The 114,906-nt window shown below is 72.3% G+C and carries 103 protein-coding genes, 1 tRNA gene and 2 pseudogenes (1 of these 106 only partly in view); 57 read left to right on the top strand and 49 right to left on the bottom strand.

Translation table 11 applies throughout. The features are described 5' to 3' along the window. Positions 1–1,225: the 3' portion of a PQQ-binding-like beta-propeller repeat protein gene (locus JF597_RS24880; RefSeq protein ID WP_293998773.1), read on the top strand. Its footprint begins 776 nt before the window's first position; 1,225 of the gene's 2,001 nt are visible here — the last part of the coding sequence; its start codon lies beyond the left edge, outside the window; it ends in the stop codon at positions 1,223–1,225. Positions 1,226–1,314: 89 nt separating this feature from the next. Here JF597_RS24880 and JF597_RS24875 read toward each other — a convergent pair whose 3' ends face one another. The 9 genes and pseudogenes from JF597_RS24875 to JF597_RS24835 form a co-directional block, all read right to left on the bottom strand. Beyond that, positions 1,315–1,980: a response regulator transcription factor gene (locus tag JF597_RS24875; RefSeq protein ID WP_293998770.1), complete on the bottom strand. Its 666-nt coding sequence runs from the start codon at positions 1,978–1,980 to the stop codon at positions 1,315–1,317. Then, complete coding sequence (locus JF597_RS24870; RefSeq protein WP_293998767.1) at positions 1,977–3,188, bottom strand: histidine kinase; 1,212 nt, start codon at positions 3,186–3,188, stop codon at positions 1,977–1,979. The genes JF597_RS24875 and JF597_RS24870 overlap by 4 nt, the downstream gene beginning before the upstream one ends. Positions 3,189–3,190: 2 nt before the next feature. Next, complete coding sequence (locus tag JF597_RS24865; RefSeq protein ID WP_293998765.1) at positions 3,191–3,718, bottom strand: hypothetical protein; 528 nt, start codon at positions 3,716–3,718, stop codon at positions 3,191–3,193. Positions 3,719–3,842: 124 nt separating this feature from the next. Further along, on the bottom strand, positions 3,843–4,820 hold the full coding sequence (locus JF597_RS24860) for a fumarylacetoacetate hydrolase family protein (RefSeq protein ID WP_293998763.1): 978 nt from the start codon (positions 4,818–4,820) through the stop codon (positions 3,843–3,845). 22 nt (positions 4,821–4,842) lie between these two features. After that, positions 4,843–5,781 carry a VOC family protein gene (locus JF597_RS24855; protein WP_293998761.1) on the bottom strand — a complete coding sequence of 313 codons (939 nt, stop codon included), beginning with the start codon at positions 5,779–5,781 and terminating at the stop codon, positions 4,843–4,845. A 10-nt stretch (positions 5,782–5,791) separates the two neighbouring features. Beyond that, positions 5,792–6,799 (bottom strand): amidohydrolase family protein, encoded by a 1,008-nt coding sequence (locus JF597_RS24850; RefSeq protein WP_293998759.1) that lies wholly within the window; start codon positions 6,797–6,799, stop codon positions 5,792–5,794. Continuing rightward, positions 6,796–7,968, bottom strand: a complete 1,173-nt coding sequence (locus tag JF597_RS24845) for an FAD-dependent oxidoreductase (RefSeq protein ID WP_293998757.1) — start codon at positions 7,966–7,968, stop codon at positions 6,796–6,798. The genes JF597_RS24850 and JF597_RS24845 overlap by 4 nt, the downstream gene beginning before the upstream one ends. A gap of 143 nt (positions 7,969–8,111) precedes the next feature. Beyond that, positions 8,112–9,086: pseudogene (locus JF597_RS24840) on the bottom strand (cyclase family protein). Next, complete coding sequence (locus JF597_RS24835) at positions 9,065–10,045, bottom strand: fumarylacetoacetate hydrolase family protein (RefSeq protein WP_293998755.1); 981 nt, start codon at positions 10,043–10,045, stop codon at positions 9,065–9,067. Before JF597_RS24835 ends, JF597_RS24840 begins: the two are co-directional and overlap by 22 nt. A 120-nt stretch (positions 10,046–10,165) precedes the next feature. Between JF597_RS24835 and JF597_RS24830 the strand changes: the two genes are divergently transcribed. Further along, entirely contained in the window at positions 10,166–11,068 is a 903-nt protein-coding gene (locus JF597_RS24830) for a LysR family transcriptional regulator (protein WP_293998752.1), read from the top strand. Between the two features lie 112 nt (positions 11,069–11,180). Here the strand turns inward: JF597_RS24830 and JF597_RS24825 are convergent, their stop codons facing one another. Continuing rightward, positions 11,181–12,410 (bottom strand): MFS transporter, encoded by a 1,230-nt coding sequence (locus JF597_RS24825; protein WP_293998749.1) that lies wholly within the window; start codon positions 12,408–12,410, stop codon positions 11,181–11,183. A 410-nt stretch (positions 12,411–12,820) separates the two neighbouring features. On the opposite strand from JF597_RS24825, the gene JF597_RS24820 reads away from it, so the two are divergent. Beyond that, positions 12,821–13,729 carry a TIGR01777 family oxidoreductase gene (locus JF597_RS24820; RefSeq protein WP_293998746.1) on the top strand — a complete coding sequence of 303 codons (909 nt, stop codon included), beginning with the start codon at positions 12,821–12,823 and terminating at the stop codon, positions 13,727–13,729. Positions 13,730–13,797: 68 nt separating this feature from the next. Continuing rightward, positions 13,798–15,996 (top strand): SpoIIE family protein phosphatase, encoded by a 2,199-nt coding sequence (locus JF597_RS24815; RefSeq protein ID WP_293998743.1) that lies wholly within the window; start codon positions 13,798–13,800, stop codon positions 15,994–15,996. Here JF597_RS24815 and JF597_RS24810 read toward each other — a convergent pair. From JF597_RS24810 to JF597_RS24795, 4 genes are all read right to left on the bottom strand, one after another. Beyond that, the gene (locus tag JF597_RS24810; RefSeq protein WP_177233264.1) at positions 15,993–16,520 is read right to left on the bottom strand and encodes an NUDIX hydrolase family protein; all 528 of its coding nucleotides are present in this window, start codon (positions 16,518–16,520) and stop codon (positions 15,993–15,995) included. The two genes, JF597_RS24815 and JF597_RS24810, sit on opposite strands and share 4 nt — an antisense overlap. Positions 16,521–16,562: 42 nt before the next feature. Continuing rightward, the gene (locus JF597_RS24805) at positions 16,563–17,705 is read right to left on the bottom strand and encodes an amidohydrolase family protein (protein WP_293998740.1); all 1,143 of its coding nucleotides are present in this window, start codon (positions 17,703–17,705) and stop codon (positions 16,563–16,565) included. Then, positions 17,705–19,108 (bottom strand): glutamine synthetase family protein, encoded by a 1,404-nt coding sequence (locus JF597_RS24800; RefSeq protein ID WP_293998737.1) that lies wholly within the window; start codon positions 19,106–19,108, stop codon positions 17,705–17,707. Before JF597_RS24800 ends, JF597_RS24805 begins: the two co-directional genes overlap by 1 nt. A 194-nt stretch (positions 19,109–19,302) precedes the next feature. After that, positions 19,303–20,190 carry an SDR family NAD(P)-dependent oxidoreductase gene (locus JF597_RS24795; protein WP_293998734.1) on the bottom strand — a complete coding sequence of 296 codons (888 nt, stop codon included), beginning with the start codon at positions 20,188–20,190 and terminating at the stop codon, positions 19,303–19,305. 71 nt (positions 20,191–20,261) lie between these two features. On the opposite strand from JF597_RS24795, the gene JF597_RS24790 reads away from it, so the two are divergent. Then, complete coding sequence (locus JF597_RS24790; protein ID WP_293998731.1) at positions 20,262–21,203, top strand: LysR family transcriptional regulator; 942 nt, start codon at positions 20,262–20,264, stop codon at positions 21,201–21,203. Between the two features lie 13 nt (positions 21,204–21,216). Here the strand turns inward: JF597_RS24790 and JF597_RS24785 are convergent, their stop codons facing one another. Further along, complete coding sequence (locus tag JF597_RS24785; protein ID WP_293998729.1) at positions 21,217–21,687, bottom strand: DNA starvation/stationary phase protection protein; 471 nt, start codon at positions 21,685–21,687, stop codon at positions 21,217–21,219. Between the two features lie 191 nt (positions 21,688–21,878). Between JF597_RS24785 and JF597_RS24780 the strand changes: the two genes are divergently transcribed. From JF597_RS24780 to JF597_RS24760, 5 genes are all read left to right on the top strand, one after another. Beyond that, positions 21,879–22,652: a sulfite exporter TauE/SafE family protein gene (locus JF597_RS24780; RefSeq protein ID WP_293998727.1), complete on the top strand. Its 774-nt coding sequence runs from the start codon at positions 21,879–21,881 to the stop codon at positions 22,650–22,652. Between the two features lie 149 nt (positions 22,653–22,801). Further along, on the top strand, positions 22,802–22,966 hold the full coding sequence (gene rpmG / locus JF597_RS24775) for a 50S ribosomal protein L33 (RefSeq protein ID WP_093497749.1): 165 nt from the start codon (positions 22,802–22,804) through the stop codon (positions 22,964–22,966). Between the two features lie 41 nt (positions 22,967–23,007). Further along, on the top strand, positions 23,008–23,268 hold the full coding sequence (locus tag JF597_RS24770) for a type B 50S ribosomal protein L31 (RefSeq protein WP_293998721.1): 261 nt from the start codon (positions 23,008–23,010) through the stop codon (positions 23,266–23,268). A 35-nt stretch (positions 23,269–23,303) separates the two neighbouring features. Then, the gene (gene ykgO, locus JF597_RS24765; RefSeq protein WP_046728129.1) at positions 23,304–23,426 is read left to right on the top strand and encodes a type B 50S ribosomal protein L36; all 123 of its coding nucleotides are present in this window, start codon (positions 23,304–23,306) and stop codon (positions 23,424–23,426) included. 123 nt (positions 23,427–23,549) lie between these two features. Next, positions 23,550–24,296 (top strand): cobalt-precorrin-6A reductase, encoded by a 747-nt coding sequence (locus tag JF597_RS24760; protein ID WP_293998714.1) that lies wholly within the window; start codon positions 23,550–23,552, stop codon positions 24,294–24,296. Positions 24,297–24,380: 84 nt separating this feature from the next. Here the strand turns inward: JF597_RS24760 and cobF are convergent, their stop codons facing one another. Both cobF and JF597_RS24750 read right to left on the bottom strand, forming a co-directional pair. Beyond that, complete coding sequence (cobF, locus tag JF597_RS24755) at positions 24,381–25,163, bottom strand: precorrin-6A synthase (deacetylating) (protein ID WP_293998712.1); 783 nt, start codon at positions 25,161–25,163, stop codon at positions 24,381–24,383. 45 nt (positions 25,164–25,208) lie between these two features. Continuing rightward, the gene (locus JF597_RS24750; RefSeq protein WP_293998710.1) at positions 25,209–25,718 is read right to left on the bottom strand and encodes a DUF309 domain-containing protein; all 510 of its coding nucleotides are present in this window, start codon (positions 25,716–25,718) and stop codon (positions 25,209–25,211) included. 105 nt (positions 25,719–25,823) lie between these two features. Between JF597_RS24750 and JF597_RS24745 the strand changes: the two genes are divergently transcribed. After that, positions 25,824–25,897: transfer RNA gene (locus JF597_RS24745), tRNA-Pro, on the top strand. Positions 25,898–25,970: 73 nt separating this feature from the next. Here the strand turns inward: JF597_RS24745 and JF597_RS24740 are convergent. Next, a complete protein-coding gene (locus tag JF597_RS24740) occupies positions 25,971–26,651 on the bottom strand; it encodes a hypothetical protein (RefSeq protein WP_293998707.1) in 681 nt (226 codons plus the stop codon). A gap of 36 nt (positions 26,652–26,687) precedes the next feature. On the opposite strand from JF597_RS24740, the gene JF597_RS24735 reads away from it, so the two are divergent. The 11 genes from JF597_RS24735 (at position 26,688) to JF597_RS24685 (ending at position 38,888) form a co-directional block, all read left to right on the top strand. Beyond that, positions 26,688–27,203, top strand: coding sequence for a CGNR zinc finger domain-containing protein (locus tag JF597_RS24735; protein ID WP_293998705.1), 516 nt, complete (start codon positions 26,688–26,690; stop codon positions 27,201–27,203). A 325-nt stretch (positions 27,204–27,528) separates the two neighbouring features. Continuing rightward, entirely contained in the window at positions 27,529–28,236 is a 708-nt protein-coding gene (locus JF597_RS24730; RefSeq protein WP_293998702.1) for a YoaK family protein, read from the top strand. Positions 28,237–28,420: 184 nt separating this feature from the next. Continuing rightward, a complete protein-coding gene (locus JF597_RS24725; RefSeq protein WP_293998699.1) occupies positions 28,421–30,541 on the top strand; it encodes a glycoside hydrolase family 27 protein in 2,121 nt (706 codons plus the stop codon). Positions 30,542–30,555: 14 nt separating this feature from the next. Continuing rightward, positions 30,556–31,845, top strand: a complete 1,290-nt coding sequence (locus JF597_RS24720; RefSeq protein WP_293998697.1) for an extracellular solute-binding protein — start codon at positions 30,556–30,558, stop codon at positions 31,843–31,845. Between the two features lies 1 nt (position 31,846). Further along, positions 31,847–32,782: a carbohydrate ABC transporter permease gene (locus JF597_RS24715; RefSeq protein ID WP_293998694.1), complete on the top strand. Its 936-nt coding sequence runs from the start codon at positions 31,847–31,849 to the stop codon at positions 32,780–32,782. Then, positions 32,782–33,630: a carbohydrate ABC transporter permease gene (locus JF597_RS24710; RefSeq protein WP_293998691.1), complete on the top strand. Its 849-nt coding sequence runs from the start codon at positions 32,782–32,784 to the stop codon at positions 33,628–33,630. The genes JF597_RS24715 and JF597_RS24710 overlap by 1 nt, the downstream gene beginning before the upstream one ends. Continuing rightward, positions 33,627–35,681 (top strand): alpha-galactosidase, encoded by a 2,055-nt coding sequence (locus tag JF597_RS24705; RefSeq protein WP_293998688.1) that lies wholly within the window; start codon positions 33,627–33,629, stop codon positions 35,679–35,681. The genes JF597_RS24710 and JF597_RS24705 overlap by 4 nt, the downstream gene beginning before the upstream one ends. A gap of 209 nt (positions 35,682–35,890) precedes the next feature. Next, a complete protein-coding gene (locus JF597_RS24700; RefSeq protein ID WP_293998686.1) occupies positions 35,891–36,664 on the top strand; it encodes a FadR/GntR family transcriptional regulator in 774 nt (257 codons plus the stop codon). Continuing rightward, positions 36,661–37,806, top strand: coding sequence for a galactonate dehydratase (gene dgoD / locus JF597_RS24695; RefSeq protein WP_293998684.1), 1,146 nt, complete (start codon positions 36,661–36,663; stop codon positions 37,804–37,806). The genes JF597_RS24700 and dgoD overlap by 4 nt, the downstream gene beginning before the upstream one ends. Continuing rightward, positions 37,803–38,621 carry a hypothetical protein gene (locus tag JF597_RS24690; protein ID WP_293998682.1) on the top strand — a complete coding sequence of 273 codons (819 nt, stop codon included), beginning with the start codon at positions 37,803–37,805 and terminating at the stop codon, positions 38,619–38,621. The genes dgoD and JF597_RS24690 overlap by 4 nt, the downstream gene beginning before the upstream one ends. A 75-nt stretch (positions 38,622–38,696) precedes the next feature. Continuing rightward, positions 38,697–38,888 (top strand): hypothetical protein, encoded by a 192-nt coding sequence (locus JF597_RS24685; protein ID WP_293998679.1) that lies wholly within the window; start codon positions 38,697–38,699, stop codon positions 38,886–38,888. Between the two features lie 54 nt (positions 38,889–38,942). Here JF597_RS24685 and JF597_RS24680 read toward each other — a convergent pair whose 3' ends face one another. Beyond that, positions 38,943–39,863, bottom strand: a complete 921-nt coding sequence (locus JF597_RS24680) for an NADP-dependent oxidoreductase (protein ID WP_293998807.1) — start codon at positions 39,861–39,863, stop codon at positions 38,943–38,945. A gap of 426 nt (positions 39,864–40,289) precedes the next feature. Here JF597_RS24680 and JF597_RS24675 point away from each other — a divergent pair, with 426 nt between their 5' ends. From JF597_RS24675 to JF597_RS24665, 3 genes are all read left to right on the top strand, one after another. Beyond that, positions 40,290–42,107 (top strand): ABC transporter ATP-binding protein, encoded by a 1,818-nt coding sequence (locus JF597_RS24675; RefSeq protein ID WP_293998677.1) that lies wholly within the window; start codon positions 40,290–40,292, stop codon positions 42,105–42,107. Between the two features lie 307 nt (positions 42,108–42,414). Then, positions 42,415–43,083, top strand: coding sequence for an NUDIX domain-containing protein (locus JF597_RS24670; RefSeq protein ID WP_293998675.1), 669 nt, complete (start codon positions 42,415–42,417; stop codon positions 43,081–43,083). 74 nt (positions 43,084–43,157) lie between these two features. After that, positions 43,158–44,144, top strand: a complete 987-nt coding sequence (locus tag JF597_RS24665) for an aldo/keto reductase (protein ID WP_293998672.1) — start codon at positions 43,158–43,160, stop codon at positions 44,142–44,144. On the opposite strand, the gene JF597_RS24660 is transcribed toward JF597_RS24665, so the two are convergent. From JF597_RS24660 to iolD, 7 genes are all read right to left on the bottom strand, one after another. Beyond that, a complete protein-coding gene (locus tag JF597_RS24660; RefSeq protein WP_293998669.1) occupies positions 44,138–46,147 on the bottom strand; it encodes a beta-galactosidase in 2,010 nt (669 codons plus the stop codon). The genes JF597_RS24665 and JF597_RS24660 overlap by 7 nt on opposite strands. Then, positions 46,144–47,466: a glycoside hydrolase family 36 protein gene (locus JF597_RS24655; protein WP_293998666.1), complete on the bottom strand. Its 1,323-nt coding sequence runs from the start codon at positions 47,464–47,466 to the stop codon at positions 46,144–46,146. Before JF597_RS24655 ends, JF597_RS24660 begins: the two co-directional genes overlap by 4 nt. A gap of 26 nt (positions 47,467–47,492) precedes the next feature. Continuing rightward, positions 47,493–48,383 carry a carbohydrate ABC transporter permease gene (locus tag JF597_RS24650; RefSeq protein WP_293998664.1) on the bottom strand — a complete coding sequence of 297 codons (891 nt, stop codon included), beginning with the start codon at positions 48,381–48,383 and terminating at the stop codon, positions 47,493–47,495. Then, a complete protein-coding gene (locus tag JF597_RS24645; protein ID WP_293998662.1) occupies positions 48,380–49,360 on the bottom strand; it encodes a carbohydrate ABC transporter permease in 981 nt (326 codons plus the stop codon). The genes JF597_RS24650 and JF597_RS24645 overlap by 4 nt, the downstream gene beginning before the upstream one ends. A gap of 8 nt (positions 49,361–49,368) precedes the next feature. Continuing rightward, positions 49,369–50,682: an extracellular solute-binding protein gene (locus JF597_RS24640; RefSeq protein WP_293998659.1), complete on the bottom strand. Its 1,314-nt coding sequence runs from the start codon at positions 50,680–50,682 to the stop codon at positions 49,369–49,371. Between the two features lie 320 nt (positions 50,683–51,002). After that, positions 51,003–51,722, bottom strand: coding sequence for a GntR family transcriptional regulator (locus JF597_RS24635; RefSeq protein WP_293998657.1), 720 nt, complete (start codon positions 51,720–51,722; stop codon positions 51,003–51,005). 21 nt (positions 51,723–51,743) lie between these two features. Then, complete coding sequence (iolD, locus tag JF597_RS24630) at positions 51,744–53,615, bottom strand: 3D-(3,5/4)-trihydroxycyclohexane-1,2-dione acylhydrolase (decyclizing) (protein ID WP_293998654.1); 1,872 nt, start codon at positions 53,613–53,615, stop codon at positions 51,744–51,746. A 336-nt stretch (positions 53,616–53,951) separates the two neighbouring features. Between iolD and JF597_RS24625 the strand changes: the two genes are divergently transcribed. The 5 genes from JF597_RS24625 (at position 53,952) to JF597_RS24605 (ending at position 58,169) form a co-directional block, all read left to right on the top strand. Continuing rightward, on the top strand, positions 53,952–54,971 hold the full coding sequence (locus JF597_RS24625; protein ID WP_293998651.1) for a sugar ABC transporter substrate-binding protein: 1,020 nt from the start codon (positions 53,952–53,954) through the stop codon (positions 54,969–54,971). Continuing rightward, a complete protein-coding gene (locus JF597_RS24620; protein WP_293998804.1) occupies positions 54,971–56,047 on the top strand; it encodes an ABC transporter permease in 1,077 nt (358 codons plus the stop codon). The genes JF597_RS24625 and JF597_RS24620 overlap by 1 nt, the downstream gene beginning before the upstream one ends. Before the next feature lie 5 nt (positions 56,048–56,052). After that, the gene (locus JF597_RS24615; RefSeq protein ID WP_293998648.1) at positions 56,053–56,964 is read left to right on the top strand and encodes an ATP-binding cassette domain-containing protein; all 912 of its coding nucleotides are present in this window, start codon (positions 56,053–56,055) and stop codon (positions 56,962–56,964) included. Between the two features lie 4 nt (positions 56,965–56,968). After that, entirely contained in the window at positions 56,969–57,871 is a 903-nt protein-coding gene (locus tag JF597_RS24610; protein WP_293998645.1) for a sugar phosphate isomerase/epimerase, read from the top strand. A 127-nt stretch (positions 57,872–57,998) separates the two neighbouring features. Next, positions 57,999–58,169 carry a hypothetical protein gene (locus JF597_RS24605; RefSeq protein ID WP_293998642.1) on the top strand — a complete coding sequence of 57 codons (171 nt, stop codon included), beginning with the start codon at positions 57,999–58,001 and terminating at the stop codon, positions 58,167–58,169. A 269-nt stretch (positions 58,170–58,438) separates the two neighbouring features. On the opposite strand, the gene JF597_RS24600 is transcribed toward JF597_RS24605, so the two are convergent. Together JF597_RS24600 and JF597_RS24595 are read right to left on the bottom strand one after the other, a co-directional pair. Further along, a complete protein-coding gene (locus JF597_RS24600; protein WP_293998640.1) occupies positions 58,439–59,443 on the bottom strand; it encodes a Gfo/Idh/MocA family oxidoreductase in 1,005 nt (334 codons plus the stop codon). A gap of 58 nt (positions 59,444–59,501) precedes the next feature. Beyond that, positions 59,502–60,668 carry a phytanoyl-CoA dioxygenase family protein gene (locus tag JF597_RS24595; RefSeq protein ID WP_293998801.1) on the bottom strand — a complete coding sequence of 389 codons (1,167 nt, stop codon included), beginning with the start codon at positions 60,666–60,668 and terminating at the stop codon, positions 59,502–59,504. Between the two features lie 122 nt (positions 60,669–60,790). Here JF597_RS24595 and JF597_RS24590 point away from each other — a divergent pair, with 122 nt between their 5' ends. After that, positions 60,791–61,822 (top strand): LacI family DNA-binding transcriptional regulator, encoded by a 1,032-nt coding sequence (locus JF597_RS24590; protein WP_293998639.1) that lies wholly within the window; start codon positions 60,791–60,793, stop codon positions 61,820–61,822. A gap of 26 nt (positions 61,823–61,848) precedes the next feature. Here the strand turns inward: JF597_RS24590 and JF597_RS24585 are convergent, their stop codons facing one another. Then, on the bottom strand, positions 61,849–62,196 hold the full coding sequence (locus tag JF597_RS24585; protein WP_293998637.1) for a cupin domain-containing protein: 348 nt from the start codon (positions 62,194–62,196) through the stop codon (positions 61,849–61,851). 130 nt (positions 62,197–62,326) lie between these two features. Here JF597_RS24585 and JF597_RS24580 point away from each other — a divergent pair, with 130 nt between their 5' ends. Continuing rightward, complete coding sequence (locus JF597_RS24580; protein ID WP_293998635.1) at positions 62,327–62,839, top strand: hypothetical protein; 513 nt, start codon at positions 62,327–62,329, stop codon at positions 62,837–62,839. Positions 62,840–63,049: 210 nt separating this feature from the next. Here the strand turns inward: JF597_RS24580 and JF597_RS24575 are convergent, their stop codons facing one another. The 4 genes from JF597_RS24575 to JF597_RS24560 form a co-directional block, all read right to left on the bottom strand. Continuing rightward, the gene (locus JF597_RS24575) at positions 63,050–64,249 is read right to left on the bottom strand and encodes a cysteine desulfurase-like protein (RefSeq protein ID WP_293998633.1); all 1,200 of its coding nucleotides are present in this window, start codon (positions 64,247–64,249) and stop codon (positions 63,050–63,052) included. Between the two features lie 170 nt (positions 64,250–64,419). Further along, a complete protein-coding gene (locus JF597_RS24570) occupies positions 64,420–64,785 on the bottom strand; it encodes a metalloregulator ArsR/SmtB family transcription factor (protein WP_293998631.1) in 366 nt (121 codons plus the stop codon). 201 nt (positions 64,786–64,986) lie between these two features. Continuing rightward, entirely contained in the window at positions 64,987–65,361 is a 375-nt protein-coding gene (locus tag JF597_RS24565; RefSeq protein WP_293998628.1) for a hypothetical protein, read from the bottom strand. A gap of 127 nt (positions 65,362–65,488) precedes the next feature. Further along, positions 65,489–65,986, bottom strand: coding sequence for a hypothetical protein (locus JF597_RS24560; RefSeq protein ID WP_293998626.1), 498 nt, complete (start codon positions 65,984–65,986; stop codon positions 65,489–65,491). Positions 65,987–67,065: 1,079 nt separating this feature from the next. Here JF597_RS24560 and JF597_RS24555 point away from each other — a divergent pair. From JF597_RS24555 to JF597_RS24455, 21 genes are all read left to right on the top strand, one after another. Continuing rightward, positions 67,066–68,544, top strand: coding sequence for a sugar transferase (locus JF597_RS24555; protein ID WP_293998623.1), 1,479 nt, complete (start codon positions 67,066–67,068; stop codon positions 68,542–68,544). Between the two features lie 73 nt (positions 68,545–68,617). Continuing rightward, entirely contained in the window at positions 68,618–69,943 is a 1,326-nt protein-coding gene (locus JF597_RS24550) for a nucleotide sugar dehydrogenase (RefSeq protein WP_293998620.1), read from the top strand. Further along, positions 69,933–71,198: a glycosyltransferase family 4 protein gene (locus JF597_RS24545; RefSeq protein ID WP_293998617.1), complete on the top strand. Its 1,266-nt coding sequence runs from the start codon at positions 69,933–69,935 to the stop codon at positions 71,196–71,198. Before JF597_RS24550 ends, JF597_RS24545 begins: the two co-directional genes overlap by 11 nt. Then, a complete protein-coding gene (locus tag JF597_RS24540; RefSeq protein ID WP_293998614.1) occupies positions 71,195–72,565 on the top strand; it encodes a Wzz/FepE/Etk N-terminal domain-containing protein in 1,371 nt (456 codons plus the stop codon). Before JF597_RS24545 ends, JF597_RS24540 begins: the two co-directional genes overlap by 4 nt. Further along, entirely contained in the window at positions 72,562–74,115 is a 1,554-nt protein-coding gene (locus tag JF597_RS24535; RefSeq protein ID WP_293998612.1) for a Wzz/FepE/Etk N-terminal domain-containing protein, read from the top strand. The genes JF597_RS24540 and JF597_RS24535 overlap by 4 nt, the downstream gene beginning before the upstream one ends. 3 nt (positions 74,116–74,118) lie before the next feature. Beyond that, entirely contained in the window at positions 74,119–76,053 is a 1,935-nt protein-coding gene (gene asnB, locus JF597_RS24530) for an asparagine synthase (glutamine-hydrolyzing) (protein WP_293998609.1), read from the top strand. Between the two features lie 17 nt (positions 76,054–76,070). Next, positions 76,071–78,281 (top strand): bi-domain-containing oxidoreductase, encoded by a 2,211-nt coding sequence (locus JF597_RS24525; protein WP_293998606.1) that lies wholly within the window; start codon positions 76,071–76,073, stop codon positions 78,279–78,281. Next, positions 78,278–80,233 carry an alginate lyase family protein gene (locus JF597_RS24520; RefSeq protein ID WP_293998604.1) on the top strand — a complete coding sequence of 652 codons (1,956 nt, stop codon included), beginning with the start codon at positions 78,278–78,280 and terminating at the stop codon, positions 80,231–80,233. Before JF597_RS24525 ends, JF597_RS24520 begins: the two co-directional genes overlap by 4 nt. A gap of 8 nt (positions 80,234–80,241) precedes the next feature. Beyond that, positions 80,242–81,735, top strand: coding sequence for a right-handed parallel beta-helix repeat-containing protein (locus tag JF597_RS24515; protein WP_293998601.1), 1,494 nt, complete (start codon positions 80,242–80,244; stop codon positions 81,733–81,735). Between the two features lie 25 nt (positions 81,736–81,760). Next, the gene (locus JF597_RS24510; RefSeq protein WP_293998799.1) at positions 81,761–83,029 is read left to right on the top strand and encodes an O-antigen ligase domain-containing protein; all 1,269 of its coding nucleotides are present in this window, start codon (positions 81,761–81,763) and stop codon (positions 83,027–83,029) included. Between the two features lie 2 nt (positions 83,030–83,031). Beyond that, positions 83,032–84,273, top strand: a complete 1,242-nt coding sequence (locus tag JF597_RS24505) for a glycosyltransferase (protein WP_293998598.1) — start codon at positions 83,032–83,034, stop codon at positions 84,271–84,273. After that, the gene (locus JF597_RS24500; protein ID WP_293998595.1) at positions 84,270–85,505 is read left to right on the top strand and encodes a class I SAM-dependent methyltransferase; all 1,236 of its coding nucleotides are present in this window, start codon (positions 84,270–84,272) and stop codon (positions 85,503–85,505) included. The genes JF597_RS24505 and JF597_RS24500 overlap by 4 nt, the downstream gene beginning before the upstream one ends. Further along, complete coding sequence (locus JF597_RS24495) at positions 85,502–86,296, top strand: sugar phosphate nucleotidyltransferase (RefSeq protein WP_293998593.1); 795 nt, start codon at positions 85,502–85,504, stop codon at positions 86,294–86,296. Before JF597_RS24500 ends, JF597_RS24495 begins: the two co-directional genes overlap by 4 nt. Beyond that, complete coding sequence (locus tag JF597_RS24490; protein ID WP_293998590.1) at positions 86,293–86,940, top strand: PIG-L deacetylase family protein; 648 nt, start codon at positions 86,293–86,295, stop codon at positions 86,938–86,940. The genes JF597_RS24495 and JF597_RS24490 overlap by 4 nt, the downstream gene beginning before the upstream one ends. Positions 86,941–86,943: 3 nt before the next feature. Continuing rightward, positions 86,944–87,969: an NAD(P)-dependent oxidoreductase gene (locus tag JF597_RS24485; RefSeq protein ID WP_293998587.1), complete on the top strand. Its 1,026-nt coding sequence runs from the start codon at positions 86,944–86,946 to the stop codon at positions 87,967–87,969. A gap of 17 nt (positions 87,970–87,986) precedes the next feature. After that, positions 87,987–89,240, top strand: a complete 1,254-nt coding sequence (locus JF597_RS24480; protein ID WP_293998798.1) for a DUF4910 domain-containing protein — start codon at positions 87,987–87,989, stop codon at positions 89,238–89,240. A 5-nt stretch (positions 89,241–89,245) separates the two neighbouring features. Next, positions 89,246–90,544: a hypothetical protein gene (locus tag JF597_RS24475; RefSeq protein WP_293998585.1), complete on the top strand. Its 1,299-nt coding sequence runs from the start codon at positions 89,246–89,248 to the stop codon at positions 90,542–90,544. After that, positions 90,541–91,491 carry a glycosyltransferase family 2 protein gene (locus tag JF597_RS24470; protein WP_293998582.1) on the top strand — a complete coding sequence of 317 codons (951 nt, stop codon included), beginning with the start codon at positions 90,541–90,543 and terminating at the stop codon, positions 91,489–91,491. The genes JF597_RS24475 and JF597_RS24470 overlap by 4 nt, the downstream gene beginning before the upstream one ends. Then, entirely contained in the window at positions 91,488–92,720 is a 1,233-nt protein-coding gene (locus JF597_RS24465; RefSeq protein WP_293998580.1) for a polysaccharide pyruvyl transferase family protein, read from the top strand. The genes JF597_RS24470 and JF597_RS24465 overlap by 4 nt, the downstream gene beginning before the upstream one ends. Next, positions 92,717–93,268 carry a dTDP-4-dehydrorhamnose 3,5-epimerase gene (gene rfbC / locus JF597_RS24460; protein ID WP_293998578.1) on the top strand — a complete coding sequence of 184 codons (552 nt, stop codon included), beginning with the start codon at positions 92,717–92,719 and terminating at the stop codon, positions 93,266–93,268. Before JF597_RS24465 ends, rfbC begins: the two co-directional genes overlap by 4 nt. A gap of 7 nt (positions 93,269–93,275) precedes the next feature. Next, a complete protein-coding gene (locus tag JF597_RS24455) occupies positions 93,276–94,610 on the top strand; it encodes a glutamate-1-semialdehyde 2,1-aminomutase (protein ID WP_293998576.1) in 1,335 nt (444 codons plus the stop codon). 32 nt (positions 94,611–94,642) lie between these two features. Here the strand turns inward: JF597_RS24455 and JF597_RS24450 are convergent, their stop codons facing one another. From JF597_RS24450 to JF597_RS24405, 10 genes are all read right to left on the bottom strand, one after another. Next, positions 94,643–95,350: a phosphatase PAP2 family protein gene (locus JF597_RS24450; RefSeq protein WP_293998573.1), complete on the bottom strand. Its 708-nt coding sequence runs from the start codon at positions 95,348–95,350 to the stop codon at positions 94,643–94,645. Positions 95,351–95,618: 268 nt separating this feature from the next. Further along, on the bottom strand, positions 95,619–96,953 hold the full coding sequence (gene dacB, locus JF597_RS24445) for a D-alanyl-D-alanine carboxypeptidase/D-alanyl-D-alanine-endopeptidase (RefSeq protein WP_293998570.1): 1,335 nt from the start codon (positions 96,951–96,953) through the stop codon (positions 95,619–95,621). A 290-nt stretch (positions 96,954–97,243) separates the two neighbouring features. Continuing rightward, the gene (locus tag JF597_RS24440) at positions 97,244–98,464 is read right to left on the bottom strand and encodes a metallophosphoesterase (protein ID WP_293998568.1); all 1,221 of its coding nucleotides are present in this window, start codon (positions 98,462–98,464) and stop codon (positions 97,244–97,246) included. Between the two features lie 334 nt (positions 98,465–98,798). Further along, the gene (locus JF597_RS24435) at positions 98,799–99,647 is read right to left on the bottom strand and encodes a PaaX family transcriptional regulator C-terminal domain-containing protein (protein WP_293998565.1); all 849 of its coding nucleotides are present in this window, start codon (positions 99,645–99,647) and stop codon (positions 98,799–98,801) included. Continuing rightward, positions 99,644–100,135 carry a thioesterase family protein gene (locus JF597_RS24430; protein ID WP_293998562.1) on the bottom strand — a complete coding sequence of 164 codons (492 nt, stop codon included), beginning with the start codon at positions 100,133–100,135 and terminating at the stop codon, positions 99,644–99,646. The genes JF597_RS24435 and JF597_RS24430 overlap by 4 nt, the downstream gene beginning before the upstream one ends. Next, entirely contained in the window at positions 100,132–102,507 is a 2,376-nt protein-coding gene (locus JF597_RS24425) for a bifunctional salicylyl-CoA 5-hydroxylase/oxidoreductase (RefSeq protein ID WP_293998559.1), read from the bottom strand. Before JF597_RS24425 ends, JF597_RS24430 begins: the two co-directional genes overlap by 4 nt. After that, on the bottom strand, positions 102,504–104,153 hold the full coding sequence (locus JF597_RS24420) for an AMP-binding protein (RefSeq protein ID WP_293998556.1): 1,650 nt from the start codon (positions 104,151–104,153) through the stop codon (positions 102,504–102,506). Before JF597_RS24420 ends, JF597_RS24425 begins: the two co-directional genes overlap by 4 nt. Continuing rightward, positions 104,150–105,085: an acyl-CoA thioesterase II gene (locus JF597_RS24415; protein ID WP_293998554.1), complete on the bottom strand. Its 936-nt coding sequence runs from the start codon at positions 105,083–105,085 to the stop codon at positions 104,150–104,152. Before JF597_RS24415 ends, JF597_RS24420 begins: the two co-directional genes overlap by 4 nt. Continuing rightward, complete coding sequence (locus JF597_RS24410; RefSeq protein WP_293998551.1) at positions 105,085–105,600, bottom strand: cupin domain-containing protein; 516 nt, start codon at positions 105,598–105,600, stop codon at positions 105,085–105,087. Before JF597_RS24410 ends, JF597_RS24415 begins: the two co-directional genes overlap by 1 nt. 64 nt (positions 105,601–105,664) lie before the next feature. Beyond that, the gene (locus tag JF597_RS24405) at positions 105,665–106,480 is read right to left on the bottom strand and encodes a fumarylacetoacetate hydrolase family protein (RefSeq protein ID WP_293998548.1); all 816 of its coding nucleotides are present in this window, start codon (positions 106,478–106,480) and stop codon (positions 105,665–105,667) included. Positions 106,481–106,627: 147 nt separating this feature from the next. Between JF597_RS24405 and JF597_RS24400 the strand changes: the two genes are divergently transcribed. Continuing rightward, positions 106,628–107,062: a RidA family protein gene (locus JF597_RS24400; protein WP_293998546.1), complete on the top strand. Its 435-nt coding sequence runs from the start codon at positions 106,628–106,630 to the stop codon at positions 107,060–107,062. A gap of 104 nt (positions 107,063–107,166) precedes the next feature. Here the strand turns inward: JF597_RS24400 and JF597_RS24395 are convergent. Next, positions 107,167–107,822, bottom strand: a pseudogene (locus JF597_RS24395) (AAC(3) family N-acetyltransferase). 240 nt (positions 107,823–108,062) lie between these two features. Here JF597_RS24395 and JF597_RS24390 point away from each other — a divergent pair. After that, positions 108,063–108,257 carry a hypothetical protein gene (locus JF597_RS24390; RefSeq protein WP_293998542.1) on the top strand — a complete coding sequence of 65 codons (195 nt, stop codon included), beginning with the start codon at positions 108,063–108,065 and terminating at the stop codon, positions 108,255–108,257. 155 nt (positions 108,258–108,412) lie between these two features. Next, complete coding sequence (locus JF597_RS24385) at positions 108,413–108,997, top strand: ester cyclase (protein WP_293998540.1); 585 nt, start codon at positions 108,413–108,415, stop codon at positions 108,995–108,997. 47 nt (positions 108,998–109,044) lie between these two features. On the opposite strand, the gene JF597_RS24380 is transcribed toward JF597_RS24385, so the two are convergent. The 5 genes from JF597_RS24380 to JF597_RS24360 all read right to left on the bottom strand — a co-directional run bounded on the left by JF597_RS24380 (position 109,045) and on the right by JF597_RS24360 (position 113,174). Next, positions 109,045–109,500, bottom strand: a complete 456-nt coding sequence (locus JF597_RS24380) for a MarR family winged helix-turn-helix transcriptional regulator (protein ID WP_293998536.1) — start codon at positions 109,498–109,500, stop codon at positions 109,045–109,047. 73 nt (positions 109,501–109,573) lie between these two features. Further along, the gene (locus JF597_RS24375; RefSeq protein WP_293998533.1) at positions 109,574–110,122 is read right to left on the bottom strand and encodes a BlaI/MecI/CopY family transcriptional regulator; all 549 of its coding nucleotides are present in this window, start codon (positions 110,120–110,122) and stop codon (positions 109,574–109,576) included. Positions 110,123–110,335: 213 nt separating this feature from the next. Beyond that, on the bottom strand, positions 110,336–110,899 hold the full coding sequence (locus tag JF597_RS24370) for a CGNR zinc finger domain-containing protein (RefSeq protein ID WP_293998531.1): 564 nt from the start codon (positions 110,897–110,899) through the stop codon (positions 110,336–110,338). Positions 110,900–111,201: 302 nt separating this feature from the next. Next, entirely contained in the window at positions 111,202–112,269 is a 1,068-nt protein-coding gene (locus JF597_RS24365) for an alpha/beta hydrolase (protein ID WP_293998528.1), read from the bottom strand. Between the two features lie 287 nt (positions 112,270–112,556). After that, entirely contained in the window at positions 112,557–113,174 is a 618-nt protein-coding gene (locus JF597_RS24360) for a TetR/AcrR family transcriptional regulator (protein ID WP_293998526.1), read from the bottom strand. Between the two features lie 320 nt (positions 113,175–113,494). Between JF597_RS24360 and JF597_RS24355 the strand changes: the two genes are divergently transcribed. Next, positions 113,495–114,673, top strand: coding sequence for a YbfB/YjiJ family MFS transporter (locus tag JF597_RS24355; RefSeq protein WP_293998795.1), 1,179 nt, complete (start codon positions 113,495–113,497; stop codon positions 114,671–114,673). Positions 114,674–114,906: the final 233 nt, after the last annotated feature.

Below are 114,906 nucleotides of genomic sequence, written 5' to 3'. Positions count from 1 at the left end.
CCGTCAACTGATGGCGCTCACCGGGCACTTCCGCTGCTGGGACTGCGAGCGGACGTGGACGATCGCCGACGGCCTGGCGGAGAACCCGCACGGGGCGCGCCCCGCACGGCATCGGGCGGATGCGTGGACGGACTCCGGCGGGCCGGCGACCACGACGGAGTCGGCGGCGGCCGGACGTACGGGGGAAGCCGCGACCCGGTTCCGGCAGGACGGGAACGCGGTGCTCGCGGCCGACGGCACGCCCTGGGGCCGCATATCGGTGTTCTCCGAGTCCGCGCCCGGCTCGTCCGGGGGAGTCGACGCACTGGCGGTGGTGTCACGCCCCGGCCGGCCGACGCTCGTCGCCGGTGCCGGGGCGAGCGGCGTGGTGCGCCTGTGGGACGCGGCCGACGGCCGACTCGTCCACGACCCGCTGCCAGGACATCCTGACCGTGTCCGCTCGATGACGTCCCTGCCCCTGCCCGACGGCCGCGTCCTGCTGGCGAGCGGAGACGACGCCGGGACGATCGCGTTGTGGGACCCCGCCACCGGGCGGCCGCTCCGCGAACCGGCCGGCGACCGGCCCGGCGGGGTGACCGGAATGTGTACCGCGACCGTCCCCGACGGCCGTACCCTGCTCGTCACCGCCACGCCCCGGGGCGCGGTCCGGCTGTGGGATCCGGACACCGGTGAGTGCGTTGGGCGCCTCAACCCCTACGGCAGTCCGATCCAGTCGATCGCCGCCGTCCCGATCGCCGCCGGCCACACCCTGATCGCGGCCTCGGACACCGCGGGCCGCGTCCACGTGTGGGATCCGGCCGTCGACGACCCCTGGGAGCGGGGCGCGGCCGTGCAGCTGAGTGCACCTGCCCTCGCCGGCGCCGACCACCGGGTGGCAGCGGTGGCGGCTGCGCCCGCACCCGGCCGCGCCGTGCTGGCCACGGGAGACAACCGCGGCACGGTCATCCTGTGGGACCTGGCCACCGGTGCCCCGATCGGCGAGCTGCCCTACTCCACCGGCACCGCCGGCCTGCCGGTCATCACCGCCGGCACGCTGCACGGCGGCCGCACCGTCCTGGTCACCGGCACCCGGCACGGTCACCGACTGCGGCGGTGGGAACCGGCGACCGGCGCGGTGGAGCACCTGGCCCTGGACGTGGCGCTCACCTGCCTGGCCACCACGGGTCCCGACCTGATCGTCGGACACGACCGCGGAGTCCTCGCTCTCCCGCTCACCGGACAGTGAACGCGCTCGGTGGCAACCCGCCTCACCTCATCGCGCGCGGCAGCGGGACGGATGCCGTTCGGGACGTCGTGGCTTCTGCGGCGGGGAGGTCAGGTCAGGCCCGCCTCGATGGCGCGGCGGATGGCGTCGGCCCGGTCGCGGATCCCCGCCTTGGCGAACAGGTTGTTGATATGGGTCTTGACCGTGGCCTCGCTGATGAAGAGCTTCTCGGCGATGCCCCGGTTGGGCAGGCCCTGGCCGATCAGCGTGAGCACTTCGCGTTCCCGGGGAGTGAGGTCCTCGGGCAGACCCTGCACGGGTGCCGGCGCCTTGGTCCTCACGGCGGCGAGCAGCCGGTCCTGCACCTCGCGGTCGAGCACGGACTGGCCGGCGGCGGCGGCCCGGATCGCCCGGGTGATGTCCTGGCGTCCCGCGTTCTTGGTGAGGTAGCCGCGGGCCCCGGCGCTCAGCGCGCCCAGGATCGAGTCGTCGTCGGCGAATGTGGTCAGCACGACCACCGCGACCTCCGGGTACTCCTCGCCCAGCCGTCGGGTCGCCTCGATCCCGTCCATCACGGGCATGCGCAGGTCCATCAGCACGACGTCCACCGGCCCGGCGGCGACAGCCGCCAGTACCTCGCCGCCGTCGGCCGCCGCGGCGACGACGTCGATGCCCTCGGACAGCCCGAGCACGGCGGCCAGCGGCTCCCGGACGGCGGCCTGGTCGTCGGCGACGACCACCCTCAACCGCTGCGGCTTTTCGGTCGGTTCACTCATCCCGGGATCACTGCCTCCACTTTCCAGCCGCCCTGGTCCGGTCCCTCGGTGACCGGGCCCGCGGTGACGGTGCCGCCCAGCAGGGCGACGCGTTCGCGCATGCCGATCAACCCCATCCCGCTGCCGGCCCCCGCCATCACCGCACGCGTGGCGGGGCGGTTGCGGATCCTCAGTGTCACCGAGGAGCCGGCGAACTCCAGCTCTGCGGCGGCATCGCCCCCGGGAGCGTGCCGGGTGGCGTTGGTCAACGCCTCCTGGGCGATCCGCAGCAGGTTCTGCGTCACCGGAGGCGGCACATCCCGGACGGTCCCGGTGACGGTGAGCACGTCGTGGTGGCCCGACGATTCGAGCATCGCGGCAAGGCTCTCCAGGAGCGGCAGCGCATCCTCGCGCAGGGCCTGCACGGTCCACTGCGCCTGCTTCAGGCTCTCTCTGACCAGGCCGTGGGCTTTGTCGTTGGCCTCCCGGACCTTCTCGAGGTCACCCGTGTCGATCAGGGCGTCGGCGAGTTCCAGCTGCATGTTGATGCCGGCGAGCGAGTGCGCCAGCACGTCGTGCACGTCCCGGGCGATCCGGCTGCGTTCGGTCAGTACGGCGGTCCGGGCCTCGGCGCGGGCGGCGCGTTCGGCCGACTCGGCCGCCGCGATCGCCGCCACCACGGCCCGCCGCCGGCTGCGGTTGACGATGCCGATCAGGACCGGGGCGCCGGTGGCGAGACCGACTGCCCAGGGCAGCACGTCGTGCCCCGGCCCGAGGCCGAAGTACAGGACACCACCGCAGAGCAGACTGCAGATCCCCGCGAGCACGAGGGCCGGCCGGGTCTCCAGCCGGTATCCGATGTGACCGGCGAGGAAGAAGGCGAACAGATAGCCCGGTCCGCTGCGGCCGGCACCGATCAGGGCGGCCGCCGCGACGACGCCGAGGGTCGGCCAGAGGAGGGCGAGATGCCGGGGCACCCTGTGCTCCGGCAGGTGCCGGGCCAGCAGCGCCGCAGAGTTGATCGTGTAGAGGACGGCGACGGCCAGGCTCCAGCCGCTGAAGCCCATGGGGCGGACCGTCAGGATGCCGATGACGATCACCGCGAGGGTCGGCACCCACTGCACACGCGGGTCCCGCCCGGGAACCGGCGGCGGGGCCGCCCCCTGGGCCGCGGGCCGGCCAGGGGGCGAAGCGCTCTCCGTTGCGGACATGGCCAGAACATAACGCACGGTCAGGCCGCGTGGTCGAGGACGGGCACGGGACGGGTCACCGCCCGGGCGATCCGGCTCCGTACGAAGATCGTGGCCAGCCGCGTGACCACCTCCGTCAGTGCCATCAGGACGAACGCGGCCACCCAGGCCTGCCCGCTGGTGATCTGGTGGGTGGCGCTGAACCGGGCGACGTCGTCGGCGCCTCCGCCCTGCTCGGTCCACAGCTGGAAACCCATCCGTGCTCCCATGCCCACGATCCACAGGATCGCCGACACCGCACCGGCCTTGATCAGGACGTGCTCACCGACGATCCGGAGCCGGGTGCAGACGCCCCCGGCGACGCCGAGCGCGGCACCGACGGCCATCAGGACCCCGATCAGCACCAGGTCGTTGCCCGCGGTGGGAACGCCGTCCAGGTACTGGTGAGCCACGAAGGCCACGATCCCCAGCGGGATCAGGAAGGACCTGAGGTCGAGCCGGCCCTCCCGCAGCTGCCGGAAGACGACGAGGACGAGGGCGATGTCTGTGATCCACTCGGTTGTTGTCATGCCCGACAGCCTGCTGCGACGACGCCCACAGCACCTGGACCCACAGGTGGAACCGGGGGTGGAGTTCGGTCCCTCCCCCGGTGTCCACCCCCCTGCCGGGCCAGGTGTGGGCCGGCCCTGGCGCTCACGCCCCGGGCCGTTCCCGGGTACGGCGTCGTGCGGGCGGTACCGGCACCGGATGGGGGCCGGCCACCACGGTGTTGGACACGCTGCCGAGGCCCTCCACCGTGAGCGTCACCGTGTCGCCGGGCCCGAGCGGCGGCGGGTCCTGGCCGCCCCGGACGCCCCACAGCTCGGCCAGACAGCCGCCGTTGCCGCAGGTGCCGGAGCCGAGGACGTCCCCGGGGCGGACCCAGGTGCCGCGGGAGGCGTAGGCGACCATCTCCTCGAAGGTCCAGCTCATGTTGGAGAGCAGGTCCTCGCCGACCACCTCGCCGTTGACCGAGGCCGTGAGCGCCAGGCGCAGGAAGCCCTCCTCGTCGCGGTACCCCGCCAGCTCGTCGGCGGTGACGAGGTACGGGCCGAGGGTGGTGGCCGTGTCCTTGCCCTTGCACGGACCCAGACCCACTCGCATCTCGGCGGACTGGAGGTCGCGGGCCGACCAGTCGTTGAGCACGGTGTACCCGACGATGTGCTCACGGGCCTGCCCGGGGGTGAGGTCGCGGCCCTCCTTGCCGATCACGGCGGCGACCTCCAGCTCGAAGTCGAGCACGGTGGATCCCGGCGGCGCGGGGATGTCGTCGTGGGGGCCGTACACCGCGTAGGGGTTGGTGAAGTAGAAGGTCGGTGCCGCATACCACTGCTCCGGTACCCCGGCGGCTCCGTCCACCGACCGCCGTACACCCTCGACGTGTTCCTCGAAGGTGACGAAGTCCCGTACGGTGGGCGGCTGGAGCGGCGGCAGCAGGCGTACCTCGGAGACATGGGGGCCGGCCGGTACGTCGAGCGTCGCGGATCCGGCGTCGAGCAGCTCCGGCAGGCCGCCGCCCCCGGCGAGCAGGCCCGTCAGCGAGGTGACGCCGGGCAGGGGGCAGAGCGTGCCGTCCTCCGCGACGACGGCCACCCGGCGTCGGCTGCGGTGTTCGTACGTGGCGAAACGCATGGTGATCAGGGCTCCGGGCCGGTCAGACCGGCGGGGCGACGAACACGCCGCGGTCGACGTCGTTGAAGGACTCCTTGGCGACCAGCTCGTTCATCGGGTTCGCCGTGCCCCACTGGTCGGTGACCTCCGGCTGGGAGAAGTCGTAGACGTGCGGGTGCCAGGTGTCCTCGTCCAGGAGCTCCAACTCGGTGGTGTACTCGACCGTGTTGCCGTGCGGGTCGAGGAAGTAGGTGAAGGTGTTGTCACCCGCCGTGTGGCGTCCCGGGCCCCAGACCTTCCTGAAGCCGGCCCGGATCACCCGGCCGGAACCGCGCAGGTACTCGTCGATGCCGCGCATCTCGAAGGAGACGTGGTGCAGCGAGGTGTGCGGGCCCCTGGCGATGGCCATGGAGTGGTGCTGGTTGCTGATCCGCATGAAGTGCATGACATCGCCGACGTGCGGCGAGCTGAGCGTGTCGGAGTGCCGGAAGCCCAGGTGGGTCTCGTACCAGGAGCGGGTCCGGTCCAGGTCGGGGGAGTTGAGCACGGCGTGGGAGAGCTTGACCGGGATCGATTCCCGCTCCTCGATCCTGCGGTGCCGGCGTACGGCCACGTCCGCGGAGACCTCGACGGTGCGGCCGTCCACGTCGAAGAAGCGGAAGCCGTAACCGCCCCCGGGCGTGTCCACCTTGCCCGGCTGGGAGATCAGCCGCACGCCACCGGCGAGGAGTTCCTCGGCGAGAGTGTCCACGTCCGCTGCCGAGGCGGCGCCGTACGCGACCAGGTCGAGCCGCTTCTCGTCGGACTTGCGCAGCCGGATGACGTAGTTCTCGGGCGAGCCCTCGGCGGCCAGGAACGAGATCCCGGAGTCCTCGGCGACCTTGGTCAGGCCCCAGACCCCGGCGTAGAAGTCGAGCTGCTTGTCGTAGTCGGGCACGGCCAGGTCGACGTGCCTGAGATGGGTGAGCAGACGGTTGCGCATGGGGATCCTCCTAGAAGAGGTCGAGGAGTGCGGCGGCGTTCGCCCCGCGCACGGACTGGAAGTCGCGGCCGGACAGGCCCGCGGCGCGCAGGGCGCCGAGCGGGTCGTCGGTGCCCATGTCGAAGGGGAAGTCGGAGCCGAGCAGCACCCGGTCGGCGCCGGCGACCCTGATCAGCTCCCGCAGGACGGCCGGGTCGTGGACGAGGGAGTCGAAGTGCAGCTGCCGCAGATAGCTGCTCGGTTCCCGTGCGCACCCCCGGGCGTCCGGGCGCACCCGCCAGGCGTGGTCGGAGCGGCCGAGGTGGGTGGGGAGATAGCCGCCCCCGTGCGCGGCGAGCAGCTTCAGCGCCGGGTGCCGGTCCAGCACCCCGGAGAAGATCAGATGCGAGAGCGCGACCGCGTTCTCCGTCGGCTGGCCCACGGTGTTGGAGAGGTACCAGCGGTCCAGCCGCTCGTCCAGCGTGCAGCCGAAGGGGTGCAGGAAGAGGAGCGCGCCCGTCTCCTCGGCGCGTGACCACAAGGGCTCGTACGCGGGGTCCGACAGCTCGTGGCCGGGCGCGTGCGAGGAGATCTCCACGCCTCGCAGCCCCTGCTCCAGCGCGTGATCGAGCAAGTCGTCCGCGATGCCGGGATGCTGGAGGGGGACAAGGCCCAGACCGTACAGGCGCTCGGGAGCCTTCGCGCAGTGGGCGGCCGTGGACTCGTTGGCCAGCCGGCAGACGCGCGCGGCCAGTTCGGGTTCCGCCCAGTAGTGGTAGTGCGAGGGGGAGGGGCTGACCAGCTGGATGTCCACGCCCTGCGCGTCCATGGCGGCCAGCCGCGCGGCCGCGTCCGTCAGCCTCGGCACGCGCGAGCCGACCATCGGGCCGTTCACCTCCAGGGCGGCCGGTCCGTCGCGGCGGGCGTCCAGGGCGCGGGCCTCGGCGAGTCCGGGCCGGCCGGCCACGGCCTCCTCGACCGCCGGGACCAGGAGGTGGGCGTGGACGTCGATCGTGGGGGTGGGCTCGGGGCCGGTCACGGGCGTTCCTTCAGCGCGGTCAGGGTGCGGTGCATCAGGCCGGGCACGTCCGCGTCGCGCGCCCCGTCGAGCAGCCACCGGGCGAGCTGAACGGAGGCGTCGACGACCATCCGCACCCGGGGCAGCCGACGGGCGTGGTAGGCGGTGAGGAGGCGGTCGTCCCAGTCGCCGGGACCGGCCAGCAGTTCGGCCAGGACCAGGGCGTCCTCCAGGGACATGGCGGCGCCCTGGGCGAACGTGGGCGGGCAGCAGTGGGCGGCGTCGCCGACCAGCACGATGCGGCCGCGGTGCCAGGGGCCCTCCACCAGGTGCCGGTCGAACCAGGCGTAGTTGACGGCCGTCGGGTCGGTGAACGCGGCCCGCAGCTGCGGCCACACACCGCCGTAGGGCTCGCTGAGCCTGCGCATCTCGTCGGCATACGAGCCGGGGTCGACCGCGGCGCGGTCGCGGGCCGGCTCGACGAGGTACGTGTAGACCGTGTCCTCGCTGGTCGGGCAGTACCCGGCGATGAAGCACGGGCCGCCGTAGATCATCTCCGTGCGGGTGATCCCGGCCGGACGGGGCGCGGGGGCACGCCAGATGCCCATGCCGGTGGGTACGGGCTCGTCGGTGATGCCGATCATCCGGCGGGTGGCGGAGTGCAGGCCGTCGGAGCCGGCCACCAGGTCGTAGCGGCGGCTCGTCCCGTCCGAGAAGGTGACGTCGACGCCGTCCTCTCGCTGGTCGAAGGCGGTGGCCCTGATGCCCAGGCGGATGTCGGCGCCCGAGGCACGGACCTGCTCGATGAGGAGTTGCTGCAGGCGCGGGCGCTGCATGCCGATGTGGGCGGGCAGGTCGTCGCCGCCGGTGCGCAGCTCCTCGTGGGCGGCCAGGACGGTGCCGTCGGGGGTGAGGACGGCGACGCCGTCGGCGGTGTACCCGTCCTTCTCGACGGCGTCGAGGACGCCGACCTCGCGCAGGACGCGCAGGGCGTTGCCCTGGAGGGTGATACCGGAGCCGAGTGAGGCTTTCCAGTCCGGGTCGGCCTCGATCAGGTCGACGGCGATCCCAGCCCTGCGCAGGAGCACGGTCAGCGCGTTTCCGGCGGTACCGCCGCCTATGACGAGGACGTTGGAGGTCCCCCCGCTCGAGCGGAGCCGAGAGTGGGGGAGAGCGGAGGTGGGTGTCATCTCGGGGTACCTCCCGGGATCGGGCCGCGCGGGTTCGGGCGGCGGGGATGCGGCTCTCGCCCGCCGCGGACGCGGGCCAGGAGTGCGGGCGGGATGCGCCGCCGCTGTCCGGGGAGGACGGCGCATCCGGTGGCCGTGCGGGGCTACTTGACGGCGACGGGGTTGACGGGTGAGCCGACGGCTCCGGTGATGGGGAGGGGTGCGGCGGTGAGCCAGAACTCGTACACACCGTCGGCCGCGCAGTCCGCGGCGAGGCCGTCGAGGTCCCACATCTCGCCGATCAGGAGCCCCATGTTGGGGATGGCGACCTGGTGCAGCGGCTGGAAGGCGTGCTCGAACTCGTTGGGCCGTACCTCGAAGCCTCAGGTGTCGGTGGCGATCGCGGCGATCTCGGTGCCGTGCAGCCAGCCGGCGGTGGTGAAGGACAGTCCGGGCGCGGGCCCCCCGGCGTAGTCGCCCCAGCCGTCGCGCTTGGCGCGGGCGAGGTGTCCGGTGCGGACGAGGACGATGTCACCGCGGCCGACGCGCACGCCGTGGGCCTCGGCGGTCCCCCTCAGATGTTCCTCGGTGATCGCGAACCCGTCGGCCAGCTCGCCTTGGGAGCCGACCGCTCGGCCCACGTCGAGCAGCACCCCCCGCCCGGCGACGTGCGGTGCCATGTGCTCGATGCCGGTGACGAGGTCACCGTCGGAGGTGACCGTGCGCGCCGCGTCCCGGCCGTTCCACGCCTTGCCGTGGTCGAAGATGTGCCCGAGCCCGTCCCACTGGGTGGAGCACTGCAGCGGCATCGCGATCACGTCGTCGGCGCCGCCGATGCCGTGCGGGAAGCCCTGGTTGCCGAGGGCGGCGTCGGTGCCGGTGTCCAGCATCGTGTGCACCGGGTTGGTCCGCCGCCGCCAGCCCTGCTGCGGCCCGTCCATGTCGAACCGCTGGGAGAGCGAGAAGCTCTCCCCCCGCCGGACCAGCGCGGCGCCCTCGCGGCGCTTGGCCGCGTCGAGGAAGTTGAGGGTGCCGAGCACGTCGTCGGCACCCCAGCGCCCCCAGTTGGAGTACGCCTTGGCGGCCTCGGCGATCGCGCCCTCGGGGTCGTCGCGGTTCACACGGACTCCTCGACGCATCGGGTGCGCTGTACACCCAGGCCGGTGATGGAGCCCTCCATGACGTCGCCGTCGCGCAGCAGCCGCCCCCAGTGGATGCCGTTGCCGGCCGGGCTGCCGGTCAGCACCAGGTCGCCGGGGAGCAGCCGAGCGGTCTGCGAGATGTAGGACACCAGCCGGGCGACCCCGAAGAGCATGTCCTTGGTCGACTCGTCCTGCATGGTCTCGCCGTTGAGCCTCAGCGTGACCCGCAGATCACCCGGGTCGGCGATCGACTCGGCCGGCACGATCCACGGCCCGAGCGGGGTGAACCCGGGCGCGTTCTTGCAGCGCAGCCAGTCGGTGCCGATGGCCTTCATGTCCCGGCGGAACACCGTGGCCCGGTCGGTGAGGTCGTTGGCGATCGTGTACCCGGCCACGTGCTCCAGAGCCTCCGCCTCGGACAGCCGATGGCCGGGCTTGGCGATGACGGCGGCCAACTCCAGCTCCCAGTCCGGCTGTTCGGCCCAGGAGGGAAGCACGACGTCGTCGTAGGGACCGGCCACGGTGCTCGGCAGCCCGATGAACACGTACGGCAGGTCCTCCGCCGCCCGGCGGTCCATGACGGCGGCGATCTCCGCCCGCGCCTCATCGACCGTACGCGGGTCGTCGGGGGAGCGGTGGGCGACCTCCAGGTCGATCACGTGCTGCCGGTAGTTGGCGCCGGACTGGAAGATCTGCCGGGGTTCGACCGGCGCGTGCACCCGCAGGCTGTCCAGGGAGTACCGGTCGGGGCCGGGCGCGTCCGCCAGCGTGTGCAGGACGGGCCGGAACTCCTCCCACCGGTCCAGGACGGACCGGACGTCGGCCGGTGCCCCGTCCAGGGCTCTGCTCAGGTCCAGCACCCGGTCCGCGGCCACGAGACCGGGGAAGCGAGGCCCCTCCGGAGTGGAGAACGTGCCGAGCGCGAACGGGCCGGCAGGTTGCCCGAGTGTTGCCATGAGATTTCCTCCCGCTGGGTTGCGGTCTACTGTGGCCCTCGTCAACGGATCATGGAAATAGATCCTGTGGATACGGACAATCCATCCGATGGATAGCTCTGACCTGCCAGGTGGTGCCCGGTGAACCTGTCCCGACTCGACCTCAATCTGGTCCTCGCCCTGCGCGCGCTGCTGGAGGAGCGCAACGTGACGCGGGCAGGCGAACGCGTGGGGCTGAGCCAGCCCGCCATGAGCGCCGCCCTGGCACGCCTGCGCCGCCACTTCGACGACGACCTGCTGGCCCGCACCGGCAACGCCTACGAACTGACCCCGCTCGGCGTGGCCCTGCGCGACCGCAGCGCCACCGCGTGCGACCTGCTGGAACGGGTCTTCTCCAGCCAGGCCGACTTCGACCCGGCCGCCGAGAGCCGCGAGTTCACGCTGCTCGCCTCCGACTACGGCGCGGCCGTCTTCGGCGCCCCGCTCGCCCGCGCCCTGCACCACGAGGCCCCCGGCATCCGCCTCACGTTCCGGCACACCTCGCCGGCGGTGGAGGAGAACACCGCGACGGTGCTCAGCACCATCGACGGACTGCTCCTGCCGCACGGCATCATCGACGGCTTCCCCGCGGTCGACCTGCACCAGGACCGCTGGTTGTGCATGGTCGCCGACGACAACCCGGAGGTGGGCGACGAACTCACCCTCGACCACCTCGCGCGCCTGCCCTGGGCGGTCTACCAGCGCCCCTACGACGCCCCCGCGGCCCGCCAGCTCAGCATGCTCGGCATCAGCCCCCGGGTGGAGGTCTCCGTGCAGACCTTCCAGCTCCTGCCTCACATGGTCGAGGGCACGCGGCGGGTCGCGATGATCCAGGAACGGCTGGCACGGAGGGCGGCGAGTTCGGCGGCGGTGCGGGTCCTGCCGTGCCCCTTCGAGGCCGTACCCGTGCAGGAGGCCATGTGGTGGCACCCGGTGCACACGCAGGACGCGGCCCACATCTGGTTGCGGCAGAAGGCGGCGGAGGTGGGGGCAACGTTGATGTGAGTGCCGCGCGAGGTCGATATGAGTGCCGCGCGAGGTCGTGGGGCGGGTGCGGCCACGTCGTGGCTGGTCGTGCCCGTGCGGCGGAGCCGCACACCGGTTCTGCCCGGCGCCCCTAGGGAGTTGCCGTTCTGCCCGTTGCCAGGACGCCCGCCACCAGGGCTGCTGCCAGGCCCAGGATCCCCACCGCCCCCGCGAGACTCCCCACCGCGGCCTCCCCGGCGAGCAGCACCAGCGGGCACACGAACTCGCCGCCGAAGAAGGCCGCCGTCCACAGCCCGGTGCCGCGGCCGCGGTCCTCGAAGGCGAGCCGGGACATGGCGCTGGTCAGCAGAGCGGGCAACAGCATCCCCGTACCGACGCAGTTGACGACCGCCCCGGCGACCAGCAACGGCGCGTTGCCCGCCAGGAACATCAGCCCGAAGCCCACCGCGCACACCGCCAGGACCGCGGGCAGCATCGGGTCCGGCGAGCGCTTCAGGCGGGCGAAGAGGACCGCGCCGCCCACCGTCGCCGCGCTGGCGACGGCCGTGGCCAGTCCGATCACCCCGGAGTTCCGCACCCCGAGGTCGTCGAGCAGGTACGACATCTCGACCGGGACCGTGTAGAAGACCATCGCCCCGAAGAAGGTCAGGGCGCAGATTCCCCCCAACTGCCGCCAGGGGAAAGGGCGTCGGTCCTTGCCGGTCGGCGCCCCGGTCACCGCCGCGCGGGGGGCCGGGCCCGGAAGCGCCGTCGCCATCAGCGGGGCCAGCACCAGACTCACGGCGTACACGAGGAACGGCACGCGCCAGCCGGCCGATCCGGCCGCGCCGCCGAGCACGAAGAAGACCGTGGCCGACGCGGACGCGCACATGGTCTGCAGGGCGAGGTACTTCACCCGCCGCTGCCCCGAGTAGTAGTCACCGATCAGTGTGGTGCAGCACGTCATGATCGCGGCCTCGGCCACACCGACCAGTGCGCGGCTCGCGATGATCGCGCCGAGCGAGTCCAGCCAGAGCGGGGCCGTGCCGAACACGGCGTACAGCAGAGTCGCCGCGACCAGCAGCCGCTTGCGGCCGAGCCGGTCCACGATCACCCCGGCGAACGGGGCCAGCACGGCGAGGGCCAGCGCCGGCACGGTCAGCGCGAGCGGCACCAGTGCCCTGGCCCCCGGCACGGCTGCGAAGTGGTCCTGCATCTTCGGCAGGACGGGGGCGATCAGCACCGCCCCGAGGATGGGCAGACAACTGCCCGCCATCAGCAGGGCCACCCGCAGCAGATGGGCGGGGCCGGAGACGGCCGGGGGTGGCGGGGCGGTGCCGTCGGCCGCAGTGGCGGACGGGGGCGGAACGGAACCGGGCATCACGACTCCAGGAACGGTGAGCGGAGCGGGCATGCCCGCGGGCGCGGAGGGGGTACGGCATGCCGGGGACGACCGCACGGCAGCGGCTGTCCGGACAGCGGCGTGCGGGTAGGCACGACTATGGGCGGTCCGCCGACCGCCCGCCATCCTCCGCGCGATCCGAATCCCGTATAGCCGGGCATCCAGGCCATGGATGGCCCCGCCCGCGCGGCAGGCCCGCCCTCGGCGTGCGGACGGGCCGACTCGGGGCGGCCGGACAGGGGCCCTGTCCGGCCGAGCGGCCGCCGGGGGAGACGGGGTCTCCGGGGCCGACGCCGGCGGCCCGGTCGCTGATGCCGTGCGGACATCCGGCCGGAGTAGTCTGACGGCGGGAGTTTGAACTCTCAAACAATCGCTCATCGGAGAACGTCATGCGCGTCGCGATCACCGGATCCAGCGGACTCATCGGTTCCGCACTCACCCGTTCCCTCCTCGCCGACGGTCACCGGGTACTGCGTCTGACCCGCGGCCGGACCGCGGACCGGGCGGCGGACGGCAGTGAGTCCGCGGCCTGGGAGCCCGGCGCCCGGCTGGACCCGGGCGTCCTGGACGGTGTCGACGCCGTGGTCCACCTGGCCGGAGCCGGCGTCGGCGACCGGCGCTGGACCGCGGCCTACAAGCAGGAGATCAGGCTCAGCCGTCTCCGGGGGACGCGGACCGTCGCCGAGGCCTGTGCCGAGGCCGCCCAACGGCCCCGGGTGCTGATCTCGGCCTCGGCCACCGGCTACTACGGCGACACCGGCGACCGGGTCGTCACGGAGTCCGACCCGGCCGGAGACGACTTCCTGGCCTCCGTCTGCGTCGGCTGGGAGGCCGCCGCCGCGCCCGCCGAGCGGGCCGGTGTCCGGGTCGTGCACCCGCGGACCGGTCTCGTCGTCTCCGCCGACGGCGGCGCCTGGGGCAGGCTCTTCCCGCTCTTCCGGTACGGCCTCGGCGGCCGGCTCGGCTCGGGCGACCAGTACTGGCCCTTCATCTCGCTCACCGACCACATCGCCGCCCTGCGCCACGCCATCGACCACGAGGAGGTCGCCGGTCCCGTCAACTTCACGGCCCCCGAGCCGCTCACGAACCGCGAGATCACCCGTGCGACGGGCCGGATCCTGCACCGGCCCACCCTCGCCGCCGTACCCGCCTTCGCGCTGCGCGCCGTCCTCGGTGAGTTCGCCGACGGCATCACGGGCAGTTGCCGCGCCGTGCCGGAAGGCCTGCTGAAGGCGGGCTTCACGTTCCGGCAGCCCGGCATCGACGAGGCGCTGCGCGCCGCGCTGGACCGGGGCTAGTGCGGCGGTCCCGACTGGCCCCGTCCGGCCCCGGTGGTCGCCCCGACCTGCCGCGTTACCCTGTCGTTATGTGCCCGAACCGTCCGGAAGGGGCCGAAGCCGACTCGTCCCCGGCCGCCGGGGCACGGGCGCTGGCGCTGGCCCTTCGGCAGGCGGCGGCGGGTGTCGGCGGACAAGGCTCCCTCCTGCACCGGTGGGACCCCGGCGCCGGCCGGCTGACCCTGGTGGCGGTGGACGGTGTCGACGCCGGGACGGCGCGGGCCTGGGCGGAGCTGGACGAGGAGCAGGACGTACCGCCGTCCCGCGCGCTGCGCCGCGGCGTCCTCGTCCAGGTGGCCGGGGACAGCCTCGGGACCGGCGCGGCCGGCACGGTGGCGGTCCCTCTCCTCGGGACCGGCGGGCCTGTCGGCGCGCTCTCGGTGCTGCTGTCCGCGGCCGGCGAGCCCGACGACGTACAGCTGTCCTTCCTGCACGCGGTGGCGGCCTGGACCGCGCAGCGCCTGGAACAGGCCGACACGAAGCCGCCGCACGGGGAAGCCGCGTCCGGGCGCGAGCGCACGGCCGGGGCGGAGGAGCTGACCGCGAGGCTCGCCGAGGCCGTCACCGTCCAGGACGTCGTCCAGGCCGTGGCGCAGCACGTCCTGTCACTGTTCAGCGCCGACGGACTGGTCGTCTCCGTCTTCGAGGGCGGCCGGCTGACCAGGGTCGGCGAGGTCGGCTACCCGATGGACTACCTGAAGCGGTTCGAGGGCCCGCTCAACGCCGGCCTGCCCGTCACCGACGTGCTCCGGACCCACAGGCCGCAGTTCATGGAGTCGCCGGCCCAGATGTACGAGCGCTACGCCGCCGTCACGGACAGGATCCTGATGGGGACCTCGCCGAAGATGGCGTGGGCGTTCCTGCCGCTGGTCGCCTCCGGGCGGGCCGTCGGCATGGCGATCCTGTCCTACAACCAGCCGCGCCCCTTCGACCAGGAGGAACGCACCCGCCTGACCGCCCTCGGCGCTCTGGTCGGCCAGGCGCTGGAACGGGCCCGCCTATACGACCTCGAGCACGCCCGCGCGCAGGAACTGCAGAGCGCCCTGCTGCCCGGGACCCTGCCCCGGCTGCCCGGCGCCGTCGCGGCCGCGCGCTACGTGCCGGCGGGCCGCGGCGAGCAGGTGGGCGGCGACTGGTTCGACGTGATCCCGCTCTCCGCGGACCGGGTCGCCCTGGTGGTCGGCGACGTCATGGGCCACGGCATCGCCGAGGCCGCCACCATGGGCCGGCTGCGCACCGCCGTACGCACCCTGGCCGACCTCGACATGGCCCCGGACGAACTGCTGGGCCACCTCAACGACCTGGTCAGCGACCTGGGCGAGGACTTCTACGCCACCTGCCTCTACGCCGTCTACGACCCGGTCGGCCGGACCTGCTGCTACGCCCTCGCCGGGCATCCGCCGCCGGTGTTCGTGCATCCCGACGGCACCGTGCACAGCCCCGTGGTGAGCCCCGATCCGCCGCTCGGTGCCGCCGCCCCGCCGTTCGCCGTGCACGAACTGCCGCTCCCGGACGGCAGCCTGGTCGTCCTGTGCACCGACGGGCTCATCGAGTCCGACGCCCAGGACGCCGAGCAGGGCCTGGCCGAGCTGCGGCGCGTCCTGCGCCGGGCCGGGGTCCGGCCGGCCCGCTTCACCGGTGCCGACCAGGAGGAGGACGCCCGGGTCGTGGCGGAGCTGTGCGACACGGTCGTCTCGGAGCTGCTCCCGGACCGGGAGCGGACCAACGACGACGCGGCCCTGCTCATCGCCCACACCCGGGCCATGCCGGCCTGCGACATCGCCTCCTTCGGCCTGCCCGACGACCCCCGGGCGGCCGGCCAGGCCCGTGAACTCGTCCGCGACCAGCTCGCCCGGTGGGGCCTGGACGACCTGGCGACGACCACCGAACTCCTGGTGAGCGAGCTGGTCGGCAACGTGATCCGGCACGCCAGGGGCCCCATGCGGCTACGGCTGCTGCGCAGCCGCATCCTGACCTGCGAGGTCTACGACGGCAGCCTCAGCACCCCGCGCATCCGCCATGCCACCTACACCGACGAGGGCGGCCGCGGCCTCCAGCTGGTCGCCGCCCTGTCCCGGCGCTGGGGCGCCCGCTACCTCAGCGACGCCAAGTGCATCTGGACCGAGCAGGACATCCCGAACGGCTCCCGGACCGGCTCCCCGCACGAATCCGCGGCCGCCGCTTCGGGCGAACCGGACGAGGACGAGGAGCCGTTGACCGCCGCCTAGCTCACGAACCCCACATGGGCCAGGGCCTGCTTCAGCAACACCCCGTGACCACCCGGCATCTCGCTCTGCACGGCCTCCAGCATGGCCTCCTGCGGGCTGAACCACACCAGGTCCAGGGCGTCCTGCCGGGGCCGGCAGTCACCGGTGACCGGCACGATGTAGGCCAGCGACACCGCGTGCTGTCGCGGGTCGTGGTAGGGGGTGACGCCCAGCGTCGGGAAGTACTCGGCCACCGTGAACGGCTGCAGGGAGGCGGGCACCCGGGGCAGCGCCACCGGGCCGAGGTCCTTCTCCAGGTGGCGCAGCAGGGCGTCGCGGACGCGCTCGTGGTGCAGGACACGGCCGGAGACGAGGGCCCGGCTGACCGTTCCGTCCGGGCCGATGCGGAGCAGCAGGCCGATGCTGGTGACTTCGCCGCTGTCGTCGACGCGCACGGGCACGGCCTCCACGTACAGGATCGGCATGCGGGCGCGCGCCATCTCCAGTTCGTCGGAGGACAGCCAACCGGGCGTGGTTTCGGTCATGTCAGACATTGCTTGATCATACTTTCCGGACAGGGCGCGCGGTCAGCCGCGGCCGGGGTCGGATACGGGAAGTCCGTAGAGACGACGGGCGTTGTCGCGTCCCGTCCAGGCGGCGATCCGCACCGCGTCGGCCGGGCTCAGTTCGTCGGCGTCCACCCGGGCCTGGAGCATTCCGGCCAGCCCCTGCCGGAAGGACAGCGCGCCGAGGTGGTGGAACTCGGCCACACCATAGGCGTCCGAGCTGTACAGCAGTTTGCGGAACGGGGTGATCTCCATCGCCTCGGCCAGCACCGCGCCCGCCCGGGCCGGACCCACATGATGCAGCGCGAGCCCGACGTCGAGGTGCACGTGCTCGAACACCGCCGCCAGGTAGGCGGCTTGACGCTGGTAGGGCCAGCAGTGCAGCAAGAGCACCGGGACGGTGCCGGTGGTCAGCCGCAGCCAGTCGGTGAGCAACGCCGGGTCCGCGTGGTGCAGCCGCAGGTCCGAGTCCCCGAATCCGGCGTGGAGCTGGAGCGGCAGCCCGAGCCCGACGGCGGTCCACAGCAGATGACGCATCAGCACCGGGTCGGCGAGCCTGCCGCCCGCGGCGAACCACAGCGCGGCCGCCCGGGTCACCTCGGCGTACGTCGGCCGCGCCGGGTCCAGGGCGAAGCCCGTGCGGTAGGCGGCCACCGACTTCACCGCGACCACACCCGGCCGTCGTACCGCCTCCTCGGCCGCCGCCCGGAAGGCGCCCGCGTACTCGGCCGCGTCGATGCCCCGTGCGGCCACCGCCTCGGCGACGCTCTCCAGCCGTACCACCTCGTACGCACGCGCGCCGGCCGCCGCCGCGAGTTCGGCGGGGGAGGTGACCGGGTGCGGGGCGTAGCCGGTGTCCACGCAGAACGCCTCCGTGTGCGCGGCCGTCAGGAGCCGGCGGTTCACCTCCTGCCAACCCAGGTCGGCCCGGCGTGCCAGGTAGTCGGCGGCGGGCGCGTGCCGGTCCAGGCCGAGCAGGGGTGCGCAGTGCCGGCGTATGGCGATGCCGGCGGGGCTGTCGAACGGCGAGACGCCCGGCCACGCCTCGCCCTCGGTCAGCAGCGACTCGAACTCGGGCTCGGTGAGGTCGGCGGTGACCGCGCCGTGGCAGTGGTGGTCGACGAGCGGGAGCGCGTCGAGCGCCGCCCGGACCTGCCCCGGCATCAGTACTTCCAGCGGTAGGCCGCGGCCACCCCGGCGTCGTCGAGCCCCGCGACGGCCGCCGTCTCGCCCTCGCGCACGGCGATCACCGCGTCCGCGAGGACCGGGCCGAGCGCGGTGCGCAGCACCTCGTCCTCGCGGAACTCCTCGACGGCCTGGGGGAGGGAGGTCGGCAGCCGGCGCACGCCCCGGGCCACCGCCTCGTCCGGGACCAGTCGGGCCGGGTCGTCGGTGACCTCCTCGGGCAGCGGCGCGGCCGAGGCGAGCCCGTCGAGCCCGGCGGCGATGACGCAGCCGAGGGCCAGGTACGGGTTGGCGGCCAGGTCGACCGGCTTGACCTCCAGGTTGGCCTCCTGGCTCTGGTGGCCGGCCGTGCCGGTGATGACCCGGACCCCGGTCTCGCGGGTCTCCCGGCCCCAGGCCGTGTACACCCCCGCCCATTGGGCGGGCCTGAGCCGCAGATAGCTGGCCGGGCTCGGCGCGGTCACCGCCGTCAGGGCGGGCAGGTGCGTCAGCAGCCCGGCGACGAACGACTCCGCCGCGGCCGTCATGCCGTACCGGGCGTCGCCCCCGGCATGCAGGTTCACGCCCTGGCGCCACAGGGAGAGATGCAGGTGACCGCCGTTGCCGACGCCCCGTTCGGCGACGGCCGGGGCGAAGGAGGCGCGCAGGCCGTACTTCTGCGAGACCGCGCGGACGGTCTGCCGCACCAGTACGCTCTGGTCGGCCGCCGCCACCGGGTCCAGGGCGCCGGTGGAGAGCTCGAACTGGCCGGGCGCGTACTCGGGGTGGAGCTGGGCGACCGGCACCTCCTGCTTCTCGAGGGCCGCGAGCAGGTCGCAGGTGTAGTCGCTCAGCTCGATCTGCCGGGCGGCGCTGTACGCGGGCCCCGACGTGGCCGGCGCGAACTCGTCGGCCGGCGCGGCGGCCCGGCCGAGCGCCCACTCGATCTCGACGCCCGCTTTGAAGGTGACACCGTGCCGGTCCTCGGCGTCGGCGACGACCCGGCTCAGGAAGGCGCGGCTGCACCCCGGATGCCGTTCACCCTCCTGGGTGAACCGGTCGACGGGCGCCCAGGCCCAGCCGGGCTGCCCGGCCAGCACCACCAGCCGGTCCAGGTCCGGATAGAGGCGCAGGTCACCGTCGGGCGAGCCGAGCACGTCGGTGCGCACGATCGCGTCGTTCGCCAAAAAGGTGTCGAACACCGGGGACATGCCCACGCCCCAGGCCACCGCCGGCTGCAGCCCCTGCGAGGGGACGGTCTTCACCCTGCAGATCCCGGCGGTGTCCACATAGGCCAGCACGATCCCGCGCACGCCCTGCGCGGACAGCTCGTGGGCGAGGGCATGGGCCCGGGCCAGATCGCCGGGGCTCCCGCCGGGTACGGGGTCGACCAGGGGTGGCATACGACGTCCTCCTCGACGGGCTCGGATGCACGCGTCCCGGCCAGGGTTTCACGCCGACGGCGCCGAACTGCGCTACCGCCGCCGGGGAGTCGGGTCCGGCGGCCGCGGCGGTCCCGGCGGTCGCGGCGGCCTCCGTGGCCCCGGCGGCCCGACGGCCACGGAGCCGCGGGCGGGGTGGGCGGCGCACCCCGCGCTCACGGCCTGACGAGGCGGTCCTGTTCCACCGGAGGGGTGCCGTCATGCCACGGCAACGGCCTGCCGAAGCGGATCAGCTCGCCGTAGAGGCCGGGGTCGACGTCCTCGGCGAAGACCAGGTCGAGCACCGCACGGGCGGCCTCGGCGGGGGACTGGGCCCCGCTGTAGTCGCTGAACCAGGGGCGGGAGGTGGCGGTGTCGACCATGCCGGGGCAGACGGAGGCGACCAGGGTGCCGGTGGCCAGGTCCTGCTCGCGGCGCTCGGCGGCGACCGCGCGGACGGCGGCGACCTGGGCCACCTTCGAGGGCACGTTCAGCCAGACGGGCCAGCCCGCCTCGGCGGCGGTGCGGTTGTGGACCGCGCTGCGCCAGGACTCGACGGCGTACTCGACCTGGTCGAGGCTCGCGCCGTCGAACAGGTGGTGCAGCCTCGGGTCGAGGTGGCCGAGGGTGCCGAGCGAACTGGCCACCACGAGCAGCCTTCCGTGCGGGCGCAGGACGGCGCCGAAGGAGCGCAGGATCGCGTGGGTGGCGGTGTTCGAGACGTCGATGAGCTCGTCGGCCCGCTCGGACTGCGAGTCCTCGGGCAGGACCCGGGCGACCGCGTTGGAGACGACGATGTCCACCCCGCCGTACCGGGCCCCGAGTTCGTCGGCGAGCCGGGCGATCGCCTCGGTGTCGGTGACGTCCAGGACCCGGCCCGCCACGCGGGCGCGCGTCCCGGGCCGGCGGGCGGCCTCGGCGGCGGCGTCCGTCACCCGCCCGGGGTGGCGTCCGGTGAGCAGGACCAGGTCGTCCGGGCCCAGCCGGGCGGCGAGGCCTTCGGCGAGGGCGCGGCCGAGCCCCTGGTTGGCGCCGGTGACGAGAGCGATGCGGGAAGCGTTCATGCGTCCCACGCTAGGAACGGCGCGTCCATGAGTCCAACGAAAGTTATGCACGGCTAGTATGCGTGACCGTCATGGACTTCAACGATGTGTCACTGACCGCGCTGCGGGTCTTCCGCGCCGTCGCCGAACAGGGGACCTTCACCGCCGCCGCGGCCGCGCTGGGCTACACCCAGTCCGCGGTGTCCCGGCAGATCGCCGCGATCGAGCGGGCCGCGGGCGCGGAGCTCCTCGAGCGGCGGCGGGACGGCGTGCGGCTCACCGCGGCCGGCCGGGTCGTCATGCGGCGCGCGACGACCGTGCTCGACGAGATCGAGGCGACGGCGAGGGAACTGTCCGGGCTGCCCGGAGAGGCCGGGACGGTCCGCCTGGGCTGGTACCCCACCGCCGGCGCCGTGCTGGTCCCGCACGCCCTGACCGCGCTCCGCCGAACGGACCCCGGCCTCCGGGTCGTCGGCCGCGAGGGCACCACCCCCGCCCTGGTGCGTGCCCTGCGCGCCGGCAGCATCGACCTGGCCCTGCTCGCGTCGGCGCCGCCGTTCCGGGCGCCGGACGCCGAGTCGCCTCCGCTGGTGCTCCAGACCCTCACCGAGCGTGCCCTGTGCCTCGCGCTGCCGGCCGGCCACCCCCTGGCCCGCGGCGACTTCGTCGACGTGGCCGACCTGCGCGGGCAGCGCTGGATCGCCGGCTCCGCCTCGGGGGAGGACCGGCTGATGGGCGTGTGGCCCGGACTGGACGAGCGGCCGGAGATCGCCCACGTCGCCCGCGACTGGCTGGCCAAGCTCCATCTCGTCGCCGCCGGCTGCGGGCTGACCACCGTACCGGCCGCCCTGGCCTGCGCGGCGCCGGCCGGGGTCCGGATCCTGCCGGTCCGCGGCGGGCCGCAGGAGCAGCGCCGCCAGCTGCTGGCCCGGCTGCCGCATCCGCCTGCGGAGGCGGTCACCCGGGTGGCGGCCGCCCTGCGGGCGGCGGCGCTCGACGCGGACGAGCCGGTCCGGCCGGATCGGCTCAAGTGAGCCTTCCGCACGATCAGTTGTTCTCGGCGGCGAACATCCAGCGCTGCTTCTCCAGGTCGGCGGTGATCGAGATCAGCAGGTCCTGGGTGACCGGGTCGGGCTCGTCGGTCGCTGCGATCCGCTCGCGCAGCCGCCCGATCGCCGTCTCCAGGGCCCGCACCATCAGGTCGACGACCTCGTCGTCGCGCAGCCAGCCGTCCTTGGTCCCGGGCAGCGAGAAGGCCGCGGCGACGGTCTCCGGACGGCCGTCCGGCGGCACGCCCAGGGCGGCGGCGCGCTCCGCGACGGTGTCCGAGTGGGCGCGCGCGGTGGCGACCACCTCGTCGAGCTGGAGATGGATCGAGCGGAACCGCGGCCCCACGATGTTCCAGTGCGCCTGCTTCCCCATCAGCGACAGGCCGAGCAGGTCCACCAGGGTCTCCTGGAGGGCTCCGCCGGTGACCCAGAGAGCCTTGTCGGGCAGCGTGCTCTTCACCACGGACATGGTGCGCGTCTCCCTTCTAAGCTGTGCCGTCATCGCTGCGCGGGTGCCCTGGCCAAACGGCCGCAAACGCGGAGGCCCCCGCCCGGCACCACGGCGGGCAGGGCCGGCACCCGCCCCGGGAGGGTGCTGGAGCCAACCAGCGAGACGGTACTTACACCATCCGGTTGTCCGGACATAGCATCGGTCCCCGCATGAACACGATGACGCCTTGGCACATATCCGGCTGGGAGTTCGCCGCCCTGGCACTCGCCGCCCTGCTCGTCGGCTTCTCCAAGACCGCCGTCAGCGGGGCCAACACCGTCAGCCTCGCCATCTTCGCCGCGGTCCTCCCGGCCCGGGCCTCCACCGGCGTACTGCTCCCCCTGCTCATCGCGGGCGACGTAATGGCCGTGGCGACGTACCGGAAGCACGCCCACTGGCCCACGCTGTGGCGGCTCTTCCCGGCGGTCGCGGCCGGCGTGGTGATCGGCACGCTGTTCCTGGTCTGGGCCGACGACGGCGTCGTACGGACCTCGATCGGTGCGATCCTGCTGCTGATGGCCGGGGTCACGCTGTGGCGGCGCCGCACGGCCGACCGGCCCGACGACCCGGACGAGGTCACCACCCGCGCGGGCCGGGCGAAGGCCGGTTCGTACGGCGTGCTCGGCGGCTTCACCACGATGGTCGCCAACGCGGGCGGCCCGGTGATGTCGCTGTACCTGCTGTCGGCCGGCTTCCGCAAACTCGGCTTCCTGGGCACCTCGGCGTTCTTCTTCCTGATCGTGAACCTCTCCAAGGTCCCCTTCAGTGCCGGTCTCGGCCTGATCGACGGCGACTCGCTGCTCCTCGACGCCGCGCTCGTGGTGTTCGTGGTGCCCGGCGCGCTCATCGGCAGATGGGCGGTGCACCGGATCAACCAGCGGTTGTTCGAGCAGCTGGTCATCGCCGCGACGATTCTGGGCGGCCTGCAGCTCCTGCTGCGCTGACCGGTCGGCCGACCGTTGCGGGACCGGTCCGCCGACCGCCGCGGGACCGGTCCGGGGCCGGGGAATGCGACGGCGGGGGGCGTTGTTGCACAGGTCGTGAATGACATGCCCGGATCAAGAAAACCGGGTGTGGGCGAAGGGAGAACCTCATGGCACGCAGCACCGCGCGTCCCGTCGTCAGGCTGAAGTCGACGGCCGGGACCGGTGTCACCTACGTGACCCGCAAGAACCGCCGGAACAACCCCGACCGGCTGGTCCTGCGCAAGTACGACCCGGTGGCCGGCGCGCACGTCGACTTCCGCGAAGAGCGCTGAAGCCGACCGCAGACACACCGGCAACCAAGAGAGGAAACCCCATGAAGGCCCGCATTCATCCCGCGTCCCGCCTCGTGGTCTTCCGGGACCGCGCCGCGGACACCGCGTTCCTGACCCGCTCCACCGCCGACTCGTCCCGGACGATCGAGTGGGAGGACGGCAACACCTATCCGTTGGTCGACGTGGAGATCTCGTCCGCGTCGCACCCGTTCTACACCGGCAGGGCGCGGGTCCTGGACAGCGCCGGCCGAGTGGAGCGTTTCGAGCGCCGTTACGGCCGCACCGCCGCCGCCCGCGGCTGACCCGGCCCGGCGGCCGACCCGAGGAGAACAGAACCATGAAGGTGCGCAAGTCCCTGCGCTCACTGAAGGCCAAGCCCGGCGCCCAGGTGGTCCGCCGACGCGGCGTGGTCTACGTGATCAACAAGAAGGACCCCCGCTTCAAGGCCCGCCAGGGCTGACGCGGGTCCGGTGCCACGACGGCCGCCCGGCGCTCTCGCCGGGCGGCCGTCGTGCGTCACGGCGCGGGCCGGTCGCCCGGCCCCACGGCGTCACCCGGTGCGCAGGCCCCGTACGCTCGCCCCATGTCCCCGCACGTGCTGATCCTCGGCGGTACCGCCGAGGCCCGCCGCCTGGCCACCGAGTTGTCGGGGTGCCCCGGAGTGCGGGTCACCACCTCGCTCGCGGGCCGGGTCGCGCGGCCGGGCACGCTCGCCGGCGAGGTGCGGACGGGCGGGTTCGGCGGGGCGGCGGGCCTCGGCGACTGGCTGCGCGCACACCGGGTGGACGCGCTGGTGGACGCCACCCACCCCTTCGCCGAGACGATCACCGCGAACGCGGCCGGCGCCGCCCGGGCCACCGGGATCCCCTCCGTCGTCCTGCGCCGCCCCGGCTGGCAGCCCCGCCCCGGCGACGACTGGCATCCGGTCCCGTCCCTGCCCGCGGCGGCCGCCGCCCTGCCCCGCTTCGGCCCCAACGTCTTCCTCACCACCGGCCGCCTGGGCCTGTCCGCCTTCGCCCCGCTGACGGACCGGCACTTCCTCGTACGGTCCGTGGAACCCCCCGAGCCGCCCATGCCCCGCCACACCGAAGTGCTGCTGGCACGCGGGCCCTTCACGGTCGCCGACGAGACCGCGCTGCTGACCGGGAACCTGATCGACGTCCTGGTCACGAAGGACAGCGGGGGAGCGGCCACGGCCGCCAAACTCACGGCCGCACGGGAGCTCGGGCTGCCCGTGGTCGTCGTACGACGGCCCCCGCTGCCGGACGGTGTGACGGCGGTGCCGGACGTCGCCGGCGTCCTGCAACGGCTCGGGCTCGGCCCGGCGTGAGCACCCCGGACGTCAGCCGGTCCTGACGGCAGGCGCCGACTCCGCCGACCGCCCGGACGGTCCGGCGGCCGGGCCGGCCACCGCTCAGCCCTCCTTCGCAGCCTCCGGGTGGCGGCGCAGCAGATAGGTGTCCATGATCCAGCCCTTGCGCTCACGTGCCTCGGCCCGCAGCCGCTCGATGCGCGGACCGGCCTCGGCGATCGGACCGGAGACCAGGATCTCGTCCGGGGTGCCGAGGTACGCGCCCCAGTAGATGTCGATGTCCTCGTCCGCGTACCGGCGGAAGGCCTGGTGCGCGTCGAGCATCACCACCACGTCGTCCACCCCGTCCGGCAGCCCCTCGGCGAGCCGCCGCCCGGTGGTGATCTGTACCGGCCGGGCCACCCGGTTCAGCCCCGTACGGTGCCGGGCCGCCAGCGCCGAGACACTGCTGATCCCGGGCACCACGTCGTACCCGAACCGCACCGTGCCCCGGGCCAGCACCTCCTCCAGGATCGCCAACGTGCTGTCGTAGAGCGACGGATCGCCCCACACCAGGAAGGCGCCGGTCTGCCCCTCGCTCAGCTCCTCGCGGATCAGCCGCTCGTAGATGTCCGCGCGGGCGCTGCGCCAGTCACCGACGGCCGGCGAGTACGCCCCGCCGCCCGCGGCCCGGTCCCGCTCCGGGTCCCGCGCCTCGACCAGCCGGTAACCGCCGTCGGGTATGTGTGCGTCGAGCATGTCCCGGCGCAGCCGGGTCAGGTCGCTCTTGACCTCGCCCTTGTCGAGGAGGAAGAACACGTCCGTGCTCTTCAGCGCCCGGACCGCCTGGAGGGTGAGCTGGTCGGGGTCGCCCGCGCCGATACCGATGACATGAATCTCTCGCACGCCCCCGAGTCTGCCGCATGCCACTGACAGCGGGTCACCCCGGTGCTACCGGGAGGCGCGCAGCCGGGGTGCCTCGCCCTTCGCCTCGACGCTCCCGGCGCCGCCCTCCACCCGCCCGGCCAGCTCCCGGGCCCACCGTCCGAGCCCGTCGACATCGATCCCGTACGGCCGCCGCTCCCCGCCCCCGGCCGCCCACTCCTCGACCGCGCCCGCACCGCGCCGCAGCAGCCGTGCCCCGCCGGTCACGTTCCCGCGGGCCGCGTGCGTGAGCCCCACCGCCAGCTGGGCCAGCCCGCGCCACAGCGTCCGCTCCGCCTCCGGCCCCGACTTCCAGGCGTCCTCGAACACCTCGTGCGCGTGGAACGGCTTCCCGGCGTCCAGCAGCGCCTGAGCCTCGGCGACCGTCTGCTGCGGAGTCCGTACGACCCCCTCGGGCTGCCGCTCGACACCCGGCGCGCCGTACGGCAGCGGCCGGCCCAGCCCGTCCCGCGGCCGGGCACTGCGCGCCCGCCCCTCGGCGTCCCGGTCCCGTGCTCCTGTCCCCGCGTCTCCCATACGCCGATTGTCCACCCCACCGCCCCCGCCCTCTTTCTGCCCACGCGGGGACGTGCGGTAAGGTGCTGTTCACGCGATCACGCGGGTCACCGCGAGTGAACGCACCGGGACGTGGCGCAGCTTGGTAGCGCACTTGACTGGGGGTCAAGGGGTCGCAGGTTCAAATCCTGTCGTCCCGACGGTGTTGACCAGCGGGTTTGCCGATATCGGCAGGCCCGCTGGATGCGTTTGCGGGGCCGGGTGCTCGGTTGGTCAGTTCTCGGACCGGAGCCAGCCGATGCGCAGTTCTTCCGCGCCCGGGCGGAACGTCCGCAGGAGTTCGGCGCGTTCGGGGTCGTCTTCGGGGAGGCTTTCGGCGAGGAGGGCCTGCGCGGCGACGGTCTGCGGCCGGGCGCCGAGGGCGGCGCGCAGGTGGAGGGAGCGGCGCAGCATCGCGATGCGCTCGGCGGGCTCCTTGTGCGGTGCGAGGTGCCGGATGACGTAGGACTCGAAGTAGCCGTCGCCGGTCCTCGTGGCGATCTCGAGGGCGGTCTCGTAGCGCGGGACGGCGCCGGCCGGGTCCTCGTCGATGTTGTCCAGCAGCACAGCCCAGTGGTACTCGGCCCAGCCGCGCAGCTTCTCGTCGCCGGTGCCCGCCGCCGCGCGGTAGCCGGCCTCGGCCACGGCACGGTCGTCGGGGCGGGCGTCGCGCCGGAACAGCAGGCGGCTGTAGGCGAGCCGCGCCGTGAGCAGGTGGGCGGTCGGCGACGCCGGATCGAGCGCCGCGACCGCCTTCTCGGCCTCCTCGTGTCCGTCGATCCGGAAGAACCAGCGGTCGACGGCGATCTCCGCGCGCAACTCCGGCTCGCCCTCGGGGCCCAGGGCGGCGAGCGCGGCGTCCCACTCCCCGAGCAGCAGCAGACGGCGGGCTATGTAGGTGTCATCAGCTAGCATGGCACCTACAGTAGGAGCGGCTATGTAGGTGGTCAAGTGCAGTACGGTGACTACATCGGGAACGTGACGCGGCTGGCCGTCGAGCTGGCCAACACCGGGACCCTCGACCGGCACGGCGAACTGGTCGCCGCGTTCTTCGCGGAGCACGAGGTCACGCCGCCGCCGGACGGCGACTACGGCGAGCTGCCGGGCCTGGTCCGCGCGGCCCTGGCGCAGGCGGTCGACGGCACCGCCCCCGAAGCCGTGCACCGCCTGCTGCGCGACTATCCGCCGGACATGCACCTGTCCGACCACGACGGCCTCGGCTGGCACATCCACTTCAGCCGCAACGGCACCCCGGCCGAGCGCTGGGTCGGCCAGTTGGTCGCCGCCAAGCTCGCCCTGGTCGTGGCCGGGGATCCGGCGGTGACGCTCGGGCGGTGCGCCGCGGCCGGATGCGGAAACTACTTCGTGGACCAGTCACGCAACCGGACGCGCCGGTTCTGCTCCAACGCCTGCGCGAGCCGGACGACGGTCGCGGCCCATCGGGCCCGGGCCGCGAAGCACGGCTGAGCGCTCCGCCGGGAGCGCCGTGAGGTGGCTCGCCCGTCTGCCCTCTGCGGCGCCCTCGTGGCCGGTCGCGCCCACGCGGCGGAGCCGCACATGGGGCACAGCCCCGCGGCCCCTTCGGGGCGCTGTCGACCGGCGCCCGGTCCTCCGCATGGGCGGGGCCCGTCGAGAGGCCGACGGCGAAGCGGGACGGCGGGCCGGCCGAGGCCCTGGCGGGCGAGCGCCGAACCCATGCTCGACGGTCGCCAGGGCTGACTGGACGGCCTGGTCCGCGCCGCCTCCGAATGAGCCCGGGACCGGCCCTCGCCCGGCGTTACGCTCGGGGGCTGTGAGTGACGCGCCGCGCAAGCAGGCCACAGAATCCTCCGGGCAGCCGGCGGAACCGGGGACCGCGCTGCGGGTCGCCGTCGTGCTCCTGGTGGCGGCCTCCGGAGCGGTGGAGACCATCTCCTTCACCGCGCTGGACCACGTCTTCGCCGGAGTCATGACGAGCAACCTGGCCCTGCTCGGGATGGCGGTCGGCCGCGCCCAGGGCACGGGCGTGACCGCGGCGGTGCTGGCGCTGGCCGGGTTCGGGCTGGGTGCCGCCGTCACCGCCCGGTTCACCCGCGGGCACGAAGGCACCGCCACGCACTGGCCGCGGCCGGTGCTGCTCTGTCTCGTCGGCGAGGCGCTCCTGCTGGCCGTGGGCGCGGTGGTCTGGGCCGCCCTGGGCGGAGCGCCGGGGCGGACGGCCCGGGACGTCCTGCAGTTCGGGGCCGCGCTGACGATGGGCATCCAGTCGGGAGCCATGGTGGCGGCCGGCCGGGCCGCGGCGCCGACCACCTACCTGACCGGCACCCTGGCCACGTACATCGTCAAGGGCGTGGGGGCGGGCCGCCCGAACCGCTGGGTGCCCCTCAGGCTGGCGGGCCTGTTCGCGGGCGCGGCGGCCTGCATGGCGGTACTGCGGACGGCACCGGGCTGGGCGGGCTGGATCCCGCCGGTGCTCGTGGTGTGCGCCCTCGTCGCCGCAGCCGCTCCCGGCAGGGAGTGAGGGAGGGCGGTCCCAGGACCGGACGGTCTGCCCGGACGGCTCCCTCTCACCTGCTACTAAATTAGTAATTAATCTTGACACGGTTTCGGCCGCGGGCCACAGTCGTCGCCGTGACGCCGCGAGCCCGCTCCTGCAGCGCGGCCCGCGACTCGCGCTCCTGCTCCCCGACCCCCGGGAGACACCAGTGACTTCGCACCCGCCCGCAGCCGGACCCCGGCACCACCGGAGCACCCGGCCCGCCCTCGCGGCCGCCGCCGCGGTGGTCCTGGCCGCCACCGCTACCCCCGCCGCCGTCGCACGGACGGCAGTCGACCAAGGCGCGCCCGCCGCCTACGACAGCGGCCTCGCACCCACTCCCTACATGGGCTGGAACACCTACTACGGGCTCGGCGCGCCCACCGAGAAGGAGGTGCGCTCCGTCGCCGACAGGCTGGTCAGCAGCGGTCTGCGGGACGCCGGCTACGACATCGTCTGGCTGGACGGCGGCTGGCAGGCCGACAAACCCCGGGACGGCCGGGGCCGGTTGACGGCCAACCCGGACCGCTTCCCCTCCGGCATCCCGGCCCTCGTCTCCTACCTGCACGAACGCGGGCTCCGGGCCGGCATCTACACCGACGCCGGCACCTACGACGGCGGAAAGAGCTGCGGACTCGGCAGCCGTGGGTACTACGACCAGGACGCCCGGCAGTTCGCGAGCTGGAAGATCGACGCGATCAAGGTCGACTTCCTGTGCGGGATCGGCGCGAAACTCGATCCGGGCCCCGCCTACAAGGAGTTCAGCGACGCGGTCGCCAAGTCCGGCCGCAGGATGCTGCTGAACCTCTGCAACCCGCTCACCGACGACTGGGGCCTGCCGCACACCCCCGAACAGGACGCCCACAACACCTACGTCTACGCTCCGGCGATCGCCGACTCCTGGCGCACCGGCACCGACATCGCCTGGGGCACCCCCAGCCCCGGCGAGTGGCCGAACGTCCTGCGCAACATGGACGCCAACGCCTGGCACCCCGAGGCACAGGGCCCCGGCCACTACAACGACCCCGACTACCTCATCCCCATGCGGAAGACGGCCGACGGGACGTACGAGCTCACCCAGGAGGAGTCCACCACCCAGTTCGTGATGTGGGCCGAGATGGGCTCGCCGCTGATGCTGGGCTCCGACCCGCGGACCCTGTCCGACTCGATGCTCGTCACGCTCCGCAACCCCGAGATCATCGCCGTCGACCAGGACCCCCTCAGCGTCCAGGGCGTACGGGTGGCGACCGACTCGACCGGTGACGTCTACAGCAAGGTCCTGCAAGGGCACGGGCAGCGCGCGGTCGTCCTGCTCAACCGCTCGGACCAACCGGCCGAGCGCACCGTGCAGTTCGCCGACACCGGTCTCGGCGGCCCGGTCCGGGTCCGCGACCTGCGCGCGCGTGCCGACCGGGGCACGCACACCGGGTCGTACACCGTCGAGGTCCCCGCGCACGGCACCGCCTTCCTCAAGCTGACCGGCGCCGACGCCCTGCCGGGAACGGACCTGGGCGTGACCGCCACGGCGAGCCCGGCGGTGGCGAGCGACGGCTCCACGTTCTTCCGGGGGCCGCACGGCTCGCTCGTCCGGAGGACCGACGGGAGGACCGAGAACCTCGGCGGTCCGGTCCCGGGAGGAATCCTCGGCCAGCCCGCCGCGTACGCCTCCGGCGGCGGCCGGGTCGACGTCTTCGTGCGCGGCGCCGACTCCCTGGCGTACCGGAGGGTCCACGCCGGCGGCCGCTGGGGGCACTGGCAGTCCCTGGGCGGGCGGCTGACCGACGCGCCGTCCGTCGCGTTCACCGATCCCGCCCACTGGACGCTGTTCGCGCGCGGCGCCGACGGCACGGTCGTGCAGCGCGGCCCGGCGTCCGGCTGGTCGTCGCTCGGCGAACCCGGGGACCGGACGGTGTACGGCCGTCCGTCCGCCGTCGTCGACGCCCAGGGGCGCGTCCACGTCGCCGTACGCACCGCCGCCGACGACGTGTGGACGCGGACCCGGGACACGTCGGGGGAGTGGTCCGACTGGACCTCGCTCGGCGGGACCGTCAGCGGCAGCCCGACGCTGGTCGCCGTCGGTGACGCGGTGCTGCTGTACGCGCGGGCCGCCGACTACACGCTCTGGCAGCAGCGGTACGCCGACGGCGCCTGGCAGGGCTGGAGCAAGCGGCAGGAGTTCCCGAGCGCCGCGTTCGACGGCGCGCTCGGCGCGGTCGCCGGCCCGGACGGAGCCGTGGACGCGGCCTTCCGCGGTGTCGACGGCCACGTGTACCGGACCCGATTCGAGTGAACGAGGAATCCACCATGTCCCATCCCCAGACCAGCAGACGGCGGTTCCTCGCCGGACTCGGTGCCACCGGGACCGCGGCACTGCTCAGCGGCTGCGTCACCTCCACCTCCTCCGCCAAGGGCTCCTCGACGGGCGCGGTGACCCTCCAGTCCAACCTGTCCGCCCCGCAGGCCAAGGCCGCCATGGAGGACCTGGTCGCGGCGTACGGCAAGAAGGGTTCCGGCAGGGCCGGCCTCAACACCGTCGCCGCCGAGACCTTCCGCACCCAGCTGCCGACCTACCTCACCTCGGCCAATCCGCCGGACGTGTACACCTGGTACCCCGGCTCCGTGGCGGACGCCTACGCCAGGAAGAACCTGCTGCTCGACCTCGACGAGGCGTGGAGCACCTCGCCCGACCTCAAGCGGTACACCAAGGCGCTGAACCAGCTCTGCACCGCGAGCTCCGGCAAGAAGGTCTTCGTGCCCAACACCTACTACTGGTGGGGCATGTTCTACCGGAAGTCCAGCTTCGCCAAGTGGGGCGTGAGCGAGCCCACGAGCTGGGACGGCTTCCTCGACCTGTGCGACAAGCTCAAGAGCAAGGGCATCGCGCCGATCGGGCTCGGCGCCGGCGGCAACACCCCCTGGGTGGCGTCGGCCTGGTTCGACTACCTCGACATCCGGATCAACGGCGCCCGCTACCACCGTGAACTCCTCGCCGGGAAGCACCGGTTCGACGACCCGGAGGTGCGCAGGGTCTTCGACCGCTGGCAGGAGGTGCTGCCGTACTTCGACCCGAACGGCACCGCCCTCGCCTTCCAGGACGCCACGACCGCCCTGCTGGGCGGCAAGACCGGCATGATGCTCATCGGCACCTTCTTCGCGGACTCGGCCCCAAGAAGCGCCCTGGACGACATCGACTTCTTCCGCTTCCCCGTCATCGACCCCAAGGTCCCGCTCGCCGAGGAGGCGCCCGTCGACGGCTACTTCGCCAGCGCCCGCACCGGCCGCCGGGACCAGGTCCTCGACCTGATGAAGTACCTCGCCACCGCAGAGGCCCAGGAGACCTACATCAAGGGCTCCTCCGGGACCGTCCTGCCCTGCAACCCGGATGCGAAGGACGCCGGCACCGCGCTCGTGAAGAAGGGCCGTGCCCACGTCGCGGAGGCCGCCGAGATCACCCAGTTCTTCAACCGGGACTCCAGCGACGCCCTCCAGCCCACCGCGGACACCGCCCTGACCAGGTTCCTGGCCGAGCCGAAGCAGATCGGCGGCATCCTGACCGACTGGCAGCGCGATGCCCAGAAGATCTGGAACGCCTGACGTGGCCGTGCTGACCGCCCCCGACCGGAAGTCCCCGGCCCGCATGCCCGTGAGCGGCACGCGGGCCCGGGGCCCCCGGCGCACCCCGCCGCTGGTCCTCGCCTTCGTCCTGGTCCCGCTGCTAGCCGAGGCCCTGTGGGTGTTCTGGCCCGCGCTCCAGGGCTTCTACCTCGCCCTCACCAAGTGGGACGGTGTCTCCCCGCCGCAGTTCGTCGGCCTGGGCAACTTCCGGGAGATGGCCCACGACGACGTCTTCCGCAGCGCGCTCGGGCACACCGTCCTGTGGCTGGTCCTCTTCGGCGGCCTGTCCGCCGTCCTCGGCCTCGCCGCCGCGCTGCTGCTCCAGCAGGAACGGCGCGGGGTCGGCTTCTACCGGGCCGCACTGTTCCTGCCGGTCGTCTTCTCGCTGGTCGCCACCGCCCTGGTCTGGCAGGCGGTCTACCAGCCCGACGGCGTCCTGAACCGGGTGCTGGAAGGGGTGGGTCTCGGCAGTCTCCAGCACGCCTGGCTCGCCGACCAGGACACCGCCCTGTACGCGGTGATCGTGCCCGCCCTGTGGCGCCAGATCGGCTACGTCATGGTCCTGTACCTGGCCGGTCTCAAGGGCATCGACCCGGCGCTCCACGAGGCCGCCAAGGTCGACGGGGCGAGCGCCTGGCAGCGGTTCCGGCACGTCACGCTGCCCCAGCTGCGCAGTGTCAACGCGGTCGTCCTGTCCGTCATCGTCATCGACTCGCTGCGCTCCTTCGACGTCGTCTGGTCGCTCACCCGCGGCGGCCCCTACCACTCGTCCGAGCTGCTGAGCACCTACATGTACTCCACCGCCTTCCAGTCCCTGCGCCTCGGCTACGGCTCCGCCCTGGCCGTCGTCATCTTCGTCCTCGCCTTCGGGGTCATCGCCTCCTACCTCGTCCGCGCCTTCCGGGAGGCCGACTGATGTCCGCCGACTCCTCGGCGCTGCGCCGCAGAAGAGCGGCCACCGCCGGATTCCACCTCGGTGCCGGCGCCCTGTCCGTGCTGTGGCTGCTGCCCATCGCCCTGGTCCTGGTGACCAGCCTGCGCACCTTCGACGACATCGCCGCCCACGGCCTGGGCAGTTGGCCGCACTCCTTCACGCCGGCCAACTTCGGCCAGGCCTGGACCGACGGCGGCCAGCAGCGGGCGCTGATCAACAGCCTGCTCGTCACCGTCCCGTGCGTCCTGGTGACCCTGACCCTCGCCGCGATGGCCGCGTTCGCCCTCAGCCGTTACGAACTCCCCTTCCGGCGGACCCTGTTGCTGCTCATGCTCGGCGGCAACCTGCTGCCACCGCAGATCCTGCTCATCCCGGTGTCCAAGCTCAGCGAAGTGATGGGCGTCTACGACACCCTGCCCGCGCTGACCGGCGTGCAGATCGGCTTCGGCGTCGGCTTCTACGTCTTCGTCCTGCACGGGTTCATGCGGTCGATCCCGGTGGAGATCCAGCAGGCGGCCGTCGTGGACGGCGCCGGCCCCTGGCAGATCTTCTGGCGGATCATCCTCCCGCTGACCCGCCCCGCCCTGGCCGCCCTCAGCGCGCTGTCCTTCACCTGGATCTTCAACGACCTGCTCTGGGCGATCACCGTCCTGCGCAGCGACACCAAGATGCCGATCACCGCCGCGCTCATCGGACTCCAGGGCCAGTACGTGTCGATGTGGAACGTGATCGCGGCAGGGTCCGTGATCGCCGCCGCGCCCACGGTCGCCGTCTTCCTGCGCTTCCAGCGGCACTTCGTGGCCGGCCTCAACCTGGGAGCGGTGAAGTGACGTACGGGCGCTGGACCTTGCGCACGGAGCACACCAGCTACACCGTCCGGCTCTCCCCGGACGGTCCCTGGGCGGAGCTGGACGCCTGGGGACCGCTGGGGGTCGAGGACGGTCCGTCCGCCCTGGACTGGTCCCACCGCACCCACTTCATCACGCCCGCCGACGCGGCCCCGGCCGAGTACCTGCCCCACGGGCTGCGGCCGTTCACGGGGTCCGAACTGGTGGCGGGTGAGGGCCGTGGCGTGTGGTGGGAGTTCGACGGGGCGGAGGAGGCGGAGGGGTCTCTTCGGCTCGCCTTCACGGACGAGCTGATCGGCCTGCGCACCGTCCTCTGCTACCGGACCGTCCCCGGCACCGACGTGATCCTCCGCTGGGCCGAGTTCACCGCCAGGGCCGAACTCCGCCTGGAACGGCTCGACTCGGCCGCCGTCACCGTCCCCGTCAGGGGTGCGGCCCGGCTGACGTATCTCTCCGGCCAGTGGTCGCAGGAGTTCCAGCACACCCGGCTCGACCTCACCAGGGGCACGTTCAGTATCGGCAGCACGCAGGGTGCGCCCGGCCACGCGTACGCGCCCTGGCTCGCCGTGCAGGACGGGGACGCCACCTACGGCGTCGCCCTCGAATGGCCCGGCAACTGGCACATCACGGCGGAGGCCGAGCCGGGCGGTGCCGTACGGGTCCGCGCCGGGCGGGTCCCGCACGAGGGCGCCGTACTCCTGGCGGCCGGCGACACCCTTGCCACTCCCCGCCTCGCCTGCGCCTTCAGCCCTGACGGCCTCGGCGGTCTGTCCCGTGTCTGGCACCGCTACGAACGCCACCTGGCCGGCGACCGGCTGCACCGCCCCCGCAAGGTCCTCTACAACTCCTGGGAGGCCACCGGCTTCGACGTCGACGCCGCCGGGCAGCTGGAGCTCGCGAAGGCGGCCGCGGACATCGGAGCCGAGCTGTTCGTCGTCGACGACGGCTGGTTCACCGGCCGCACCGACGACACCGGGGGACTCGGCGACTGGTACCCGGACCCGCAGGCCTTCCCGCAGGGCTTCGGCCGGTTCGTCGGGGAAGTCCGCGCGCTCGGCCTGGACTTCGGCCTGTGGGTGGAGCCGGAGGCGGTCAGCCCCGGCAGCCGGCTGTACGCCGAACACCCCGAGTGGGTCTACCGCATCGACGGCCGCCCGGCCCGGCTCGTCCGCAACCAGCTGCTGCTCGACCTGGGCCGGACCGACGTCCAGGACTTCGTCGTCGGCACCCTCGACCGGCTGCTCGGCGCCTACGGCATCGGCTACCTGAAGTGGGACATGAACCGTCCGCCCACCGAACGCGGCCGCCCCGGCACCGGTACCGCCGCCCCGGCCGACCTGGACGCCGAGCACGTCGCCGGGTACCTGCGGGTCCTCGACCACCTGCGCGCCGCCCACCCCGACGTCACCGTGGAGGGCTGCGCCGGCGGCGGCGGACGGATCGAGCACGCCACCCTCGCCCGTACCGACGTCGTCTGGCCCAGCGACAACACCGCGCCGATGGACCGGCTCCGCATCCAGCACGGCTTCCTGCACGCCCACGCGCCCCACACCATGAGCTCCTGGGTCACCGACGCCCCCGGCATCTTCGACCCGCGCCCGCGCAGCCTCGCCTTCCGCTTCGTCAACGCCATGTGCGGAGTCCTCGGGATCGGCGCCGACCTGCGCGCCTGGACCCCGGAGCAGCGCGCCGAGGCCGCCCGGTGGACCGCCCGCTACAAGGAGGTGCGGGACGTCGTCCACCACGGCGAGGCCCGGCTGCTCGGGACGCCGGACGACCCCACCTGCGGCGTGCAGTACGACGCCGGTGACCGGACCGTCGTCGCCGCGCTCTCCACCGGCCGCCTCGACGGCGCACCGCTGCTGCCCGGCCGCCCCGACCGGCTCCGGCTGCGCGGCCTGGACCCGGCGGCCCGCTACCGGGACACGGCCACCGGGACGTCGTACGGCGGGGCCCATCTGCTCCACCACGGCCTGCCGTTCGCGTGGAGTGCCGAGCACGATGCCGACCTGGTGGTGCTGAGCCGCCTGTAGGACGCATATGTTTCCAGCAGCTCATCCTCCAAGGAGCCCGATGGACCAGTCCGTACGACGGTACGGCGCCCGCTTCGCCGGCCGCACCGCCGTGGTGGACGGCGGCCGGAGCGTGGTGAAGGGTCCCGCATGATGCCCTTGGACCAGAACGTGGACCAGAACGTGGACCATGACGTGGACCAGAACGTGGAAGAGAAAGGCTGTACGACATGACGCCCTACGCCCGCCGCGGTGTGCACGGCCAGACCGTGGAGGCCCTGGCGCGCCGCATCCTGGGCGGCGAGATCCCGGAAGGGGCCACGCTGGACCTGGTGGCGCTGCAGAGCGAGCTCGACGTCAGCCTCACCGCCCTGCGCGAGTCCCTCAAGGTGCTCGCCGCCAAGGGCATGGTCGACGCCCGCCAGAAGCGCGGCACCTTCGTACGGGCCCGCGCGGACTGGAACCTGCTCGACGCCGACGTGCTGCGCTGGCAGTTCGAGGGCGGCCCCACGACCAGCGCGGAACGGTCACTGCTGCGCAATCTCGCCGAGGTCCGCGCCATCATCGAACCGGCCGCCGTCCGGCTCGCCGCCGAGCGCCGTACCGAGGCCGACCTGCTGCTGCTGGAGACGGCCGTGGAGGCGATGGGGCGGCAGGAGGCCGACCCCGGCCACGCCGTCGACGCCGACCTCGCCTTCCACCGCGCCCTGCTGGCGGCCACCCACAACGAACTGCTCGAACGCATGGAGATGGTGATCGAGTCGGGACTCGCACACCGCGACCGGATCGTGCACAGCTCCCCGCACAGCGAGGACCCGGTCCCCGCGCACCGCGCCGTCCTGGACGCCGTACGCGACCGCGACCCGCAGGCGGCCGAGACGGCCATGCGGGCCCTGCTCGACCAGGCGGGCCGCGACCTGGCACGGCTCGACAGCCCCGAAGAGGGGACCGGTCCGGCCGAGGCGGCCGGGTCCGACGACACGGAAGGCAGTGGCGGCCGGTGAAGATCGAGCGGATAGAGACCTTCCTCGTCGCGCCGCGCTGGCTGTTCTGCCGCGTCGAGACCGACGACGGAGTGGTCGGCTGGGGCGAACCCGTCGTCGAGGGCCGCGCCGAGGTCGTCCGCGCAGCCGTCGACGTCCTCGCCGAGTACCTGGTGGGGCAGGACCCGCTGCGCATCCAGGACCACTGGCAGGTGCTCACCAAGGGCGGCTTCTACCGCGGCGGTCCGGTGCTGTCGAGCGCCGTCGCGGGCCTCGACCAGGCCCTGTGGGACATCGCGGGCAAGACCTACGGCGCGCCCGTGCACGCCCTGCTGGGCGGTCCGGTGCGCGACCGGGTACGGGTCTACGCCTGGGTCGGCGGCGACGAACCCGCCCAGCTGACCGAGCAGATAGCCGCCCAGGTGGCGGCCGGCTTCACCGCGGTGAAGATGAACGGCGCCGGGGCCACCTCACCGCTGGCCACGGCCGCGGAGACGGCGGCGGTGGTGGCCCGGGTGGGCGCCGCCCGCGACGCCCTCGGCCCGGACCGGGACGTCGCCGTCGACTTCCACGGCCGCTTCACCGCCGCCACCGCTCGCCGCGTCCTCACCGAACTCGCCCCGCTGCACCCGCTGTTCGTGGAGGAACCCGTCGTACCCGAGCAGGGCCACCTGCTGCCCGGCCTGGTCGCCGCGAGCCCGGTGCCGCTGGCCACCGGCGAACGCCTGTACTCGCGCGCCGAGTTCCTGCCCGTCCTCGCCGCCGGCGTCGCGGTCGCCCAGCCGGACCTCTCCCACGCCGGCGGCATCTCCGAGGTGCACCGCATCGCCTCCCTCGCCGAGACCTACGGCGCCCAGCTCGCCCCGCACTGCCCGCTCGGCCCCATCGCCCTCGCCGCCAGCCTCCAAGTCGCCTTCGCCACCCCGAACTTCCTCATCCAGGAGCAGAGCCGGGGCATCCACTACAACAAGGACGCCGACCTCCTCTCCTACCTCGTCGACCCCGCGCCCTTCCGCTTCGTGGACGGCCACGCGCACCGCGGTGACGCCCCCGGGCTCGGCATCACCCTCGACGAGGCGGCCGTCCGCGCGGCCGACCGCGCCGGGCACCGGTGGCGCAACCCGGTGTGGCGGCACGCCGACGGCTCCTTCGCGGAGTGGTGACCGTGCCCCTCGACGTCGTGACCGACCTCGCGCACGGCGGCCGCTGGACCTCGCTGCGGCACGGTGGCCGTGAATGGCTGTGGCGGCGCGAGAGCCCCGAACGCGACGGCGCCGCACCCGGCGGCGCGTTCGTGGACGCTGGAGGGCTGGAGGAGTGCGTCCCGACCGTGCGCGGCACCCCCGATCACGGGGACGTCTGGTCCCGGCCCTGGACGCGGGACGGCGCCGGGGAGACCGTCCGCTGCGACCGCTTCGCCCTGACCCGCACGCTGCGCCGTACGGACGACGGTGTGGAGGCCGCCTATGTCCTCGCGGCCGAGCCCGGTTTCCGCTTCCTCTGGGCCGCCCACGCTCTCCTGGACCTCTCCGAGGAGGCCGTCGTGCGGGCCCGGGAGGGGGCGCCCACCCGGCTGTTCCCGGAGGCGGCACCCCTGCTGGGCCGTCCCTGGCCGGACGGCGCGCCCTGGGTGGCGGGTGACTGGCCGGCACCCCAGGGGCTGCGGCTCGACCGCTTCGGGCCGGACGACGGTACGGCGGTCGGGGCCGTGGTGGAGGGCGGCCGCTGCTGTGTGCACGACGGCGCGGACCGGCTCGCCCTGGCCGTCGAGTCGCAGGGGCAGCCGCTCTCCGTCGCCCTGTGGCGCAACCTCGGCGGCTTCCCCGCCGGCCGGCCCTATCGCAGTACGGGCGTCGAGCCGATGCTCGGCCGCGTCTTCGACCTCGCCGACGCGGGCCCCGACGACGCCGCCCGCGTCCCCGCCTCGGGCGAGGCCCGCTGGCGGCTCACCGTCACCGCCGGCTGCCGCTGTTCGTGAGACACGAGGTCCCTGAGGCACAACGTCCCTGCGACACAACGCCCTTGACACGCAAAACTGCTGAAGGACACGGAAGTGGCCCGCTCGTGGAGCTGCGAGCCGCCCGCGCCGCCCCCGGGACCGGCCGTGTACCTCGCGGACCACGGCGTCCCGGCCCACCGGCTGCCGGCCGTCGACGACGACCCGCCGGGCCGCCGGGTGCGGGACCGGTGGCGGGAGGGCTCCGGGACCGTCCGGCGTCAGCCGGTCAAGGCGACGGACCCGTAGCGGCGCCGTCGCCGGGCCCGCCGGCGCGCGCGGCCGCCCTCGTACCGGCGGCCCTCAGTCCTCCGTCACCCGGATGATCGTCCGGCCGGGTGTGCGCTTCTCCGGGGTGAACGCGGCGATCGCCTCGGTCAGGGGCCGGACCGCGCCGACGACCGGCCTGAGGCGTCCGTCCCGCAGCCGTGCGGCGAGGTCGGTGAGGCGTGCGCGGTCGGGTTCGACGACGAAGAAGACCGCCCGGCCGTCCGCGGGGTGGACGGTGACCGGATGGGCGATGGTGACCAGCGTGCCGCCGGGGCGCACCAGCGCCGTGGAGCGGTCGAGGATCTCGCCGCCGATCACGTCGAGCACCACGTCGACCTCGCCGATGTCCTCCAGCCGGTCGGCCTGGAGGTCCACGAAGGCGGTCACGCCCAGGTCGAGGGCGAGGTCGCGGTCGGCCGCCCGCCCGGTGCCGATCACCCGCGCGCCCGCCTCCCGGGCCAGCTGCACGGCGATGGAGCCGACGCCGCCCGCGGCACCGTGGATCAGCACCGTCTGCCCGGTGGTCAGGCGGCCGTGGTCGAAGAGGCCCTGCCAGGCGGTGAGCCCGGAGACCGGCAGGGCGGCGGCCGTGACGTGGTCGACGTCGGCCGGGAGCGGGGCGAGGTTGCGGGCCTCGACGGCGGTGTACTCGGCGAGCGTGCCGTCGCGGGCCCAGTCGGCGAGCCCGAACACCCGCTGGCCGACGGTCAGTCCGGTGGTGCCGTAGCCCAGCCCGGTGACCACGCCGGACAACTCGTGGCCGGGCACGCTCGGCGTGCGGTCGCGGCCGGCCCGGTCGGTCCAGGTGGCGGGCCAGGTCAGCTCGCCGGGCGTGAACCCGGCGGCGTGCACGCGCACGATCACGTCGTTCTCCGCGGCGTGCGGGTGCGGCAGCTCGGTGAGGGCGAGGCCGCCGACCCCGGCGTCCCGGTCCCTGACGGTGACTGCTCGCATGAGGGGTTCTTCGGGGAGAGACATGAAGGGTTCCTCGCAGAGAGTGGGGGAGTCGCGGTGACGAGCAGGCGACGCCCGTCGTGACCCATCTCAGCGCCCCGCGCCGGGCCCTGCCACCGCGGACGGCGGCGGACCGGGGAGCGACGGGCTGCACCGTCGTCACGCCCCCGACCCTACGACGGAACCGGCCCGCGACCATGGGCCACTTTCACCCCCGTCAAGCGGGCCACTTCGCGCTGTCCGGGTCGCCGTCGGCGGGCAGAACCGTCGGCCATGTGTTCGCTCCGTAGTCACCGACGAAAAAACACGTGGACCGGGAGGCTGTCGTCGCGGGAGACTTCCCTTTCCTGACCTGCCGATTCCAGGCCGCCGCGGACCATGTGGCGGCCGGCTCGGCATGCCGCGCGACGACTACACAGGGTTGAGATGACATCCTCTGTCGATTTACCTGCGACGGGACCGCGCAAGGGCGCGGTGCTGCTCGCGCTTCGCTATTACGGACGGGAGCTGGCCCGGCTCAAGTGGCTCACGCTGCCCGGGATGCTGCTGCCGGCACTCGGCAACATCGGAATCAACTACCTGGCCCCGCTGGTCGTGGCCAAGCTGATCGGCCGGATCGCCGACGGCCACGGCCTGGACCTGCGCGCCACCCTGCCGTACGTCCTCGGCTTCGCCGGCGTCCTGCTGCTGGCGGAGGCGTTCTGGCGGGTCGGTCTGCACTGCCTGAACCGTCTGGACGCCCTTGGCATCGAGCACCTGTACGTCATCGGCATGGACGAACTGTTCGCCAAGGACGCCGCGTTCTTCCACGACAACTTCGCGGGATCGCTCACCAAGCGGGTGCTGAGCTTCGCCACCCGGTTCGAGGAGTTCGGCGACACGCTGACCTTCAACATCGTCGGCAGCTTCGTGCCGCTGGCGTTCGGTTCGGTGGTGCTGTGGCGCTACGAGCCGCTGCTCGTCGTCGCGCTCCTCGCGATGATCGCGGTGACGGCGGTGTGCGTGTTCCCGCTGATCCGCCGCCGCCAGCGGCTGGTCGACCAGCGTGAGGAGGCGATCGCCCGGGTGTCGGGGCACGTCGCCGACAGCCTGATGAACATGGACACGGTCCGGGCGTTCGCCGCCGAGGAACGGGAGGCCGCCGAACACCGGTCGCGGGTCGCCGAGTCGCGGCGGCGCACCCTGCGCTCCTGGGACTACGGCAACCTGCGCATCGACACGTTCGTCGCGCCGATGTCCGTGGCGACCAACGCGGTGGGCCTGCTGCTCGCGGTGACGCTGGCGGGCGGCGGGCACAGCGTGGAGGCGGTGGTGGTCGCCTTCACCTACTACACCAACGCGACCCGGATCATGTTCGAGTTCAACCAGATCTACCGGCGCATGGAGAGCTCGATGACGGAGGCGGCCCAGTTCACCGAACTGCTCCTCGAACCGCCGACCGTCGTCGACCCCCCGGCCCCGGAGCCGCTCGCGCCCCGGGGCGCCGACGTCCGCTTCGAGAAGGTCTCCTTCACCCACGCGGGCGCCAAACCGCTGTTCGAGGGGCTGGAGCTGGACGTGCCCAGCGGGTCGAAGTTCGGGTTCGTCGGGCGGTCGGGCGGCGGCAAGACCACGCTGACCCGGCTGCTGCTGCGGATGACCGACATCGACGCCGGACGGATCATGATCGGCGGCCAGGACATCAGCCGGCTGCGCCAGGCCGACCTGCGCAGCCAGATCGCCTACGTCCCGCAGGATCCGGCGATGTTCCACCGCACCCTGCGGGACAACATCGCCTTCGCCCGTCCGGACGCCACCGACGCCGAGATCCGGCTGGCCGCCGAGGCCGCGCACGTCACGGAGTTCGCCGACGCGCTGCCGGACGGGTTCGACACGATGGTGGGGGAGCGTGGCGTCAAGCTCTCCGGCGGCCAGCGCCAGCGGGTCGCGCTGGCCCGGGCGATCCTCAGGGACGCTCCCGTCCTGCTGCTGGACGAGGCGACCAGTGCGCTGGACTCGGAGAGCGAGATCCTCGTCCAGGAGGCGCTGTGGCGGCTCATGGAGGGGCGCACGGCGCTGGTGGTGGCGCACCGGCTGAGCACGGTCGCCTCCATGGACCGGCTGGTGGTCCTCGACCGCGGCCGCATCGTCGAGCAGGGCACGCACCACGAGCTGCTCGCCGCGGAGGGCACCTACGCCAAGCTGTGGCAGCACCAGTCGGGTGGGTTCCTGGACGAGGGGCCGCGGCCTGCCGAAGTGCACTAGGCGCTGCGCTGGAGGGGCCGGGGGCGCGTCGTCGGTTGGCTGCGGCATCGTCGTGGCTGGTCGCGCAGTTCCTCGCGCCCCTTTGGGGGCGGGGGTGCGTTGTCGGTTGGGTGTGGCGTCGTGGTGGCTGGTCGCGTGGTTCCTCGCGCCCCTTTGGGGGCGGGGGTGCGTTGTCGGTTGGGTGTGGCGTCGTGGTGGCTGGTCGCGTGGTTCCTCGCGCCCCTTTGGGGCGCGTTGGCGGGCGGGTTGGTGGTAGACAGGTGATCATGAGTGATCTTTCTGCCACCGGGCGACCGGCGGGCTCCCGGTGACCGCCGGGATCGACACCCCCGACCGCCGGGGCCGTACCGGACTCGACCGCACCGGTCTGGAGCTGACCGGCAACCCGCGTGTGAAGGTCCGGGAGGTGAAACTCCTGTCCAGCCACTGGTACGTCGAGCGTGCCACCACCTTCGACTACCGGCACGCCGACGGCACCTGGCACACCGAGGAACGCGAGACCCACGACCGGGGCAACGGGGCCACGCTCCTCCTCTACGACGCCGAGCGCGAAACGGTCCTGCTCACCCGCCAGTTCCGCTTCCCGGTGTACGTCAACGGCCACCCCGACGGCATGCTGGTCGAGACCCCGGCGGGCCTCCTGGACGACGAGGCCGAGCACCCGGAGCACGCGGTCCGCCGCGAGGTCGTCGAGGAGACCGGCCACACCGTCGGCGAGGTCGAGCACGTCTTCGACGTCTACATGAGCCCGGGCTCGGTGACCGAACGGATCTCCTTCTACGCGGCCGCCTACGGCCCCTCGACCCGCACCCACGAGGGCGGTGGCCTGGACGAGGAGGGCGAGGACATCGAGATCCTCGAACTCCCCTTCCGGCGCGCCCTGGAGATGATCCGGACGGGCGAGATCGCCGACGCCAAGACGATCATGCTGCTGCAGTGGGCGGCCCTGGACGGACCGTTCGCCGTACGCTCTTGACTTCACGTGCACTTCAAGCCGAAGACTCACCACCGTGCACCCGAACCCCCGGGTGCGCGAACGGAGGAGACGGCATGAAGTACCGCACGATCGGCACCGCCCCGGGGACCCGCCGCGAGGTGAGCGTCCTCGCGCTCGGCGCCATGCTCTTCGGGTCCCGCACCGACGAGAAGACCTCCTTCGCCGTCCTCGACCGCTATGTCGAGGCCGGCGGGAACTTCGTCGACACGTCCGACAACTACGCCTTCTGGGAGGACGGCGGCCAGGGCGGCCAGAGCGAGGAACTGCTCGGCCGCTGGCGGCGCAGCCGCGGGATCGGCGACGAGGTCGTCATCGCCACCAAGCTCGGCGCCCGCCCCCTCGCCCCCGGGACGAGTTACACCGACAACCCGGAGGGACTGTCCGCGAAGGTGATCCGGGAGTCGGCCGAGCGCAGCCGTGAACGCCTCGGCGTCGAGAGGCTGGACCTGCTGTACGCCCACATAGAGGACCCCACCGTCCCGCTCCGCGAGACGGTCGAGGGGTTCGGCGCTCTTGTCGCGGAGGGCACCGTCGGCCTGCTCGGCGCCAGCAACCACGCCGTCTGGCGGCTGGAACGCGCCCGCGCCCTCGCCGCCGCGGCCGGTCTGCCCGGCTACGAGGTGCTCCAGTACCAGCACAGCTACCTGCGCCCGCGCACCGACATCCCCGACGACCTGTTCCCCGACGGCAGCCTCGGCTCCGCCGACGCCCAGCTGCGCAGCTACCTGCGCGCCGAACCGGACCTCACGCTGGTCGCCTACTCACCGCTGCTCAAGGGCGCCTACACCCAGCCGGGCAGGCACCTGCCCGCCGACCACGACCACCCCGGCACCTCGGCCCGCCTCGCCGCACTGGACGAGGTGACCCGGGAGACCGGGGCCACCCGCAACCAGGTCGTGCTCGCCTGGCTGCTGGGCGGGCCGCTGCCGGTCGTCCCGCTGGCCGGGGTGTCGTCCGTGGCCCAGCTGGAGGAGAACCTCGCCGCCGTGGACCTGGAGCTCACGCCCGGCCAGCGCGCCCGCCTGGACGCAGCTCACTGACCGCGCGGCTCCCGTACGACGGCGACCTCGCCCGGCGCCACGGTGACCGTGCCGTCGGCGGGCTTGCCGGACAGCAGCTCCACCGATCCCGCCGCGACCGGGACTTCGGCGCCCTCGCCGGTGTGGTCGATCACGAACACGTAGTCCGCGTCCGTACCGCGCCGCACGGCGACCTCCACGCCGGCCGGTGCGGTGCGGCCCGCCGCCACGCCCGCCTCGGCGCGGATCCGGCCGAGCAGTTCCGCCAGGGTGTCCGCGTCGGGCAGCGTGGCCAGGTACCAGGCGGTGCCGGCGCCGTAGCCGTGCCGGGTCACCGCGGGCACCCCGGCGAGCGGACCGTCGGCGTACGCGGTCACCGCCTCCGCGCCCGCCAGCCGTACCCGCTCCGACCAGAGCGAGCCCGTGCCGCCCTCGCCGAGCGTCACCCGCTCCTCGGGCAGCAGCGGGAACAGCTCGTCCGTGTGCACGCCGAGGAGCTCCCGGAAGGCCCCCGGGTAACCGCCCAGCCGGACGTGGCAGTTCTCGTCCACCGCGCCGCTGTGGAAGCCGACGGCCAGCGTGCCGCCGGCCTCCGCGAAGGCGGTCAGGTTCGCCGTGCCCGTGTCGTCCACCAGGTACAGGCTCGGGGCGAGCACCACCTTGTACGCCGACAGGTCCGCGTCCGGGCGGACGAAGTCCACCGCCACGCCGGCCCGCCACAGTGGCTCGTACCAGGCGCGGACCACGTCCAGGTAGCGCAGCCGCTCGCTGGGCTGCGAGGGCAGCTCCACGGCCCACCGGGCGTCCCAGTCCCAGACGACGGCCACCTCGGCGGTGCCGGTGCTCCCGCGCACCTCGGCGAGTGCCTGGAGATCGGCGCCCAGCCGGACCACGTCCCGCCAGATCTGGCTGTCGGTCCCGGCGTGCGGCAGCATCGCCGAGTGCCACTGCTCGGCACCCGCCTTCGCCGCCCGCCACTGGAAGTAGCAGATGCCGTCCGCGCCGTGCGCCACATGCGCGAGCGCGTTGCGGCGCAGCTCACCTGCGGTCTTCGCGCGGTTCACGGGCTGCCAGTTGACCGCGCCGGTGGAGTGCTCCATCAGCAGCCACGGCCCGCCGGCCAGCGACCGCATCACATCGCCGCTGAGCGCGACGTCGATCTGCGACTCGGGGTCGGCGGACATCAGGTAGTGGTCGTTGGCCACCACGTCCAGCTCCGGTGCCCACCGCCAGTAGTCGAGGGCGTCGAAGTTGTACATCACCATGAAGTTGGTGGTGGCGGGAATGGCCGGGGCCGCCGCCCGCAGGACGTCCCGCTCCGCCTTGTACAGCGACAGCAGTTCGTCCGAGCAGAACCGCCGCCAGTCCAGCTGGTGCGTCGGGTTGGGTACGGCACCGGTCGCGCGGGGCGGCAGGATCTCGTCCCAGTCGTAGTACCACTGGCTCCAGAAGGCGGTGCCCCAGGCGTGGTTGAGGGCGGCCAGGTCGTCGGCGTACTTCGCGCGCAGCCAGCGGCGGAAGGACTCCGCGCTGGTGTCGCAGTAGCAGGCCGCGTTGTGGCAGCCGTACTCGTTGTGGACGTGCCACATCTTCACGGCCGGGTGGCTCGCGTACCGGTCGGCGATCGCGCCCGCGATGCGCAGCGCGGCCGCGCGGTAGGCGGGGCTGCTCGGGCAGAACGTCTGGCGGCTGCCGTAGGACAGGGTGCGCCCGTCGTGGTCCACCGGGAGCGCCTCGGGGTGGGCGCGGAAGAACCAGGCCGGCGGGGCGGCCGTCGGGGTGGCCAGGTCGGCGGCGATCCCGTTCTCGTGCAGGAGGCCGAGGATCCGGTCCATGCGGGAGAAGTCGAAGACGCCCTCGGACGGTTCCAGCAGCGCCCACGAGAAGATGCCGACGCTGACCATGTTCACGCCCGCCTCGCGCATCAGGCGGACGTCCTCGTCCCACACCTCCTCGGGCCACTGCTCGGGGTTGTAGTCGCCACCGTAGACGATGCCCGGGACGGAGAGGGTACGGTCGTTCATCGGTTGGCTCCGGTAACTCCGTTGAGAAGGCGGCGGGTCGTCGCCACGCCCCACTGGTCGAGGGAGAGCAGCCGGTCGCTGGAGGCGACCAGGCCGCCGACGGCCTCCACGTGCGCCGCCCAGCGCGCACGCGTCTCCACGGCGGGGCGGGCCATCAGGCAGTCGGGGTCGTTGACCCAGAGGCGGTTGTGCTGCCACTGGCGGCCGGCGCCGGTGAACTCGGCCGGGTCCTGGCCGGGCTGGCTGAAGTCGTCCGCCTCGGGGCGGCGGTGCGGGGCCGTGTCCGGGCTGACCCGCATCGCGTCGAACAGGCCGATGGAGGGCAGCATCGGCGCGCCGCAGCCGAGGAGGTAGGCGTCCGCGCCGATGGCCTCCCGGATCAGCGCGATGCCCCGCCGGTACGCGGTCAGCGCGTCCGCGCCCGAGTGCCGTACGCCGTCCAGCGCGCCCGCGTAGAGGAAGTCGACCTTGAAGTAGTCGTAGCCCTCCGCGCGCAGCGTCGCGAAGACGTCGGTCAGGTACGCCGCGGCGGCGGGGTGGGTGGTGTCCAGGACGTACAGGTCGTGGCCCCAGTTGCGGCCCGCGTGCAGCGGGTTGCCGTCGGGGTCGCGGACCAGCCAGTCCGGGTACGTCTCGGCGAGCGCGCTCGCCGGGTCGACCAGGAAGGGCGCCGTCCAGATGCCCGCCCGGCGGCCGCGGGCGCGGATGGCGTCCGCGATGTCCCGCCGCGAGCGGAAACGGCCGGAGAGGGTCAGCCAGTCGCCCAGGGCGCTCTGGTAGCCGTCGTCGATCTGTACCACGTCGATCGGCAGGTCGAGGGTGTCCATCGCCCGCAGGTTCTCGTGGATGTCGTCCTCGGTGACGGCCGTGAAGTACTCGTACCAGGAGCACCAGACGGTCGGCGCCGGGCGGGGTGCGGGCACGGCCAGGGCGCCGGCCCAGTCGGCCAGCACGGACTGGATGTCCGGCCCGGTCCACTCCTTGACCGGGCCGTCGGCCTCGACCTCCGCGACCCCGGCCGCGACGGTCAGCCGTACCGAGGGAACCTCGTGCAGCGGGTCGGCCGCTGCCCAGAGCCGGACCGGGGAGCCGTCGCCCGGGTCGAGGGCCAGCAGGCCCTCGCCCTGGAAGGCCCCGGCGGGGACGGCACGGCCGGGGCGGTAGCAGACGGTCGCCCAGTTGGCGTTGGTCGGGCGGTACGGGGCCGCGCCGAGGGCGTAGGCGCCGCTCGGCGACCAGGACTGCCAGCCCTCCTCGTGGACACGGGCGGTGCGCGTGTCCACGGGCACGGAGGCGACCGGGGTGAACGGGTTGTGCACGAGGTTCTCTTTCGGACGGGGCCGGATCAGCCCTTGGCGGAGCCCAGGGTCAGACCGCTGACGAACTGCTTCTGCAGCGCGAAGTACACGAGCAGCGTCGGGATCGCGGTGAGCAGGGAACCGGCGGCGACCAGGTTCGGGTCGGTGAAGTACTGGCCGGAGAGGTTGTTCAGCGCCGAGGTGATCGGCATGTTCTCACCGGTCGAGATCAGCACCAGCGCCCAGAAGAAGTCGTTGTAGATCCAGATCGACAGCAGGGTCGCCAGGGCCGCCATGGCGGGCCGGCACAGCGGCAGCGTGATCTGCCAGTACAGCCGCCACACCGAGGCGCCGTCCACCAGCGCGGCCTCGGTCAGCTCGTGCGGCAGCGAGCGCATGTAGTTCGACAGCACGAACGCGCAGAACCCGGACTGGAACGCCACGTGGATCAGGACCAGGCCGAGCGCCGAGTCGTACAGCTTGCCGCTCGCGGTGATGCCCGGCAGGTTCGTCAGCAGGTACATCCGGTACAGCGGTGTGATGATGACCTGCTGCGGCAGCAGGTTGCCGGCCGTGAAGACCAGCAGCAGGAACAGGTTGACCCGGAAGTCGAAACGGGCGACGTAGAACGCGACCATCGACGACAGGAACAGCGTGAGCAGCACGGCCGGGACCGCGATGACCAGCGTGTTCATGAAGTAGTGGGTCATGTCCGACTGCTCGAACGCGTTCTTGAAGTTGTCGAAGTTCAGCGTGTGCGGCCAGGACAGGTAGCCGCGGTTGCTGGTCTCGCTGTACGGGCGCATGGCCGAGAAGATCGCCCACAGCAGCGGGGCGAGCCACGCCAGGGCCGTCAGGGCCAGGAACGTGTGCAGCAGGACGCGGGCCGGGCGGATCGGGTTGCGCTGCTTGGGCAGTGCGCTGCTCACGGTGCTCATGCGCGGCGCTCCTTCCGGAAGGTCGCGATCAGGTAGGGAATGATCACGATCAGGGAGATGAACAGCAGCACCACCGCGATCGCCGAGCCGTAACCGATGCGGCTGGACTCGCCGATGATGTTGTTGGTCACCAGGATGGAGAGCAACTCGGTGCCCTGGGCGCCCTTGTTGAAGACGAAGACCAGGTCGAAGGCGCGCAGCGCCTCGATGATGGTCACGACCAGGACGATGGTGTTGGTCGGGCGCAGCGTCGGGAAGATGACGTTCTTGAACGTCTGCCACTCGTTGGCGCCGTCCAGGGCCGAGGCCTCCCGCAGCGACGGGTCGACGCTCTTCAGGCCGGCCAGGTACAGGATCATCATGTAGCCGGTGTGCCGCCAGGACGCGGCGACCAGGACCGCCCACAGGTTGAGGTTCGGGTCACCGATCCAGTCGATGTAGTGGCCCGGCTTGTTGGCGCCGATGATGCTGTTGATCAGGCCCGTGTCCGGGTTGTAGATCAGCTGCCAGACGAACCCGATGCAGGCCAGGGAGATGACGACCGGGAGGAAGAACGCCGTCTGGTAGACCCGGCTGAACCGGATCTTCTTGTCCAGCTGCACGGCCAGGAACAGGCCGAACGGGGTCGGGATCAGGATGAGGACGACGAACCAGATGACGTTGTGCTGGACGGCCGGCCAGAACTGCGGGTTGTCGGTGAAGAGCTGCTGGAAGTTGTCGAGCCCGACCCACTTGATGGAGTCGAAGCCGATGCCGTCCCATGAGGTGAAGGCCAGGAGGATCGAGGCCAGGGCGGTCACCCAGACCAGGAGGACATGGAGGATCGTCGGCACGCCCGCCATGAAGGCGAGGACGATCCGGTCACGGCGGGTCAGCAGGCGCTTGTGGCCCTGCTGGACCCGCTTCTTCTCGGACGCGCGCCCAGGAGGCGGCACGGCGGCCGCCTCCTGGGACTTCGTGGGGGTGTCAGTCGACATTCGGGAACTCACTGGGACGCGAAGATCGTCTTCTTCTGGCGCTCGATGGACGAGAGCAGGTTGTCGATGTCCTTCGGGTTCTGCAGGAACTTCTGCAGGCCGGGCTGCATCACGGTGGAGGTGAAGTCCGGGCGGGAGTCGCGGTCCATGAACTGGGTGAGGTTCTTGGCGCCGCTGATCATCGTGTACGCCTTCTTCTGCAGCGCGGTGTACGACGAGGTGTCGGCCTTGCTGGAGGCGGCCACCACGCTGGAGTCGGCCTTGAGGTAGATCTGCTCCGCCTCCGGGGTGCCCAGGTACTCCATGAGCTTGACGACGCCGTCGTGGTTCTTCGGGGACTTGCTGACCATGAAGCCGTCGGTGGGCGCCTCGACGGTGTCCTGGCCGTAGGCGGAGTTGATCTCCGGGAAGGCGAAGAAGTCGAGGTCGTCCAGGTCGGCCTTGTTGGTGAACTGCTGGGCCACGAAGGAGCCGAGGACGTACATGCCGGCCTTCTTGGACACCAGGGTCTGCGCGGCGTCCTGCCAGGTGCGGCCCATGAAGCCGTCCTGGTGGTAGGGGAGGATCTCGGCCCAGTGGTCGAAGACGGCCTTGACCTTGGGGTCGGTCCACGCCTCCTTGCCCGCCATCAGTGACTTGTGGAAGTCGTAGCCGTTGAGGCGGAAGTTGATCTGGTCGAAGGTGCCCATCGCCGGCCAGGCGTCCTTGTCGCCGAAGGCGATCGGGACCAGGCCGTCGTTCTTCATCTTCTTGCACAGCGCGACGAACGCCTCCCACGTGGTGGGGACTTCGTAGCCCTTGGCCTGGAAGACGCTCTTGCGGTAGAAGATCGCCCAGGGGTACGTGTACAGCGGGACGAAGTAGTACTTGCCGTCCTCGCCCTTGCTGAGCTGCTTCATCGCGTCGGGGAAGTTGTCCCCGATCTTCGCCCACACGTCGTCGATCGGCGAGGCCAGGTTCTTGGCCGCGAAGAACTGCATGCGGTAGCCGGCGAACCAGGTGAACACGTCGTCCGGCGTGCCCTGGAGGTAGGAGTTGATCTGCTCCTGGAAGGTGTTGTGGTCCTTCGTGTTGACATCGACCTTGATGCCGGACTGCTTGGTGAAGGCCGCGTAGATCTCCGCGAAGGCCTTCTTCGGCACGGCGTCGGACGAGTTGGAGCCGAGGCTGACGGTCTTCGGGTCGGAGGAGGACCCGCTGCCGCCGCAGGCGGAGAGCAGGGGTATGCCGGCGCCGGCGAGGAGGGCGGCCGAACCGGCACCGCGCAGGACGTTACGGCGGCTCGGACCCGGCACGTGAAGACCGGACGGGGAGATGCGCATGGCGGCTCCTGAGTAACAGGGTTCGGCAAGGGGAAGAGTTGATCTTCGAAAGGTCCCGAAACCGATCAGAAACCAACTCGGCCGAACATCGTGGGCGCAATAACAGCCGGTTGTCCGCTCATGCGTCAATAGCCTGCGTCTCTCTCGCCCGTCTCTTGCCCGAAACGTAATCGACATGGTCGCCTGCCGGTTTGTTGAACAAAGCGGTACGACCGAGCCCCCACGGGACAAACTCCGTGGGAGCTCGTGTGCGGGCGTGTTGGTTTCCGGCGGCGCGACCTGCGGTCAAACCCGCCGCAACCGGCCCGCCACGGCCCGTTCTACGGCCGTACCAGCAGCTGGAAGTCGAAGGCGTAGCGGGACGCCCGGTAGACGTGGCTGCCGTACTCCACCGGCCGCCCGGTGTCGTCGTACGCCGTGCGCTGCATGGTGAGCAGGGCAGCGCCCTCCTTCTCGTCGAGCCGTACGGCCTCCTCGGCGGTGGCGCTGCGGGCGCCCACCGTCTGCCGGGCGCTGTGCAGGGTGATGCCGGCCGTGCGCATCATCCGGTACAGACCGGTCGACTCCAGCCGCTCCGTGTCGAGTTCGAGCAGGGCGGCGGGCAGGTAGTTGCACAGGAACGCCACCGGCTGGCCGTGCGTGCAGCGCAGCCGCTCCAGGACGACCACCTCCGCGCCCTCCGCGATCCCGAGCGCGGCGGCCACCTCGGCGGTCGCCGGGATCCGCTCGTTGCGCAGCACCCGGGTGGTCGGGCCCTGGCCGGCCGACTCCAGGTCGTCGTAGAGGCTGCTCAGCTCCAGCGGCCGCTTGACCTGGCTGTGCACCACCTGGGTGCCCACGCCCCGGCGGCGCACCAGGAGGCCCTTGTCGACGAGGGACTGGATGGCCTGGCGGACCGTGGGCCGGGACAGGCCGAGCCGCACCGACAGGTCGATCTCGTTGCCCAGGAGGTTGCCCGGGGCGAGCACCCCGTGCTCAATGGCCTCCTCCAGCTGCTGGGCGAGCTGGTAGTAGAGCGGAACCGGGAGCCACCGGGACACCTCCTTCCGGGGGTCGGGGGATCACAGGTGCCGGCGGCGGTCGGCGACCTGCCGGTCGTACTCCTCGCGGGCGTGCACGGCGGCCTCGCGGGAGGCGGTCTCGGCGACCGGCACGTCCCACCAGGCCTCGGCCCCGGGGGCGGTCGGTGCCGGGTCGGTCTCCACGTACACGCACGTCGTCCGGTCGCTCGCGCGGGCCGCGGCGAGCGCCTCGCGCAGCTCCCGCACGGTCTTGGCGCGCAGCACCTCCATGCCGAGGCTGGCCGCGTTGGCGGCGAGGTCCACCGGCAGCGGCGCCCCGCCGAAGGTGCCGTCGGCGGAGCGGAAGCGGTAGGCGGTGCCGAACCGCTCGCCGCCGACCGTCTCGGAGAGGCCGCCGATGGAGGCGTACCCGTGGTTCTGGATCAGGACCAGGTTGACGGGCAGCCCTTCCTGGACGGCGGTGACGATCTCGGTCGGCATCATCAGATAGGTGCCGTCGCCCACCAGCGACCAGACCACCGCGTCCGGGGCCGCCTGCTGGACGCCGATGCCGGCCGGGATCTCGTAGCCCATGCAGGAGTAGCCGTACTCCAGGTGGTACTGGCGCGGCGAGCGGGCCCGCCACAGCTTGTGCAGGTCGCCCGGGAGCGAGCCGGCCGCGTTGATGACAACGTCGTCATCGCCCACCACGGCGTCGAGGGCCCCGAGCACCTGGGTCTGGGTCGGCACGGCGTCCTCGTCGTCCGCGCGGTAGGCGGCCTCGACGACCGCGTCCCACCGCTCCTTGCCGGCCCGGTACTCCGCCTCGTAGGCGCCGTCCACGCGGTGTCCGGACAGCGCCTCCGCGAGCGCCTCCAGGGCGGCCCGCGCGTCCGCCACGACCGTGCGCGCGGCCAGCTTGTGCGCGTCGAAGCCGGTGATGTTCAGGTTCAGGAAGCGGACGTCCGGGTTCTGGAAGAGGGTGCCGGAGGCGGTGGTGAAGTCCGTGTACCGGGTGCCGACGCCGAGGACCAGGTCGGCGGTGCGGGCCAGGTCGTCGGCGACGGCGGTCCCGGTGTGCCCGATCCCGCCCAGGTCGGCCGGATGGTCGTGGCGCAGCGAGCCCTTGCCCGCCTGGGTCGAGGCGACGGGGATGCCCGTGGCCTCCACAAGGGCCCTCAGGGCGCCTTCCGCGCGGCTGTGGTGGACTCCGCCGCCCGCCACGATCAACGGCCGCCGAGCGGCCCGCACGGCGCTCACGGCCTCCGCGAGCTCCACGGGGTCGGGGGCGGGCCGCCGGACCCGCCACACGCGCTCCGCGAAGAACTCCTCCGGCCAGTCGTACGCCTCCGCCTGGACGTCCTGGGGGAGGGCCAGGGTGACCGCGCCGGTCTCGGCCGGGTCGGCGAGGACCCGCATGGCGTTCAGCGCGGAGGGGATCAGCGCCTCGGGGCGGGTGATCCGGTCGAAGTAGCGGGAGACGGGGCGCAAGGTGTCGTTGACGGAGACGTCGAACTCCGTCGGATGCTCAAGCTGCTGCAGCAGCGGATCGGGCGCGTGGCTCGCGAAGTAGTCGCCGGGCAGCAGGAGCACCGGCAGCCGGTTGACGGTGGCCAGGGCGGCGCCGGTCACCAGGTTGGTGGCGCCCGGCCCGATGGACGTGGTGACCGCCTGCGCGGAGAGCCGGTCCAGCTGGCGCGCGTGGCCGACCGCGGCGTGCACCATGGACTGCTCGTTGCGGCCCTGGTGGTACGGCATGACGTCGCTGTACTCGAGGAGCGCCTGGCCGATCCCGGCCACGTTGCCGTGGCCGAAGATGCCCCAGGTGCCGGCGATCAGCCGGTGCCGGACGCCGTCGCGCTCGGTGTACTGGGCGGACAGGAACCGCACCAGCGCCTGGGCGACGGTCAGGCGGGTGGTCGGCTGGCTCATGGGGACCTCACTCGGACGGGGTGGTGGAGAGGGCGGGCCGGCGTCCCGCTCCGCCCGGGTGAGGGGTACGCCCGTCGGGAGCGGGTAGAGATCGCCTTCGGAGCGGGTTGGGCAGTGCCCCTCAGGTGTAGATCGGGGCAGGTCACGCTGTCAATGGTTTGTACTTACATTCGGACCTGAATGTGAAATGATGTCTTAACAAAGTATTGACAGCGGGCCTCACAGGGACTTGTATCCCGTCCCAACGCACAGCAGTGACCCGGGCCACTTCCGACGGCCCGGGCCCGGGGATCCGCCGGATCCCCTCCTCTCCCCGGTCGCACAGTGAGGTGCAGGATGGACCGCTCTTCCCACTCCCGTTCGCGCAGGCTGGTCCCCGTGGTGGCCGTCGCCGCGGCGGCAGCCCTGACCCTCGCAGGCTGCTCCAGCAGCTCCGGAGGAAAGAAGTCCGAAGAGGGAGGAGCGGCGGCCTCCGCGGGCAAGGCGTCCACCCCCCGCATGACGGTCGCGATGGTCACCCACCAGTCGCCGGGCGACACCTTCTGGGACATCGTCCGCAAGGGTGCCGAGGCCGCCGCCGCCAAGGACAACGTCAAGCTGGTCTACTCCGCCGACCCGAACGCCGGCAACCAGGCCAACCTGGTCCAGAACGCGATCGACCAGAAGGTCGACGGGATCGCCGTCACCCTCGCCAAGCCGGACGCCCTCAAGGACGTCGTGGGCAAGGCGACCTCGGCCGGCATCCCCGTCGTCGGCCTCAACTCCGGCGTGAGCGACTGGAAGAAGCTCGGCCTGATGGAGTTCTTCGGCCAGGACGAGACGGTGGCGGGCGAGGCGCTCGGCAACCGGCTGAACACGGAGGGCGCCAAGAAGGTCGTCTGTGTCATCCAGGAGCAGGGCAACATCGGCCTCACGCAGCGCTGCGACGGCGTGAAGAAGACGTTCTCGGGCACGACGGAGACCCTGTACGTCGACGGCACGTCCCCGACCTCGGTCAAGTCCACGATCACCGCCAAGCTCAAGCAGGACTCCTCCGTCGACCACGTGGTCACGCTCGGCGCCCCCATCGCGCTGATCGCCGTGCAGTCGGTGTCCGACGCGGGCAGCAAGGCGAAGATCGCCACCTTCGACCTCAACAAGGACCTGACCGGGGCCATCAGCAAGGGCACCATCGAGTTCGCGGTCGACCAGCAGCCCTACCTCCAGGGCTACCTGGCCGTCGACTCGCTGTGGCTCTACAAGAACAACGGCAACTACATGGGCGGTGGCGAGCAGCCGGTCCTGACCGGCCCGGCCTTCGTCGACAAGTCCAACGTCGACAAGGTCGCCGCGTTCGCCGCGAAGGGCACCCGGTGATCGGCATGAGTCAGCAGGCACAGCCGGCGGTGGCGACACCGCCGGCTCCCGGCCCCAAGGAGAAGGACGGGCGGACCGCGCAGCGCCCCCTGGCGCTGCGGATCCTGGCCCGGCCGGACGTCGGCGTCTTCCTCGGCGCCGTCGCGGTCTACGTCTTCTTCCTGATCGCGGCACCGCCGGTGCGCGAGGCCAGTTCGATGGCGAACATCCTCTACCAGTCGTCGACCATCGGCATCATGGCGCTGCCGGTCGCCCTGCTGATGATCGGCGGCGAGTTCGACCTCTCCGCCGGCGTCGCAGTGGTCAGCTCGGCGCTCACCGCCGCCATGCTCAGCTACCAGCTGACCCTCAACGTGTGGGCGGGTGTGATCGTCGCGCTCGTGGTGTCGCTGGGCATCGGCTTCCTCAACGGCTGGCTGGTGGTCAAGACCGGACTGCCCAGCTTCCTCATCACCCTGGGCAGCTTCCTGATCCTCCAGGGCGTGAACCTCGCGGTGACCAAGCTGGTCACCGGCAACGTCGCCACCGACGACATCAGCAACATGGACGGCTTCGACCAGGTCAAGGCGGTCTTCGCGTCGTCCTTCGACATCGGCGGCGTCCAGGTGAAGATCACCATCTTCTGGTGGCTGTTCTTCGCCGCCGTCGCCACCTGGGTGCTGCTGCGCACCAAGTACGGCAACTGGATCTTCGCGGTCGGCGGCAACAAGGAGAGCGCCCGCGCGGTCGGCGTCCCGGTGAACTTCACCAAGATCTCGCTGTTCATGCTGGTCGGCTTCGGCGCCTGGTTCGTCGGCATGCACCAGCTGTTCTCCTTCAACACCGTGCAGTCCGGCGAGGGCGTGGGCCAGGAGCTGATCTACATCTCCGCGGCGGTCATCGGCGGCTGCCTGCTCACCGGCGGCGCCGGTTCGGCCATCGGCCCGGTCTTCGGCGCCTTCATGTTCGGCATGGTCCAGCAGGGCATCGTCTACGCGGGGTGGAACCCCGACTGGTTCAAGGCCTTCCTCGGCGTGATGCTCCTCGGCGCCGTGATGATCAATCTGTGGGTCCAGCGGACCGCGACCAGGAGGTGACCCCGATGACAGACAACACCACCGGAACCCACGGGGCCGTCCTCCAGGACGAGGCGCCCACCGACGGCGGCCCGATCGTCGAACTGCGCGGCGCGGGCAAGTCGTACGGCAACATCCGCGCCCTGCACGGCGTCGACCTCAAGGTCTTCCCGAACCAGGTGACCTGCGTCCTCGGCGACAACGGCGCCGGCAAGTCCACCCTCATCAAGATCATCTCAGGGCTGCACCAGCACACCGAGGGCGACTTCCTCGTCGACGGCGCCCCGGTCCGCTTCTCCACCCCGCGCGAAGCCCTCGACAAGGGCATCGCCACCGTCTACCAGGATCTCGCCACCGTCCCCCTGATGCCGGTGTGGCGCAACTTCTTCCTCGGCTCCGAGATGACCAAGGGCCCCTGGCCCGTGCGCCGGCTCGACATCGCGCGGATGAAGGAGACCGCCGACCGCGAACTGCGCAACATGGGCATCGTCCTGGACGACCTGGACCAGCCCATCGGCACCCTCTCCGGCGGCCAGCGCCAGTGCGTGGCCATCGCCCGCGCCGTCTACTTCGGCGCCCGCGTCCTCATCCTGGACGAGCCGACCGCCGCCCTCGGCGTCAAGCAGTCCGGCGTGGTCCTGAAGTACATCGCCGCCGCCCGCGAACGCGGCCTCGGCGTCATCTTCATCACCCACAACCCGCACCACGCCTACATGGTCGGCGACCACTTCAGCGTCCTGCGCCTCGGCACCCTCGAACTCTCCGCCGAACGCAGCGACATCACCCTGGAGGAACTGACCAACCACATGGCCGGCGGCGCCGAACTCGCGGCCCTCAAGCACGAGCTGTCCCAGGTGCGCGGGGTCGACACCGAGGAACTCCCCGAGGAGGAAGATGTCGCCGCACCCGCCGCGACCGGTCCGGAAGAGAAGTCCTGACCCCATGAGCACCCCTCTCGACCGCATCCGGGTCGGCTCGGCCCCGGACTCCTGGGGTGTCTGGTTCCCGGACGACCCGCGGCAGGTGCCCTGGGAACGCTTCCTCGACGAGGTCGCCGAGGCCGGCTACTCCTGGATCGAACTCGGCCCTTACGGCTACCTCCCCACCGACCCGGCCCGCCTCAACGACGAGATCGCGAAGCGGGACCTGAAGGTCTCGGCGGGCACGGTCTTCACCGGCATGCACCGCGGCCCCGCCGTCTGGGATTCGACGTGGGAGCACGTCAGCCAGGTCGCCGCGCTCACCCGGGCCACGGGGGCGAAGCACCTGGTGGTCATCCCGTCCTTCTGGCGGGACGACAAGACCGCCGAGATCCTGGAGCCGCCGGAGCTCACCGGCGAGCAGTGGGCCCACCTCACCAAGGGCATGGAGCGGCTCGGCCACGAGGTGAAGGAGACGTACGGCCTGGACATCGTCGTCCACCCGCACGCCGACACCCACATCGACACCGAGGAACACGTCGAGCGCTTCCTCGACTCGACCGACACCGACCTGGTCAACCTCTGCCTGGACACCGGTCACTACGCCTACTGCGGCGGCGACAGCGTCAAGCTGATCGAGACCTACGGCGAGCGGATCGGCTACCTCCACCTCAAGCAGGTGGACCCGGCCGTCCTCGCCGACGTCCAGGCCCGGGGCACCCCGTTCGGGCCCGCCGTGGCCCAGGGCGTGATGTGCGAACCGCCCGCCGGCGTGCCGGAGCTGGGGCCGGTGCTGGCGGCGGCGCAGCGGCTGGGTGCCGACCTGTTCGCGATCGTCGAGCAGGACATGTACCCCTGCGAGCCGGACAGGCCGCTGCCCATCGCGGTGCGCACCCGGAAATTCCTGCGGTCCTGCGGCGCCTGACAGCCGCTTGCCGGGGCCCGTGGATCTCTCCACGGCCCCGCGCGCCCCGGCGGGTTCGGGAACACCCGCCGGGGCGCGCGCGTTCACGCAGTGGCGGCTGTCGCCCGCCACGACGGGGAGGACGATCATGAGCCACGAGGAGACCACGGCCGAGGCCGTGACACGCAAGGAGCGGTTCGGCGCGCTGCCCGAGCGGATACGTCCGCAGGACATGGTGGAGACCCGGCCGGCCGTCCCTCACGACCCGGACCGGGACGCCTACGACCCGGACGAGTTCGCGGTGCGCTACGGCCTCTGAGCCGCCGCCGGGAGCCGGACCGCGCCGTGGGCGAGCCGCTCCCGGCGCAATTCGCCACCCTCTGCCGGGCCAGGTGCGGCTGCCGGCCCGGCAGCCGCACCGCCTTCCCGGTGCTGTGCCGGTCGCGCCGGGCCCGACGCCAGGGTGATCCCGCCCAGCCCGGCGCTGATCGTGACGGGCCGCCGGCCTGACGGGTCCGGCACGACGAACGGCGGGGCGGGGACCGTGGTCCGGTCCCTGCCCCGCCGTGGTGCGAGTGCCCGCGGGTGTCAGGCCCCGCGGACCTCCGCGATCGTCACCGGCCGGTGCTCGTGCAGGGACAGCGTGCAGGCGTCGGCGATCCAGCCGGCCTCCAGGGCGTCCTCGACCGTGCACGGGGAGGGCCGGGTGCCGGCCACGACCTCGGTGAACGCGGTGAGCTCGGCGCGGTAGGCCGCCGTGAACCGGTCCATGAAGAAGTCGTGCGGGGTGCCCGCGGGGAACGTCACGCCGGGCTCCACCGAGCGTAGCGGGAGCTTGTCCTCCAGGCCGACGGCGATGGAGTCGGCGAAGCCGTGCAGCTCCATGCGGACGTCGTAACCCCGCGCGTTGTGACGGGAGTTGGAGACCACCGCGATGGTGCCGTCGTCGAGGGTGAGGATCGCGCCGGTGGTGTCGGCGTCGCCCGCCTCCCGGATGTAGTCGGCGCCCCGGTTGCCGCCGACCGCGTAGACCTCGGTGACCTCACGTCCGGTCACCCAGCGGATGATGTCGAAGTCGTGCACGGAACAGTCCCGGAAGATCCCGCCGGACGCGGCGATGTACGCGGCAGGCGGCGGGGCCGGGTCCAGGGTGGTGGAGCGCACGGTGTGCAGCTTGCCGAGCTCGCCCCCCTGGACGGCGGCCCGCGCCGCGACGAAGCCCGCGTCGAAGCGGCGGTTGTAGCCGATCTGGATCGGCACGCCCCTGCCCTGCACGGCCCTGAGGACCTCGACGCCCTCGGCCATGGTCCTGGCGACCGGCTTCTCGCAGAAGACCGGCACACCGGCCTCGACACCGGCCAGGATCAGGGCCGGGTGGGCGTCGGTGGCCGCGGCCACGACGATGCCGTCCACGCCGGCGGCCAGCAGCGCCTCGGGCGAGTCCACGACCTCGGCACCGAACTTCTCCGCGGCGGCCTTGGCCGCGTCAGCGAACGGGTCGGTGAAGACGAGCGACTCGACGACGTCGAGCCCGGAGAGGGTCTCGGCGTGAAAAGCACCGATACGGCCGAGACCGAGGATTCCGATACGCATTGAGTGTTGCTCCTTGATGTCGAAATGTGCGGTGCTGGTGACCCACGGCCCGTCGGCCTCAGCTCTCCCGCCGTACCGCGGCGTGCCGCAACCCGTCCCGCAGCACCCGCGGCGCCCACCCCTCCCGCAGCGCCCGCCGCACGAGGTCCGCCTGCGAGGGCGGGGCCATGCCGTCGACCGGCGGATCGCTGTCGAGGTTGGTCGGGAACGGGTAGCCCTCGGCGCTAGCGGCGATGACGTGCTCCAGCCAGGCCTCGCCTGCTCCCTCCGACCGGCGACGGCGCAGCACCGGGTAGACCGCGTTGGCCACCGCCTCCCGGTCCACGCTCTCCATGGCCCGCCCGAACGCGGAGGACACCTGGAGCAGGTTGGCCATCCGGCGCACGTCCAGGGTCCGGTTGGTGCCGGCCGCGTGGAACACCGCCGGGTTGAAGAACACCGCGTCGCCCTTCGCGAGCGGCAGCTGCGTATGGCGGGCCTTGAAGTACTCCTGGAACTCCGGCCGCCGCCAGGCCAGGTAGCCGGGTTCGTAGGTCTGTGAGTACGGCAGGTACATCGTCGGCCCCGACTCCACCGGCATGTCGCAGTGCGCGACCGCGCCCTGGAGGGTGAGCACGGGGGAGAGGCGGTGCACATGGGCCGGGTAGGCCCCGGCCTGCTCGTCGGAGAGGAAACCGAGGTGGTAGTCGCGGTGCGCGGTCTGCGCGGCGCCGCCCGGGGCGACCACGTTGATCTGCGAGGTGATCTGGTAGCCGGGGCCCAGCCAGGCCCGGGAGACCAGGGCCACGACGTCGTTGGCGTAGTAGTCGGCGAACACCTCGGGGTCATACAGCGCCGTCTTCTCCAGGGCGTTCCACACCCGCTCGTTGGCCCCGGGCGTCGCGAAGTGGTCGCCGGCCCCCGCGCCGGACTCGTGCTGCTCCGAGATGAGCGCCTCGCACACCGCGGTGGCCCGGTCGACCACGTCCGGATCGGGGAACGCGCCCCGGAAGACGACGACGCCGGGACCGTCGGTCAGGGCGCGGACGAGTTCGGTGCGCACCTCGTGGGCCGTGTCGGCGGCGCGCAGCCGCTCACTCTCGTAGACGAGGACGTTGTCCGCCACGGCCGCGGCGTACGGGTAGGCGGCCTGGTCGGTGGTCCGCTCGACCAGGGCACGGAAGGCGTCGAGCTCGCAGTCCTGGGGCGAGAGCCAGGCGCGGCCCTGTTCGGCGGCGAGGGACATCGATGTCCTGCTTTCGGTCACGGCCATGGTCTCGGCCACGGCGGGGCTCTGCCATTCTTGTCAGCACAAACCCCTCGAACAACCAGCAGCGACCCGTCAAAAACCCCTCAAGGAGGCAGCCCGTGGGCCACCCCTTCCCCATCCGTGAGATCGCCCGGCAGGCCGGGCTGAGCGAGGCCACCGTGGACCGGGTGCTGAACGGCAGGGGCGGCGTCCGGGAGAGCACCGCCCGCGAGGTGGAGCGGGCCATCGCCGATCTGGACCGGCAGCGCACCCAGGTCCGGCTGGTGGGCCGTACCTTCATGGTCGACATCGTGATGCAGGCGCCCGAGCGGTTCACCACGGCCGTGCGGGGCGCGCTGGAGGCCGAGCTGCCGGCCCTGCACCCGGCCGTGGTGCGCTCCAGGTTCCACTTCCGGGAGACCGGCCCGGTCGCCGAGCTCGTGCGGACCCTGGACCGGATAGCGCGCCGCGGCTCGCAGGGCGTGATCCTCAAGGCGCCGGACGTCCCCGAGATCACCGCCGCCGTCGGACGGCTCAGGTCGGCGGAAATCCCGGTCGTCACCCTCGTCACCGACCTGCCCGCCAGCGGCCGGCTGGCCTACGTCGGCAGCGACAACCGGGCCGCCGGCGCCACCGCCGCCTACCTGATGGGCCAGTGGCTCGGCGACCGGCCCGGCAACGTCCTCACCAGCCTGAGCAGCGGCTTCTTCCGCAACGAGGAGGAGCGCGAGATGGGCTTCCGCAGCGCCATGCGGGCCCGGCACCCCGAGCGCACCCTGGTGGAGATCGCCGAGGGACAGGGGCTGGACGCCACGCAGTACGACCTGGTCCGCGCCGCCCTGGAGCGCGACCCGGAGATCCGCGCCGTCTACTCGATCGGCGGCGGCAACATCGCGACCCTGCGCGCCTTCGCCGACCTGGACCGCGAGTGCGCCGTGTTCATCGCCCACGACCTCGACCACGACAACACCCGGCTGCTGCGCGAGCACCGGCTGTCCGCCGTCCTCCACCACGACCTGCGCCAGGACATGCGCGAGGCCTGCCACCTGGTGATGCGCGCTCAGGGCGCACTGCCCCCGGCGGCTCCGACCCTGCCGTCTCCGATCCAGGTGGTCACGCCCTACAACATGCCCGCGGCCACGAGCCGCTGAGCATGCTCAGGCGCTGCCGGCCGCGCTCACAGACTGATCGCGTACGCCTTGCGCAGCGTCTCGTGCACCGTCCAGGTCGTACGGTCGCCCGCGCGCAGTACGGCCATGTCGCCCGGGCCCACGGTGAACGTCGCCCCGCCCTCGACCTCGATCGTCGCCGAGCCACTGACCACGACGAACAGCTCGTCGGCCTCGGTGTCGGTGACCACCCCCGGGGTGATCTGCCAGATCCCGCGGATCTGCCTGCCGTCGGCCGACTCCCAGACCACCTTCCCGGTGACCTCGGGCGTGCCGGAGACGATCTGCGCCGGGTCGAGCGGGTCGGGTTCGAGTTCGGCGTCGGGGATGTGCAGGGAGAAGCTGTGCGTCGTCATACGGCGACCCTAGCCAGCCCACCGGTGTCCCGGCCGTGGACAGGATGTGCGGCATCCGGCCTGGTGGCAGGACACTTCGTCGGGCCGTGCCCGGTGGCGGCCGGGTCCGGCCCGGGTGATCGTGGAGGACATGGCTGACTCCACGGCGGCCGTGCCGGAGCCGCGCGCGCACGACACCCGCGAGGCCGTCCTGTTCGGCGGGGTCTACGGCGCCGTACTGGCCTGCTCGATGGTGGCCGCGCTCACCCAGTACGGCCACACCTCCGAGGCCAGCCGCCGCTACGACGCCCTCTGGCTCCTGGTCACCGCCTGCGCCTCCGCCCTGGCACACGGCTACGCCCACTACATCGCCGAGCGGGCCCCGCACCAGCGCTGGGACGCGCTGCACACCCTGGCCGACGAATGGCCCCTGGTCACGGCCGTGCTGCCGACGGTCTTCCTGCTCGCGGGCGCCGGCTGGGGCTGGTGGCCGCCGAAGGGCGTCGAGTACCCGGCGTTCGTTCTGAACATCGTCATCCTGTTCGGCCTCGGACTCGTCACCGCCCGCTGGTCGGCGCGGAGTTGGCCGGCCGCCGTGCTGATCGGCGCGGTGGACGCGTTGCTCGGGGTGATCGTGGTGGCGGCCAACGCGCTCATCAAGTAGACGCGGTGGGCGGGCGCGCCGCGAGGCCGCGGTTCTTTGAACAGTGAACGGGTTTACGATCACCCGAGGCCACTGTTCCGCCGCGCAAGGGGCCGGCATGACACGCCGTCGAGGCGCTGTACGCCCCCGACGACGCCCTGACCGTCCTCCGCGCGGTCCACGAGGGCGGCCGGCCCGGGCGTGACGGCCCGGCTGCCAGGCGCTGCGAGGTCACACGAAGTCGGCGAGCCCGTCGAGGAAGCGGTCCACGTCGTCGGTGGTGTTGTAGGGGGCCAGGCCCGCGCGCAGGGCGGGGTCTTCGAGCTTGAGCGCCGCGAAGGGTTCGTGGGCGTAGAACGACCCGGCCGGGGCCACCACGGCGCGCTCGGCCAGATGCGCCTGGGCCTCGCGGGCGTCGCGGCCTTCGACGGACAGCAGGAGTGTCGGGGTGCGGTCGGCGGCCTTCGAGTGGACGGTCACGGCGTCGCCCAGGGACGCCAGGCCCTGCTCCAGCCGCGCGCGCAGCGTCAGCTCGTGCTCGTGCACCGACTCCAGGGAGCGGGTGAGGCGTTCCCTGCGCGAGGCGCCGGACCCCGGGTCCAGGGCGGCGAGGAAGTCCACGGCCGCGGTGGTGCCCGCCAGGACCTCGTACGGCAGCGTGCCGAACTCGAAACGCTCGGGCACCGTGTCGGGGGACGGCAGAAGCTTGTCCGGGCGCAGGGTCTCGAGGAACTCGGGTGCGGCCGCCAGCACCCCGCAGTGCGGTCCGAGGAACTTGTACGGCGAGCAGACGAACATGTCGGCCCCGAGCGCGGGCACGTCCACGAGGTGGTGTGCGGCGTAGTGCACGCCGTCCACGTACACCAGGGCGCCGGCCTCGTGGGCGCGGTCGGCGATCCGGCGTACGGGCGGCTTGGTGCCCAGCACGTTCGAGGCCGCCGTGACCGCGACCAGCCGGGTCCGGGACGTCAGGGCCCGCTCGTACGCGTCGAGGTCGAGCTCCGTGGTCTCCGGGACGATCTCGATCCAGCGGACCGTCGCCCCGGCGCGCTCGGCGGCCTGGACCCAGGGACGGACGTTGGCGTCGTGGTCGAGGCGGCTGAGGACGATCTCGTCGCCCGCGCTCCAGGTCCTGGCCAGGTGGCGGGAGAAGTCGTACGTCAGTTGCGTGGCGCTGCGGCCGTGGACGACGCCCCTCGCGGGCACGTTCAACAGATCGGCACAGGCGGCGCGGAAGTCCGCGACGGCGCGCTCGGCGTTGAGCTCCGAGGGGCTGACGGTGCCCCGGTTGGACAGCGGGCCGGTCAGCGTCGCGGCGATGGCGTCGGCCACCGGGCGGGGCGTCTGCGTTCCGCCCGGACCGTCGAAGAAGGCGAGCCCGGTGGCGAGGGAGGGGAAGTGGGCCCGCAGGGCGGTGAGGTCGATGGCCATGGTCTCTGCTTTCTGCCGGCGAAGTGCCTGGCGTCGCGGGTGCCTCTACTCTGGCGTCGCCTCCTGGACACGTAAAGCGAAGGCACCCTCCCACGCCGTCGGCAGGTGCCGTGGCCCGCGCGGCCGGCAGGGACGACCTGACCCGGTCGGACGCGCCCGCCGACCGGCAGTCAGCCGTGACTGCTCGTGGACATCGGCGGAGCGGACGCGTCGGCCTGCCGCAGTTCGGCGAGGAGGACGTTCTGCCCGTCGAGGAGCTCGGTGAGGATGCGGCGGGCCGCGCGCAGGAGTTCGGCGACGTCCCCGCCGGCCAGTGCGTAGCGGACGGTGGAGCCCTCCCGGGTGGACACCACGATGCCGGACCGGCGCAGGACGGCCAGCTGCTGGGAGAGGCTGGACGGCTCGATCTCGATGTCGGCGAGCAGATCCCGTACCGGTACGGGCCCGTGCTGGAGCAGTTCCAGGACCCTGATCCGGACCGGGTGCCCGAGCATGCGGAAGAAGTCCGCCTTGGCCTGGTAGAGGGGGACTTGCATGACCGCTCGCTCTCTGCCGGGACGGGTGGGGTGGGGGCGCCGAGGTGCGGCGGCGCCTTGCGACACCGCCGCACTGGCCCTGTACAGCCGATCCTTGCCGCCCGGGGCCGTGCGCAGACATGAGTTGGGATCATGCTGATGTGGTCACTTGAAGAAGTTTTCACATCATGGGCGCACGAAGTCCCGGAGAACGGGCCGTGGCTAGACCTCGAGTTGTTCCTCGACCCGCTTCAGCTGGTGACGGGCCATGGCGAGGTTCGAGCGCTCCTTGTCGAGCACCAGATAGAGGAACAGGCCGTTCCCGCTGCGGCCGGTGATCAGCCGGATGAGGTGGTACTGCTTCTCCAGTGTGATCAGGATGTCCTCGATCCGGCTCTTGAGGCCCAGCTCGCCCATCGTGCGCACCTTGGCCCGGATGACATCCGTGTTCCCGGCCGCCGCGACCGTCAGATCGAGGTCCTTGCCCCCGCCCAGTGTCCCGAGGGCCATGCCGCTGGTGTAGTCGACGACCGCGGCCCCCAGCGCCCCCTCCACCCCGGCCATCATTTCCTTCAGCGACACTTCCACGCTCGCCATACTGGCGCCTCCCCTTCGCATGCCGACGGCGACGGACCGGCGGTCGCCGGCCCGTCCGATGTACGGACCGTAGGTCGACGGAAGTGACACCGGGACCGCGTCTCCGGGTCTGACGAATGCTGGCCGATCAACCACCTCCCCCGTTCGTGTGAGCGACGGAAACTGGTTCGATAAGGACCGAAGTTGACCAGGCGAGGCGGGTGAAGGCGACCCGGCCCGGCGCCTCGTCACGCCGCTGCGGGGTGATCTTTCCCTTTCCCGGGACTTCGCAGGTTGGAAAGGCCGAAGCGCCGTTGAGCTGCTCGGCCCTCAGAGCGGCGCGCTTCTCGGGGTCGGTGACATCGAGGCCTTCCTCGGCAACCTCGACCAGCGGATACACCTCCGAGAGGACGGGGGACGGACGGCCGAGCCGGACCAGGCGGTTGAGTTCCCACTGCTCCTGGAACGGATCCTCATCCATGCCCATCTCGACGGTCCGTTCCGGGGTGAGCGCATCGGCACCGCCCGGGCCGATCCCGCTCCGGTTGATCACGACATCGCAGCCGAGAGGCCGCAGAAGGCCGGCCTTCTCCTCGGCACTGACCAACCCGACGGGAATACCGCCCGCATTCTTGACCAACTGCACGGCGAATGCCCCCGAGTCCACCGGTCGCCCGGATCAGAGCGATGTCGGCCTGCTCGATTGCGGGCCCCGTTGTCGCTGACCGGCAGCCGGCAGGAGGAATCGGCGGTGAGCAGGATGCCCGCCGATTCCTCCCAGGCGAGATGGGCGGGCTCGGCGAGCAGTCGGCTCGCCCGTACGACGGTGCAGTGCGCCGAGCCGTCGAAATGTGTCTCACATCCGCAGATGCGCCGGCCGGCCCCCGGCACCCCGTCGGCATGCGTGGCCGGCGTTTGGTCGTCCACCTGCAAGCCACTGAAGGGGCAGATCGTGCCGTGGCGCGAGTCCGCCCTCCCGGCCCGTCCGCTGGAGGAATGGTGCCGGCCTGCCCACCGGCGGCCTGGCGGAGTCGTGAAGATCCGTCCGCGGGTGCCGTCGGCCGCCGCCTGCTCGGTGCGCACCGACAGGAATGCGCCGAACACGCTCTGAAAGCGAGCCAGTTGGCGATGCCCGAATGCCTCGGGGTTACCGGCGGTATCGGTGGCTCGGAGGACTCCCGTCATCGCAGGTCACACGGAATGTCGTCCGTCGCCGAGGCATCGCCGGGCAGTTGCCCGGCCGTTGACCCGTCTTCAAAACGCGAGCACAAATTCCACACAGCCCTCTCTTCAGACGGGCCCTGATGGTCTAGATTGACCGTGCTTCGCATGCTGGGACACGGGGCGACAAATGATGATCTATGGGTCAGGCGATGCGGACGGGCCAGTGGCCGCGTCCGTGCCGCCGGGCGTGGGAGTGGTCAACTCCTAGGGCCCGACGGGGACTTCGGGTGCGGGACACCCGCGGTTCCGACGGGTTCCCGGTGCGCTTCGGGAGCCTTGCAGGGCAGGCAGGTCCGCCGCGGCACGGGCGGATCGTACGAACAGCGCTTAAGTAGCCGGGATGTCAAACGCGGAGGGCGGGGGCCGTCCGCGGAAGGAACAGTGCGGCGCGGGGAGCCGGGGGGGCCTCCCGGGGCGGAAGCGTACGGGAGGCGGGGGCCTCCCGGGGGGAGGAATGGTGTCAGGGCGCCATGTCGAACCACTGGGGACCGGGGGGTTTCTGTGCGGCAGGGGGGACTAGTCGACCCTTTTCCGCCGGCGCGAAGACGGCTGGCGAACGGGTCGGTCAACGGACCGGCGATCGAGTGGGAGCAGCGGTACCGACGTACCGTGATCATCAGCGATACCGTGGCCACCGCCATCGTGGTGGCCGGGATCGGCGAGTTCTTCGGCGGCCGGGACGCGGCCAACTGGCACGAGAAGTGGGGGATTCTGGCGTTCGGCACCGAACTGCTGGTGCTGTCGGCGCTCGTGGTGGGCCGGTCGTGGGCTCCGGCCGTGCTCGGCCAGGGCGCCGAGGAATTCCGCCGGCTGGGACGCTCGCTGTTCGCGGCGACCGTCGTCCTGGCGCTGGGCGGGATCGCCCTCACCTCACGCAACATCAAACTCTGGATCTTCGTAGCGATCCCCGCGATCGGGCTCGTCACCATGACCGCGCGCTATCTGCTCCGCCTCGATCTGCACAGACGGCGCAAGGACGGGCGGTGCCTGAGACCCGTGCTCGCTGCCGGAAGCCCGTCCACCGTGGGTGATCTGATCACCCGGACCCGCAAGTTCCCGCACATCGGCTGGCGGGTGGAGGCGGTGTGCACGACCGACGGCCGCGGGCTCGACGACGACGAACTGGAGGGCGTACCGGTCGTCGGCGGACTGGCGGACGTCGCCAAGCACGTCCGCCACGACGGCTACCGTGTCGTCGCGGTCACGCCGGACCCCTACTGGACGCCCGACCGCTTGCAGCGGCTGGCCTGGAACCTCGAGGGCAGCGATGCCGAGATGGTCGTGGCCCCGGTGCTGATGGAGGTGGCCGGCCCGCGGCTGCACGTCGACGCGGTGCTCGGGATCCCGCTGCTGCGGGTCAGCCTGCCGACCTTCACCGGGGGCCGCCGGGCGATCAAGGAAGTCGTCGACCGGGTGGGCGCGGCAGTCCTGCTGATGGTGTTCGCGCCGCTGATGGCGTTCGTCGCGCTGCTCGTCCTGGCGGACAGCCGGGGCGGGGCCTTCTACCGCCAGCGCAGGGTCGGCAAGGACGGCCGCGAGTTCACGATCTACAAATTCCGCACCATGGTCGTCGGCGCACACCGGGCGCGTGCCGAACTCGCCGACCGCGACGAGGGCGCGGGGCTGCTGTTCAAGGTCCGCCGGGACCCACGGGTGACCCGGGTGGGAGCAGTGCTGCGCCGGTACTCGATCGACGAACTCCCGCAGCTCTTCAACGTGCTCACCGGCGCGATGTCACTCGTCGGCCCGCGGCCCCCGCTGCCGGAGGAGTGTGCCGCGTACGACCCGGACATCCGCCGGCGGCTGCTGGTCAAGCCCGGCCTCACCGGCCTGTGGCAGATCAGCGGACGCAGCGACCTGCCGTGGGAGGAGGCGGTCCGCCTCGACCTGCGGTACGTGGAGGACTGGTCGCTCGCCCTCGACACGGTGATCTTGTGGAAGACGATGCGTGCGGTGCTCCACGGGCAGGGGGCCTACTGATGCGCGGGGGGCGTCGGCGGGCCGACGCGCGGAGCGCAGGCCACAAGGGCCTGCCCGGGGGGAGGGACGAGTCATGAGAGTCAGCGTTTTCGGGCTCGGCTACGTGGGCTGCGTGTCAGCCGCGTGCCTGGCCGGCATGGGCCACGAGGTCATCGGGGTGGACGTCAACCAGGTGAAGGTCGATCTGGTCAACGACGGCAAGGCCCCGGTGGTGGAGGAACGTATCGGCGAGCTTCTCGCCGAGGTCGTGCGGACCGGAGCCCTGCGCGCCACCGGCGACGTCCGCGAGGCGATCATGGGCAGCGAGGTGTCCCTGGTCTGCGTGGGCACTCCGTCGGAGCCCAACGGCAGCCTGTGCACCACGTACCTGGAGCGGGTCACCGAGCAGATCGGCGCCGCGCTGGCCGAGGGGGTCAAGGAGGGGGGCCGGCAGACCATCGTGTTCCGCAGCACCATGCTCCCCGGCACCTGCCTGAACCTGCTGGTGCCGATCCTGGAGAAGAACGTCGGCGGCACGGCCGGGGTGGACTTCGGGGTCGCGGTCAACCCGGAGTTCCTGCGCGAGGGCACGAGCGTGCGGGACTTCTTCGACCCGCCCAAGACCGTCGTCGGCGAACTCGACCCGGCAAGCGGCGACGCGGTGCTGGCGCTGTACGAGGGCCTGCCCGGCGAGGTGTTCCGGGTGCCGGTGCCGACGGCCGAGGCGATCAAGTACGCGGACAACGCGTTCCACGGCCTCAAGATCGGCTTCGCGAACGAGCTGGGCGCGGTCTGCCAGGCGCTCGGAGTGGACTCGCACCAGGTGATGGACGTGTTCCTGGCCGACCGCAAGCTGAACATCAGCCCCGCCTACCTGCGGCCCGGCTTCGCCTTCGGCGGTTCCTGCCTGCCCAAGGACCTGCGCAGCCTGGTCCACGCGGCCCAGCGGGCCGACGTCTCGGTACCCATCCTCGCCCACGTGCTCACCTCCAACTCCGACCACCTGCAACGCGCGGTGGATTTGGTCGAGCGGACCGGCAGGCGCCGGGTGGGGATGTTCGGACTGTCCTTCAAACCCGGCACCGACGACCTCCGCGAGAGCCCGCTCGTCGAGCTGGCGGAGCGGCTCTTCGGCAAGGGGTACGACATCAAGATCTACGACGCCAACGTGAGCCTCTCCCGGCTGATCGGCGCGAACCGCGAGTACATCGAGACCCGGCTGCCGCACCTCGCGCAGCTGCTCGCGGACTCCGTCGAGGAGGTGCTCGACCACGCCGAGGTCTGCCTGGTCGGGACCAGGGAGCCGGCCGTGGCGGCGGCGCTGCCGCACGGCGAAGGACCCGTGATCGTCGACCTCGTCCGCCTTCCCGACGCCGAGGCGCGCCGGGCCGAACCGGGGTACGTGGGCCTTGCCTGGTGACACGACCGGCGGCGCCGGCTGCGGCCGGCGCGCGCTGATCCTGGTGGAGAACCTGTCCGTGCCGTTCGACCGGCGGGTCTGGCAGGAGTGCACGACGCTGCGCGACGCGGGCTGGACGGTGCACGTCATCTGTCCGCAGGGCACCAAGCGCGACACCGAGCCGGAGGTGGAGATCGACGGGGTGCGGATCCACCGCTACCCGCTGCGCGCGGCCACCGGAGGCCCGGCCGGTTACCTGAAGGAGTACGGATCGGCGCTCTGGCACACGGCCCGGCTGGCCCGCAAGGTCGGCCCGGTCGACGTGGTCCACGCCTGCAACCCGCCCGACCTGCTGTTCCTGCCGGCGCTGTGGCTGAAGCGGCGCGGCGCACGGTTCGTCTTCGACCAGCACGACCTGGTACCCGAGCTGTACCTCTCCCGGTTCGGCCGCGGCGAGGACCTGCTCTACCGCGCCGTGTGCGCACTGGAACGGCGGACCTACCGGGCCGCGGACATCGTCCTCGCCACCAACGAGAGCTACCGCGACGTCGCGATACGCCGCGGCGGCCGACGGCCCGAAGACGTGTTCGTGGTGCGCAGCGCACCCGCCGTCGAGCGGTTCCAACCGGTCCCGCCCGAGCCGGAGTTGAAGCGCGGCAAGCCCCATCTGCTCTGCTACCTCGGCGTCATGGGCCCGCAGGACGGCGTCGACTACGCGCTGCGGGCCCTCGCGAAGCTCCGCGACGAGCACGGGCGGACCGACTGGCACGCCGTGTTCGTCGGCTCCGGCGACGCCTTCGACGCGATGGTGGAGCTGTCCCGGCGGCTCGGGCTCGGCGAGCAGGTGGAGTTCACCGGGCGCATTCCGGACGCCGACCTGGTCCGCTACCTGTCCACCGCGGACGTCTGCCTCTCTCCCGACCCGCGCAATCCGCTCAACGACGTGTCGACCATGAACAAGGTCCTGGAGTACATGGCGATGGGCCGGCCGATCGTCTCGTTCGACCTGAAGGAAGCGCGCGTCTCCGCCGGCGAGGCCGCCGTCTACGCGGCCGACGACGACGAGACCGAGTTCGCCGCGCTCGTCGCGCAGCTCCTCGACGACCCGGACCGGCGGGCCCGGATGGGCAAGATCGGCCAGGAGCGGGTCAGCGGGCCGCTCTCCTGGCGCAACTCGCAAGCCTCGCTGCTTGCTGCCTACACCGCAGCCTGCCGTGACCACACCCCGGTGTCGGCGGCCGAACAGGTTCGAACAGGGAAGAGGCAGCGCAGTTGAGCGAGGAATCGATACGTCTGGTCACCATCGGGCGGATATTCCGTCGGCGCTGGCGGTTTCTCGCCGTCCTCGCCGTGGTGGGAGCACTCGTCGGCTACGGCGCCTCGGTGGTGTTCCCGCCGCAGTACACGACGTCGGCGTCGGTCCTGCTGCCGGGACAGTGGGAAGAGCGCGAGCTGCTGACCCAGGTGGACATAGCGACCAGTTCGACGGTGGTCGACCGCGCGGCCGCCGCGCTCGGCTGGCGGGACGTCAGCGCCGCCGAGCTGCGGAACCGGGTGACCGCCTCGGCCGCCGACGGGAACATCATCAAGATCTCGGGCACGGCCGGCACCCCGGAGCGCGCGCAGCAGCTCTCCGACCAGGTGGCCGCGCAGTTCGTCAAGTTCGCCGCCCGGGTCGCGGGCGGCGGCACCGACTCCGCGACGGCCACCGAGGCCGAGGCGCTGCGCAAGCAGGTCGAGGAGACCAACCGCCGTATCACCGAACTGGCCGACGCGTCCGATCCGGGGCAGACCGTCGAGGGTGTGCAGGCCCGGACCGAGCTGGAGAAGCTGAGCACCTCGCTGGAGGAGGCCATGACGAAGCTGGACGAGGCCAACCCGGCGACCAACAAGGCCGGCATGGTCGTCATGGGGCCGGCGGCCCGGCCGACCGGCGAGGCGCCGCCGACGAGGACACAGTTCATCGGCGCGGGAGCACTGCTGTTCTTCGTGCTCGCGGTCATCGGCCACCTCGCCGCCGCCCGGATGAACCGCCGGCTGCGCACCGAACCGGAGATCACCGCGGCGCTGGGCTCGGCGCTGCTGGGCACCGTGGAGGTGCCCGCCGGAGGGCGCGGCGCGCACCGGCCCGAGGGCGATGCCCGGCCGAGCCTGATCCGTCGGCTCCTCGGCACCGACACCCGGTGGGACCGGCCGACCCCGCCGAGGTCCGACGACGAGGCCGCCCGGCGGATCCGCTACCGGCGGGTGTGCGCCCGCCTCCGGGAGCAACTGCCCGTCCCGCGGCGGCTGCTGGTGGTCGTACCGGCCGGCGACGAGGTCGCCCGCCGGGCCGCCGGACGGCTCGCCGCCGAGGCCAAGAGCGATCCGCAGCTGCGGGTGGTGGAGGTCTCGGCGGACCGGCCGATCGTGCCGGACCGCGACAGCGAGTCCGGTGCCCTGGTCGTCCTCAGCGCGGGCAGCTGGACGGCGGAGGAGCTCGCCGGCATCGCCGAGGCGTGTGCGGACGGCCGCCACGAGGTCCTCGGCTTCGTCGTCGCCGACCCGGTCCGCGCCCGTGAGACGCGGCGCGCCGGTCAACCCCCGGACGACGCCACTCTCGCACTCGCGGTTCGCGGCCAGGCCACAGGAGGTTCAGCGTGACGACCAGCACGACCGCGGAGTCTCCGGCCGCCGCTCCGCTCGTCGACCTCCAGGCCCTGGTGGTGGCGGTGCGCAGGCGCCGCCGCCTCTGGTACGCCACGGCGCTCCTCGGCCTGATAGGGGGCTCCGGGCTGGCGGTCGCGATGCCGCCGGCGCCGACCGCGGTGACCGAGGTGCTGGTCGCGCACGAAGCGGACCAGCCGAACGACACCGGGACGCTGATCCGCACCGACGTCCAGCTCCTCCAGACCACGCAGATCGCCGACAAGGCCCTGCGGTCCCTCAAGTCCACCGAGAAACCCGAGGACTTCCTCCAGGACTACAAAGGCGCCGGCCTGACCAACAACCTGCTGCAGATCACCGTGACCGGCGACACCGACGCTCAGGCGGTGGCCCGTGCCAAGGCGCTGGCCGACGCGTTCGTCGCCGACCACGTGCAGCGGATGCAGCGGACCGCGCAGGCCGAGGCCCAGGCCCTGCTCGACCAGCGCGACCGCATGCGGAACGAACTCGCCCAGGTCAACAAGGAGATCGGAAACCAGTCGGCGGACAGCGACCCGAAGGCGTCGGCGACGCTCGAGTCGCTCTTCGCCCGCCGCGCCGAACTCAACTCGCGCATCTCCGACTTCGACGAACGCGCCGCGGACGCGCGGACCGGCGCACCCCAGGTCGTCGCCGGCACGCAGATCGTGGACACCCCGCGCGCCCTGCGGCACTCCCTGCCCAAGGCCGTCGCCACCGACGGCGCGATCGGCCTCGTCCTCGGGCTCTTCCTCGGGCTCGCGGGGGCCGCGGTCGGCACGGTGGTGGCGGACCGCCCCGTGCTGCGCCGGGACATCGCGGCGAACCTGGGCGCCTCGGTCATCGCGGAGCTGCCCCGCCGGCCGGGCCGGCCGTGGCAGCGCCGACGGACCCGGCTGACCCGCGAACGGCTCGCCGCGTCCCTGGCCCGCACCCTGCGCGGCTCCGCGGAACCGGTGTCCCTGCTGGAACTCGGCTGTGTCCGTGGCGCGAGCGTGATCGCCCTGGACCTCGCCAGGGCCCTGGCGGCGGAGGGGCCGGTGACCGTCGTCGACGCGCTGCCCCGTCAGCAGCTGGCGGGCCGCCGGCGGAAGCCCGGGGAGCCGACCGTGGTCGGCGCGGAGCATGCCGCGGCCGTGCCGCCGCAGCAGCGCCGGATCGGCGTCGGCTCGGTGGCGCCCGGCACGGCGTGGACCGACCTCCAGCACCTCGGCACCCAGACGGTGCTCGTGGTGCGGGCCGGGCACGGCAGCGCCGCCTGGCTGCACACCGTGGCCCGGCAGCTCGCGGACCAGCGCATCCCGGTGATCGGTGTGGTGCTGATCGACCCCGATCCGCGGGACCGGACCGACGGCACCCTGTGGGACGGGCTGCACACCGCGCTGCGCGGCCGCAGCGAGCGGCCGGCCCGGCAGCAGGGTGGGGGTACCTCCCACGCCGTCCAGGCAGGGGGGGAGGGCCAGCGGCGGGCGGAGCGGAAGCCGGTGTGGGCCGTCCGTGGCCCGGACAACGACCAGGAGGCGCGGTAAGACATGTGCGGCATCGCAGGCACCTACCGATGGCCGGACGGAAAGGCCGTGACCGACCGGCTCACCGACACCCTCGCCCACCGCGGCCCGGACGGGGCGGGCCGGTACAGCCACCCCGTGGGCGACGGCGACGTGCACCTCGGGCACCGCCGGCTGGCCATCATCGACCTCTCCGACACCGGCGCCCAGCCGATGGCCTCGGACGGCCTCGTCCTGACGTACAACGGCGAGCTGTACAACGCGCCCGAGCTGCGTGCCGAGCTGGAGGGCACCGGGGTGCGCTTCCGGGGCACCTCCGACACCGAGGTGCTCCTGGAGGCCTGGCGGCGCTGGGGCACGGACTGCCTGCCCCGGCTGCGCGGCATGTTCGCCTTCGGGATCTTCGACGAGCGCACCGGGGACCTGGTGCTCGCCCGCGACCAGCTCGGCATCAAACCGCTGTTCCTGCTCCGGCGCGGCGGCGGCCTGGTGTTCGCCTCCGAGCTCAAGGCGCTCGCCGCCGCCACCGGCGGCAAACTGGAGGTGGACGACGCGGCGCTGGTGGCCTCGCTGCTGTACTACTGGGTGCCGGACTCCCGGTGCGCGTTCCGCGAGGCGGAGAAGCTGCCGCCGGGCAGCTGGCTGCGGTGCCGGCCCGACGGGCGGGTGGAGCGCGGCCGGTTCTGGGACCTGAAGGAGGTCGCCGCCGAGGGCCGGGAGCGGGCCCTGGCCGGTGAGCGGCCCGACCTGGCCGCCGTCGTCGAGGAGTCGACCCGCCGCCACCTGCTCTCCGACGTACCGGTGGCGACCTTCCTCTCCGGCGGCCTCGACTCCAGCTACCTGACCGCGCTGGCGGCCCGCCACCAGCCGGGGATCTCCGCCTACACGATCGGCTTCCGCGCCGAGGACGCCAGGTTCGAGGCGATGCCCGACGACCTGCGCTACGCCCGCCAGGTGGCCGAGCGGTTCGGCGTCGACCTGCACGAGATCGAGATCGCGCCGGACGTGCTCGACCTGCTGCCGCGGATGACCCACCACCTGGACGAGCCGATCGGCGACCCCGCCGCGATCAACACGTACCTGATCTGCTCGGCCGCCCGGGAGGCCGGGGTGAAGGTGATGCTCTCGGGGATGGGCGCGGACGAGCTGTTCGCCGGATACCGCAAGCACCTGGCCAACGTGATCGCGCTGCGCTACCAGCGCGTCCCCAGGCCCCTGCGGCGCGGGATCTCGGGAGCCGTGGACCGGCTGCCGGTCGCGACGGCCCGCCGCGGGTACCGGTCGGTGCGCTTCGCCAAGCGGTTCCTCTCCTTCGCCGACCTGCCGGAGGAGACCGCCTTCCGGCGCAGCTACACCATGTACGACCAGGACGAGCTGCTCGCCCTGCTCGACCCGGACCTGGCCGGGACCGTCGACGACGTGCTGACCGAGCACGCGGACGTCTACCGGGACAACGACCTCGACGACTTCGTCAACCGGATGTGCCTCACCGACGCCCGGATGTTCCTGCCGGGCCTGAACCTCACGTACACGGACCGCTCCAGCATGGCCGCCTCGACCGAGGTACGCGTGCCGTACGTGGACGTCGAGGTGGTCAGGGCGGCGTTCGCGGTGCCCGGCGACCGCAAGATCGTCGGACGGCAGGGCAAGGCCGTCCTCAAGGAGGCGGCCACCTCGGTCCTGCCCCGGGAGATCGTCTACCGGCCCAAGGGCCTGTTCAGCGCGCCGCTGCGGGCCTGGATGAGCCGGGATCTGGCGCCGCTGGTGCGCGAGGTCGTCAACGACGGTGAGCTCGTCCGCTCCGGTTTCCTGCGCCGTGACGCGCTGGCGCGGATGGTCGCCGAGGACGCCGCCGGGCAGCAGGACTTCTCCAAGCATCTGTGGCATGTGCTGACCCTCGAGTACTGGTATCGCGACGCGACCTCTGGGTCCGGCCAGAGCACTCGGCAAACGGCTTAGGAATCAGGGGAGTTCCGGTGAAACAGGTTGTACAGAACTACAAGAGCGGCGAGCTGGCGGTGCTCGACGTTCCGGTCCCGGGGTGCAAGCCGGGCGGGGTGCTGGTCCGCAGCGCCTACTCGCTGATCTCCACCGGCACCGAGCTCATGAAGGTCTCCGAGGCCGGCATGTCCATGCTGAGCAAGGCCCGCTCCCGGCCCGACCAGGTGGCCAAGGTCATGCAGAGCGTGGCCACCAACGGGGTGCCCGCCACCTACCGCAAGGTGATGGGCAAGCTGGACTCCTACACGCCGCTGGGCTACTCGCTGTGCGGGGTGGTCGAGCAGGTCGGCGCCGGCATCGACGACGTGAAGGCCGGCGACCTCGTGGCCTGCGCCGGCAACGAGCACGCGCTGCACGCCGAGTTGAACTGGGTGCCGAAGAACCTCTACACCCCGGTGCCGGACGGTCTCGCGCCGCGCCACGCCGCCTTCGGCACCGTCGGGTCGATCGCGATGCAGGGCGTCCGTCAGGGCGAACCGCAGCTCGGCGAGGTGGCCCTGGTCATCGGCCTCGGCCTGATCGGGCAGCTGGTGGTCCAGCTCCTCGGCGCCTCGGGGGTCCGTGTCGTCGGCGCAGACCCCGACCCGGCGCGCTGCGAACTCGCCGAGCGCCTGGGCGCCGCGGCCTGCGGCGACCCCGCCTCCGCGGCCGTGGAAACCGCCGTCGCCGAACTCACCGACGGGCACGGCGTGGACCAGGTGTACCTGGCCGCCGGCGGCGGCAGCAACCAGCCCGTCGAGCTCGCCGCCCGGCTCTGCCGGGACCGCGGCCGGGTCGTCGACATCGGCAAGTGCCGCCTGGACCTGCCGTGGAACGCGTACTACGAGAAGGAGCTCGACGTCCGGTTCTCCCGCAGTTACGGACCCGGCCGCTACGACCCGGAGTACGAGCTGGAGGGACGCGACTACCCGATCGGCTACGTGCGCTGGACCGAGCGCCGCAACCTGGCGTGCTTCCTCGACCTCGTCGCCCGCGGCCGCGTCGACGTGGAGCCCCTGGTCTCCCACGTCGCCGACTTCGACGACGCGGTCGAGACGTACCGGCGGCTGAAGGACGGCGATCTCAAGGCCGTCGCGGTGCTGTTCCGGTACCCCGAACAGCCGGAGGAGACGGCGGAAGGGGCGAAGGAAAAAGGGGAGGCGCAGGCCCCGTCGGTGTCCGTGCCCGCGGTGCGCCGCGGCGAGGCAGCGGCCGCCCCGGCCCGGGCCGCCACCTCACCGGTGCGCCTCGCCTTCGTCGGCGCGGGGAACTACGCCACGTCGATGCTGCTGCCGCACCTGGCCCAGCGCGACGGCGTCGAGCTGTCGACCGTCGTCACCACGACGGCGCTCTCCGCAGCCAACGCGCAGCGGAAGTTCGGCTTCGCCGAGGCGACCACCGACCTCGACGCCGTGCTCGGCGACACGTCGATCGACGCGGTGTTCGTGGCCACCCGGCACAGCTCGCACGCCGAACTGACCCGCAGGGCACTGCTGGCCGGCAAGACGGTGTTCGTGGAGAAGCCCCTGGCCCTCACCGAGGACGAACTGGCGGGCGTGCTCGCGGCGGTGGAGGAGTCCGGCAACGACCGGCTGCAGGTGGGCTTCAACCGCCGCTTCGCGCCGCTGCTGACCGAGGCCAAGCAGCGGTTCGGCGCCCGGACCGGACCGGCGAGCCTGCGCTACCTGGTCAACGCCGGCCAGTTGCAGCACGGCAGCTGGTACCTGCGCCAGGGCACCGAGGGCTCGCGGTTCGAGGGCGAGGGCGGCCACTTCGTCGACACGGCGAGCTGGCTGCTCGACGCCGACCCGGTCTCGGTGTACGCGGTCGCCCCGTCCGGCAACGAGGACCTGCAGATCGTGCTGCGCTACCCGGACGGATCCACCGCCGCCATCAGCTACGTCACCACCGGCGCACCCGGCTTCCCCAAGGAGACGCTGGACCTCGTCGCCGACGGCAAGGTGCTCAGGCTCGACGACTTCGTCCGCGCCTCGGTGTACGGCCGCAAGCGCTGGGTGAGTTCGCGGCTGCCGAGGGCCCGCGACAAGGGCCAGAACGCCGAACTGGCCGCGTTCGTCAAGGCCGTCCGGACCGGCGGGCCGATGCCGGTGCCGGTGGAGTCGCTGGTCGCCACCACGGCGGCCACCCTCGCCGTGCGCGGCGCCCTGGCCTCCGGCGCGCCGGTGACGCTGGAGCGGGCCCGATGACCATGAGCCCGAGCTGGTACCTGCGACGCCTCTCCCGGATGGGACCGCGCGAGGTCGCGGGCCGGGTGGGCGACACGGTGCGCAGACGGCGGTGGCGGTCCGTCCGGCCGGACTGCCCGAGCGTGACCGGCGCCCGGTTCACCGCGGTCCTGCCTGCCGGGACGCTCGCCGCGGTGCCACCGGACGCCGCGAAGCGTCTCGTCGCCGAGGCCGACCGGCTGATGTACGGCCACGTCGAGTACTTCGGGGTGGTCCGCGACGACCTCACCGACCCGGACTGGTGGTGCGACCCGAGGACCGGGCGCCGGGCTCCCTGGGGCTACGCCTTCGACGTGCCGTACCGCGACGAGGACGCGGTCGGGGACATCAAGCAGATCTGGGAGCTGTCCCGGCACCAGTACCTCACCGTCCTCGCCGCCGCCTACGCGGTCACCGGGAACGAGCGGTACGCCGAGCGTGTCGCCGACCACCTGCGGTCGTGGTGGACGGCCAACCCGCCGCTGCGGGGCGTGCACTGGATCAGCGGCATCGAGCTGGGCATCCGGCTGCTGTCCTGGGTGTGGATCCGCAGGCTGCTCGACGACTGGCCGGGCGCGGCCGGGCTGTTCGAGGACAACCCGGTGGCGCTGAACCAGATCTGGCACCACCAGCGCTGGCTGGCCGCCTTCCCCAGCCGGGGCTCCTCGGCGAACAACCACGTCATCGCCGAGGCCGCCGGGCAGTTCGCCGCGTCCTGCGCGTTCGCCTGGTTCCCCGCCTCGGGGCGCTGGCGGGCCGACGCGCTGCGGTCGCTGGAGCGGCACCTGCGCGGCAACACCTTCGCCTCCGGCCTCAACCGTGAGCTGGCCACCGAGTACCACGGGCTCGTGCTGGAGCTCGGCCTGGCCGCGGTGGCCGAGGCGGATGCCGCGGGCGTGCCGGTCCCCGCCTCCGTCCGGCTGGTGCTGCTGCGGATGACCGACGCGCTCGCGGCCGTCGTGGACGACCGGCTGCGGCCGCCGCGCCAGGGGGACGCGGACGACGGGCACGGTCTGGTCGTGGACGGCACGGGCACCGACCGCTGGGCCTCGCTGCTGGCCACCGGTGACGCGGTGTTCGGCCGGCTCACCTGGTGGCCGGAGGTGACCGACACCGATGTGCGCACACCGCTGCTGGCCGCGCTCATCAAGCCCACCGGAGTGTCCGTGACCCGCCCGGCAGTCCGGCCGGCCCACCTCGCCGACGCGGGCATGACGATCCTGCGCGGTCCGGGCGGGATCTGGTGCCGCTGCGACGGCGGTCCGCACGGCTTCCTGTCCATCGCCGCGCACGCCCACGCGGACGCGCTGTCCGTCGAGGTCCGGCACGACGGGGTCGACGTGCTCGCCGACCCGGGGACCTTCTGCTACCACGGGCAGCCGGTGTGGCGGCAGTACTTCCGGTCGACTCTCGGCCACAACACGCTGCAACTGGACGGCACCGACCAGTCCGTCTCCGGCGGCCCGTTCCTGTGGACCCGGCAGGCCCGCACCCGCGTGCTGGCCGTGGAGACCTCCGGCGGGGGAACGGCCGGCTGGTGCGCCGAGCACGACGGTTACCAGGGCTCGGTCCATCGCCGCCGGGTGGAGCTGACGGCGGCGAGCCAGGAGCTGAGGGTGGTCGACGAGGTGCGCGGCCCGCGCCGGACCGTGCGGCTGGCGTTCCACCTCGGCCCGGAGATCGCCGCGGACCTGGTGGGGAACCGGGCGGTGCTCACCTGGATCCGGGACGGCGAGGGCCGTTCCGCGGTGCTCGACCTGCCCGCGCAGCTGTCCTGGCGGGCGCACCGCGGCGAGACCGACCCGCCGCTCGGCTGGTACTCCGCCGGATTCGGGCGCAAGGAACCCACCACGACGCTGGTCGGCACCGGCACCGGCACCGGCTCCGCCGACGGCGCGGGCGGGTTCACCACCGTGCTCAGGTTCGGCGGCTAGGGGTGCACGTGGGGAGCAACAGTCGGCACTGGGCGCTGGCGGCGGCACCGCTGGCGCTGGTTCTGCTGGCGGCGACCGGCTGCGACGGCACGCCGGGCGCCCCGGCGGCGAAGCCGACCGCCGCGCCGTCCACGTCCACGAGCGCGGCCCGGGCCGTGGCCCGGGTCTGCGCCAACCCCGCGGTCGTCGGCGACCTGGCGGCGAAGACCAGGAGCAGCCCCGCGAACACCACGTTCTGGCTCCGGCCGGGCAAGCACAGACTCGCCCCGGACCGCTTCGCCCAGGTCGTCCCCAAGCAGGGGGACCGCTACCTCGGCGCGCCGGGCGCGGTGCTCGACGGCGGGAAGAAGAACCAGTACGCGTTCGCGGGCACCGCTCGCGACGTCACCATCCGCTACCTGACCGTGCAGCACTTCGTCGCACCGCAGAACGAGGGCGTGGTCAACCACGACTCGGCCGACGGCTGGGTGATCGAGCACGCGACGATCCAGGACAACTCCGGAGCGGGGCTGATGGCCGGCGCCCACCAGCGGGTCCGGTCCAGTTGCCTGCGCGACAACGGACAGTACGGAATGAACGCCTACAAGGGCGGCGGCGGCATCACCGGCCTGGTGGTCGAGGACAACGAGATCGTGGGCAACAACACCGACGACTGGGAGCGCCGGCAGCAGGGCTGCGGCTGCACCGGAGGCGTCAAGTTCTGGGCCGTCAACGGCGCCGACGTACGCGGCAACTGGGTGCACGGCAACCACGGAGCCGGGCTGTGGGCGGACACCGACGACAACGACTTCCTCATCGAGAACAACGTGCTGGAGGCCAACGACGGTGCCGCGCTGATCTACGAGACCAGCTACAACGCGGTCATCCGGAACAACACGATCCGGCGGAACAACTGGGTCGAGGGCCGCAAGTACGCCGACCGGGGCGACAACTTCCCGTACGCGGCCGTCTACCTGTCCGAGTCGGGCGGCGAACCCCGGATCCGGGCCCGCACCGACAAGATCGAGATCTACCGGAACGTGCTGGAGAACAACTGGTCCGGGATCACCCTGTGGGAGAACGCCGACCGGTTCTGCAACAGTCCGGCCAACACGTCGTCCGGTGACTGCACCCTGCTGGTGAAGAACACCCACCGCTGCGCGCAGCCGGCCATCGCCAAGGCACCGCTCTACGCCGACTGCCGGTGGAAGACCCAGCGCGTGGACATCCACGACAACCGCTTCGTGCTCGACGAGTCCGTGGTCAGGTGCACCGAGATGTGCAACCGCATGGCGGTGCTGTCCAACTACGGGACCTATCCGGACTGGTCGCCGTACAAGGGCGAGAAGGTGGCCGAGGCGATCACCCGCAGACAGGACAACCGCTGGCACCACAACGTCTACCTCGGACCGTGGCAGTTCGTCGCCCAGGACCCCAGCCAGGTGCTCGACTTCGACGAGTGGCAGGGCGCGGACTACCGGCAGGACGCGGGCAGCACCCTCGGCCAAGGGTCCGGTGATTGAGATGGACACGCACATGGACACGCACATGGGCACGCAGACGGACGGGCAGCGGGACCCGCGGCCCGGCGCCGCACCGGGCCCCGCCGGCACCCCGAAAATCGTCGGGATCGTCTGGGGACTCCTGGTCCTCAACACCCTCGGCTCCGCCGGGGCGAAGACCATCGTCACGCTGCCCCGCTCCCTCATCCAGATGGTCACCATGGGCGCCCTGGTCGCCGCGTTCGCGCTGGCGCTCGCGGTCAACCTCCGGCTGCGCGTCCGGGCCAGCTCCTACCTGCTCCTGCTCACCCTGCTGCTGGTGACGAGCGTGATCTCCAGCGCCAACCTGGAGTCCGGGTTCGGCGCGCTGTTCCGCTGCTTCCGGCTGACGCTCTTCATCTGCACCCTGTGGCTGCTCAGCCGCTGGTGGGACGGCAGCCTGACGTTCGTCCGGTACCACATCCGGGCGTACTTCGCGGTGCTCGGATCGGTGGCCGTCGGCCTGGTCGTCTCACCGGGCGCGGCCCTGCCCGACCTCTACGGCGGCCGCCTGGTCGGCGCGCTGTGGCCGCTCACGCCGCCGCAGATCGGGCAGTACGCGGCGGTGATCATCGGGCTCACCGCGCTGCTCCTGCTCGGCCGCCGGACCGACCGGACCAGCGCCGCGGTGGTCATCGTGCCGTCCTTCGTGCTGCTCGCGCTGACGCACACCCGGACGGCCACGCTCGGCCTGCTCCTCGGGCTGGCGCTGGCGATCGGCTCGCTCATCCTGACCAGCGCGGCCGCCCGCCGCTTCTTCACGTGGGCGGTGCTGTTCGCCGTGGTGGTCGCGGTGGGCTTCGCCTCCGCGCTGCAGACGTGGTTCCTGCGCGGGCAGAGCAAGGAGAACTTCTCCAGCCTCACCGGCCGGGCCAAGGTCTGGGACGCCCTCCTCGCCGCACCCCGGACGACCTCGGAGAAGTTCCTCGGGGTGGGCCTCGGCGACAAGTCGTTCGGCGGGCTGCCGATCGACAACAGCTGGCTGGCCGTCTACAACGAGCAGGGTCTGATCGGCGTCACCCTGGTCGCGGTGATCATCGTCGTGCTGGGCGGCGTCGCCCTGCTGCGGCCGCCGTCGCTCCAGCGGGCCTGCGCGATCTTCCTGATCAGCTACTGCGCGATCGCCTCGTACACCGAGGCCGGTCTCGGCGACGCCTCGCCGTACCTGCTGCATCTGGCCCTGGCCGCCTCGCTGCTGGCCTCACCCGCGGCGGCGGCAGCTCCCACGGCGCCCGAACTCCCCCGACCGCGGACCCAGGGATCGGAGGCGACCTGACCATGGACATCCTCGTGGTGCACAACCGCTACGGCTCCGCACAGCCCAGCGGGGAGAACAAGGTCGTCGACCAGGAGGTGGAGCTGCTGCGCGCGGCCGGGCACCGGGTCGGGGTGTTCGAGCGGCGCAGCGACGACATCGCCGCCCGGTCCCTCCTCGGCAAGGTCGCGGTGCCGCTCCTCGTGCCGTGGAACCCGGCGGTCCGCGCGGAACTCGCCGCCCGGCTGCGCACCGAGCGGCCGGACGTGGTGCACGTCCACAACGTCTTCCCGCTCCTGTCGCCCGCGGTCCTCGCCGCGTGCGCCGACGCCGGTGTGCCCGCCGTCGCCACGCTGCACAACTACACCCAGGTCTGCCCGCCCGGCACGCTCCAGCGGGACGGCCGGCCGTGCACCGAGTGCGTCGGCTCCACACCGCTGCCCGCCGTCCGGCACGGCTGCTACCGGGGCTCCCGCCTCGCGACGGTGCCGCTCGCCGTCAGCCTGTCGGCCAACCGGCGCCGGTGGTGGTCGGGCGTGGAGCGGTTCCTGTGCATCTCCGCGGCCCAGCGCGACGTCCTGGTGCGCTCCGGCATGCCGGCCGAACGCCTGGCGGTGAAGCACAACTTCGTGCCCGACCCGGGCACGTGCCGGGAGGGCGAGGGAGAGCAGGTGCTCTACCTCGGCCGGCTCGCGGAGGCCAAGGGGGTACGGCTGCTCATGGCCGCGTGGGACGAGATCGCGGCGAGCGGCGGTGTGGGCGTGCCGCTGGTGATCGCCGGCACGGGGCCGCTGGAGCGGGAGGTGACCGCCTGGGCGGCGGGCCGGGACGACGTCCGCTACGCCGGCCTGCTGGACACGGCGGAGTGCCGGAAGGCCGTCGCGCGGTCGGTCGCCGTGGTGGCGCCCTCGACCTGGCTGGAGGCGTTCGGCCTGGTGGTCGTGGAGGCGATGGCGGCCGGGGTCCCGACCGTCGCCGCCGGCCACGGCGCCTTCGTCGAACTCGTCGAGGACGGGGTCACCGGGCTGCTGCACCGGCCGGGCGAGCCCGCCTCGCTCGCGTCCTGCATACGCCGGGTCGCGGCCGACCCGGCCCGCAACCGGGAGATGGGCCAGGCCGCCCGCCGCCGCTACGAGCAGGGCTTCAGCCCGGCCGTCGGCCTGCGGCGCCTGCTGGAGGAGTACCGCACCGCGATCGCGGGGCGGTCGGCACAGGCTCGCGGCGGGGAGACCCGCGCGAGCAGGGGGGATGGGGACAGCACATGACACGATGCCGACTGTGCGGCTCGGAAGCGATGGCGAGCGTCGTCGACCTGGGGGCGACGCCGCCGTGCGAGAGCTTCCTCGCCGTGGACCAACTGGACGAGCCGGAGCCGGCCTACCCGCTGCACCTGCGGGTCTGCACTGACTGCTGGCTCGCGCAGATCCCTCCGCTGATCACGCCGGAGGAGACCTTCAAGGAGTACGCCTACTTCTCCTCGTACTCGACCTCCTGGGTGGAGCACGCGCGCGGCTTCGTCGCCGATGCCGCGGAGCGGCTTCCGCTCGGCCCCGACGCCTTCGTGGTGGAGGTGGCGAGCAACGACGGGTACCTGCTGAGGCACGTGGTGGACCGCGGCATGCGCTGCCTCGGCATCGAGCCGTCGGTGAACGTCGGCGCCGCGGCCCGGGAGGCGGGGGTGCCCACGCTCACGGAGTTCCTCTCCCCGGACACCGGCGCGGCCGTCCGCGCGGAGCACGGCCCGGCGGACCTGGTCGTCGCCAACAACGTGTACGCGCACATCCCCGACGTCGTCGGGTTCACCCGGGGGCTGCGCGCGCTGGTCGCCGACGACGGCTGGGTCTCCATCGAGGTGCAGCACCTGCTGACCCTGATCGAGGAGAACCAGTACGACACGATCTACCACGAGCACTTCCAGTACTACACGGTCGCGTCCGCGACCCGGGCGCTGGCCAGCGGCGGACTCACGCTCGTGGACGTCGAAATGCTGCCCACGCACGGCGGCTCCATCCGGCTGTGGGCCCGGCCGGCCGAGGCGGCCGGCGAGCCGACGCAGCGGGTGGCCGACGCACTGGCCCGGGAGAAGGCCGCCGGGCTGCAGGAACTGTCCGGGTACACCGAGTTCTCCGCCCGGGTGGCCAAGGTACGCCGCGACCTGCTGCGGTTCCTCATCGACGCGGCCGACCGCGGCCAGACGGTCGTCGGCTACGGCGCCCCGGGCAAGGGCAACACCCTGCTCAACCACTGCGGCATCCGCCCCGACCTGCTGGCCTACACCGTCGACCGCAACCCCTACAAGCACGGCAGGTTCACCCCGGGCACCCGCATCCCGATCCTGGCGCCCGAGCAGATAGCCGCCGACAGGCCGGACTTCGTCCTCGTCCTCCCGTGGAACCTGCGGACCGAGCTGTCCGAGCAGCTGGCCTTCGTGCACGAGTGGGGCGGCCGGCTCGTCTTTCCCATCCCGGAACTGAGCATCGTCGAGGTGACGTCATGAAGGTCGTCCTGTTCTGCGGCGGTTACGGGATGCGGATGCGCAACGGCACCTCCGACGACGTGCCCAAGCCGATGGCGATGGTCGGCCCGCGCCCGCTGATCTGGCACGTCATGCGCTACTACGCCTACTTCGGGCACAAGGAGTTCATCCTGTGCCTCGGGTACGGCGCCCACCACATCAAGGACTTCTTCCTCAACTACGAGGAGACGACCTCCAACGACTTCGTCCTGCGCGGCGGAAAGACCGAGTTGCTCTCCACCGACATCGCCGACTGGACGATCACGTTCGCGCAGACCGGCATCGAGTCACCGATCGGGGAGCGGCTGCGCCGGGTGCGGCACCACCTGGACGGCGACGAGATGTTCCTCGCCAACTACGCCGACGTGCTCACCGACGCCCCGCTGCCGGAGATGATCGACCGGTTCGCCCAGCGCGACGCCGGGGCGTCGATGATGGTGGTGCCGCCGCAGTCGTCGTTCCACTGCGTGGAGCTGGGCGAGGACGGCCTGGTGGGAGGCATCACCGCGGTGAGCGAACTGCCGCTGTGGGAGAACGGCGGATACTTCGTGCTCCGCCAGGAGGTCTTCGACCACATACCCGAGAACGGCGACCTGGTCGCCGACGGCTGCGCCCAACTGGCCAAGCGGGGACGGCTGGTGGCGCACCAGCACCGCGGCTTCTGGAAGCCGACCGACACCGTGAAGGAACGGGCCGCACTCGACGCCGCCTACACGAGGGGCGACCGCCCGTGGGCCGTGTGGGAGCGGGACACCGCCGGAGCCAGAACGTGATCCGGCTCGGGGCCGGCCCCCTGGACCGGATCGTCGCGGTGGGCGCGCACTGCGACGACATCGCCATCGGCGCCGGCGGCACCCTGCTGACCCTGTGCCGGGCGCGGCCCGGCATCCGGGTCGACGCGCTGGTGCTCACCGGCGGCGGCAGCGAGCGCGAGCAGGAGGAACAGGCCGCCCTCGCCGCCTTCTGCCCGGGCGCCGACCTGCGGCTGACCGTGCACAAGCTGCCGGACGGCCGGTTCCCGGCCCACTGGGAGGAGGCCAAGTCCGCCGTCGAGGAGCTGCGCGCGCAGACCGACCCGGACCTGGTCCTCGCACCGCGCACCGACGACGCCCACCAGGACCACCGCGGCCTGGCGAAGCTGATGACCACCGCGTTCCGCGACCACCTCGTGCTCGGCTACGAGATCGTCAAGTGGGACGGCGACCTCGGCCGGCCGGCGGCGTACCAGCCGCTGGCGCCGGAGACCGCCGAAGACAAGGTCCGGCTGCTGCAGGAGCACTACCCCTCGCAGCGGCACCGGCCCTGGTACGACCGGGAGGCCTTCCTGGGCCTCGCCCGGATCCGCGGCATCGAATGCCACGCGCGCTACGCCGAGGCGTTCGCCGTCACCAAACTCACGCTCAACCTGGGGGGTTGAACCTTGCGCGTACTACTGACCGGACACCAGGGCTATCTGGGCACCGTGATGGCCCCGGTCCTCAGGGCCGCCGGGCACGACGTCGTCGGCCTCGACTCCGGCCTGTTCGCCGACTGCGTCCTCGGCCCGCGGCCCGAGGACCCGCCCGGGCAGCGGGTCGACCTGCGGGACGTCACCGCCGAGCACGTGGCCGGGGTGGACGCCGTGATCCACCTGGCCGCGCTCTCCAACGACCCGCTCGGCTCGCTGGCACCGGAACTCACCTACGACATCAACCACCACGCGTCCGTGCGCCTCGCCCGGCTGGCCCGCGACGCCGGAGTACGGCGCTTCCTGTACGCGTCGACCTGCTCGGTCTACGGCGCCGCCGGCGGCGACGAGTTGGTGACCGAGGACGCCCCGCTGCGCCCGGTGACGCCGTACGCGGAGTCGAAGGTGCGGGTGGAGGACGACCTGCACGAGCTGGCCGACGACGACTTCACCCCGGTGTTCATGCGCAACGCCACCGCCTTCGGCTTCTCGCCCCGGCTGCGCGCCGACATCGTGCTGAACAACCTGGTGGGCCACGCCCTGCTGTCCGGCGAGGTCCTGGTCCTCTCCGACGGCACCCCCTGGCGCCCGCTGGTGCACGCCGCCGACATCGCACGGGCCTTCACGGCCGCGCTGACCGCGCCGCGCGAGGCGGTGCACGACCGGGCGTTCAACATCGGCAGCGAGATCAACAACGTCACGGTCGCCGAGATCGCCGGGCAGGTCGCCGAGGCGGTGACCGGCTCCAAGGTGGTGATCACCGGTGAGACCGGCGCCGACCCGCGGTCCTACCGGGTGGACTTCTCCCGGTTCCGCGCCGCGCTCCCCGGCTTCGACTGCGAGTGGACGGTGAAGCAGGGCGCGCTCGAACTCGCCGACGCGTACCGGAAGTTCGACCTGACCCGGGAGGACTTCGAGCAGCGCTACACCCGGCTCGCCGTGCTGCGCGCGGCGTCCGGCGCCGGCACCGTCGACGACACCCTCAGGCGGCGCCGGTGACCGACGTGAGCGAGGAGATGTACGCGCTGGTGGAGCGGATGTACCCGCTCTGCCGGAGCATCACCGGCGACGGTGTGCGCGCCACCCTGGACATCGTCGGGGAGTACATCCCGCTGCAGGTGCACGAGGTGCCGACCGGGACGCAGGTGCTCGACTGGACGGTGCCGCAGGAGTGGAACATCCGCGACGCCTACATCGCCGACCCGGCGGGCAACCGGGTCGTCGACTTCGCCGCCTCCAGCCTGCACGTGCTCGGATACAGCGTGCCGGTGTCGGCGACCATGCCCCTGTCGGAACTGCGCGCGCACCTGCACACCCTGCCGGACCACCCGTCCTGGGTGCCGTACCGCACCAGCTACTACAAGCCGGACTGGGGCTTCTGCCTGGCCCAGGAGACCCTGGACGCGCTGCCGGACGGCGACTACGAGGTGCGCATCGACTCCACCCTCGCCGACGGCCACCTCACCTACGCCGAGTACGTGGTCCCCGGCCAGGTCGCCGACGAGGTCATCGTCTCCTGCCACGTCTGCCACCCGTCGCTGGCCAACGACAACCTGGCCGGCATCGCGGTGGCGACGTACCTGGCCAGGGCCCTCGCCGAGCAGCCGACCTACTACACCTACCGGTTCCTGTTCGCGCCCGGCACCATCGGGGCGATCACCTGGCTGGCCCGCAACGCGGAGCGGGTGGACCGGGTCAGGCACGGCCTGGTGCTGGCCTGCGCCGGGGACCCCGGCCACCTGACGTACAAGCAGAGCAGGCGCGGCGACGCGGAGATCGACCGGGTGCTCCAGCATGTGCTGACGGCCTCCGAACGCCCGCACCGCGTCACCGAGTTCACGCCGTACGGCTATGACGAGCGGCAGTTCTGCTCGCCCGGCTTCAACCTGGGCGTGGGCTCGCTCACCCGGACCCCGTACGCCGGCTACCCCGAGTACCACACCTCCGCGGACAACCTGGACTTCGTCTCACCGGCGGCGATGGCGGACACCCTCGCCGTCTGCCGCGAGGCGTTCGCCGTCCTCGACCGCAACCGGCGGTACGTCAACCTCAGCCCCTACGGCGAACCGCAGCTGGGCCGGCGCGGGCTGTACGACGCGCTCGGCGGCCGCAGCGACACCAAGCAGGCGCAGATGGCCATGCTCTGGGTGCTCAACCTCTCCGACGGCGAGCACAGTCTGCTGGACGTCGCCGAGCGGTCCGGGCTCCCGTTCGACACCGTGGCCGCCGCGGCCGACGCCCTGCGCGGCGCCGACCTGGTCAAGGAATGACGCACATGACCACCCAGGGGGAGAATCCGCAGAAGACGGCGCTGCCGGCCGGGTCCGCCAAGCGGGCCCTCGTCGGCAGGCTGTCCTGGGGCCTGGCCGACCAGGCCGCCTCCAGCATCAGCAACTTCGCGGTGGGCCTCTACGTGGCCCGCTCGCTGGGGGTGACCGCGTTCGGTGTCTTCAGCCTGGCCTGGGTGACCTACGGCGTGGTGCTCAACGTCTCCCGGGGCCTGGCCACCGACCCGCTCGTGGTCCGCTTCAGCGGCGTGCCGGAGGCCTCCTGGCGCGGGGCGGTGGCCCGGTCGACGGGTACCGCGCTCGGCGTCGGTTCGGCCCTCGGCGTGCTGTGCGTGGCGGCCGGGCTCGGCCTCGGCGGCCGCGTGGGGCCCGCCTTCGCCGCCCTGGGCCTCATGCTGCCGGGGCTGCTCCTCCAGGACGCCTGGCGGTTCGCGTTCTTCGCGGCCGGCACCGGGCGGAAGGCGTTCGTCAACGACGTCGTGTGGGGCATCGCGCTGGTCCCGGCGCTGGTGGTGGCGGCCCACGTGGACACCGTCGCCGCCTTCGTGCTCGCCTGGGGCGCGTCCGCCACGGTGGCCGCGGGGTACGGCTACCTCCAGTCGGGCATCCGGCCCCGGACGGCCGAGGCCCGCGGCTGGCTGCGCGAGCAGCGCGACCTCGGCTACCGGTACCTGGTCGAGAACGTCAGCCTCAGCGGCGCCAGCCAGGTGCGGGCGTACGGGGTCGGCGTGATCGTCGGCGTCGGCGCCGTGGGCGCCATCCGGGGCGCTGAGCTCCTGATGGGCCCGTTCCTCGCCGTCCTGATGGGGCTCTCGCTGGTCACCGTCCCGGAGGCGGCACGGGTGCTGCGCCGGGCCCCGCACCAACTGGGCAGGTTCTGCCTCCTCCTGGGCGGCGGGCAAGCCGCAGGCGCGCTGCTCTGGGGCTCGGCGCTGCTGCTGATGCCGGACCGGCTCGGCGACCTGGCGCTCGGCGACGTCTGGCACTCCTCCTCGCACCTCGTCGTGCAGATCACCCTCAGCGTCGCGGGAGCGGGCCTCGGCACCGGCGCGGCGGCCGGACTGCGCGCCCTCGGCGCGGCCCGGCGCAGCCTGCGCTGCCAGCTGTTCGCCTCCGCCTGCTACGTCGGCGGCGGGCTCGGCGGCGCGGCCGCCGGCGGCACGGCCGGCTCGGCCTGGGGCGTCGCCGCCGCGACCCTCAGCGGCTCGGCCCTCTGGTGGCTGCAACTGCGGTCCGCCCTGCGCGAGCACCACCACAACCCCGTTCCCGAAGTGAGGACCTCATGACCGCCCGACCCAGGCTGAGCATCGGCCTGCCCGTGTACAACGGCGAGGAATACCTGGCCGAGTCGTTCGACGCCCTGCTCGGCCAGACCTACGAGGACTTCGAACTGGTCGTCTCCGACAACGCCTCGACCGACGGGACCGAGGACATCTGCCGCAAGTACGCGGCGCAGGACTCCCGCATCCGGTACCACCGGCTGCCCCGGAACATCGGCGCCACCCCGAACCACAACCACGTGTTCGCCGAGTCCCGCGGCGAACTGTTCAAGTGGGCCTCGCACGACGACCTCTACGGCCGCGACCTGCTCCGGCGCTGCGTGGACGCGCTGGACGAGCGGCCGGACGTGATCCTCGCCCACACCGACCAGGCCGTCATCGACGGCGACGGACAGGTGACCGTCCCCTACGCGTACACCCTCGCCACCGGCTCGCCGCACGCGCCGGAGCGCTTCCGCAGCCTCCTGTTCGAGCCGGGCGGCGACGACTTCTACGGGGTGATGCGGGCCGACGTGCTGCGCCGGGTGAAGCCGATGGACAGCTACCACCACGCGGACCGCACGTTCGTCGCCGAGATCACCCTGCACGGGCCCTTCCACCAGGTGCCGGAACTGCTCTACTTCCGCCGCGACCACCCGACCCGCGCCGAGCGGGCGAACCCGTCCAAGCGCTCCCGGTGCGTCAACCTGGACCCGCGCCGGGCCGGCCTGCTGCACTCGACGCCCCGGCTGCTCGCCGAGTACGTCTGGGGCTTCGCCTCGGCGATCCGGCGGGCGCCCCTGTCCGCGGCCGACCGGCGCGCGTGCTACCGGCACCTGGCCGCATGGATGACCAGCAGGGTCCGGCCGGGCGCCGGCGAACGGGTCGAGGACCGCGCCCCGGTCGACCCGGCCCTGCTCACGGTCTCCGTCGACGCCCTCGTCGCCGGCCGCGAGGGGAGGGGCAGGGCATGACGTCCGCGGACGGAACGCCGGTGCGCGTCGGGTTGTTCGGCCTGCTCGGCTCCGGCAACCTCGGCAACGACGGGTCGCTCGAAGCCGTTCTCGGGTACCTCCGCGCCGAGCACCCGGACGCGGCCGTGGACGCGCTGTGCGGCGGGCCCGAGGCGGTGACGGCCCGGTTCGGGATCCCCGCCACGCGACTGCACTGGAACCGCGCCGAGTACCGGACCGCCTCCCGTGCGGGCGCGGTCGTGGCGAAGGGCCTCGGCAAACTCGTCGACGTCTTCCGCACCGCCGCCTGGGTACGCCGGCACGACGTGGTGATCGTGCCCGGCATGGGCGTCCTGGAGGCCACCCTGCCGCTGCGGCCGTGGGGCTTCCCGTACGCGCTGTTCCTGCTGTGCGCGAGCGGTCGGCTGCTCGGCACCCGGGTCGCGCTGGTCAGCGTCGGCGCCGCCGAGATCAGGAGCCGCCCCACCCGCGCCCTGGTGCGCTGGTCGGCCCGGCTCGCCGCGTACCGGTCGTACCGGGACGGCCAGTCCCGGGACGCGATGCGCGCGATGGGCGTCGACACCGCCCGTGACGAGGTCTACCCCGACCTGGCGTTCTCCCTCCCGACACCACAGGCGGGCGCGCCCACCGGCACGCCGGGCCGCGTCTGCCTCGGCGTCATGGACTTCCACGGCGGCAACGACGACCGCGCCCGCGCCGACGAGATCCACCGGCGCTACCTCGACGGGACGATCAGGTTCGTCCGCACGCTGGTCGAGGAGGGCAGGCCCGTGCGGCTCCTCACCGGCGACCAGTGCGACCTGTCGGTGGTCGCCGCCATCCTCGACGCCGTCGACTCCCCGCTGGTCACCGCGGCCGAACCGGCCTCACTGGCCGACCTGATGAACGAGATGGCGGCCGCCGACACCGTGGTGGCCGTCCGCTACCACAACCTGATCTGCGCGCTGAAGACCGGAACGCCCGTGCTCGCCCTCTGCTACGCGGCGAAGAGCGACGCCCTCATGGACCGCATGGGCCTGGGCGCGTACTGCCATCCCGCCCGCGAGGTCGACGCCGACCGGCTCCTCGAACAGTTCCGGGACCTGGAGAAGCACGCGGCGGAGCTGCGGCAGACCCTCGCCGCGCGGAACCGGGTCGCCGCACAGCAACTCGCCGAGCAGTTCACCGCCCTGACCGCGACCCTGTTCCCGGCGGACGACCACACCCACGCCCCACGGAAGGCTTCATGAAAGCGACCGAAGTCCCGGAGATCGCCGGCGCGTTCCTGTTCGAGCCGACGCCGTACGCCGACGAACGCGGCTTCTTCTGCCGCACCTTCGACGCCGACGTGGTCCGCTCGGTGGGCCTCGACCCGGACGCCTTCGTCCAGGACAGCGTGTCCCGCTCGGTCCGCGGCGTGCTGCGCGGCCTGCACCTGCGCTCCGGCGCCGGCGAGGCCAAGCTGGTGCGGTGCTCGTACGGGCAGATCTTCGACGTCGTCGTGGACCTGCGGCCCGACTCGCCGACGTACCTGGGCCGGGCCTTCTTCGAGCTCTCCGGCGAGACGCAGAAGACCGTGTACATCCCGGCGGGATGCGCGCACGGCTTCCAGGCTCTTACCGAAATCGCGGACACCTCTTACCGTATTGACCGTCAGCACGATCCGTCCGAGGACGTGACGATCGCCTACGACGACCCGGAACTCGCCATTCCCTGGCCGCGGCCGGTCACGTCGATGTCCCAGCGGGACCGGGAGGCGCCGAGCCTCGCCGAGGTCCTGAAGCACCGAGAAAGATGAGGTCGGCGTGCACACCCAAGAAACCGATGGGTTCCTCCTGCCCCGCTCGCGGCAGGCCAACGAGCGGCTGCACGCTCTGATCCCAGGGGGCGCGCACACCTACGCCAAGGGCGACGACCAGTACCCCGAGAACCTGGCCCCGGTCATCAGCCACGGCAGCGGTGCCCACGTGTGGGACGTCGACGGCAACCGCTACATCGAGTACGGCTCGGGCCTGCGGTCGGTCAGCCTCGGCCACGCCCACCCGCGCGTGGTCGAGGCGGTACGGCGGGAACTCGACCGCGGCAGCAACTTCGTCCGGCCGTCCATCGTCGAGCTCGAGGCCGCCGAACGCTTCCTGGCCACGGTGCCGACCGCCGACATGGTGAAGTTCGCGAAGAACGGCTCCGACGCCACCACCGCCGCGGTGCGGCTCGCCCGCGCCGTCACGGGACGCTCCCGGGTGGCCCTCTGCGCCGACCACCCGTTCTTCTCCGTCGACGACTGGTTCATCGGCACCACGCCGATGAGCGCCGGCATCCCGGCGGCGACCACCGAGCTCACCGTCTCCTTCCCCTACGGAGACCTGGCCGCCACGGAGGAGCTGCTCACGCGGTACCAGGACGAGATCGCCTGCCTGATCCTCGAACCCGCCACCCAGTCCGAGCCGCCGCCCGGCTACCTCGCCGGCCTGCGCGACCTGGCCGACCGGCACGGCTGCGTGCTGGTCTTCGACGAGATGATCACCGGCTTCCGCTGGTCCGAGGCCGGTGCTCAGGGCCTGTACGGCGTCGTCCCCGACCTCTCCACGTTCGGCAAGGCGCTGGGCAACGGATTCGCCGTCTCCGCGCTGGCCGGGCGACGCGGCCTGATGGAACGGGGCGGACTGCGCGATTCCGGTGACCGGGTGTTCCTGCTGTCCACCACGCACGGCGCGGAGACGCACTCCCTGGCGGCCGCGATGGCCGTGCAGGCCACCTATGTCGAGGAGGGCGTGACCGCACGCCTGCACGCCCTCGGCGAACGGCTGGCCGCCGGTGTCCGCGACGCCGCGGCCGCCGCGGGCGTCGGCGACCACGTCGTCGTCCGGGGCCGGGCCAGCAACCTGGTCTTCGCCACCCTCGACGAGAACCTGCGGCCCTCGCAGCAGTACCGCACCCTGTTCCTGCGCCGGCTCCTCGAGGGCGGGGTGCTCGCCCCGTCGTTCGTGGTGAGCAGCGCCCTCGAGGAGGCGGACATCGACCGCACCGTCGACGTGGTGGCCGAGGCATGTGCGGTGTACCGGAAGGCGCTGGAAGCCGCCGACCCCACCGTCTGGCTGGCCGGACGGGCCGTGAAGCCCGTGTTCCGCCGCCTGGCGTGACGTGACGTGAGCGGCGCCCCCACGCGCCGGTGTCAGGCGTCCGCCCCCGTCTGGCCGGCCACCCGGTCGGCCATGGCGTCAGCCGTGCGGTCGGCCATGCGGTCGACCAGCCACGCGGTCGCCGGTATCACCGCCAGCGCGGTGCACCAGCCGCCGAGGGCGTCGGTCGGGTAGTGCGCGCCCAGGCGGACCTCCGCCCAGCCCATGGCGGCGCCGGCGGCCAGCGAGGCGGCGAGCACGAGTGAGGTGCCGGCCGCCGTGCCGAGGCCGAGCCGGCCGGTCGCGAGCAGCGCCGCCATGAGGGCGAGAGCGGTGAAGAACGCGGTGTGCCCACTCGGGTAGGACAGGTTGCCCGGGCCGTGGATGGTGCGCCCCACCACGTGCTTGAGCAGCGTGGTCGTCCCCACCGTCAGGCCGGTGCCGGCGGCGACGAGCACCGCCGCGCGGGGCCGCCGGAGCAGCAGGCAGCCGGCCACGCAGGCCACGATCACCATCGTCGATCCCGCGGGTTCCCCCAGGAAGTCCAGGGCCAGGGCGACGTGCCGCCACGGCGGCCGCACACTGTCCGCCGTCGGCGGGACGATCCACCGGTCCACCCGGCCGGGCTCGCTGTGTCCGGCGTACCGGACCCCGAGGACGACGACCACCAGCGCGGCGAGCACCGCGATCGGCCCGAGCCACCGGCGCAGTGCCGAGGGCAGCACCGTTCGCCCCGCGGAGCGGGCCGGCCCGACTTCCACGTCCGCTCCTGCCAGGCGATCCAACGTGAGCCCCCCGTCGTGTCCGCTCCCCCTCCAGCGACCATAGCCGTCCCACGTCGGGCGGGTGGCCGGACGGGGCGGACGACGTCGCAGTCCAGGCGCCGCCGGCCGGCCCGGTTCGGCACCGGACGGCACCAACGCGGCGCTGGACCTCGGCAGTCTGCGCGCCTCCCCCGTCCCCCGACTCCCCGTGTGCCGCCCGCACTCAGGCACGTGGCCACTTCCGGAGGGGCGCAGACCGAGGGCCTTACGCCCAGCAGCCGTTGACGGTGGCCGCGAGGCCGTCGAGGGCGTCCTTGGTGGCGGCCGGGTCGGCGGTGGAGTTGTTCTCGATGAAGGAGAAGATCTTCCAGCGCCCGTCCGCGGCCTTGGTCAGCCCGCTCAGTGCGATCGCACCGGTGAGCGTGCCCGTCTTCGCCTGCACCTTGCCGACGGCGCACTGCGAGTCGGCGGTGTCGAAGCGGCCCCATTCGGGACCCAGGGTGGAGCCGGCCTCTCCGGCGACGGGCAGGCCGTCGATGATGTACCTGAGGGTCTTGGCGTTGCGTGCGTCGTCGGCGACGTCGAGGATGTCGGCGATGCTCCGGGCCGGGATGCGGTTGGCGCGGGACAGCCCGCTGCCGTCGTGGATCTCGTAGTTGACCAGCGAGACGCCGTACCCGCGGAGCACCTCGCGTACGACCGCCGTGCCGTCCTCGAAGGTCGGCCGCCGGTCGGCGCCGATCGCGGTCATCCGCAGCAGGGTCTCGGCGATGTCGTTGTCGCTCACCTTGAGCATGTGCTCCACGATGGCGGACAGTCTGCCGGACTGGTGCCGGGCGACCGGCACGTCGCCCTTCGCGGCCGAGCCGCGGGTGACGTCGCCCGTGACCGTGACGCCCTGCTGGGCGAGGAACCCGGCGAAGACCTGGCCCGCGTCCAGCGACGTGTCCGTGACCTGGTGGCCGTCGACCACCAGTGCCCGCACCGGTGCGACGGAGTCCGGGTAGTAGCCGTCGTTCCAGCCGGTCGCGAGCGTGGGCTCGGGGAAGAGGCTGTCGTCGACCTGGACCTTGACCGAGGTGAGACCGGCGGCCTTGAGTCCCGCGACGGCGGTCTTCGCCATCGCCTCGAGGTCGGCGCTGGTCAGGGTGCGGTCACCGCCGCCCACGAGAGTGAGCGTGCCGTTGCCGTAGACGGCCTTGGTGGTGAAACGGTGGCCGGGGCCGAGCACCGTCAACGCGGCGGTGGCGGTGCCGAGTTTGGTGTTGGACGCGGGCATCAGCGCGGTGGTCGCGTCGTGGCCCCAGACGGCCTTGTCGGACGCGGCGTCGATGACGACGCCGCTCAGCGTGGAGCCGAGGCGGGTGTCCTGGACGCGCGTGTCTAGATTGGCCGCGATCTTCTGCTCGGCGGGGTCGAGTTTCCTGGCCGTGGTCTTGGCGGCGGTCTTGTCGGCGGCGAAGGCGGTCGTGCCGAAGAGGATCGTTCCGGCGATGGGGGCGGTGACGGCGACGACGGCGACCCGGCGGAAGGCGGGGTGGACGGTTCTCGCCTTGCGGTGCCGAGCGGTGGTACGGACGGAGGATGGGGGGTTGGACATGCAGGCCTCGTCGAAGTACTCGTGGGACAACGGGAGTTGGGAGGGAGATCTTGAGTTCCCAAGAGGGAAAGCTACAGGCGTGATCCTGTTCTCCCCGCCCGGTTTCCTGCGTCCGGTCCCACGGATCCGGGGAGGCCGGGCCGCCCCGGACCGCGCTGCCGTGCCCTGACCTCGGCGTGGACCCGCGGCCCGAGGGCAGGGCGGGAGGACGGCCTCGCGCTTCTGGCCGGCCACGGCACCGGCGTGGCGGTCCTCGTCCCCGGGCCCCGGGACTGCGCGCCCGCCCGGTGCTACGGCGAGGTGGGCCGGTCCGGGGCGCGGAGCACGAGGAGGGTGATCTCGCTGGGCGCGAAGACGCGGAACGGCGGGCCCCAGAAGCCGGTGCCGCGGCTGGTGTAGAGGAGGGTGCGGGTGCCGTGGCGGCTGAGGCCGGCGAGGGCGGGCTGGTCGATCCGGACCAGGTGGTGGAAGGGCCAGATCTGGCCGCCGTGGGTGTGGCCGGAGAGCTGGAGGTCGACACCGTGGGCTGCCGCCCGGTCGACGAACTTGGGCTGGTGCGCCAGGAGCAGGACGGGCAGGTCGGGGTCGGCGCCGTTCAGGGCTCCGGCGAGGTGGGCGCGGTGGCCCGCCAGGCCGGAGGACTCGGCGGTGACGTCGTCCACGCCGGCGACCACGAGGGTGTCGCCGCCGCGTTCGAGCAGCAGGTGGCGGTTGCGCAGCGGCTCCCAGCCCAGCTCGTCCATCAGGTCGACCCAGCCCTGGGCCTCGCTGTAGTACTCGTGGTTGCCGGTGACGTAGACCCGGGCCCGGGTCGCCCGCACGGTGCCGAGCGGGACGGCCTGGGCGCGGCGGCGTTCGGCGGTGCCGTCCGCGATGTCGCCGGTGTGGCAGACCAGGTCGGCCTCCAGGGTGTTCACCGTCTCGCACACCCGTGCCGACCACCGGGCGCGGTCGAGCGGGCCGTAGTGGGTGTCGGTGATGAGGGCGACGCGCAGGCCGTCCAACCCGGCGCCCAGCCGGGGGAGTCGCACGTCCAGCCGGCGCACGCGCGGCACGCGGCGGGCCTCGGCGTACCCCCAGGCGAGCAGTACGGCGGTGGTGCCGAGGACGGCCCACGTGACGATGCGGGCCCGGTCCTGGCCCGTGCCGACGCCGGCCACGGTCAGGGCGAGCCGCAGGAGGACGCCGAGCAGGACGGACCAGGTGAACAGGACCCAGCTGGTGCCCAGCAGGGTGTCACCGAGGATCGCCGCCCGGTCCTGCTGGCGCCGGCCGTGGCCGCGCACCATCGCGAGCGGCATGCCGACGAGGCCGAGGGCGAACAGGGCGGTGCCGCCCGACGAGACCGGCAGCGGCCAGTGCTGGCCGGTGTACAGGAGCACCCAGCAGGGCACGGTCCACAGCAGGACGGGGGCGATCAGGGGGATGTAGCGCATCAGGCGGTGCAGTCGGCTCCGCCGCGGAGCCTGCGCTTCCCTGTCGGCGGGTCGGGTGTCGCTGGTGTCGGTCACGCTTCCCCTCTCAGGCTGCCGTCCCGCGCACTGTATCCGGTCGCCCTCGGGCCGTTCGGACCGGCGTGAGAAGCACAGGTGCGGCACCCGGGCCCTTCGGCGGCCCCGTGGGCGCCGGCGCGTGTTCAGCCCGGGTGCCGCCGTCTTCCTGGCCCGCAGCGTGGTCGCCGTCTTCGCCGACGGTGCCGGCCCGCTCATCCTTCGCAGCGAGGCCGGCATGGCCGCGTCCGCGTCCTCGGCGGCGAGGAGGCAGCCGCCGGAGTGGAAGACCAGGGAGGTTCCCGCCGTACGGCACACAACTCACGCCGGAGTGGGCCACAAAGCCGCAGCGCGATCAGGACGTGGACCAGTACGCGGCCGCATGGGCCAGTGCCCGGCCCTCCAGGATCGTGACCATGCGTTCGAAGAGCTGGACGGCGGCGGGGCCGGACCAGTTCTCCGGCAGCACCTCGCGGGGCAGCCCGGGGTCGCGGAACGGAAGCTTGCGCCAGTGGTCGACCACGGCGAGATACGTGACGTAGGCCTGCCGCCCGTCGATGACCGCGGCCTCGGTGAGACGGTCCGCCGCACCCTCGTAGGCGCCGATGAACTCCCGGTAGCGCAGGTCGATCTCGTCGAGGTCCCAGCCGCCCCGGACCATGGCCGTCAGCGGCTGCCCGGCGACGTAGTCGCCGACGAACAGGGCGCACTGCTCGGTGAGGTCCAGTTCCGCGATGGCGCGCTGCGCGGCCGGGAGCATCCGGGCGGGCGCGATCCAGACCGCGGAGCCGATGTTGCCGAAGCCGAGCGAGGTCAGGTGACCGGTCAGCCGATGGCGCAGCGCGCGGGCGGACTCGGGCACGGAGAAGTTGACGAAGCACCAGCCGTCGCCGAGTTCGGCCGGCTGCCGGGCGTGCCAGATGACCTCGTCACCGGCGGCCAGCGCCTCCAGTGCCGCCGGGGTCAGCGCGTAGCCGCGCATGCCCGCGCGGCTCTCCGACTCCAGCCAGCCCCGCTTCTTCAGCCGGAAGACCGCCGTGCGGACGCTCGCGGCGTCCAGCCCCGACGCGGTCAGCAGCTCGACCGTCCCGGCGATGGGCATCCAGTTGCCCATCTTGCGCACGATCGCGCCGAGAAAACTCACGAGCACGGTCCGGGACCGACGCGCCGCTGTGGTGGGCCGGTCGCCCTTCGTCTCGCTCATTCCAGTGAGTATGCCGGACCGCGATCGCATGATCGGACCGCCCCGGTGGACCCAACGGGCCCGGTCAGCGCCGCGACCCACTCCTCGGGCCAGGGCACACTCACGGCGCCGCTGGCACGGTCACGGCCGATGTGCACGGTCACGTAACGGCCGTGCGCGGCCCGGCCGCCCGGACGGCCCCGGAACTCCTCGCCCCGGACCTCGAAGGCGAAGGTCATCGAGCTGGTGCCGATCCGCACCAGCTCCACGACCGTGCGCACCTCCTGGCCGAAGACGAGCGGCGACTCGAAGTCCACCTCGTAGCGGACGCGGGGCGCCGCCGCGAAGTAGTCGTGGAGGCCGAGCCCGGCCATGAGCGAGGCCTCCGCCGCCTCCACGAACCGCACGACGGTGCTGTTGTGGTAGATCCCGGCCGCATCCGTGTCGATCCACTCGATGCGCGTCCGGTACACGCCGACCACGTTCGCGGACGCGGGCGCGGCGGTCACGCCGGCACCGTGCGCGCGGCCGGGGTCCAGCGCAGGTGCACAGCACCGCCGGCGCCCTCGCGCAGCAGCGACAGCCGGGGCGGGACCTTGTCGGTACGGGAGGTGGGCGGCTTGCGCCGGCCCGCCGCCCACTGCACCGGCCACTCGGCACCGGCCCCGCGGTACTCCTGCTCCGCCGCGGCGTGCAGGGTCCACTGCGGGTCGTAGAGGTGGGTGCGGCCCAGGGCGCACAGGTCGGCCCGCCCGGCGAGCAGGATCGAGTTCACGTCGTCGTACGAGGAGATGGCCCCGACCGCGATCACCGGAACCCCCGCGGGCCCGGCCACCCGGTGGCGGATCCGGTCGGCGAACGGGGTCTGGTAGGAGCGGCCGAACGCCGGCTTCTCGTCCTTGGCGACCTGGCCGGAGGAGACGTCGATGGCCGCAGCGCCGTGCTCGATGAACGCGCGGGCGACGTCGACGGCGTCGTCCGCGGTGTTGCCGTCCGGCATCCAGTCGGTCGCCGAGATACGGACCGTGACCGGGATGTCGGGCGGGACGGCCTGGCGTACGGCGTCGAAGACCTCCAGCGGGAACCGCAGCCGGTTCTCCAGGGAGCCGCCGTACTCGTCGGTGCGCCGGTTGGCGACGGGGGAGAGGAAGGAGGAGAGCAGATAGCCGTGGGCTGCGTGCACCTCGACGAGGTCGAAGCCGGCCGCCACCGCGCGCACGGCGGCGGCGGTGAAGTCGGCGACCACCTTGTCCATGTCCGCACGGGTGGCCTCCCGGGGCACGTGGCAGCCGGCGCCGTACGGGAGCGCCGAGGGGGCGATCACCTCCCAGTTGCCCTCCTCGAGCGGCTCGTCCATGCCGTCCCACATGAGCTTGGTCGAGCCCTTGCGGCCCGAGTGGCCGAGCTGGAGGCCGATCTTCCCCGTCGTACGGTCGTGGACGAAGTCCGTGATCCGGCGCCAGGCGTCGCGCTGCTCGTCGGTCCACAGTCCCGGGCAGCCGGGCGTGATCCGGCCCTCGGGCGACACGCAGACCATCTCGCTCATGACCAGGCCGGCGCCGCCCAGCGCCTTGGAGCCCAGGTGCACCAGGTGGAAGTCGCCGGGGACACCGTCATCCGAGGAGTACATGTCCATCGGGGAGACGACGACGCGGTTCTTCAGCTCGAGCGAGCCGATCCGGACCGGCTGGAACATCGCCGGGGCGGCCTCGGGAGCCTGCTGGTGCCGGGCGAACTCCGCCTCCATCAGCGCGGCGAACTCGGCGTCGCGCTCCTTGAGGTTCTCGAAGGTGATGCGCCGCGAGCGGGTGAGCAGGTTGAAGACGAACTGCGCCGGGTCCTGGCCCGCGTACATGCCGATGTTCTCGAACCACTCCAGCGACGCCTGCGCGGCCCGCTGGGTCGACTCGACGACCGGCCTGCGCTCGGCCTCGTAGGCGGCCAGTGCCTCGGCCACCGTCGGATGCTCGTGCAGGCAGGCCGCCAGGGCGAGGGCGTCCTCCATGGCGAGCTTGGTGCCCGAGCCGATCGAGAAGTGGGCGGTGTGGGCGGCGTCGCCGAGCAGCACCACGTTGCCGGTGGACCAGCGCTCGTTGCGGACCGTCGTGAAGTTCAGCCACTTCGAGTTGTTGGTGAGGATCCGGTGGCCCTTCAGCTCGCCGGCGAAGATCTCCGCGATCCGGGCCACGGCGTGGTCGTCGGAGACGCCCGGCGGGAACACCTGGTCCTCGGTGCGGTCGAAGCCGGCCCGCCGCCAGACGTCCTCGTGCATCTCGACGATGAAGGTCGAGCCGGTGTCGGAGTAGGGGTAGCCGTGGATCTGCATGGTGCCCCATTCCGTCTGCTTGACGAAGAACTGGAACGCCTCGAAGACCAGGTCGGTGCCGAGCCAGATGTACTTGTTGTGCCGCCGGTCCAGCGACGGCCCGAACACGTCGGCGTACTTGGTGCGGACGGCGGAGTTGAGGCCGTCGGCCGCCAGCACCAGGTCGTGCGTGGCGCGCAGTTCGTCCACGTCGGGTGCCTCGGCGCGGTAGTGGACGGTGACGCCCAGGTCGGCGGCCCGCCGCTGGAGGATCTGCAGCAGCTCCTTGCGGCTCATCGCCGCGAAGCCCTGGCCGCCGACGGTGAACCGGTCGCCGTCCACCTCGATGTCGATGTCCGTCCAGCGCGCGAACCGGCTCTCCATCGCGGCGTGCACGACGTCGTCGGCGTTGTCGATGCCGCCGAGGGTCTCGTCGGAGAAGACCACGCCGAACCCGAAGGTGTCGTCGGGCGCGTTGCGCTCCCAGACGGTGACCTCGTGCGCGGGGTCCAGCTGCTTCATCAGAGCGGCGAAGTACAGCCCTCCGGGGCCGCCGCCGGCGATAGCGATCCTCATGGCCGACCTTCCACGATCTGCTCCGTCACGAGCTGACGGAGCTTGAAGTGCTGCAGCTTGCCGCTGGGGTTGCGCGGCAGCGCGCCGGTGAAGCGCACGTCGCGTGGGTACTTGTACGGCGCGATCTGCTGCTTGACGTGGTCCTGGATGCTCCGGGCCGTGGCCGCGTCACCGGCCACGCCGTCGCGCAGCACGACGAACGCGCAGACGATCGAGCCGCGTTCGGCGTCCGGCGCCGCGACGACGGCCGCCTCCATGACGTCGGGGTGGGTGAGGACGGCGGCCTCCACCTCGGGACCGGCGATGTTGTACCCGGACGACACGATCAGGCCGTCGTTGCGCGCCCGGTACCAGAAGTAGCCGTCCTCGTCGCGGAGGAAGGTGTCACCGGTGACGTTCCAGCCGCCCAGGACGTAGGCGGCCTGCCGCTCGTCGTCGAGGTACCGGCAGCCGACCGGGCCGATCACACCGAGCAGGCCCTCGGCGCCGGGCCCGAGCTCCGTGCCGTCCGGTGCCAGGATGGTCGCGCGGTAGCCGGGCACGGGCTTGCCGGTCGCCCCGGGGCGGATGTCGTCGCCGTCGGCCGAGATGAAGATGTGCAGCATCTCGGTGGCGCCTATCCCGTCGATGACCTTGAGGCCGAGCCGGTCGCGCAGTTCCTCCCACAGGCCCTGCGGGATGTGCTCGCCCGCGCTGACCGCGCGGCGCAGCCCGGTGAGCCGGTCCGCCTTCCCGGACTTGAGCATCTGCTGGTACGCGGTCGGGGCGGTGGCCAGGACGGTCACCCCGTGTTCGGCGACGAGGTCGGCGAGGGCCGCCGGCGGCACCGGCTCGGTGAGGAAGGCGCAGGCGCCCGCCCGCAGGGTGAAGACGACCAGCAGCCCGAGGCCGAAGGTGAAGGCGAGCGGGGCGGTGCACGCGACCAGGTCGTCGGGGAGCAGCCGGAGCGTGTGCTTCCCGAAGGTGTTGTCGATCGACAGGATGTCCCGGTGGAAGTGAGTGGTGATCTTCGGGACGCCCGTGGTGCCGGACGTCGGCCCGAACAGCGCGACGTCGTCCGCGGCGGTGTCGGCCGCGGTGAACCGGCCCGCCTTCGTCTCGGCCCGTTTGCTCAGGTCGTCGGCGGAGTCGCCGCCGTAGGGCACGACGACCAGGTCCGGCGCGACCGACTCCCGCACCGCGAACACGTCGTCGAGGAAGCGGTGGTCGACCAGTGCGACGGTGGGCCGGGTCTTCGCCACGACGGGCGCGAGCTCACCGGCCCGCAGTACGGCCATGGTGGTGACGACGATCCCGCCCGCCTTGACCACGCCCAGCCACGCGGCGACGGTCCAGGGGGTGTTGGGGGAGCGCAGCAGCACCCGGTTGCCGGGCACCAGCCCGAGGTCCTCGGTGAGCACCTGGGCGATCTGGTCGGCGCGCCGCCGGAGCTCGCCGTAGGTCCAGACGTCGCCGTCGGGGGTGCGCAGCGCGGGCCGGTCGGGGCCGAAGGCCGCCATCGGAGCGTCGATCAGCTCGACGGCGGCGTTGAGGCGTTCCGGGTACCGGAGCGACTCGGTGGTGAACTCCAGCACCGGCCACTGCCCGGCCGGCGGGAGATGGTCACGGGCGAAGGTGTCGGTGTGCCCGGAGGGCGACAGGGTCATCGGTGACCTCCGGCGCCGGCGCGGATCATGCCCTCCTGGACGACGGTGGCCAGGTGGGTGCCGTCCGGGGTGAAGAAGCGCCCGGCGGCGAGCCCCCTGCCGTCGTCGGCCGCGACCGCCTCCTGGGCGTAGAGCAGCCAGCCGTCCACCACACCCGCCCGTGGCGCCCGGTGGAACCACATCGCGTGGTCGAGGCTGGCGGTGACCAGCCCTTCCCGCGCCCAGGGCAGGTCGAGGACGCGCAGGACGGGCTCCAGGATCGTGTAGTCGCAGACGTAGGCGAGGGCGGCGGTGTCCCGCTGCGCGTCGGTGAGCCCGTCGACCGGGCGCAGGGCGTCGAACGGCCGGACCCAGACCGCCTGGTGGGGCTTGTGCTCGCCCTCGACGGCGAGGTAGACCGGGCCCGGCACATGGCGCATGTCGAAGCCCCGGCCGCCGCACCAGTAGTCCTTGGAGACCTCGGTCATCGTCCCGCCCCTCCGCCCGGCGAGATACTCCGCGGAACCGGGCAGTTCCTCGGGATCGGGCAGGCCCGAGGTGTCCAGCCACCCGGGCAGGCCGTCGGCATAGGTCCCGCCGGGCTCGCCGGCGGCGAAGTTGGCCAGGCAGACGTAGAGCGGCTTGCCGTTCTGGTAGCCGCGCACCTGCCGGGTCGCGTAGCCCCGGCCGTCGCGCAGCAGCTCCACCTCGTAGCGGACCTCGGCGCCGATGTCGGCGGGGCGCATGAAGTAGGAGTGCATGGAGTGCAGCGTCTTGCCGTCGTCGACGGACTTCATCGCCGCCGCGGCGGCCTGGGCGACCAGGTCGCCGCCGTACGCCTTGGGCCACGGACAGGGCTGGGTGACCGCCGTGAAGGCGAGGTCGAAGCGCTCGGCCTCGGCGGGGGCCAGGGTGACGGCGGCCGTGAAGACCTCGGAGGTGGTGTCGGTCATCAGGGGCGGTCCGTCCAGTCGCGCAGGTCGGAGTCGGCGACCTGGGGGAGGTTGACCACGATGTTCTCCGGGGTGCGGGTCGTCATCCAGGTCAGTGGGTTGTTGCGGTCGAGGTTGCACTCGACGTGGGGCAGGAACGGCGGGACGAACACCCAGTCGCCCTCCGCCATGTCGATGTAGTCCTCGAACTTCGCGCCGAAGTAGATCCGGGCCCGGCCGGAGAGCACGTAGCCGCCGGTCTCGGCCTCGCCGTGGTGGTGGGGCACCGAGCGGTAGCCGCCGTCGTTGTGGACCTTGCCGAACCAGATCCTGGTCGCCGGGGTGTGCTGGATGCTCACGCCGGAGATCCGGGTGGCGCCGGCGGACTGCCCGGTGTCGCCGGGTTCCGAACCCCCACGGGTGACGACGGGTACCCCCAGGCCGCTCTCGGTGGCGTACATCGAGTTGTCGCCGTCCAGGACGTACGGACCGGGGACCTGCTGACCGGGGACGTGCTGACTGGGATCGGGGTTCATGAGGGCTCCTCGTCGGTGGATGAGCGGGTGTCAGCGGGTGGCGCGCCGGTGGACGGCCGGGGTCTCAGCCGGTGAGGCGCACGGTGTTGCGCAGCGTGCCGATGCCGGGGATCTCGGTCTCCACGACGTCGCCGTCGACGAGGAAGCGCCGGGGCTCCCGGGCCACCCCTACGCCGCCGGGCGTGCCGGTCAGCACGAGGTCGCCGGGGCGCAGCACGGTGAACGTCGAGATGTACGCGAGCAGGTCGGCGGCGTCGAACACCAGCGTCTTCGTGGTGTCCCGCTGGACCTCCTCGCCGTTGACCCGGCAGATCACCTCCAGGCCGGCGGCCGGGTCGGCTTCGTCGGGGGTCACGACCACCGGGCCGACGGGGGTGGAGGCGTCCCACGCCTTGCCCTGGAACCACTCCAGGGTGCGGTACTGCCAGTCGCGCACCGAGATGTCGTTCGCCACGGTGTACCCGGCGATCCCGTCCAGCGCGGTCGCCCGGTCGGCACGGCGCAGGGTGGCACCGACCACCACGGCCAGCTCGGCCTCCCAGTCCACCTGAAGGCCGGCCGGCAGCACGATGTCGGCACCGGGACCGGTGAGGGTGTCCGCGTACTTCGGGAAGAGCGTGGGGTACGACGGCAGCTCGCGCCCCGTCTCGCGGATGTGGTCGGCATAGTTCAGCCCGCAGCAGATCACCTTGCCCGGAGCCGGCAGCGGCAGCACCGGAACGGCGTCGGCCAGAGCGGCCCCGGCCAGGTCGGCGGAACTCCGGACCGGCACCGTCGCCAGCAGGGCCGACAGGTCGGCGGCCGGCAGCGCGCGCCAGACGCTGCCGTCGAGCACCGCGGCACTGGTCCCGGCGGCGTGGGCGACGGTGGAAAGACGCATGGGCTCTTCTCTCTCTTCGGCGCTGCGCACCCTCTCGGATATTTCATTATTTCCGCGAGCGTCATATCACTGTCAATAGATGCTACGGTGTGGCGCCAGACAGCACAGGCCCGGTACAGACCCGGCAACGCCCCGCAGGAGCTCTCCATGGCGACCAACTCGACCCCGGTTCCGGTCAACCCCGCCTCCTTGCCCAAGCCCAGCGGCTACTCGCACGGAACGCTCAGCGGCAACACGCTCTACCTCGGCGGTCAGACCGCTCTAGACAAAAACATGAAGATCGTCCCCGGGGGCATCGTCGAGCAGTTCAGGCAGGCGTTCGGCAACGTCCTCGCCACGCTGAAGGAAGCCGGTGGTGTTCCGGAGGACCTGGTGAGCATCACGCTCTACCTGACCGACATCCCCGACTACCAGGCGCACGGCCGGGAGATCGGGGCGGTGTGGCGCGAGCTCGCGGGGCCGGTCTATCCCGCGATGGCCGGCATCGGCACCACGGGCCTGTGGCAGCCCGAGGCCCTGATCGAGATCCTCGGGGTCGCGGTCATCCCCGACGAGCGCCTCGTCCGACCTGCCACGACCTGAAGCCCCCCGGGAAGCGGCCGGGGCGTGCTGCGCGACCTGCGCCGAGTCGAACCGGAGGAACGCCTCTGCGCCGGGTGGACCAGTGTGGCGTGCTGGCTGCGCGCCTACCTGCTCAGTCTGTCTTCGATCCAGGTGATGGCGAAGTCGACGACTTCCGCGGCCTCGGACAGATGGCTGTCGGCAGCGCCCGCTCTGCCCTGCCGACCGATTCCGTCGGCGAGCATGTCCCGGACGATGACTTCGAACGGGTCATTCCCTTCGGGCAAGGCCCTGTTCTCCGAGTCGATGTCGTGGAAGCGGCGCCAGACCCGCCGGCCCCGCACGAGTACGGGCTGTTCGTAGTCCACGAACCGTTTGCCGGGGGTTTTGGCGAGCGCCTCGGCGTGGTGCAGCAGCGTCATGGTGTCCAGGGGAGCGCCGAGCAGCGGGACCCGGCCGCCGTGGGCGGGATGTTCGGCTCGCAGGGCGTCCTGCCAGTCCTGTGGCCAGGTGGCGAAGTCATAGGGGGCGCGTCGTTCCGGCCGCAGGTCACCATGGGTGTTCCCCGCGGTCCGACGACGTCGTGAAGGGCGCCGATGACGGTCTGCGGTCCGCCGGCCACGTTGCCGATGGCGGACATGCGGGTGCGGAACATGACCACGTCGCCGTCTCCGAAGCCGAGCGCCGCCAGGGCACGGCTGATCAGGCTGCGGGTCACGGGACCGCTGGGAAGGTCAGGCTTTGTCCAAGCGGTCGGGCGGGTTCCCGCGGTGTGCGTCACACGGTGTCTCGTCGGGTGCGGCCGCGTCCGCCGGGTGTGGGGCACCCGAGGGGTCGCGTACCGGAGAGCTCAGGCTGGACGACGCTCCCCGAGGGCTTCCGCCTCATACATGCAAGGAGACAAGTCCCGGCCCGAGTCGTCGGCAACGTCGTCACCACCTTGACTGGTGACGCTTCCGGGTGCAGCCTTGTGGCCACAGAGCCGGTTGACGCGGTTCGAGGCGACGACATGGAGGCCACCGTGGCAAACGAGTCAGCGACGGACGAGGCGGCAGCGGCACGGCTGACCAGGTTCGGCAAGCTGCCGGAGCGTGTCCATTTCCATGAAATGGTCGAGGAGAAGAAGGCCGCACCGAGTGGTGCCGATATCGCCTCCTACAACCCCGAGGGCTCCTGGAACCACTTCTCGTGCCTGGCGTTGGATCTGGGGTTGTGACCGCACTGGTGACCGGAGGGGTCGAGCGCCTTGGTCGCAGGCGCGGCGGCTGACGTGCCAACCGGTCGGTCGGGGCGAGGCAGGTGTCCGTCCAGTTAAACTTGCGGCGTCAAGTAAATTGGCGGACACCCGGAGGGGGCATCTACGCCATGGGAATGACTGCCACGGACCTTGCCGCGGGGCTCTTCAAAGTGCTCGAGACAGGGGATCCCGCGCTGGCCGCCCGAGTGGTGCACGAGGAATTCCGCAACCGCGAAGCCTCCGTCGCGCCTTCGGCGTGCGGTATCGCCGGCCCTGCGGGTGTGCTGGCCTCGAGTGCGTGGATGCGGTCCGCGTTCGAGGACCTGCGGCTGCCCTTCCTGGAGACGATCCACAACGACGATCAGGTGTGGGTCCGGCTGCGCATGCAGGGCCGTCACAGCGGCGCCTTCGTCCTGTTCAAGGACGGTGCCGTGGACCAAGTGGTGCCGCCCACGGGCCGGGAGATCGACTTCGAGCAGATCCATGTGCTCTCCCTGCGCAACGGCAAGGTGATCCGGCACGAGGCGGTACGCGACGACGTCACGATGCTCGGTCAGCTGGGGGTCTTTCCTCCCACGCCGGCAGCGGGAATGAGCATGCTCGCCTGGAAGGTCACCGGGCGGGCCTCTCGGGCTGCGGCCGAAGTCGCGTCCAGGGCGGCTCGGGCGGCCGGTGCGACGGCGACCGCGCCGAATGACGGGGACCGCCCCGCCGGGTGACCGGCGCCGCACCTCGGCCGGCCGAGCGCCGGTCGAGGTGCCGACCGTCAGTTCGGCGCTATGCGGTCCAGCACCTCCGCGGCAGCGGCGATGTCGCAGCCTTCCAGGCGTGAGAAGACATGACGTCGCACGCTCGCGAGGTTGGTGGGCCATGCCTGCCTCAGCTGGGTCCATCCGGCGCCGGTGAGGACGGCCAGCCACGCCCTCCCGTCGTCCGGCGCCTTCTGCCGGGTCACCAACGACTGCGACTCCAACCGGTTCACCACTCTGGTCATGCCGCTCAGCGACAGCCCGCACATGTTGGCGAGCTCGCTCATCCGCATCTGGTTGTGCGGCACTTCGGAGAGGTGTACCAGGACTGTGTACTCGGTGCTGGTGATCGAATGTCCCTCGAGCATGTCCGCGTCGACGACTCGGGGCAGGAGCGTCATCACTCTGCCCAGGGCGCGCAGGAACGCCTCCTCGTCGGGGTTGAGGGGCTTGAGAGCCGTCACGTCTGCCATGGGCGCAGTCTAAATCCATTCGCCGCGACCCAGTTATTGCACGGTAAATTAAATATATTTCCTTACCGTGGAATCAGCCGGCGACGGCACCTGTCTCGGCGGGGACGTGCTCTTCGGGCTCGCGAGGCGTGTACAGCACCGAGCGCCGCTGCCGGGTCCGGCGGACGCGCCCCTTGGCGACCAGCGACTCCAGCGTGTTCCGTACCACCTGGGGTGTCGGAGTCCGGTCCGGGTGCTTCTCCAGGAGCTCGTCCCGGATCTCCTTCGCCAGACGCGGTTCGTCGTGGCCGCGCAGCAGATCCAGCAGGACGTCCCCGAGCAGGGGATGGCGCGGCTTCTCCTCCGCGCCCGGCCTTGTCGTCCCCCTGCCCTGACGGCCGCTCACATGCCTTCCCTGGCCGGGCACCGACTCGCTCTGTAGCGTGGCGGGCGGTCGTGACGCGTCCGGCAGGCCTTCGTACCGCTCGGCGAGAGACAGGATGTCGGTCAACAGGGCTTCCTCCTGCTGCAACACCGCGATTTTCTCGGTCAGTTCCCGCTGCCGTCGGCGATTTTCCTCAAGGTCCGACGCGGCCTGTTCGACGTACCGCGACCGGAGCGAGGAGGCTGGTCGGCTGGTCACAACCGTTCACTCCCTCTCATCGATGACGCTGCGCATGCTATCCAGACCCGTGCGGGGCGCCCTACCGGGCGGTCGGCCGATCATCGCTTCCAGTGTCGGCCGTCCTTCCCGCAGCAGAGGGCCCGGAAGGACGGGGAGAAGCGCGCGTCGCGGAGTGCTGGGCCCGGGCGAGTCCGGCACGGGCCACGAAGCGGGCCCTCGTACTGCCGCCGTTCAGCCGTCGGAGGCCTGCGGCGCGCTCTTCTTGCGGGCACGGTAGGCGGCGGCCTTGAACTTGTTGCCGCAGGACTCCATGCCGCACCACTGGCGGCGCATCCCCCGGGAGCGGTCGATGTAGATGCGGGTGCACTCGGGGTTGCCGCACTCCTTCATCAGGGGCACGTCCGGACCGCTGAGCAACTCCACGGCCTGCCGGGCGACGGTGGCCAGGGCCTGTTCGGCGGTCGCCTCGGTCCGGCGCCCGGCCTGGCTGAGCTGCGGTGTGGCGGAAGGCCTGCGCGCGGCCTCGTTCAGCCGGCTCAGCGCTTCCTCGTCGTACTCCTGCCCGGCGTGGCGTGCCCGCACCAGCGCGTAGATCGCCTCCCGCACCTCCTTGGCCTGTTCGACGTCGGCCTCGGCGGCGGGTGCGATCGTGTCGACGAGCCCGGACTCGATGAACCAGGCCTCCAGTCGGTCCGGCGTGGCGAACATCTCGAAGCGCACCGTGCGCCGGGCGCGCAGTGTCGCGGCGAAGTCGAGGGCCGGGTTGCCGCAGACGAAAGCATGCTCGTAATTCACGTCACCATTTTGGCGGGTGACTCTCGGCGGCGGCAAGTACCGCGGCCCCCGCCCGGCCGGGCGGGGTGGGGCCGCCCTTGTCAGGCCGCTCCCGGTGTGCACTTCAGGGCCCCCGTCCGGCGACGTCGTCGACCACAGTGGCCGGCGCGGGCCTGTCCGCTGACTTCCGTGCGGACCTGCGCGCACTGCGCACTGAACCCCTTCGCGGCCTACGACCGGCAGTGGCTGAGGGCCGTCCGCGGACGGTGGAAGTCTCCGCAGGCGCGTCCTGTGGGACGAGTCCGGTTGCCCGGTCTCGGAAGTCAGAAGTGGTCCACGTCGACGACCGCCTGGGCGAAGGCGGTCGGTGCCTCCTGCGGCAGGTTGTGGCCGATGCCGGTCAGCGTGCGATGGGCGTACGCGCCCGTGAAGCGGTCGCGGTACGAAGCTCCGTCGCCAGGCGCGGTGAACGGGTCGCGCTCGGGGTCCAGGGTGATGGTCGGCACCTCGATGACCGGCCGGGTGGCGAGCCGCTTCTCATAGCGGTCGTAGCGGCGTTCGCCGTCGGCGAGCCCGAGCCGCCAGCGGTAGTTGTGGATCACGATGGCCGCGTAGTCGGGGTTCTCGAACGCGGTGGCCGTGCGCTCGAAGGTCGCGTCGTCGAAGTGCCAGGTGGGGGAGACGGTGTCCCAGACGAGCCGAGCGAGGTCGTGCCGGTCGGTCCTGTCCTCCATGGCGAGGCGGCCCCGCTCGGTGGCGAAGTAGTACTGGTACCACCACGTGTGTTCGGCCTTGGGCGGCAGGGGCTTCTTCTGTGCCTCGACGTCGGTGATGAGGTATCCGCTCACCGACACCAGCCCCTTGACGCGTTCGGGCCACAGGGCCGCGATGATGTCGGCGGTGCGCGAGCCCCAGTCGAAACCGGCGAGCAGCGCCGTGTCGATCTCGAGGGTGTCCATGAGGGCGACGATGTCCAGGGCGACCGCCGACTGCTGGGCGTTGCGGAACGTACGGTCGGAGAGGAAGCGCGTCGTGCCGTGGCCGCGGAGGTACGGGACGATGACCCGGTAGCCCTGCGCCGCGAGCAGCGGGGCGACGTCGACGTAACTGTGGATGTCGTAGGGCCAGCCGTGCAGGCAGATGACGACGGGGCCGTGCCTGGGGCCGTCCTCGGCGTAACCGACGTCCAGCACACCGGCCTTGACCTGCTTCAGCCGGGCGAAGGAGGTGTGCGTGCCGGGGGTCACGGCGGGCACCGTCGGTGCAGGGGTCGGTTGCCGGTGAAGGCGGCCGGGCGAGGCCTCCGCGTCCGGCCGGAACCCGGCCAGTGAGGCCGCGGCCGCGCCCGTGCCGACGCCCGCGGCCTTGTTGAAGGTACGCCTGTTGATCACGAGGAGCCTCCGTCATCAGTACGTGTCACCAGTGTGCGATGACTGTTCCACAGTAGTCGTCACCGGTCAAACAGGTGACGGATGAAGGATGGCTCAATTCCGGGACGGAGTGATCGCGAGGAAGAGACGGCTTCGGCTGCCGACACACGTGTCTCCGGTGACGCTCCGGAGCACCTCATACGTGTCACACACCTGCCTACGTCTGCCGGAGCCCGGCGAGGGCGAGGTGGTGGGCGGCGCGTGGTCGTGCGCGCGCTCTTCCGGGGCGTGAACGCCCGTCGGCCGAGTCAGGCGTGCGCCGGAACCTGCTGATCCCGCACGCCCAGCAGGGCGCGGCAGTTCGGCCAGAGCGTCCCGAGCTGAGCGGGGTCGTTGTGCAGCTTTGCGAACAGCACCTGGCCCTCGGTCAGCGCCACCATGGACCTCGCGACGGCGCGGGCGTCCGGCACGCTGACCTCTCCCCGCTGCTGGGCCTCGGCCACGACCGCGGCGACCAGTTCCACCTGGGTCTCGAAGATCTCCTGCAGGCGTCGGCGCACGGCATCGGCCTGATTGCTCATCTCCAGGGAGAGATTCCCGAACATGCACCCGAGGACCGATCCGCAGCCGTCCTGACCGGCACGCTGCTGCGTCTCCATGGACTCGAAGAGCTGCCGGAGCCGCTGCAGGGGCTCGGCGTCGCCGTTCAGCGCGGACTCCCACTCGCGCCGCTCGTCGGCCCAGTGCTGGTCGATCACGGCGAGCGCCAGGGATTCCTTGGACTCGAAGAAGTAGTAGAAACTGCCCTTGGGCACGTCGGCCGTCTTGCAGATCTCGGCGACGCCCAGAGCCGAGTACCCCCGCTGTTCGATCAGCGAACGAGCGGCGGTGAGGATCTTGTCCTTGGCATCACTCGTCCGTCCCATGGCGAAAGTATACGACCGACCGACTATCTTGCGCGGAGCCGTCGGCAGCGGCCGTCCGCCCGCGCCCGCCGCCCATGGGACCGTCCTCGCCGGTGGGAGGCCGGGGTTCGCAGCAGCGAGGAAACGGGTCGTGGATTTCGCCCGGCCGACGTGCGCAGCCTGTCTGTATGGCACGCAGGCGAAACACCGGCTCCACGATTCCCGGCACCGGCCGCGACGCGGTCACCGTACCCCCGCGGGACACGGCGTCAGCCGCGAGAGGCGTAGCGCGGTCACCGTGGGTGCACGTCCTGCAGGCCGCGGCCGCTCTGGCGACGGGTATGGGTGTCGGCCGCTTCGTCTACACCCCCATCCTTCCGCTGATGCACGCGCAGGCCGGACTGTCGGCCGGCGCCGGAGCCGACCTGGCGACCGCGAACTACGTGGGCTACTTGATCGGAGCGCTGGCCGGCACCTTCGTCCCCCGGCTGGTGCGCTCCCCGGCGGTACTGCGCGGCTCTCTGCTGGCACTGGTCGCGACGCTGGCCGGCATGGCACTCACGCACAGCACCACCGTGTGGCTGCTGCTGCGCCTCGGTGCGGGAGCCTTCAGCGCGACGATCTTCGTGATCGCCGCCAGTTCCCTGCTCAGCCATCTGCGCGAGCACCCGGCCCACCTGCCCGGCTGGGCCTTCGGCGGAGTCGGGGCGGGTATCGCGCTGTCCGGCGCCCTCGTCCTCGTGCTGCGCACGGTCGGCAACTGGCAGGCCGCGTGGTGGGCGTCGGCGGCGCTGGCCGTGGTGCTCACCGCCGGCGCCTGGGGACTGCGTCCCGAGCCGGCTCCCCGACCGGCGCCGTCGGCACCGGCACCTCGCGCCGGGTCGACCGGGCCGGGGACCCACCGCTGGTTCGCTTGCTTGTTCGCGTCCTACACGCTGGAGGGGATCGGCTACATCATCGCCGGCACCTTCCTCGTCGCGGCCATCAACCAGAGCTCGCCCGGTTGGATAGGCAGCGGCGCGTGGGTGCTGGTGGGCGTGGCGGCCATCCCCTCCGCCGCCCTGTGGGCCGGCCTGGGGCGCCGCTGGTCTCGGCCGGACCTGCTGCTCACCGCCCTCGGCGTCCAGGCCGCGGGCATCGCCCTGCCCGCGCTGGTGGGGGGAGTGGCGCCCGCGCTGATCTCCGCGGTGCTGTTCGGCTCCACCTTCATCGGCGTGAGCACCCTGGCCCTGGGGGCGGGGACGCATCTGCGGTTCCCGCGTGCCGTCGCCCTGCTGACCGCCGGGTACTCGGTCGGCCAGATCCTCGGGCCACTGGCGGCGACTCCGCTCCTGCACCACGGCTACCACCAGGCTCTGCTCCTCGCCGCCTGCATCGTCCTGGCCGCGGCGCTCGCCGCCTGGGCGCTCCGCGTCAAGTTCCCGCACACCGTGCCGGCATGGCGGGCGACCCCGAGTGCCGGATCCGCGTCCGGCCGCGGCCGCCTCACGGCCGAGGCGGAGGCGGCCGCCGAGGCCTGAAGCGAAGCTGGTGGGCGCGGTGAAACGCGCGCCCGGGCGATGGAACATGTCGTCACCTCCGGCGGCCGCCGACGCGCACGCGGGGACGGTCGGACGCGGTCCGTGGCATGCGGCCGGGACCGGGGCATCGCCGAGTTGCCCGACTGCAGTGCCGGACGTGCAATGAGGGAGAAGCTCGCTCATGCCTGGTCACGTACGTGTCCGAGCTGAATCCCGTGCACCCCCGGCTCGTT

The organism is Streptomyces sp. (genome assembly GCF_019510245.1).
Lineage (GTDB): Bacteria > Actinomycetota > Actinomycetes > Streptomycetales > Streptomycetaceae > Streptomyces.
This window is presented reverse-complemented; position numbering and strand designations above follow the sequence as displayed.

Bases quoted from the DNA above. Each gene is read 5' to 3' on its own strand.
- JF597_RS24770 (WP_293998721.1), top strand. From the start codon at position 23,008: ATGAAGGCCCGCATTCATCCCGCGTCCCGCCTCGTGGTCTTCCGGGAC.
- JF597_RS24465 (WP_293998580.1), top strand. From the start codon at position 91,488: ATGACGTCCGCGGACGGAACGCCGGTGCGCGTCGGGTTGTTCGGCCTG.
- JF597_RS24825 (WP_293998749.1), bottom strand. From the start codon at position 12,410: ATGCCCGGTTCCGTTCCGCCCCCGTCCGCCACTGCGGCCGACGGCACC.
- JF597_RS24410 (WP_293998551.1), bottom strand. From the start codon at position 105,600: ATGAACCCCGATCCCAGTCAGCACGTCCCCGGTCAGCAGGTCCCCGGT.
- JF597_RS24805 (WP_293998740.1), bottom strand. From the start codon at position 17,705: ATGCCGGGGCAGGTCCGGGCGGCGCTCGACGCGCTCCCGCTCGTCGAC.
- JF597_RS24500 (WP_293998595.1), top strand. From the start codon at position 84,270: ATGACACGATGCCGACTGTGCGGCTCGGAAGCGATGGCGAGCGTCGTC.
- JF597_RS24860 (WP_293998763.1), bottom strand. From the start codon at position 4,820: ATGCGTTTCGCCACGTACGAACACCGCAGCCGACGCCGGGTGGCCGTC.
- JF597_RS24565 (WP_293998628.1), bottom strand. From the start codon at position 65,361: ATGGCGAGCGTGGAAGTGTCGCTGAAGGAAATGATGGCCGGGGTGGAG.
- JF597_RS24660 (WP_293998669.1), bottom strand. From the start codon at position 46,147: ATGAACGACCGTACCCTCTCCGTCCCGGGCATCGTCTACGGTGGCGAC.
- JF597_RS24385 (WP_293998540.1), top strand. From the start codon at position 108,413: ATGACTGCCACGGACCTTGCCGCGGGGCTCTTCAAAGTGCTCGAGACA.
- JF597_RS24435 (WP_293998565.1), bottom strand. From the start codon at position 99,647: ATGAGCGAGACGAAGGGCGACCGGCCCACCACAGCGGCGCGTCGGTCC.
- JF597_RS24790 (WP_293998731.1), top strand. From the start codon at position 20,262: ATGGACTTCAACGATGTGTCACTGACCGCGCTGCGGGTCTTCCGCGCC.
- JF597_RS24700 (WP_293998686.1), top strand. From the start codon at position 35,891: ATGACGCCCTACGCCCGCCGCGGTGTGCACGGCCAGACCGTGGAGGCC.
- JF597_RS24550 (WP_293998620.1), top strand. From the start codon at position 68,618: ATGAGAGTCAGCGTTTTCGGGCTCGGCTACGTGGGCTGCGTGTCAGCC.
- JF597_RS24510 (WP_293998799.1), top strand. From the start codon at position 81,761: ATGGGCACGCAGACGGACGGGCAGCGGGACCCGCGGCCCGGCGCCGCA.
- JF597_RS24820 (WP_293998746.1), top strand. From the start codon at position 12,821: ATGCGCGTCGCGATCACCGGATCCAGCGGACTCATCGGTTCCGCACTC.
- JF597_RS24800 (WP_293998737.1), bottom strand. From the start codon at position 19,108: ATGCCACCCCTGGTCGACCCCGTACCCGGCGGGAGCCCCGGCGATCTG.
- JF597_RS24650 (WP_293998664.1), bottom strand. From the start codon at position 48,383: ATGAGCACCGTGAGCAGCGCACTGCCCAAGCAGCGCAACCCGATCCGC.
- dacB (WP_293998570.1), bottom strand. From the start codon at position 96,953: ATGTCCAACCCCCCATCCTCCGTCCGTACCACCGCTCGGCACCGCAAG.
- JF597_RS24575 (WP_293998633.1), bottom strand. From the start codon at position 64,249: ATGGCCATCGACCTCACCGCCCTGCGGGCCCACTTCCCCTCCCTCGCC.
- JF597_RS24665 (WP_293998672.1), top strand. From the start codon at position 43,158: ATGAAGTACCGCACGATCGGCACCGCCCCGGGGACCCGCCGCGAGGTG.
- JF597_RS24785 (WP_293998729.1), bottom strand. From the start codon at position 21,687: ATGTCCGTGGTGAAGAGCACGCTGCCCGACAAGGCTCTCTGGGTCACC.
- JF597_RS24380 (WP_293998536.1), bottom strand. From the start codon at position 109,500: ATGGCAGACGTGACGGCTCTCAAGCCCCTCAACCCCGACGAGGAGGCG.
- JF597_RS24710 (WP_293998691.1), top strand. From the start codon at position 32,782: ATGTCCGCCGACTCCTCGGCGCTGCGCCGCAGAAGAGCGGCCACCGCC.
- JF597_RS24520 (WP_293998604.1), top strand. From the start codon at position 78,278: ATGACCATGAGCCCGAGCTGGTACCTGCGACGCCTCTCCCGGATGGGA.
- JF597_RS24640 (WP_293998659.1), bottom strand. From the start codon at position 50,682: ATGCGCATCTCCCCGTCCGGTCTTCACGTGCCGGGTCCGAGCCGCCGT.
- JF597_RS24475 (WP_293998585.1), top strand. From the start codon at position 89,246: ATGACCACCCAGGGGGAGAATCCGCAGAAGACGGCGCTGCCGGCCGGG.
- JF597_RS24760 (WP_293998714.1), top strand. From the start codon at position 23,550: ATGTCCCCGCACGTGCTGATCCTCGGCGGTACCGCCGAGGCCCGCCGC.
- JF597_RS24795 (WP_293998734.1), bottom strand. From the start codon at position 20,190: ATGAACGCTTCCCGCATCGCTCTCGTCACCGGCGCCAACCAGGGGCTC.
- iolD (WP_293998654.1), bottom strand. From the start codon at position 53,615: ATGAGCCAGCCGACCACCCGCCTGACCGTCGCCCAGGCGCTGGTGCGG.
- JF597_RS24570 (WP_293998631.1), bottom strand. From the start codon at position 64,785: ATGCAAGTCCCCCTCTACCAGGCCAAGGCGGACTTCTTCCGCATGCTC.
- JF597_RS24470 (WP_293998582.1), top strand. From the start codon at position 90,541: ATGACCGCCCGACCCAGGCTGAGCATCGGCCTGCCCGTGTACAACGGC.
- JF597_RS24740 (WP_293998707.1), bottom strand. From the start codon at position 26,651: ATGCTAGCTGATGACACCTACATAGCCCGCCGTCTGCTGCTGCTCGGG.
- JF597_RS24360 (WP_293998526.1), bottom strand. From the start codon at position 113,174: ATGGGACGGACGAGTGATGCCAAGGACAAGATCCTCACCGCCGCTCGT.
- JF597_RS24400 (WP_293998546.1), top strand. From the start codon at position 106,628: ATGGCGACCAACTCGACCCCGGTTCCGGTCAACCCCGCCTCCTTGCCC.
- rfbC (WP_293998578.1), top strand. From the start codon at position 92,717: ATGAAAGCGACCGAAGTCCCGGAGATCGCCGGCGCGTTCCTGTTCGAG.
- JF597_RS24405 (WP_293998548.1), bottom strand. From the start codon at position 106,480: ATGCGTCTTTCCACCGTCGCCCACGCCGCCGGGACCAGTGCCGCGGTG.
- JF597_RS24580 (WP_293998635.1), top strand. From the start codon at position 62,327: ATGGCTGACTCCACGGCGGCCGTGCCGGAGCCGCGCGCGCACGACACC.
- JF597_RS24780 (WP_293998727.1), top strand. From the start codon at position 21,879: ATGAACACGATGACGCCTTGGCACATATCCGGCTGGGAGTTCGCCGCC.
- JF597_RS24835 (WP_293998755.1), bottom strand. From the start codon at position 10,045: ATGGCAACACTCGGGCAACCTGCCGGCCCGTTCGCGCTCGGCACGTTC.
- JF597_RS24585 (WP_293998637.1), bottom strand. From the start codon at position 62,196: ATGACGACGCACAGCTTCTCCCTGCACATCCCCGACGCCGAACTCGAA.
- rpmG (WP_093497749.1), top strand. From the start codon at position 22,802: ATGGCACGCAGCACCGCGCGTCCCGTCGTCAGGCTGAAGTCGACGGCC.
- JF597_RS24425 (WP_293998559.1), bottom strand. From the start codon at position 102,507: ATGAGGATCGCTATCGCCGGCGGCGGCCCCGGAGGGCTGTACTTCGCC.
- JF597_RS24615 (WP_293998648.1), top strand. From the start codon at position 56,053: ATGACAGACAACACCACCGGAACCCACGGGGCCGTCCTCCAGGACGAG.
- JF597_RS24625 (WP_293998651.1), top strand. From the start codon at position 53,952: ATGGACCGCTCTTCCCACTCCCGTTCGCGCAGGCTGGTCCCCGTGGTG.
- JF597_RS24610 (WP_293998645.1), top strand. From the start codon at position 56,969: ATGAGCACCCCTCTCGACCGCATCCGGGTCGGCTCGGCCCCGGACTCC.
- JF597_RS24720 (WP_293998697.1), top strand. From the start codon at position 30,556: ATGTCCCATCCCCAGACCAGCAGACGGCGGTTCCTCGCCGGACTCGGT.
- JF597_RS24675 (WP_293998677.1), top strand. From the start codon at position 40,290: ATGACATCCTCTGTCGATTTACCTGCGACGGGACCGCGCAAGGGCGCG.
- JF597_RS24865 (WP_293998765.1), bottom strand. From the start codon at position 3,718: ATGACAACAACCGAGTGGATCACAGACATCGCCCTCGTCCTCGTCGTC.
- JF597_RS24420 (WP_293998556.1), bottom strand. From the start codon at position 104,153: ATGACCCTGTCGCCCTCCGGGCACACCGACACCTTCGCCCGTGACCAT.
- JF597_RS24875 (WP_293998770.1), bottom strand. From the start codon at position 1,980: ATGAGTGAACCGACCGAAAAGCCGCAGCGGTTGAGGGTGGTCGTCGCC.
- JF597_RS24845 (WP_293998757.1), bottom strand. From the start codon at position 7,968: ATGACACCCACCTCCGCTCTCCCCCACTCTCGGCTCCGCTCGAGCGGG.
- JF597_RS24605 (WP_293998642.1), top strand. From the start codon at position 57,999: ATGAGCCACGAGGAGACCACGGCCGAGGCCGTGACACGCAAGGAGCGG.
- JF597_RS24815 (WP_293998743.1), top strand. From the start codon at position 13,798: ATGTGCCCGAACCGTCCGGAAGGGGCCGAAGCCGACTCGTCCCCGGCC.
- JF597_RS24680 (WP_293998807.1), bottom strand. From the start codon at position 39,863: ATGCGAGCAGTCACCGTCAGGGACCGGGACGCCGGGGTCGGCGGCCTC.
- JF597_RS24415 (WP_293998554.1), bottom strand. From the start codon at position 105,085: ATGACCGACACCACCTCCGAGGTCTTCACGGCCGCCGTCACCCTGGCC.
- JF597_RS24645 (WP_293998662.1), bottom strand. From the start codon at position 49,360: ATGTCGACTGACACCCCCACGAAGTCCCAGGAGGCGGCCGCCGTGCCG.
- JF597_RS24480 (WP_293998798.1), top strand. From the start codon at position 87,987: ATGTACGCGCTGGTGGAGCGGATGTACCCGCTCTGCCGGAGCATCACC.
- JF597_RS24750 (WP_293998710.1), bottom strand. From the start codon at position 25,718: ATGGGAGACGCGGGGACAGGAGCACGGGACCGGGACGCCGAGGGGCGG.
- JF597_RS24595 (WP_293998801.1), bottom strand. From the start codon at position 60,668: ATGTCCCTCGCCGCCGAACAGGGCCGCGCCTGGCTCTCGCCCCAGGAC.
- JF597_RS24810 (WP_177233264.1), bottom strand. From the start codon at position 16,520: ATGACCGAAACCACGCCCGGTTGGCTGTCCTCCGACGAACTGGAGATG.
- JF597_RS24505 (WP_293998598.1), top strand. From the start codon at position 83,032: ATGGACATCCTCGTGGTGCACAACCGCTACGGCTCCGCACAGCCCAGC.
- ykgO (WP_046728129.1), top strand. From the start codon at position 23,304: ATGAAGGTGCGCAAGTCCCTGCGCTCACTGAAGGCCAAGCCCGGCGCC.
- JF597_RS24600 (WP_293998640.1), bottom strand. From the start codon at position 59,443: ATGCGTATCGGAATCCTCGGTCTCGGCCGTATCGGTGCTTTTCACGCC.
- asnB (WP_293998609.1), top strand. From the start codon at position 74,119: ATGTGCGGCATCGCAGGCACCTACCGATGGCCGGACGGAAAGGCCGTG.
- JF597_RS24355 (WP_293998795.1), top strand. From the start codon at position 113,495: ATGGGTGTCGGCCGCTTCGTCTACACCCCCATCCTTCCGCTGATGCAC.
- JF597_RS24855 (WP_293998761.1), bottom strand. From the start codon at position 5,781: ATGCGCAACCGTCTGCTCACCCATCTCAGGCACGTCGACCTGGCCGTG.
- JF597_RS24495 (WP_293998593.1), top strand. From the start codon at position 85,502: ATGAAGGTCGTCCTGTTCTGCGGCGGTTACGGGATGCGGATGCGCAAC.